Annotated in this window: 100 protein-coding genes and 2 rRNA genes (2 of these 102 running past the window's edge); 46 read left to right on the top strand and 56 right to left on the bottom strand. The window is 60.6% G+C overall.

All coding sequences use genetic code 11. The annotated features are described in order from the left end of the window. Positions 1-1,490, bottom strand: the 5' portion of a protein-coding gene (gene murJ, locus AC3I65_RS03380) for a murein biosynthesis integral membrane protein MurJ (protein WP_076386390.1). It extends 49 nt beyond the left edge of the window; the window shows 1,490 of its 1,539 coding nt (coding positions 1-1,490); the start codon lies at positions 1,488-1,490; its stop codon lies off the left edge, out of view. Between the two features lie 254 nt (positions 1,491-1,744). Between murJ and rpsT the strand changes: the two genes are divergently transcribed. Continuing rightward, the gene (gene rpsT, locus AC3I65_RS03375) at positions 1,745-2,023 is read left to right on the top strand and encodes a 30S ribosomal protein S20 (RefSeq protein WP_003185593.1); all 279 of its coding nucleotides are present in this window, start codon (positions 1,745-1,747) and stop codon (positions 2,021-2,023) included. 182 nt (positions 2,024-2,205) lie between these two features. On the opposite strand, the gene AC3I65_RS03370 is transcribed toward rpsT, so the two are convergent. The 5 genes from AC3I65_RS03370 to rplU all read right to left on the bottom strand — a co-directional run bounded on the left by AC3I65_RS03370 (position 2,206) and on the right by rplU (position 6,098). Continuing rightward, positions 2,206-2,670: a CreA family protein gene (locus tag AC3I65_RS03370; protein WP_076386392.1), complete on the bottom strand. Its 465-nt coding sequence runs from the start codon at positions 2,668-2,670 to the stop codon at positions 2,206-2,208. Positions 2,671-2,679: 9 nt separating this feature from the next. Beyond that, positions 2,680-3,798, bottom strand: a complete 1,119-nt coding sequence (gene proB / locus AC3I65_RS03365) for a glutamate 5-kinase (protein ID WP_047230164.1) — start codon at positions 3,796-3,798, stop codon at positions 2,680-2,682. A gap of 278 nt (positions 3,799-4,076) precedes the next feature. Continuing rightward, entirely contained in the window at positions 4,077-5,300 is a 1,224-nt protein-coding gene (gene cgtA / locus AC3I65_RS03360) for an Obg family GTPase CgtA (RefSeq protein ID WP_047230163.1), read from the bottom strand. A 190-nt stretch (positions 5,301-5,490) separates the two neighbouring features. Then, positions 5,491-5,748 carry a 50S ribosomal protein L27 gene (gene rpmA / locus AC3I65_RS03355; RefSeq protein ID WP_003205738.1) on the bottom strand — a complete coding sequence of 86 codons (258 nt, stop codon included), beginning with the start codon at positions 5,746-5,748 and terminating at the stop codon, positions 5,491-5,493. A 35-nt stretch (positions 5,749-5,783) separates the two neighbouring features. Beyond that, on the bottom strand, positions 5,784-6,098 hold the full coding sequence (gene rplU, locus AC3I65_RS03350) for a 50S ribosomal protein L21 (protein ID WP_003176051.1): 315 nt from the start codon (positions 6,096-6,098) through the stop codon (positions 5,784-5,786). 239 nt (positions 6,099-6,337) lie between these two features. Here rplU and AC3I65_RS03345 point away from each other — a divergent pair, with 239 nt between their 5' ends. The 3 genes from AC3I65_RS03345 to AC3I65_RS03335 all read left to right on the top strand — a co-directional run bounded on the left by AC3I65_RS03345 (position 6,338) and on the right by AC3I65_RS03335 (position 8,296). After that, positions 6,338-7,306, top strand: a complete 969-nt coding sequence (locus tag AC3I65_RS03345) for a polyprenyl synthetase family protein (protein ID WP_076386394.1) — start codon at positions 6,338-6,340, stop codon at positions 7,304-7,306. A gap of 188 nt (positions 7,307-7,494) precedes the next feature. Beyond that, positions 7,495-7,836, top strand: coding sequence for a zinc ribbon domain-containing protein YjdM (locus AC3I65_RS03340; protein WP_076386396.1), 342 nt, complete (start codon positions 7,495-7,497; stop codon positions 7,834-7,836). 202 nt (positions 7,837-8,038) lie between these two features. Further along, the gene (locus tag AC3I65_RS03335) at positions 8,039-8,296 is read left to right on the top strand and encodes a PA4570 family protein (protein ID WP_047230160.1); all 258 of its coding nucleotides are present in this window, start codon (positions 8,039-8,041) and stop codon (positions 8,294-8,296) included. Positions 8,297-8,423: 127 nt separating this feature from the next. On the opposite strand, the gene bamJ is transcribed toward AC3I65_RS03335, so the two are convergent. From bamJ to AC3I65_RS03315, 4 genes are all read right to left on the bottom strand, one after another. Next, positions 8,424-9,041 carry a BamJ family beta-barrel-assembly machinery protein gene (gene bamJ, locus AC3I65_RS03330; RefSeq protein WP_025215564.1) on the bottom strand — a complete coding sequence of 206 codons (618 nt, stop codon included), beginning with the start codon at positions 9,039-9,041 and terminating at the stop codon, positions 8,424-8,426. Positions 9,042-9,246: 205 nt separating this feature from the next. Beyond that, positions 9,247-9,735 (bottom strand): TIGR00645 family protein, encoded by a 489-nt coding sequence (locus AC3I65_RS03325; RefSeq protein ID WP_047230159.1) that lies wholly within the window; start codon positions 9,733-9,735, stop codon positions 9,247-9,249. A gap of 132 nt (positions 9,736-9,867) precedes the next feature. Further along, positions 9,868-10,209 carry a PA4575 family protein gene (locus tag AC3I65_RS03320; RefSeq protein WP_047230158.1) on the bottom strand — a complete coding sequence of 114 codons (342 nt, stop codon included), beginning with the start codon at positions 10,207-10,209 and terminating at the stop codon, positions 9,868-9,870. 346 nt (positions 10,210-10,555) lie between these two features. Further along, positions 10,556-12,994, bottom strand: a complete 2,439-nt coding sequence (locus AC3I65_RS03315; protein ID WP_047230157.1) for a Lon protease family protein — start codon at positions 12,992-12,994, stop codon at positions 10,556-10,558. Positions 12,995-13,266: 272 nt separating this feature from the next. On the opposite strand from AC3I65_RS03315, the gene AC3I65_RS03310 reads away from it, so the two are divergent. From AC3I65_RS03310 to AC3I65_RS03295, 4 genes are all read left to right on the top strand, one after another. Further along, positions 13,267-13,755, top strand: coding sequence for a DUF3015 domain-containing protein (locus AC3I65_RS03310; RefSeq protein WP_047230156.1), 489 nt, complete (start codon positions 13,267-13,269; stop codon positions 13,753-13,755). An 89-nt stretch (positions 13,756-13,844) separates the two neighbouring features. After that, a complete protein-coding gene (locus tag AC3I65_RS03305) occupies positions 13,845-15,698 on the top strand; it encodes an Lnb N-terminal periplasmic domain-containing protein (RefSeq protein WP_160893605.1) in 1,854 nt (617 codons plus the stop codon). 118 nt (positions 15,699-15,816) lie between these two features. Then, positions 15,817-16,170, top strand: a complete 354-nt coding sequence (locus AC3I65_RS03300; RefSeq protein WP_047230154.1) for a hypothetical protein — start codon at positions 15,817-15,819, stop codon at positions 16,168-16,170. A 70-nt stretch (positions 16,171-16,240) separates the two neighbouring features. Then, positions 16,241-16,732: a GreA/GreB family elongation factor gene (locus AC3I65_RS03295; RefSeq protein WP_047230153.1), complete on the top strand. Its 492-nt coding sequence runs from the start codon at positions 16,241-16,243 to the stop codon at positions 16,730-16,732. A 290-nt stretch (positions 16,733-17,022) separates the two neighbouring features. Here AC3I65_RS03295 and ettA read toward each other — a convergent pair whose 3' ends face one another. Continuing rightward, positions 17,023-18,687 carry an energy-dependent translational throttle protein EttA gene (gene ettA / locus AC3I65_RS03290; protein ID WP_047230152.1) on the bottom strand — a complete coding sequence of 555 codons (1,665 nt, stop codon included), beginning with the start codon at positions 18,685-18,687 and terminating at the stop codon, positions 17,023-17,025. A gap of 270 nt (positions 18,688-18,957) precedes the next feature. Between ettA and AC3I65_RS03285 the strand changes: the two genes are divergently transcribed. The 6 genes from AC3I65_RS03285 to AC3I65_RS03260 all read left to right on the top strand — a co-directional run bounded on the left by AC3I65_RS03285 (position 18,958) and on the right by AC3I65_RS03260 (position 28,141). Next, on the top strand, positions 18,958-22,806 hold the full coding sequence (locus AC3I65_RS03285; RefSeq protein WP_047230151.1) for a bifunctional diguanylate cyclase/phosphodiesterase: 3,849 nt from the start codon (positions 18,958-18,960) through the stop codon (positions 22,804-22,806). A gap of 239 nt (positions 22,807-23,045) precedes the next feature. Then, positions 23,046-24,299 (top strand): serine hydroxymethyltransferase, encoded by a 1,254-nt coding sequence (gene glyA / locus AC3I65_RS03280; RefSeq protein ID WP_047230150.1) that lies wholly within the window; start codon positions 23,046-23,048, stop codon positions 24,297-24,299. 200 nt (positions 24,300-24,499) lie between these two features. Beyond that, positions 24,500-25,030: a hypothetical protein gene (locus AC3I65_RS03275; protein WP_047230149.1), complete on the top strand. Its 531-nt coding sequence runs from the start codon at positions 24,500-24,502 to the stop codon at positions 25,028-25,030. A 291-nt stretch (positions 25,031-25,321) separates the two neighbouring features. Further along, positions 25,322-26,635 carry a C4-dicarboxylate transporter DctA gene (locus tag AC3I65_RS03270; protein WP_076386402.1) on the top strand — a complete coding sequence of 438 codons (1,314 nt, stop codon included), beginning with the start codon at positions 25,322-25,324 and terminating at the stop codon, positions 26,633-26,635. A 59-nt stretch (positions 26,636-26,694) separates the two neighbouring features. After that, positions 26,695-27,399, top strand: coding sequence for a FadR/GntR family transcriptional regulator (locus AC3I65_RS03265; RefSeq protein WP_047230147.1), 705 nt, complete (start codon positions 26,695-26,697; stop codon positions 27,397-27,399). A gap of 22 nt (positions 27,400-27,421) precedes the next feature. Further along, positions 27,422-28,141: a GntR family transcriptional regulator gene (locus AC3I65_RS03260; protein ID WP_173407398.1), complete on the top strand. Its 720-nt coding sequence runs from the start codon at positions 27,422-27,424 to the stop codon at positions 28,139-28,141. Here the strand turns inward: AC3I65_RS03260 and yjiA are convergent. The 3 genes from yjiA to AC3I65_RS03245 all read right to left on the bottom strand — a co-directional run bounded on the left by yjiA (position 28,133) and on the right by AC3I65_RS03245 (position 31,692). Further along, complete coding sequence (gene yjiA / locus AC3I65_RS03255) at positions 28,133-29,101, bottom strand: GTPase (protein WP_047230146.1); 969 nt, start codon at positions 29,099-29,101, stop codon at positions 28,133-28,135. The genes AC3I65_RS03260 and yjiA overlap by 9 nt on opposite strands. A gap of 310 nt (positions 29,102-29,411) precedes the next feature. Beyond that, entirely contained in the window at positions 29,412-29,609 is a 198-nt protein-coding gene (locus AC3I65_RS03250) for a YbdD/YjiX family protein (protein WP_047230563.1), read from the bottom strand. A gap of 16 nt (positions 29,610-29,625) precedes the next feature. Beyond that, positions 29,626-31,692: a carbon starvation CstA family protein gene (locus tag AC3I65_RS03245; RefSeq protein WP_076386404.1), complete on the bottom strand. Its 2,067-nt coding sequence runs from the start codon at positions 31,690-31,692 to the stop codon at positions 29,626-29,628. 159 nt (positions 31,693-31,851) lie between these two features. On the opposite strand from AC3I65_RS03245, the gene AC3I65_RS03240 reads away from it, so the two are divergent. Further along, a complete protein-coding gene (locus tag AC3I65_RS03240; protein WP_076386406.1) occupies positions 31,852-32,220 on the top strand; it encodes a PilZ domain-containing protein in 369 nt (122 codons plus the stop codon). A 31-nt stretch (positions 32,221-32,251) separates the two neighbouring features. Here AC3I65_RS03240 and radA read toward each other — a convergent pair whose 3' ends face one another. The 3 genes from radA to katB all read right to left on the bottom strand — a co-directional run bounded on the left by radA (position 32,252) and on the right by katB (position 35,904). Then, positions 32,252-33,619 (bottom strand): DNA repair protein RadA, encoded by a 1,368-nt coding sequence (radA, locus tag AC3I65_RS03235; protein ID WP_030140305.1) that lies wholly within the window; start codon positions 33,617-33,619, stop codon positions 32,252-32,254. Between the two features lie 43 nt (positions 33,620-33,662). Further along, entirely contained in the window at positions 33,663-34,214 is a 552-nt protein-coding gene (locus AC3I65_RS03230; RefSeq protein ID WP_370695174.1) for an ankyrin repeat domain-containing protein, read from the bottom strand. Positions 34,215-34,362: 148 nt separating this feature from the next. Next, positions 34,363-35,904: a catalase KatB gene (gene katB / locus AC3I65_RS03225; protein WP_047229581.1), complete on the bottom strand. Its 1,542-nt coding sequence runs from the start codon at positions 35,902-35,904 to the stop codon at positions 34,363-34,365. A gap of 282 nt (positions 35,905-36,186) precedes the next feature. Between katB and mscL the strand changes: the two genes are divergently transcribed. Beyond that, a complete protein-coding gene (gene mscL / locus AC3I65_RS03220; protein WP_047229580.1) occupies positions 36,187-36,600 on the top strand; it encodes a large-conductance mechanosensitive channel protein MscL in 414 nt (137 codons plus the stop codon). Between the two features lie 56 nt (positions 36,601-36,656). Here the strand turns inward: mscL and AC3I65_RS03215 are convergent, their stop codons facing one another. Continuing rightward, entirely contained in the window at positions 36,657-37,433 is a 777-nt protein-coding gene (locus AC3I65_RS03215; RefSeq protein ID WP_076386408.1) for a ferredoxin--NADP reductase, read from the bottom strand. Between the two features lie 291 nt (positions 37,434-37,724). Here AC3I65_RS03215 and AC3I65_RS03210 point away from each other — a divergent pair, with 291 nt between their 5' ends. Both AC3I65_RS03210 and AC3I65_RS03205 read left to right on the top strand, forming a co-directional pair. After that, on the top strand, positions 37,725-38,438 hold the full coding sequence (locus AC3I65_RS03210; protein ID WP_488523454.1) for an autoinducer binding domain-containing protein: 714 nt from the start codon (positions 37,725-37,727) through the stop codon (positions 38,436-38,438). Positions 38,439-38,620: 182 nt separating this feature from the next. Further along, positions 38,621-39,760, top strand: a complete 1,140-nt coding sequence (locus AC3I65_RS03205; RefSeq protein ID WP_076386410.1) for a methyltransferase — start codon at positions 38,621-38,623, stop codon at positions 39,758-39,760. Between the two features lie 20 nt (positions 39,761-39,780). Here the strand turns inward: AC3I65_RS03205 and AC3I65_RS03200 are convergent, their stop codons facing one another. The 3 genes from AC3I65_RS03200 to AC3I65_RS03190 are packed head-to-tail and all read right to left on the bottom strand — an operon-like array spanning position 39,781 to position 42,417. Continuing rightward, the gene (locus AC3I65_RS03200; RefSeq protein WP_076386412.1) at positions 39,781-39,945 is read right to left on the bottom strand and encodes a DUF2474 domain-containing protein; all 165 of its coding nucleotides are present in this window, start codon (positions 39,943-39,945) and stop codon (positions 39,781-39,783) included. A gap of 21 nt (positions 39,946-39,966) precedes the next feature. Beyond that, the gene (gene cydB / locus AC3I65_RS03195; protein ID WP_047229576.1) at positions 39,967-40,974 is read right to left on the bottom strand and encodes a cytochrome d ubiquinol oxidase subunit II; all 1,008 of its coding nucleotides are present in this window, start codon (positions 40,972-40,974) and stop codon (positions 39,967-39,969) included. Between the two features lie 3 nt (positions 40,975-40,977). Continuing rightward, positions 40,978-42,417 carry a cytochrome ubiquinol oxidase subunit I gene (locus AC3I65_RS03190; protein ID WP_047229575.1) on the bottom strand — a complete coding sequence of 480 codons (1,440 nt, stop codon included), beginning with the start codon at positions 42,415-42,417 and terminating at the stop codon, positions 40,978-40,980. Between the two features lie 503 nt (positions 42,418-42,920). Here AC3I65_RS03190 and AC3I65_RS03185 point away from each other — a divergent pair. After that, positions 42,921-44,159: an MFS transporter gene (locus AC3I65_RS03185; protein ID WP_047229574.1), complete on the top strand. Its 1,239-nt coding sequence runs from the start codon at positions 42,921-42,923 to the stop codon at positions 44,157-44,159. Here AC3I65_RS03185 and AC3I65_RS03180 read toward each other — a convergent pair. From AC3I65_RS03180 to AC3I65_RS03170, 3 genes are read right to left on the bottom strand one after another with little or no spacing between them, the layout of a single operon-like run. Further along, entirely contained in the window at positions 44,156-46,357 is a 2,202-nt protein-coding gene (locus AC3I65_RS03180) for a xanthine dehydrogenase family protein molybdopterin-binding subunit (protein ID WP_488523453.1), read from the bottom strand. The genes AC3I65_RS03185 and AC3I65_RS03180 overlap by 4 nt on opposite strands. Further along, positions 46,357-47,346, bottom strand: coding sequence for an FAD binding domain-containing protein (locus AC3I65_RS03175; RefSeq protein WP_047229572.1), 990 nt, complete (start codon positions 47,344-47,346; stop codon positions 46,357-46,359). The genes AC3I65_RS03180 and AC3I65_RS03175 overlap by 1 nt, the downstream gene beginning before the upstream one ends. Then, complete coding sequence (locus AC3I65_RS03170; RefSeq protein ID WP_047229571.1) at positions 47,343-47,864, bottom strand: (2Fe-2S)-binding protein; 522 nt, start codon at positions 47,862-47,864, stop codon at positions 47,343-47,345. The genes AC3I65_RS03175 and AC3I65_RS03170 overlap by 4 nt, the downstream gene beginning before the upstream one ends. A 203-nt stretch (positions 47,865-48,067) precedes the next feature. Between AC3I65_RS03170 and AC3I65_RS03165 the strand changes: the two genes are divergently transcribed. Together AC3I65_RS03165 and AC3I65_RS03160 are read left to right on the top strand one after the other, a co-directional pair. Beyond that, complete coding sequence (locus tag AC3I65_RS03165; protein WP_188252417.1) at positions 48,068-48,346, top strand: type II toxin-antitoxin system RelE/ParE family toxin; 279 nt, start codon at positions 48,068-48,070, stop codon at positions 48,344-48,346. A gap of 14 nt (positions 48,347-48,360) precedes the next feature. Then, positions 48,361-48,648 carry a HigA family addiction module antitoxin gene (locus tag AC3I65_RS03160; protein ID WP_139051201.1) on the top strand — a complete coding sequence of 96 codons (288 nt, stop codon included), beginning with the start codon at positions 48,361-48,363 and terminating at the stop codon, positions 48,646-48,648. A 6-nt stretch (positions 48,649-48,654) separates the two neighbouring features. On the opposite strand, the gene AC3I65_RS03155 is transcribed toward AC3I65_RS03160, so the two are convergent. Both AC3I65_RS03155 and AC3I65_RS03150 read right to left on the bottom strand, forming a co-directional pair. Further along, complete coding sequence (locus AC3I65_RS03155) at positions 48,655-49,221, bottom strand: DJ-1 family glyoxalase III (RefSeq protein ID WP_047229570.1); 567 nt, start codon at positions 49,219-49,221, stop codon at positions 48,655-48,657. A 75-nt stretch (positions 49,222-49,296) separates the two neighbouring features. Continuing rightward, the gene (locus AC3I65_RS03150; RefSeq protein WP_076386416.1) at positions 49,297-49,752 is read right to left on the bottom strand and encodes a DUF4879 domain-containing protein; all 456 of its coding nucleotides are present in this window, start codon (positions 49,750-49,752) and stop codon (positions 49,297-49,299) included. A 204-nt stretch (positions 49,753-49,956) separates the two neighbouring features. Here AC3I65_RS03150 and AC3I65_RS03145 point away from each other — a divergent pair, with 204 nt between their 5' ends. The 4 genes from AC3I65_RS03145 to AC3I65_RS03130 all read left to right on the top strand — a co-directional run bounded on the left by AC3I65_RS03145 (position 49,957) and on the right by AC3I65_RS03130 (position 53,921). Continuing rightward, entirely contained in the window at positions 49,957-51,252 is a 1,296-nt protein-coding gene (locus AC3I65_RS03145) for an NCS2 family permease (RefSeq protein ID WP_305467351.1), read from the top strand. Further along, positions 51,249-52,328, top strand: coding sequence for a tRNA (uridine(54)-C5)-methyltransferase TrmA (gene trmA, locus AC3I65_RS03140; RefSeq protein ID WP_305467349.1), 1,080 nt, complete (start codon positions 51,249-51,251; stop codon positions 52,326-52,328). Before AC3I65_RS03145 ends, trmA begins: the two co-directional genes overlap by 4 nt. A 295-nt stretch (positions 52,329-52,623) precedes the next feature. After that, positions 52,624-53,064 carry a type II 3-dehydroquinate dehydratase gene (gene aroQ / locus AC3I65_RS03135; protein ID WP_014340320.1) on the top strand — a complete coding sequence of 147 codons (441 nt, stop codon included), beginning with the start codon at positions 52,624-52,626 and terminating at the stop codon, positions 53,062-53,064. Positions 53,065-53,069: 5 nt separating this feature from the next. Continuing rightward, positions 53,070-53,921 carry a shikimate dehydrogenase gene (locus AC3I65_RS03130; RefSeq protein WP_370695173.1) on the top strand — a complete coding sequence of 284 codons (852 nt, stop codon included), beginning with the start codon at positions 53,070-53,072 and terminating at the stop codon, positions 53,919-53,921. Between the two features lie 110 nt (positions 53,922-54,031). On the opposite strand, the gene AC3I65_RS03125 is transcribed toward AC3I65_RS03130, so the two are convergent. Further along, positions 54,032-54,709 (bottom strand): TetR/AcrR family transcriptional regulator, encoded by a 678-nt coding sequence (locus AC3I65_RS03125; protein ID WP_047229564.1) that lies wholly within the window; start codon positions 54,707-54,709, stop codon positions 54,032-54,034. Positions 54,710-54,813: 104 nt separating this feature from the next. Then, the gene (gene quiC, locus AC3I65_RS03120) at positions 54,814-56,715 is read right to left on the bottom strand and encodes a 3-dehydroshikimate dehydratase QuiC (RefSeq protein WP_160892565.1); all 1,902 of its coding nucleotides are present in this window, start codon (positions 56,713-56,715) and stop codon (positions 54,814-54,816) included. A gap of 273 nt (positions 56,716-56,988) precedes the next feature. On the opposite strand from quiC, the gene AC3I65_RS03115 reads away from it, so the two are divergent. Further along, positions 56,989-58,326, top strand: coding sequence for an MFS transporter (locus AC3I65_RS03115; RefSeq protein ID WP_107322969.1), 1,338 nt, complete (start codon positions 56,989-56,991; stop codon positions 58,324-58,326). Positions 58,327-58,462: 136 nt separating this feature from the next. On the opposite strand, the gene AC3I65_RS03110 is transcribed toward AC3I65_RS03115, so the two are convergent. Together AC3I65_RS03110 and AC3I65_RS03105 are read right to left on the bottom strand one after the other, a co-directional pair. Continuing rightward, positions 58,463-59,341, bottom strand: a complete 879-nt coding sequence (locus tag AC3I65_RS03110) for a DMT family transporter (RefSeq protein WP_107322970.1) — start codon at positions 59,339-59,341, stop codon at positions 58,463-58,465. A 51-nt stretch (positions 59,342-59,392) separates the two neighbouring features. Beyond that, positions 59,393-60,169, bottom strand: a complete 777-nt coding sequence (locus tag AC3I65_RS03105; RefSeq protein WP_047229560.1) for an IclR family transcriptional regulator — start codon at positions 60,167-60,169, stop codon at positions 59,393-59,395. Between the two features lie 233 nt (positions 60,170-60,402). On the opposite strand from AC3I65_RS03105, the gene ypfJ reads away from it, so the two are divergent. Continuing rightward, positions 60,403-61,290: a KPN_02809 family neutral zinc metallopeptidase gene (gene ypfJ / locus AC3I65_RS03100; RefSeq protein ID WP_047229559.1), complete on the top strand. Its 888-nt coding sequence runs from the start codon at positions 60,403-60,405 to the stop codon at positions 61,288-61,290. Then, positions 61,290-62,237: an alpha/beta fold hydrolase gene (locus AC3I65_RS03095; RefSeq protein ID WP_488523452.1), complete on the top strand. Its 948-nt coding sequence runs from the start codon at positions 61,290-61,292 to the stop codon at positions 62,235-62,237. The genes ypfJ and AC3I65_RS03095 overlap by 1 nt, the downstream gene beginning before the upstream one ends. 144 nt (positions 62,238-62,381) lie before the next feature. On the opposite strand, the gene AC3I65_RS03090 is transcribed toward AC3I65_RS03095, so the two are convergent. From AC3I65_RS03090 to AC3I65_RS03075, 4 genes are all read right to left on the bottom strand, one after another. Further along, on the bottom strand, positions 62,382-62,975 hold the full coding sequence (locus AC3I65_RS03090) for an HAD family hydrolase (RefSeq protein WP_488523451.1): 594 nt from the start codon (positions 62,973-62,975) through the stop codon (positions 62,382-62,384). After that, the gene (tesB, locus tag AC3I65_RS03085) at positions 62,972-63,841 is read right to left on the bottom strand and encodes an acyl-CoA thioesterase II (RefSeq protein WP_047229556.1); all 870 of its coding nucleotides are present in this window, start codon (positions 63,839-63,841) and stop codon (positions 62,972-62,974) included. The genes AC3I65_RS03090 and tesB overlap by 4 nt, the downstream gene beginning before the upstream one ends. Before the next feature lie 102 nt (positions 63,842-63,943). After that, entirely contained in the window at positions 63,944-64,513 is a 570-nt protein-coding gene (locus AC3I65_RS03080) for a GNAT family N-acetyltransferase (RefSeq protein WP_047229555.1), read from the bottom strand. Positions 64,514-64,713: 200 nt separating this feature from the next. Next, positions 64,714-65,379 carry a GntR family transcriptional regulator gene (locus AC3I65_RS03075; protein WP_076386424.1) on the bottom strand — a complete coding sequence of 222 codons (666 nt, stop codon included), beginning with the start codon at positions 65,377-65,379 and terminating at the stop codon, positions 64,714-64,716. A gap of 277 nt (positions 65,380-65,656) precedes the next feature. Here AC3I65_RS03075 and AC3I65_RS03070 point away from each other — a divergent pair, with 277 nt between their 5' ends. The 8 genes from AC3I65_RS03070 to AC3I65_RS03035 all read left to right on the top strand — a co-directional run bounded on the left by AC3I65_RS03070 (position 65,657) and on the right by AC3I65_RS03035 (position 76,505). Then, on the top strand, positions 65,657-66,889 hold the full coding sequence (locus AC3I65_RS03070) for an NRAMP family divalent metal transporter (protein ID WP_076386749.1): 1,233 nt from the start codon (positions 65,657-65,659) through the stop codon (positions 66,887-66,889). 28 nt (positions 66,890-66,917) lie between these two features. Next, positions 66,918-67,688, top strand: a complete 771-nt coding sequence (locus AC3I65_RS03065; protein WP_076386426.1) for a LamB/YcsF family protein — start codon at positions 66,918-66,920, stop codon at positions 67,686-67,688. Then, positions 67,685-68,491: a putative hydro-lyase gene (locus tag AC3I65_RS03060; RefSeq protein WP_076386428.1), complete on the top strand. Its 807-nt coding sequence runs from the start codon at positions 67,685-67,687 to the stop codon at positions 68,489-68,491. The genes AC3I65_RS03065 and AC3I65_RS03060 overlap by 4 nt, the downstream gene beginning before the upstream one ends. A gap of 9 nt (positions 68,492-68,500) precedes the next feature. Further along, on the top strand, positions 68,501-70,117 hold the full coding sequence (locus AC3I65_RS03055; RefSeq protein WP_488523450.1) for a 5-oxoprolinase subunit B/C family protein: 1,617 nt from the start codon (positions 68,501-68,503) through the stop codon (positions 70,115-70,117). Continuing rightward, positions 70,114-71,853: an acetyl/propionyl/methylcrotonyl-CoA carboxylase subunit alpha gene (locus tag AC3I65_RS03050; protein WP_188252428.1), complete on the top strand. Its 1,740-nt coding sequence runs from the start codon at positions 70,114-70,116 to the stop codon at positions 71,851-71,853. Before AC3I65_RS03055 ends, AC3I65_RS03050 begins: the two co-directional genes overlap by 4 nt. Positions 71,854-72,005: 152 nt before the next feature. Further along, the gene (locus AC3I65_RS03045; protein ID WP_047229549.1) at positions 72,006-73,247 is read left to right on the top strand and encodes an OprD family porin; all 1,242 of its coding nucleotides are present in this window, start codon (positions 72,006-72,008) and stop codon (positions 73,245-73,247) included. Between the two features lie 56 nt (positions 73,248-73,303). Further along, complete coding sequence (locus AC3I65_RS03040; RefSeq protein WP_488524297.1) at positions 73,304-75,187, top strand: methyl-accepting chemotaxis protein; 1,884 nt, start codon at positions 73,304-73,306, stop codon at positions 75,185-75,187. A 76-nt stretch (positions 75,188-75,263) separates the two neighbouring features. Continuing rightward, positions 75,264-76,505: a TIGR03862 family flavoprotein gene (locus AC3I65_RS03035; RefSeq protein WP_047229547.1), complete on the top strand. Its 1,242-nt coding sequence runs from the start codon at positions 75,264-75,266 to the stop codon at positions 76,503-76,505. Positions 76,506-76,617: 112 nt separating this feature from the next. Here the strand turns inward: AC3I65_RS03035 and rhlE1 are convergent, their stop codons facing one another. Both rhlE1 and yedA read right to left on the bottom strand, forming a co-directional pair. Beyond that, entirely contained in the window at positions 76,618-77,955 is a 1,338-nt protein-coding gene (rhlE1, locus tag AC3I65_RS03030) for an RNA helicase RhlE1 (protein ID WP_047229546.1), read from the bottom strand. Between the two features lie 57 nt (positions 77,956-78,012). Further along, the gene (gene yedA, locus AC3I65_RS03025) at positions 78,013-78,915 is read right to left on the bottom strand and encodes a drug/metabolite exporter YedA (RefSeq protein WP_339492495.1); all 903 of its coding nucleotides are present in this window, start codon (positions 78,913-78,915) and stop codon (positions 78,013-78,015) included. 161 nt (positions 78,916-79,076) lie between these two features. On the opposite strand from yedA, the gene AC3I65_RS03020 reads away from it, so the two are divergent. Beyond that, the gene (locus tag AC3I65_RS03020; RefSeq protein ID WP_047229544.1) at positions 79,077-79,529 is read left to right on the top strand and encodes an Lrp/AsnC family transcriptional regulator; all 453 of its coding nucleotides are present in this window, start codon (positions 79,077-79,079) and stop codon (positions 79,527-79,529) included. A gap of 133 nt (positions 79,530-79,662) precedes the next feature. Here the strand turns inward: AC3I65_RS03020 and AC3I65_RS03015 are convergent, their stop codons facing one another. The 3 genes from AC3I65_RS03015 to AC3I65_RS03005 all read right to left on the bottom strand — a co-directional run bounded on the left by AC3I65_RS03015 (position 79,663) and on the right by AC3I65_RS03005 (position 81,663). Beyond that, positions 79,663-80,274 (bottom strand): 3'-5' exonuclease, encoded by a 612-nt coding sequence (locus tag AC3I65_RS03015; RefSeq protein ID WP_047229543.1) that lies wholly within the window; start codon positions 80,272-80,274, stop codon positions 79,663-79,665. Positions 80,275-80,296: 22 nt separating this feature from the next. Then, on the bottom strand, positions 80,297-80,776 hold the full coding sequence (locus AC3I65_RS03010; protein ID WP_003185707.1) for a LabA-like NYN domain-containing protein: 480 nt from the start codon (positions 80,774-80,776) through the stop codon (positions 80,297-80,299). 125 nt (positions 80,777-80,901) lie between these two features. After that, positions 80,902-81,663, bottom strand: coding sequence for a DUF2076 domain-containing protein (locus AC3I65_RS03005; RefSeq protein WP_047229542.1), 762 nt, complete (start codon positions 81,661-81,663; stop codon positions 80,902-80,904). A 178-nt stretch (positions 81,664-81,841) separates the two neighbouring features. Between AC3I65_RS03005 and AC3I65_RS03000 the strand changes: the two genes are divergently transcribed. Further along, the gene (locus tag AC3I65_RS03000) at positions 81,842-82,504 is read left to right on the top strand and encodes a membrane protein (RefSeq protein WP_047229541.1); all 663 of its coding nucleotides are present in this window, start codon (positions 81,842-81,844) and stop codon (positions 82,502-82,504) included. 91 nt (positions 82,505-82,595) lie between these two features. Beyond that, a complete protein-coding gene (locus AC3I65_RS02995; protein ID WP_047229540.1) occupies positions 82,596-83,675 on the top strand; it encodes an endonuclease/exonuclease/phosphatase family protein in 1,080 nt (359 codons plus the stop codon). 59 nt (positions 83,676-83,734) lie between these two features. Here the strand turns inward: AC3I65_RS02995 and AC3I65_RS02990 are convergent, their stop codons facing one another. The 3 genes from AC3I65_RS02990 to hrpB form a co-directional block, all read right to left on the bottom strand. Then, positions 83,735-84,895, bottom strand: a complete 1,161-nt coding sequence (locus AC3I65_RS02990) for an L-talarate/galactarate dehydratase (RefSeq protein ID WP_139051215.1) — start codon at positions 84,893-84,895, stop codon at positions 83,735-83,737. Between the two features lie 162 nt (positions 84,896-85,057). Next, positions 85,058-86,110 (bottom strand): LacI family DNA-binding transcriptional regulator, encoded by a 1,053-nt coding sequence (locus AC3I65_RS02985; protein ID WP_139051216.1) that lies wholly within the window; start codon positions 86,108-86,110, stop codon positions 85,058-85,060. 110 nt (positions 86,111-86,220) lie between these two features. After that, positions 86,221-88,737 carry an ATP-dependent helicase HrpB gene (gene hrpB, locus AC3I65_RS02980; protein ID WP_488523449.1) on the bottom strand — a complete coding sequence of 839 codons (2,517 nt, stop codon included), beginning with the start codon at positions 88,735-88,737 and terminating at the stop codon, positions 86,221-86,223. A gap of 95 nt (positions 88,738-88,832) precedes the next feature. Here hrpB and AC3I65_RS02975 point away from each other — a divergent pair, with 95 nt between their 5' ends. Then, entirely contained in the window at positions 88,833-89,252 is a 420-nt protein-coding gene (locus tag AC3I65_RS02975; RefSeq protein WP_047229536.1) for a hypothetical protein, read from the top strand. A gap of 28 nt (positions 89,253-89,280) precedes the next feature. Then, positions 89,281-90,174: a cation diffusion facilitator family transporter gene (locus AC3I65_RS02970; protein ID WP_274091368.1), complete on the top strand. Its 894-nt coding sequence runs from the start codon at positions 89,281-89,283 to the stop codon at positions 90,172-90,174. 135 nt (positions 90,175-90,309) lie between these two features. Here AC3I65_RS02970 and AC3I65_RS02965 read toward each other — a convergent pair whose 3' ends face one another. Then, positions 90,310-91,290 carry a DUF6515 family protein gene (locus AC3I65_RS02965; protein WP_047229534.1) on the bottom strand — a complete coding sequence of 327 codons (981 nt, stop codon included), beginning with the start codon at positions 91,288-91,290 and terminating at the stop codon, positions 90,310-90,312. 415 nt (positions 91,291-91,705) lie between these two features. Here AC3I65_RS02965 and AC3I65_RS02960 point away from each other — a divergent pair, with 415 nt between their 5' ends. After that, on the top strand, positions 91,706-92,185 hold the full coding sequence (locus AC3I65_RS02960) for an Lrp/AsnC family transcriptional regulator (protein ID WP_047229533.1): 480 nt from the start codon (positions 91,706-91,708) through the stop codon (positions 92,183-92,185). 93 nt (positions 92,186-92,278) lie between these two features. Here AC3I65_RS02960 and AC3I65_RS02955 read toward each other — a convergent pair whose 3' ends face one another. Continuing rightward, positions 92,279-93,190 (bottom strand): LysR family transcriptional regulator, encoded by a 912-nt coding sequence (locus AC3I65_RS02955; protein WP_076386452.1) that lies wholly within the window; start codon positions 93,188-93,190, stop codon positions 92,279-92,281. A 109-nt stretch (positions 93,191-93,299) separates the two neighbouring features. Further along, entirely contained in the window at positions 93,300-93,890 is a 591-nt protein-coding gene (gene mdaB / locus AC3I65_RS02950) for an NADPH:quinone oxidoreductase MdaB (protein ID WP_047229531.1), read from the bottom strand. 196 nt (positions 93,891-94,086) lie between these two features. On the opposite strand from mdaB, the gene AC3I65_RS02945 reads away from it, so the two are divergent. Next, entirely contained in the window at positions 94,087-94,401 is a 315-nt protein-coding gene (locus AC3I65_RS02945) for a putative quinol monooxygenase (RefSeq protein ID WP_047229530.1), read from the top strand. On the opposite strand, the gene AC3I65_RS02940 is transcribed toward AC3I65_RS02945, so the two are convergent. Further along, on the bottom strand, positions 94,391-95,155 hold the full coding sequence (locus tag AC3I65_RS02940; RefSeq protein WP_047229529.1) for a sulfite exporter TauE/SafE family protein: 765 nt from the start codon (positions 95,153-95,155) through the stop codon (positions 94,391-94,393). The two genes, AC3I65_RS02945 and AC3I65_RS02940, sit on opposite strands and share 11 nt — an antisense overlap. Positions 95,156-95,372: 217 nt before the next feature. Here AC3I65_RS02940 and AC3I65_RS02935 point away from each other — a divergent pair, with 217 nt between their 5' ends. Further along, the gene (locus tag AC3I65_RS02935; protein WP_274091370.1) at positions 95,373-96,257 is read left to right on the top strand and encodes a LysR substrate-binding domain-containing protein; all 885 of its coding nucleotides are present in this window, start codon (positions 95,373-95,375) and stop codon (positions 96,255-96,257) included. 97 nt (positions 96,258-96,354) lie between these two features. Further along, positions 96,355-96,699 (top strand): cupin domain-containing protein, encoded by a 345-nt coding sequence (locus tag AC3I65_RS02930; RefSeq protein ID WP_047229527.1) that lies wholly within the window; start codon positions 96,355-96,357, stop codon positions 96,697-96,699. Positions 96,700-96,787: 88 nt separating this feature from the next. Here AC3I65_RS02930 and mmsB read toward each other — a convergent pair whose 3' ends face one another. After that, positions 96,788-97,675 carry a 3-hydroxyisobutyrate dehydrogenase gene (mmsB, locus tag AC3I65_RS02925; RefSeq protein ID WP_047229526.1) on the bottom strand — a complete coding sequence of 296 codons (888 nt, stop codon included), beginning with the start codon at positions 97,673-97,675 and terminating at the stop codon, positions 96,788-96,790. 10 nt (positions 97,676-97,685) lie between these two features. Continuing rightward, the gene (locus tag AC3I65_RS02920; protein WP_047229525.1) at positions 97,686-99,212 is read right to left on the bottom strand and encodes a CoA-acylating methylmalonate-semialdehyde dehydrogenase; all 1,527 of its coding nucleotides are present in this window, start codon (positions 99,210-99,212) and stop codon (positions 97,686-97,688) included. 143 nt (positions 99,213-99,355) lie between these two features. Between AC3I65_RS02920 and AC3I65_RS02915 the strand changes: the two genes are divergently transcribed. Continuing rightward, positions 99,356-100,303 (top strand): LysR family transcriptional regulator, encoded by a 948-nt coding sequence (locus tag AC3I65_RS02915; RefSeq protein WP_107322983.1) that lies wholly within the window; start codon positions 99,356-99,358, stop codon positions 100,301-100,303. Here the strand turns inward: AC3I65_RS02915 and yfiB are convergent. From yfiB to AC3I65_RS02875, 8 genes are all read right to left on the bottom strand, one after another. Continuing rightward, positions 100,300-100,803: an outer membrane lipoprotein YfiB gene (gene yfiB / locus AC3I65_RS02910; protein ID WP_107322984.1), complete on the bottom strand. Its 504-nt coding sequence runs from the start codon at positions 100,801-100,803 to the stop codon at positions 100,300-100,302. The genes AC3I65_RS02915 and yfiB overlap by 4 nt on opposite strands. Positions 100,804-100,806: 3 nt before the next feature. Then, entirely contained in the window at positions 100,807-102,075 is a 1,269-nt protein-coding gene (dgcN, locus tag AC3I65_RS02905; RefSeq protein ID WP_107322985.1) for a diguanylate cyclase DgcN/YfiN, read from the bottom strand. Continuing rightward, positions 102,072-102,647, bottom strand: coding sequence for a regulatory sequestration protein YfiR (gene yfiR / locus AC3I65_RS02900; protein WP_076386458.1), 576 nt, complete (start codon positions 102,645-102,647; stop codon positions 102,072-102,074). Before yfiR ends, dgcN begins: the two co-directional genes overlap by 4 nt. A gap of 139 nt (positions 102,648-102,786) precedes the next feature. Next, the gene (recD, locus tag AC3I65_RS02895) at positions 102,787-104,883 is read right to left on the bottom strand and encodes an exodeoxyribonuclease V subunit alpha (RefSeq protein ID WP_488523448.1); all 2,097 of its coding nucleotides are present in this window, start codon (positions 104,881-104,883) and stop codon (positions 102,787-102,789) included. Beyond that, on the bottom strand, positions 104,880-108,569 hold the full coding sequence (recB, locus tag AC3I65_RS02890; RefSeq protein ID WP_488523447.1) for an exodeoxyribonuclease V subunit beta: 3,690 nt from the start codon (positions 108,567-108,569) through the stop codon (positions 104,880-104,882). Before recB ends, recD begins: the two co-directional genes overlap by 4 nt. After that, positions 108,566-112,018 carry an exodeoxyribonuclease V subunit gamma gene (gene recC, locus AC3I65_RS02885; RefSeq protein WP_488523446.1) on the bottom strand — a complete coding sequence of 1,151 codons (3,453 nt, stop codon included), beginning with the start codon at positions 112,016-112,018 and terminating at the stop codon, positions 108,566-108,568. Before recC ends, recB begins: the two co-directional genes overlap by 4 nt. Before the next feature lie 154 nt (positions 112,019-112,172). Next, a 5S ribosomal RNA gene (gene rrf, locus AC3I65_RS02880) occupies positions 112,173-112,288 on the bottom strand. 150 nt (positions 112,289-112,438) lie between these two features. Then, positions 112,439-114,755: ribosomal RNA gene (locus AC3I65_RS02875) — 23S ribosomal RNA — on the bottom strand (it continues 575 nt past the right edge of the window).

The following is a 114,755-nucleotide window of genomic DNA, read 5'->3' as shown; positions in this document are numbered from 1 at the left end:
AGCAGCATGCCGAAATACGCCACCACACCCGCCGCGACCAGTACACCCAGGCGCAGGAAACGCTCGAGCATCTGTCCTTCGCCCCAGGCTGGCATGAAATGCATCGCCCCCAGCAGCACCGCCGACATCACCCCCACGGCCACCAGCAGCTTGAGGCCGAACTTGCCCCAGCCCGGCTGCGGCTGATACATCTTCTGCTTGCGCAGTTGGTAAAACAGCAGCCCAGCGTTGAGGCACGCGCCGGCACTGATTGCCAGGGCCAGGCCAGCGTGGGCCAGCGGGCCGATCAGCAACAGGTTGAACAATTGGGTCATCACCAGGGTAAAAATGGCGATTTTCACCGGCGTGCGAATGTTCTGCTGGGCGTAGAAGCCTGGCGCCAGCACCTTGATCACAATGATCCCGAGCAAGCCCACCGAGTAAGCGATCAGTGCCCGCTGGGTCATCAGCGCGTCAAAAGCGTTGAACTGGCCGTACTGGAACAACGAGACGGTCAACGGCTCAGCCAGGATGCCCAGCGCCAGGGCACAAGGCAACACCAGCACGAAGCACAGGCGCAGGCCCCAGTCGAGGATGCGCGAGTATTCCTGGCGGTCCTGGCTGGCGTAGGTCTTGGCCAGGGTCGGCAACAGGATCGTGCCCAGGGCCACGCCCAACACGCCGGACGGCAACTCCATGAGGCGGTCGGCGTAGTACATCCACGACACCGAGCCGGCCACCAGGAACGAGGCGAAAATGGTGTTGATGATCAGGGAAATCTGACTCACCGAAACCCCGAGGATCGCCGGCAACATCTGCTTCATCACCCGCCACACGCCGCTGTCGCGCAGATTCAGGCGCGGCAGCACCAGCATGCCGATTTTCTTCAGGTGAGGCAGCTGATACAGCAACTGCGCCAGGCCACCCACCAGCACCGCCCAACCAAGTGCCATCACCGGCGGGTCGAAGTACGGTGTCAGGAACACCGCAAAGACGATCATGCTGACATTAAGCAGGGTCGGCACGAAGGCCGGCACCGAGAAACGGTTCCAGGTATTGAGGATCGCCCCGGCCAGGGACGACAGGGAAATCAGCAATATATAAGGAAAGGTCACCCGCAACAGGTCCGAGGTGAGCTGGAATTTTTCCGGGGTATCGGTAAAACCCGGTGCCGTGGCCCAGATCACCCAGGGCGCCGCGAGCATGCCGGCGACCGTAACCAGCGCCAGCACCAGCGTCAGCAAACCCGTGACGTAGGCAATGAACGTGCGGGTCGCTTCGTCGCCTTTCTGGCTTTTATATTCCGCCAGGATCGGTACGAATGCCTGGGAAAACGCCCCTTCGGCGAAGATTCGCCGCAACAGATTGGGCAACTTGAAGGCGATGAAGAAGGCGTCGGTGGCCATCCCGGCACCGAATATCCGAGCGATCAGCGTGTCACGAACGAACCCCAGGACGCGTGAAAGCATCGTGATAGAGCTGACGGCAGCCAACGATTTGAGCAGATTCATGAAAAGAGTTTTTGCCTGTCGATAAACAGCAGGCGAACAACGCGCCCACTTATGCGATACTCCGCGCCGCTAAACAGTGCAGAGCCAAAGCCCGCGAGTTTACAGGTCGCACGCCGGAAAGAAATCATCCGGTGCGTTGTACCTGCCATTCAGCGGAACGCGTCACCCGCCCTTGACAAGACATCAACTCATCGGCATGATTCGCGGCCTATTTTGTTTGCTATTTCCTAAAAAGTCTTTCGAGGAGCTCGACGGTGGCCAACACACCTTCCGCCAAAAAACGTGCAAAACAGGCTGAGAAGCGTCGCAGCCACAACGCCAGCCTGCGTTCCATGGTCCGTACCTACATCAAAAACGTAGTTAAGGCCATCGACGCAAAAGACGCTGAAAAAGCACAAGCTGCTTACGTTCTGGCTGTGCCAGTTATCGACCGTATGGCCGATAAAGGCATCATCCACAAGAACAAGGCTGCTCGCCATAAGAGCCGCCTGAATGGCCACGTAAAGGCCCTGAACGTTGCCGCTGCTGCCTAAGCGACGCGCTCGTTAAAAAACCGACCTTAGGGTCGGTTTTTTATTGCCTGGGATTTACCACACATACCGCAAAAAAATGTGGGAGCGAGCTTGCTCGCGATAGCTGACTAACACTCAATACAAGTTGACTGTTATATAGCTATCGCGAGCAGGCTCGCTCCCACACTGGGATTTGCCTCAGGTTATTGGGTACGAGCCCACGGCAGGATCGGGATCGCCGTCACCGCATTCTGCGGACTGCCTTCGATCACACGGTCGCTGTAGACCAGGTACACCAGCGTATTACGCTTCTTGTCGAGGAAGCGCACCACCTGCATGGTCTTGAATACCAACGACGTGCGCTCCCTGAACACCTCCTCGCCGTCCTTGAGCTCCCCCTTGAAGCTGATGGGACCGACCTGGCGGCAGGCAATGGATGCCTCGGCGCGATCCTCAGCCAGACCCAGGCCGCCCTTCACACCACCGGTCTTGGCCCGGGACAGATAACACGTCACCCCGTCCACCTTCGGATCATCGAAGGCCTCAACGACGATCCGGTCATTTGGCCCGACAAACTTGAACACCGTCGACACTTGGCCAATTTCCTCGGCCGAGGCCAGCAGCGGCAATGCCACCAGCAAGCCGATCAATCCTTTTGCCAAACCCATGATTTTTCCTTAGACGAGAATCAGGTTGTCACGGTGAACCAGCTCTGGCTCGGCCATGTAACCCAATAGACCGACAATCGCATCAGACGATTGACCGATGATTTTTTGTGCTTCGAGCGCGCTGTAGTTGGCCAGGCCGCGAGCGATTTCGCGACCATCCGGCGCCACGCACACCACCATTTCGCCGCGACGAAAACTGCCCTGGACCAGCTTCACGCCCACCGGCAGCAGACTTTTATTGCCTTGGGACAGCGCCGACACCGCCCCCGCATCCAGCACCAGCGTGCCACGGGTTTGCAGATGCCCGGCCAGCCATTGCTTGCGCGCCGCCAGCATGCCGCGCTCAGGGGACAACAATGTGCCAATGCGCTCGCCCGCCTTCAGGCGATCCAGCACTCGCTCCAGCCGACCACCGACAATGATGGTGTGAGCCCCGGAGCGAGCAGCCAGACGGGCGGCGCGCAGCTTGGTCTGCATGCCGCCACGCCCCAGCGCACCACCGGTACCGCCTGCCACCGCGTCCAGCGCCGGATCATCGGCACGGGCTTCGTAGATCAGCTTGGCATCAGGATTGTTGCGCGGGTCGGCGTCGAACATGCCGTCGCGATCCGTGAGAATCACCAGCAGGTCCGCTTCCACCAGGTTCGCCACTAACGCGGCCAGGGTGTCGTTGTCGCCGAAACGAATCTCGTCGGTAACCACAGTGTCGTTTTCGTTGATCACCGGGATGACTTTCAGCTCGACCAGCGCCCGCAAGGTACTGCGGGCATTGAGGTAGCGCTTGCGGTCGGACAGGTCGTCATGGGTCAGCAGGATCTGCGCCGTATGGCGACCGTGCTCGGCAAAGCTCGACTCCCAGGCCTGCACCAGCCCCATCTGACCGATGGCGGCAGCGGCCTGCAACTCGTGCATCGCGCTGGGTCGCGATGTCCAGCCCAACCGGCTCATGCCAGCGGCTACAGCCCCCGAAGAGACCAAGACCAGTTCGACGCCAGCCTCATGCAAAGCCACCATCTGCTCGACCCACACCGCCATTGCCTTGCGATCCAGGCCCTTGCCATCCGCCGTCAGCAATGCGCTGCCGATCTTCACGACCCAGCGCTGCGCACCCGTCACCTTGCTCCGCATCATCTTCAACCTTTGCCAGCGAACGGCGCGACCCAGCACCGCCCATGAGATTATTCGTATTTGCGTTTTACAGATACCAAAACGCCGCTCGAATGAGCGGCGCCTTGGAAACCGGCTGGTTGCGATGATAACACCGCGCTGAAACACTTAAACCTGTGGGAGCGAGCTTGCTCGCGATTGCATTGGGTCAGCAATATTGATACCGGCTGTCACACCGCTATCGCGAGCAAGCTCGCTCCCACAGGTCCTGGCTTCAACTGAGTGGCATCAGCACACGATCAGTCGCGAACGTAGATGATTTCCGGACCGTCTTCGTCATCCACATCCTCTTCGTCCCAATCGTCGTCACCGATGTCATGGACCGACTTCACGCCGCTGCGACGCAGGGCACGCTGATCATCCAGCGCCTGCAACTGAGCACGCGCCTCGTCTTCGATACGCTGATCGAGCTCGGCCAGTTCTTCCTTGTAGGCAGGGTCATTGGCCAGGCGATCGGCACGATCTTCCATGTAACGCATGATGTCGTGGCACAGGCGCTCGGTGCCTTCTTTGGCAATGGCCGAGATCACGTAGACCGGACCTTCCCACTCCAGGCGATCAACGATTTCCTTGACCCGCTCCTCGTGCTCTTCTTCGAGGATCTGGTCGCACTTGTTCAGCACCAACCAGCGATCACGCTCTGCCAGGGCCGGGCTGAACTTGGTCAGCTCGCTGACAATGACTTCAGCCGCATCAGCAGCACTGGTTTCATCCAGCGGCGCCATGTCCACCAGGTGCAACAACAACCGGGTACGGGACAAGTGCTTGAGGAAGCGAATCCCCAGGCCAGCACCATCGGAAGCACCTTCGATCAGCCCCGGAATGTCCGCAACCACAAAGCTCTTCCAGCGGTCGACACTGACCACGCCCAGGTTCGGCACCAGGGTGGTGAACGGATAATCGGCGACTTTCGGCTTGGCTGCCGATACCGAGCGAATGAAGGTGCTCTTGCCTGCGTTCGGCAGACCCAGCAGGCCCACGTCGGCCAGCACTTTCATTTCCAGCTTCAGGTCACGCTGCTCGCCCGGCTTGCCTGGCGTGGTCTGGCGCGGCGCACGGTTGGTACTGGACTTGAAACGGGTGTTACCCAGACCGTGCCAGCCACCATGGGCCACCAGCAGACGCTGGCCAGCCTTGGTCAGGTCGCCAATGACTTCCTGGGTGGCGGAGTCGATCACCGTGGTGCCGACCGGCACGCGCAGGATCAGGTCTTCGCCCTTTTTGCCGGTGCAGTCGGTGCTGCCGCCATTGGAGCCACGCTCAGCATCGAAGTGACGGGTGTAACGGTAGTCCACCAGGGTGTTGAGGTTTTCGTCGGCGAGCATGTAGATCGAGCCGCCATCGCCGCCGTCACCACCGTTCGGACCACCGTTCTCAATGAATTTTTCTCGACGGAAACTCATGCAACCATTGCCGCCGTCGCCGGCCTTTACTCGAATCGATACTTCATCAACAAACTTCATGACACACGCCTCTCGCCATACGGACGAGCCAAAAAAACAAGACATAAGACTCTTGCAAAAATGAGCGCAGCGACCTGATGACACGCCCCAACCGCAGCGCCGACAGCCCATACAAACAGTTTTGCAAGAGACTCACCCCACAAACGAAAAAGCCCCGTCGCAAGACAGGGCTTTTCCAGCGGTCTCGCAATTAAGCTGCGATAACGCTTACGTAACGACGACCGAAGGCGCCTTTTACTTCGAACTTGATCACGCCTTCGACTTTAGCGAAGAGGGTGTGATCCTTACCCATGCCTACGCCGTAGCCAGCGTGGAATTGGGTGCCGCGCTGACGCACGATGATGTTGCCCGCTTTGATAGCCTGGCCGCCATACATCTTGACGCCAAGGCGTTTGGCTTCTGAGTCGCGACCGTTACGGGTACTACCACCAGCTTTTTTGTGTGCCATGAGTTCAATTCTCCTAGTGAGGAATTAGGCTGAAATTAAGCCTGAATACCGGTGATTTTGATCTCGGTGTACCACTGGCGGTGGCCCATACGCTTCATGTGGTGCTTACGGCGACGGAACTTGATGATGCGGACTTTATCGTGACGACCTTGGGAGATCACTTCAGCCACAACGGTAGCGCCAGCAACGACTGGAGCGCCGATATTCACGTCATCGCCATTGGCGACCAACAGAACGCGATCAAAAGTCACGGATTCGCCAGTAGCGATTTCCAGTTTTTCGATCTTCAGGTATTCACCTGGGGCGACCTTGTATTGCTTGCCACCAGTAACAATTACTGCGTACGACATGGTATTTCTCCGATAATCCTGCTCACCCAGCGCTTTATAAGAAGAGGTATTGGCTGGCATGGCTGCATGGGCTGGAAGGCCCGGATGCAATTGCGTAAGGCAGGTGCTGCCCAGGAAGTTCAGGGTGCGCGATTGTACGCAAGCCGCAAGCGCCTTGCAAGAGGCCGTCCATCGCGCCTTGACAGGCCCAGGCGTGGGTCCTAGCATGCCGCGCAACCCTTCTGGAGCACCTGTCGCTGATGCAACCCCAAGCTTTCTACCGCGCGGTGGCGGACGATTTTAGCGCCGTCGACGGCATCATCAAGAAGCAGCTGACTTCCCGAGTGCCGCTGGTATCGAAAATCGGCGATTACATTACTTCGGCCGGGGGCAAACGCCTGCGTCCTTTGTTGGTGCTGTTGTGTGGCAAGGCCTTGGGCCGCGAAGGCGACGACATGCGCCTGCTGGCCGCCACCATCGAATTCCTGCACACCGCGACCCTGCTGCATGACGACGTGGTCGACATGTCCGGCATGCGCCGCGGCCGCTCGACCGCCAACGCCATGTGGGGCAACGCCCCAAGCGTGCTGGTGGGCGACTTCCTGTATTCGCGCTCGTTCGAAATGATGGTCGAGCTGGGCTCGATGCCGGTGATGAAGATCCTGTCCCAGGCCACGCGCATCATCGCCGAAGGCGAAGTGCTGCAGCTGTCCAAGGTGCGCGACGCCAGCACCACGGAAGAAACCTATATGGAAGTCATCCGCGGCAAGACGGCGATGCTCTTCGAAGCCTCGACCCACAGCGCCGCCGCCCTGGCCGGCGCCAGCGCCGAGCAAAGCGAAGCGTTGCGCACCTTTGGCGATCACCTGGGCGTGGCCTTCCAGTTGGTGGACGACCTGCTGGACTACAAGGGCGACGCCGAGACTTTGGGCAAGAACGTCGGGGACGACCTGGCCGAAGGCAAGCCGACCCTGCCGCTGATCTACACCATGCGCGAAGGCACTCCTGAGCAGGCGGCACTGGTACGCCAGGCGATCCAGAAAGGCGGGATCGAAGACCTGGAGAGCATCCGGGAAGCGGTTGAAGCCTCCGGCTCGCTGGACTACACCGCAAAACTGGCCCGCGACTACGTCGCCCGCGCAATCAAATGCCTCGACGCCCTGCCGGCCAGCGAATACCGCGATGCGTTGGTGGAACTGAGCGAGTTTGCGGTGGCTCGCACCCATTGATGGCATGAAGCCCCTGTGGGAGCGAGCTTGCTCGCGATAGCGTTGGGTCAGTAAGCTTGATGCTGATTGGCAGACCGCTATCGCGAGCAAGCTCGCTCCCACAAGGGTATTTCACTGCCCTGCCCTTCGCGGCCTAAAACCCTATATAATGTGCGCCCTTTTACCCTCCTGATACCCAAGGAACCTTAGTGAGCACGTTGCCTCCCTGCCCGAAATGCAATTCCGAATACACCTACGAAGACGGTACTCAACTGGTCTGCCCGGAGTGTGCCCACGAATGGTCTGCCAGCGGTGAAGCTGAAACGGCGTCCGATGAGACGGTGAAGAAGGATTCGGTCGGCAATGTCCTGCAGGACGGCGACACCATCACTGTGATCAAGGACCTGAAGGTCAAAGGCACGTCGCTGGTGGTCAAGGTGGGCACCAAGGTCAAGAACATCCGTTTGTGCGATGGTGATCACGACATCGACTGCAAGATCGACGGCATCGGCCCGATGAAGCTCAAGTCCGAGTTCGTCAGAAAAGTCTGAGCCGTGCGTATTCCATCCCACGCCCCGCGTGGGATGGTGCTTCACCCTCCCCGCTCCACCCCCCATTTACGCCTCCGAGCCAAGCGCGAGCCGATTGAGCTGCCGCAACCCACCGCCAGAAAAACAATTCGAAAACCAATAGAGCCTTGCTATTTAGCGAATAAGAATTATTCTCATAACGCCCATCAAGGAGATGAGAACCATGACTTATTTGATCGATGCCTGGCTGGACCGCCCACACCCTTACCTGAGAATCCTGCATCGGGAAACCGGGGAAGTCTGTGCGGTGCTTGAAGAAGAAGCCCTGAACGAACTGCAGGACCAGGGGGATCTGGACCTCAACAGCCTCAATTCCAGCGAGCCGCTGGTGCTCAAGGAACTGGTGCGCAATCTGTTCCTGTTCTGTTACGCCCGGGCGTTGCGCCCTACGGCGGATTTCAATGGCAGGTTTCATGGATGAAGCGCGCAAACCCTGTGGGAGCGAGCCTGCTCGCGATAGCGGTGTGACATTCAACATCAATATTGACTGACCGACCGTCATCGCGAGCAGGCTCGCTCCCACAAAAGCCTGCTTAAGCGTTGATGCCTTACAGAACGTCCAACAGCTCGACGTCAAACACCAGTACGCTGTGCGGCGGAATGCTGCCAACGCCTTGAGCGCCGTAAGCCAGTTCGCTTGGCACGTACAAACGCCATTTGCTGCCGGCGTTCATCAATTGCAAGGCTTCGGTCCAGCCTGGGATCACGCCACCCACCGGGAATTCGGCAGGCTGGCCACGATCGTAGGAGCTGTCGAACACAGTGCCATCGATCAGGGTCCCATGGTAATGGGTACGCACCTGGTCTTCACGGCTCGGCTTGGCGCCTTCGCCCTGAGTCAGCACTTCAAATTGCAGGCCCGAGGCCAGGGTGGTGATGCCTTCGCGCTTGGCGTTTTCAGCCAGGAATGCACGACCTTCGCCAGCGGCGGCTTCTGCCTTGGCGGCAGCTTCGGCCTGCATGATTTCGCGAATGACTTTGAAGCTGGCGGACATCTCGTCCTGGCCCACACGGCTCGGCTTGCCGGCGAAAGCGTCGGTCAGGCCAGCCAGGATTGCGTCCAGGCTCACGCCCGGTGGCGGGTTGTCGCGCAGTTGGTCACCCAACTGACGGCCAATGCCGTAGCTGACGCGGGTTTCGTCGGTGGACAGGTTAACTTCGGACATGATGCTGCTCCGCTGTGCGGACGGCTCGGGAATTTGCCGTGCTTGACACAGCGCCTCCCGGAGCGCCCGGAACCAAAAGGGCGAGCAGACTAGCACAGATGCCGCGGCGGGTGACGAGCCCCCTGATCAAAGCGCCGCCACCAGAAACGACAACGCCCGCCTGCTTTGCAACAGACGGGCGGTGCGCCGCAGCGATGAACGGACCTCAGTGCTTGGTCAGTTTATCCAGGTAACCCATGGCAAACGCCGAAACCACGAAGGTCATGTGGATGATCACGTACCACATCAGGTGCTCGGGATCGACGTTCTTGGCATCCATGAAGATGCGCAGCAGGTGAATCGAGGAAATGGCAACGATCGAGGCCGCAACCTTCATTTTCAGCGAGGACGAATCCATGGTCCCGAGCCAGTTGAGCTTTTCCTTGTCGGAATCGATGTCCAGTTGCGAGACGAAGTTCTCATAGCCGGAAATCATCACCATCACCAACAGGCCGCCCACCAGCGCCATGTCGATCAGCGACAGCAGCACCAGAATCAGCTCGGATTCGGCCATGGCAAACACATTGGGAATGATGTGAAAGACTTCCTGGAAGAACTTCAGGGCCAGGGCCAGCAAGCCGAGGGACAGCCCGAAATAGATCGGCGCCAGCAGCCAACGGGAGGCGTACATTGCATTTTCGATAAAGCGTTCCATTGAGTCTCACACCAGGGCTGAAAAATCGCGGCGAGTATATCAGTCACGACCTGGGTCATAAACGCCAGGCCCCTCCGCGACTTCAGCCCTTGGAGCTAAACCGTACTGCCAGCGCCCGCACGATGACGGCTTTCAATGCAACGGGCGAAACTCGAAGCCGTCGACGCTGCGACAACGGCCTCCATTGATTTCCCGCAATTGGGCCTGCATGTGCAGGCACCAGATCTGCGGGTCGTCGGCCAGCTCATAACCATGCGTTGTCAGGCTTTGCACAATGGTGTCGAGAATGGACTCAGCGGCATTCGGGCCGGGAAAAGGGCCTTGGGCCTTGATGGCCGAAGGTTGTTCGCCAGCCATTCCGGCGGCGAAGAGTAAGGTCCACATACCGGTATCTCCCGCCAGCGGACGGATGGCGCATTCGATACGGGTCACAAGGCCCAGGCATTGACGAGTGAGGCAAAGGTTGCGCGACATGGCGGCGCCCCTCGATAGATCCGGTATTCAGCCTCAGGACAAGGCTGTTTCGATCCGATGATGGCTCTCGTTATCCTTGAACTGAGGATAGAAGAAAAGTTCCGGCCGCAAGTCCCGCCGAGACCAGAATGCGCCGAATGGTCATAGTGTGAATATTGACGCCAAAGTGGTGGCACTTTTTAGCCATCACCACAAAGAATTGTGGGAGCGAGCCTGTGGGAGCAAAGCTCGCTCGCGATGACGTCGTCACAGACAACACCTCTGTTGGCTGTAAAACCGCTATCGCGAGCAAGCTTTGCTCCCACAAAGCTCGCTCCCACATTGACTTACTCCGACCTGGAACGCATCAAGCCGGCTTGGCCTCCGCCAGCGCCTGTTGCGCCAGTTCCTTTTCCGCTTCCTTGATGTCGTCTTCGCTGATCATCTCCGCGATCACCCGCAGCCGTTCCACCACCCGGGCATTGACGCTCCCTTCGGGGAACTCACCATTTTCATCCGGCTCGCCGGCAGGCTCACCCACCAGCAGGCTCAGGGCTTCGTCGGCCTGGCGCACCGCATAAACATGGAACTGCCCGGCGCGCACGGCGGCGAGCACCTTCTCGTCGAGCATCAGGGTGGCGACGTTGGCCTGGGGGATGATCGCCCCCTGCTCACCGGTCAACCCGCGGGCCTCACAGAGGCGGAAGAAGCCTTCGATCTTCTCGTTGACCCCGCCCACCGCCTGCACTTCACCGAACTGGTTGATCGAGCCGGTGATAGCGAAACACTGCTTGAGCGGCGTCTTCGACAAGGCAGAAATCAGCGTACACGCTTCCCCCAGGGACGCGCTGTCGCCGTCCACGTAGCCGTAGGATTGCTCCAGGGCGATGCTGGCCGAGATCGCCAGAGGAAACTCCTGGGCGTACCGGCTGCCCAGGTAACCGGTGAGGATCATCACGCCCTTGGAGTGGATCGGCTGGCCGAGGTTGACCTCTCGCTCGATGTCGACGATGCCGCTGCCGCCGGGGTAGACCGTGGCGGAAATCCGCGCCGGCACGCCGAACGCCGAATCCCCCACCTCCAGCACCGTCAAGCCGTTGCACTTGCCCACAGCCGCGCCGTCGGTGTCGATCAGGATGATCCCCGCCAGCATGTCGTCGAGAATCCGCGCCGAGACGCGCCCGGTACGGGTGGCCTTGGCCTTGAGGGCGCGTTCGATGTGACCGGCGTCGGTCATCTCGTCACCGGCCAACTGACGAATGAAATCCGCCTCGCTGACCAGTTGGAAAAGATCGCCAATCCGCGCCGACAAACGCCCCTGATGTTCGGCCAGGCGCGCACTGTAGGTGGCCAGGCGCGCCACCGCATCGGCGGTCAACGGGGCCATGCCCTCCTCCGAAGTACGGGTCTTGAGCAACTGGGCGAACTGCTCCAGGCTTTCATCCCCCATCGGAATGTCTTCGTCGAAATCCACCAGCACGCGAAACATTTCCTGGAAGTCCGAATCCAGGTCCTGCAAGGCGTAGTAGAGCTGGCGGGCGCCGATGATCACCACTTTGACTTGCAGTGGAATGTGCTGCGGGGTCAAGGTGACCGTGGCCAGACGCCCCAGCTCGCCCAGTGGTGACTCCATTTTCAGTTTGCGCGACTGCAGCGCACGCTTGAGTGCATCCCACACGAACGGCTCGCCAAGCATTTTTTCTGCTTCAAGGATCAGGAAACCACCGTTGGCCCGATGCAACGCCCCCGGGCGCAGTTGTCGATAGGTGGTGTAGAGCGCGCCCTGGTCAGTGCTGTATTCAATGCGCCCAAACAGGTTGTCGTAGGTCGGGTGCGGTTCAAACACCACCGGCGCGCCACCGCTGGTTGGGTGCCCTACCATCAGGCTCGGGGCGTATTGCTCCTCCAGGAGCTTGCGGGCAATGGCGTCGGTCTTGCTGTCGTCCACCAACTGCTCGACCACCGTTTTGAGCAAGTAGACCTGCATGGCTTGCAAGTAGCCGCAGACCGCGGCGTTCTCTGCGTACTTTTCCGACAGCGGCGCCAGCAACGGTTGCAGGGCCAGGGTGATGGTTTCTTCGTTAAGTTGACGCAACTGGTTGCTGGACTCGCGCTTCCACTGCGGCAGGCTGGCGAGCTCTTCGTTCAGGCGTTCTTCCAGGCCCGAGATGTCGTCATGAAAACGCTCGCGCTCGGACTCCGGCAACTGGGCGAATTCCGCTTCGTCCAGGGCCTTGCCCTCGCTCATCGGCGTGAAGGCGATGTTGCTGCTGTCACGGTACAGGGCGACATCCTTCTCCAGCGCCAGGCGCTCGATGACATCCAGGGCGCGGTCGTAGCGCTGGTTGAAAGCACGGTCGATGGCGCTTTTCTTCTGTTGATAGGACGGATGCTCGAACACTGCCGGGAAAGTCGCCAGGAGGTTGTCGATCAGGCCGTTGATGTCGGCGATGAAAGCCCCCGCCGTACCCGATGGCAGCTCCAGGGCGCGGGGTTCGCGGGGCTCATCGAAATTATTGACGTAGACCCAGTCCGCCGGGGTCTGCATACGCTTGCCTTCGGCCTTGAGATAACGCTTTACGAACGAAAACCGGCCAGTGCCGGGCTCTCCCATGACAAATACGTTGTAACCGGGGCGCGGCATGGCCACGCCGAACTGCAATGCTTCGACCGCACGCTCCTGGCCAAGCACACCGCGGAAGGGTTCCAGATCATTGGTGGTAGAGAAGCTGAACTGTTCAGCGGAAAACGGGCGGGTCAGCGCTTCGGGCGCTAGACGCAAGCTGGCAGCAACAGGATCAGGCATCGGGCTTCCTTACATCAGGCGGGGCAGATAGCGGCATTCTGGCGCTGCCTGCACCTGACTGGCAAGAAGCGCCTCAGGCCAAAGCATAGTCCAGGGGCATCCCCTGAGCCCGAGCCCGTAAATTCATGACACTGCTGTTACTTTTTGCAAAATGTCACGGAACCCTAGGATCGTGCCTAAACTCCAAATTGCGCGGCTGGAACAATAACCGGCCCACTGGCCTGTAGGGTCAGACCCTGTCCATTGGTATGCACATAAAAGAGAACATAGCTATGAAACGGATTCTTCTCGGTACTCTCTTCACCGCTGTATCCCTCAACGCCATGGCTCAGGCGCCAGGCGGTCCGGATTGCGGCTGGGGCAACATGCTGTTCGAAGGTCAGCGTGGCACCCCAGCTCACTTCCTGGCATCCACCACCAACGGCACCTCGGGCAACGCCACCTTCGGCATGACATCCGGCACCAACGGTTGCTCGACCAACGCGGCACTGACCTACGGTGGCAAGTCCTGGCTGGCCATGAATGGCATGATGAACGAGCTGTCCGAAGACATGGCCAAGGGCCAAGGCGAAGCGCTCACCACCTACGCCGTAGTACTGGGCGTGGCACCGGAAGACCGTGCGCATTTCTCCGCTGTCACTCACGAGCACTTCCAGCAGATCTTCAGCAAGGCTGATGTGACCGCAGAAGACGTGCATACCAACACCCTGGCCGTGCTGAAAAGCGACCCACGCCTGGCCAAGTACGCCACTCCAGCTTAAGCTCGACACCACTCGCTCCTCTCGGGGAGCGGGTTTTCTTTTTGGGGCCCCTTCCGGTCTTTATTTTTCGATTGTCCAAGTAGCCAACTATGCTCAAACGCCTTGCCTGGCTGGCGCTCTGTGTGTGCGCCCCGTTGTCCGCCGCACCTCATGTCGACCCTCAACGCTTGCAGCAACTGGCCAACGACCGTTTCTGGATTTCCTTGGGCCACTACGAAACCGCCAAGCTCGGTGGCTGGCGCAGCTATATCAGCGACAAAGAGTTTTTCCTCGCTCCCGACGGCAACGAACATCCTGACCACGAACTGGCCGCCACGGTGCAAGCGCTGTACGGCCCGGCCAGTGCTGGTCAGCAACACGCCCAATGTGTGTACCCGGCGCGAACACGCTGGCTGAAGGCGCAGCTCAACCTGACGGATCTGCCGACGGTTGACTGCAGCGAATTCACCCAATGGTTCAAGGATGTCGCGCCCCACAGCGCGGTGATGATTTTTCCGGCCGCCTACCTGAACAGCCCTTCTTCGATGTTTGGCCACACCCTGCTGCGCATCGACCAGGCCGATGTGCAAAGCGACAAGACCGCGCTGCTCAGCTATGCGATCAACTTCGGTGCCTACATCGAAGGCTCGGACAACAGCATTCTGTATGCCTGGAAAGGCCTGATGGGCGGTTACCCGGGCCTGTTCGCCCTGGTGCCCTATCAGGAAAAACTCTCCGAGTACCGCAGCCTGGAAAACCGCGACCTGTGGGAATACCGCCTCAATCTGAGCCAGGTGGAAACCGAGCGCATGGTCGAGCATGTGTGGGAACTCAAGCAGATTGAGTTCGACTATTTTTTCTTCGACGAAAACTGCTCCTATCGCCTGCTCGAACTGCTGCAAGTGGCCCGTCCCAGCCTGCGGCTGACCGAACAGTTCCCGTTGACGGCGATTCCCACCGACACCGTGAAGGCGGTGAAAGAAGCCGGGCTGGTGGAAAGCATCGAATACCGGCCCTCCCGTGAGCGGGAACTGCTCAGCCGCGCCGAACCTCTCACCGACGACGAGCAGCAGTGGGTGCTGAAAGTCAGCGCCGACCAGAAACAACTGCAGACTTCAGCATTCAAGGCATTGCCTCGCGCTCGCCAGGCGCTGATCATCGACGCCGCCTATCGCCTGGAGCGCTACCGCGCCAACGGCCAGGAACGCGACCCACAGCGCGCCCAGCGCAGTTTCGAACTGTTGCGGGCGATCAACCAGAACCCCGCGCCGGAACTCGACATCCCGCAACCGGGCCTGCCCGAGGATGGCCACGAGTCGCGCACTTGGCAGGCTGGCCTCGGCACTCGTGGCGACCGGGCGTTCGGCGAATATGGCCTGCGCATGGCCTATCACGACCTCAACGACAACGCCGAGAGTTTCCCGTTGGGCGCACAGATCGAGATCCTGCAACTGAAGCTGCGCCAGTACGAAGGCAATGACTGGCAGGTGCAACAGCTGGACCTTGCAACCATTCGCTCCCTGACTCCGCGCAACGAACTGCTGCAGCCGCTGTCCTGGCAAGTCACCGGCGGCCTGGAGCGGGTGCCGGGCAAGCACGACGACGAAACCCTGGTCAGCCACGTCAATGGCGGAGCCGGCGGCACCTGGGCACTGGGTGACGACATGCTGGGGTTTGCCTTGGGCACGGTGCGGGTCGAACACAACAACGACTTCGCCCAGTTCATCGCTCCGGCCGCAGGCTTCAACACTGGCGTGCTGTGGAAAAACCCGCTGGGCAACTTGAGCCTGGAGGCCAAAGGCGACTATTTCATCAACGGCGAAGTGCGCCGTAGCGTGAGCCTGAACCAGCAATGGGAACTGTCACGCAACCTCGGTCTGCGCCTGAGTGCCCAGCGCGAATTCAGCCATCTGGCGTCACCGGAGAACGAAGTGATGCTGGAGGTGAAGTGGTATCACTATTGACCGGGGCATACCCCGCACTCACCTAAGCGAACAGATTCATCACAGCGCTTTCACATCGGCCTGACGAATCCACTTCTAAACTTCTCTTATGAGTGGATCAGGCAGGAATGCAAAAAAAATGAGGCGCGCGGTGGTGCTGAGTGTGGTGATGTTGCTCGGTGGCTGCGAAACCACCCACGAAAACCTGATCGCCCGGGGTTACCCTCCGGCATTCGCCGACGGCTTTGATGACGGTTGCAGCAGCGGCCGGCAGGCAGCCGGCGTGATCACCGGCCAGTTCAGGAAGGACGTGCCACGGTATCTCAAGGACGCTCCCTATGCCGAAGGCTGGAGCGACGGTTTCCGTCAATGCCAGGCCATGCGCGAAAGTGAGGAGCGTAACGCTTACCGCGAACGCCATTGGGACGAGCGAGAACGGGCCTGGCAGCAGCAGAAGGACCAGGACGCAGCCCGGGCTTATCGCTCACAGTGAGTCGCGTACAGACATCCGCTGAAACCAAAAGCCTGCGACCATGGCCCAAACTCCAATAGAGGAGAACATCATGAGTCGCGCCTTCGTCAATGAGGACAACGCCGCTGCCCAGGCCGATCAGCCGGTCGAACGCCAGGTCAGCGCGCAACCCAATTACGTCACGCCCGCCGGACTCGCCCAATTACAGGCCCGGGTCGCTGAGCTGCAGGCGCTGCACAGCCAGCAGGTGGCCAGGGGAGAACTGGCGGACAAGCAGCGAATTGCGGATATCGAACGGGATCTGCGGTATTTCAATCAGCGTTTGCAAAGCGCGCAGGTCGTTACGCCAACCTCATTGGATCAGGTGCGGATCGGGCATTGGGTGACCTTTGTCGATGAGCATGACCACGAGCAGCGAGTGCAGTTGGTGGGTGAAGATCAGGCCGATGCGGCCAGCGGACTGGTCAATTGGGGCTCGCCGCTGGGGCGGGCGTTGCTGGGGACGAAAGTTGGCGATGAAGTGATCTGGAAACGGCCGGTGGGGGATTTGACCATTGAAGTGGTGGCGATAGAACCGGGGTGATCTTGCCGGCCTCATCGCGAGCAGGCTCGCTCCCACAGGAATCGCGCCCCACCGTGCAGCTTGTGACTGACCCAAAACCAGCGTGGGAGCGAGCCCCACCGTGCAGCTTGTGACTGACCCAAAACCACTGTGGGAGCGAGCCCCACCGTGCAGCTTGTGACTGACCCAAAACCACTGTGGGAGCGAGCCTGCTCGCGATGGCGGCGGGTCAGGCAACTTACGCTGGCTGATCCACCACTATCGCGAGCAGGCTCGCTCCCACAGGGTTTGTCGCTCGGTCGCCGGCCGAATCAGGCCAGCTTCTTGTGCCTTACGCGGTGTGGCTGGGCAGCGGCTTCGCCCAGGCGTTTCTTGCGGTCGGCCTCATACTCGGTGTAGTTGCCTTCGAAGAACACCGCTTGCGAGTCGTCTTCGTACGCCAGGATGTGGGTCGCCACACGGTCGAGGAACCACCGGTCGTGGGAGATCACAATCGCTGCGCCCGGGAAGTCCAGCAGGGCTTCTTCCAGGGAACGCAGGGTTTCGACGTCGAGGTCGTTGGACGGTTCGTCGAGCAGCAGGACGTTGCCGCCCTCCTTCAAGGTCAACGCCAGGTGCAAGCGACCGCGTTCACCACCGGACAGGTCCTTGACGAACTTCTGCTGGTCGCCGCCCTTGAAGTTGAAGCGCCCCACGTAGGTGCGCGACGGAATTTCATAGTTGCCGATGCGGATCTGGTCGGAACCGTCGGAGATCTGCTGGAACACGGTCTTGCTGCCGTCCAGGTCTTCGCGGCTCTGGTCGACACAGGCCAGCTGCACGGTTTCGCCGATTTCGATGGTGCCCGAATCCGGTGTTTCCTTGCCCATCAGCATGCGGAACAGCGTGGATTTACCCGCACCGTTACCACCGATCACACCGACAATGGCGCCTTTGGGCATGGCGAACGACAGATTGTCGATCAGCACGCGGTCGCCATAGCCCTTGGTGACGTTCTTGAATTCGATGACCTTGTCGCCCAGGCGCGGACCGGCCGGGATGTAGATCTCGTTGGTTTCACTGCGCTTCTGGAATTCCTGGGACTGCATTTCCTCGAAGCGTTGCAGACGTGCCTTGGATTTGGACTGGCGGGCCTTGGCGCCTTTGCGCACCCACTCCAGTTCTTCCTTCATGGCTTTTTCATGGGCCGACTGCTGCTTGGATTCCTGGGCCAGACGATCGGACTTGGCTTCAAGCCAGCCCGAGTAGTTGCCTTCGTAAGGAATACCCGCGCCGCGGTCCAGTTCCAGGATCCAGCCGGCGACGTTGTCCAGGAAGTAACGGTCGTGCGTGATCGCGACCACAGTGCCCGGGAAATCGTGCAGGAAGTGTTCGAGCCAGGCGACAGAATCGGCGTCCAGGTGGTTGGTTGGCTCGTCGAGCAACAGCATGTCCGGCGCCGACAGCAGCAGGCGGCACAGAGCCACACGACGCTTTTCACCACCAGAGAGGTGTTCAACCTTGGCATCCCAGGCCGGCAGGCGCAGCGCATCGGCGGCGACTTCCAGCTGGCGATCCAGGTTATGGCCATCGCTGGCCTGCAGGATCGCTTCGAGCTTGGCCTGTTCGGCGGCCAGCTTGTCGAAGTCGGCATCCGGTTCGGCGTAGGCCGCGTAGACCTCGTCCAGGCGCGCCTGGGCATCCTTGATCACGCTGACCGCCTCCTCGACCACTTCCCGTACGGTCTTGGTCGGATCCAGCTGAGGCTCTTGAGGCAGGTAACCGATGTTCAAGTCGGGCATCGGACGGGCTTCACCGTCGAACTCGTTGTCGACACCGGCCATGATTTTCAGCAGCGTGGACTTACCCGAACCGTTGAGGCCCAGTACGCCGATCTTGGCCCCGGGGAAGAACGACAGTGAAATGTTTTTCAGGATTTCCCGCTTCGGCGGAACAACTTTGCTCAGCCGATGCATGGTGAAGACGTATTGAGCCATGGTGAACCTAGCGTCAGTGACAGGTGAAAAGAACGGGCCAGGCCATGCGCGGCGCCGGCGCTTGACGGTTATCAATGCCGGCGGGCAGATAAAGCCTGGGGATCGGAGCTTGCGCGCTCTTGTTTGACCGGCAAAGCTACCTCAACCATCGGTCAAGGTCCAGCCACCAGGGGCTGGCACTTTGCCACAAGTCAAGGCATGCTAGCCGCCCTTTGGGCGTCCGGCTTATAGTGCACGTCGCGCCAGTCCAGCAAACTGCAGGATTACAGCTTGTCCAACGTCACGCCGACCCTGTCCCCACGCGCACCGACTGCTGCGAGCGGCTCGCCCCTGCGCGGGACATTGAAGGGCGCGCTGGCCACACTGGTGCTCTTGCTGCTTGGATTGCTCTTCTGGCAGTTGCTTGATCAATTGCGCGAAACCCAGCAGCAACAGCGCCAGTACACCATCGATTACACCGCCGACCTGGCCGCGCAAGTCAGCCTGAACATGGCCTTGAATGCGCAGATCGCCCTCAACCTGCTACCGATCGTCGAACAACCGCAGAGCGCCGACGAACAGCAGGCCCTGCTGCGCAAACTCCAGCAATCGTTGCCCGAGCTACGCAGCCTGGCGTTGCTGAGCCCTTCCGGCCGGGTGCTCAGCGACAGTGATCCTGCCAGCCACGATGCCGATTACCTGGCAGAGCTGGTACGGCGCAGTCGGGCCCAGGCGCACTATTTCAGCAATGCCGATGACGGCTCCGTGGTGCATCTGTTGTTGCACCAGGCCAGCGGCAGCAGCCGCAGCTATTGGGCGCTGCGCCTGACCCCAACCTTCTTCTCGACCCTGACCAAGCAGGCCGATACAGGCATGCGCCCACTGTGGCTGGTGGAAAACCGCCTCAACCAGCAAATCATCAGCCGGGACGAAAGCCTGCCCTCGGCCAGCCCTACCCGGCTGTCCCCGGATGATCTGAGCAACACCGTGCTGACCGTGCCCCTGAGCAGCAGCGACTGGCAATTGCGTGGACTGTTCGACCGACGCCAGGTGCTGGAGCAATTGCTGCCGGCCTTCATCGGCAAATGCCTGCTAGGCCTGGCGTTTTCAATGCTGCCGGTGATCGCGCTCTTGAGCATGCGCCGTCGCCAGCGTCAGTTGCACGAGGGCCGCCGACGCTACCAGGATATTTTCGAAGGCACCGGCGTCGCGCTCTGCGTGCTTGACCTGTCGAGCCTCAAGGCATTTTTTGAAAGGACCGGCCTGCGCAACGGCGACCAGTTGCGCGCCTGGTTGGCCATCCCTCACCAGCTTGAACAACTGCAGCAGGAAGTTCACGTCACCGAGGTCAATCAGATGGCGTTGAAGCTGCTCAACGTCAATTCCTGCGAGCGGGCCTGGCAACTGCTGGTAGGCAATGCTGCCCAGGACAACAACCCGGTGGGTTCGAAGCTGCTCGAAGCGCTGCTCGACCAGCACAAGCAGTTGGAGCTGGAAATCAAGCTGCAGGACGCCCATGGCCGTGATCAGCACCTATGGCTGGTGCTGCGTCTGCCGGAAAAACAGCAGGACTACAACGCCGTCATCCTGAGCATCAGCGACATTACCAGCCGCAAGCTGATCGAACTGTCGCTGCTCGAACGCGAAGGCTTCTGGTCCGACGTGGTGCGCACCGTACCGGACCATCTCTATGTGCAAGACGTGATCAGCCAGCGGATGATCTTCAGCAACCATCACCTGGGACAGACCCTGGGGTACGACCGCACCGAACTGCACCAGATGGGCGAATACTTCTGGGAAATCCTGCTGCACAGCGAAGACGCCGACCACTATCACAACTTGCGCCAGGCACAACGCCAGGCCGGGTATGCGCAACTGCTGCAATGCCAGCTGCGCTTTCGCCATCGCAATGGCAAATGGCGGCGCTTCGATATTCGCGAACAAGCCCTGGCCCGGGACCGGCACGATCAGGTGACACGGATCATCGGCGTAGCCAAAGACATCACCGAACAGATCGAAGCCAGCGAATCGCTGCGCGACAGCGAACAACGCTACCGGATGCTCGCCGAAAGCATCAGCGACGTGATTTTCTCCACCAACAGCAAGCTTTCGCTCAACTACGTCAGCCCCTCGGTGCAAGCAGTGCTGGGCTACAGCGCTGACTGGATATTCCAGAACGGCTGGCAATCGACCATCGCCAACCCGCAACAACTGACCGGCATCTACACCTTGATGGATCGGGTCAGCAAAGCCCTCGACAAGCCTGAGCAACTGGCCGAGTTGCGCAACCAGATGCAGACCCAGCTGTTCCTGTTCGACTGCCTGCGCGCCGACGGGCGCAAGATCCCCATCGAGCTACGGTTGGTGCTGGTGTGGGATGAGCACGGCGCGTTCGAAGGCGTGCTGGGCGTGGGCCGCGATATCAGCCAGCAACGACGCGCCGAAAAAGACCTGCGCATGGCCGCCACGGTATTCGAGCATTCGACCTCGGCGATCCTGATCACCGACCCGGCCGGTTACATTGTCCAGGCCAACGAAGCCTTCAGCCGCGTCAGCGGGTATGCGGTGTCGCAGGTGCTGGACCAGTTGCCCAACATGCTGACCGTGGACGAGCAGCAGGAAGCCCACCTGCGCTACGTACTCAAGCAGTTGCAGCAACACAGCACCTGGGAAGGCGAGGTCTGGCTCAAGCGCCGCAATGGCGAGCACTATCCGGCCTGGGTCGGCATTACGGCGGTGCTGGACGATGAAGGCGACCTGGCCAGCTACGTGTGCTTCTTCAGCGACATCAGCGAACGCAAGGCCAGCGAACAGCGCATCCATCGCCTGGCCTACTACGACGCGTTGACCCACCTGCCCAACCGCACGCTGTTTCAGGATCGCCTGCACACCGCGCTGCAATCGGCCGAGCGCCAGAAAAACTGGGTCGTGCTGATGTTCCTCGACCTGGACCGCTTCAAGCCGATCAACGACTCCCTGGGCCACGCCGCCGGCGACCGGATGCTCAAGGAAATGGCCACGCGGCTGCTCGGCTGCGTGGCCGACGACGACACCGTGGCGCGCATGGGCGGCGACGAATTCACCCTGCTGCTGCAACCGCGTTCCAGCCGCGAAATGGCGCTCAACCGGGCGATCAACGTGGCCGAGCAGATCCTCGCCAGCCTGGTCCGACCGTTCGTACTGGAAGGTCGGGAGTTCTTCGTCACCGCCAGCATCGGTATCGCCCTGAGCCCTCAGGACGGCAACGAGCTGAGTCAGCTGATGAAGAACGCCGACACGGCCATGTATCACGCCAAGGAGCGCGGCAAGAACAACTTCCAGTTCTACCAGGCCGACATGAACGCCAGCGCCTTGGAACGACTGGAGCTGGAAAGCGACCTGCGCCACGCCCTGGAGCAGAACGAGTTCGTGCTGTATTACCAGCCACAGTTCAGCGGCGACGGCAAACGCCTGACCGGCGCCGAGGCCTTGCTGCGCTGGCGCCATCCACGACGCGGGCTGGTGCCGCCAGGGGACTTCATCCCGGTCCTCGAAGAGCTCGGGTTGGTGGTGGACGTCGGTGACTGGGTGATCAGCGAAGCCTCTCGACAGCTCAAGACCTGGCACCAGGCCAAGGTCCGGGTGCCGAAAGTCTCGGTCAACATTTCGGCCCGGCAGTTCTCCGATGGCCAGCTCGGCACGCGCATCGCCAACATCCTGCGTAGCACCGGCCTGCCGCCGGCCTGTCTGGAACTGGAACTGACCGAAAGCATCCTGATGCGTGAAGTCAGCGAGGCGATGCAGATCCTGGCCGGGCTGAAAAACCTGGGCCTGAGCATCGCCGTGGATGACTTCGGCACCGGTTATTCGTCCCTCAACTACCTCAAGCAATTCCCCATCGACGTGTTGAAAATCGACCGCACCTTTGTCGATGGCCTGCCATCCGGCGAACAGGACGCCCAGATCGCCCGGGCGATCATCGCCATGGCCCACAGCCTCAACCTGGCGGTGATTGCCGAAGGGGTCGAAACCCACGAGCAACTGGACTTTCTGCGCGAGCACGGCTGCGATGAAGTCCAGGGCTACCTGTTCGGCCGGCCGATGCCGGCCAACCGGTTTGAGGCGCAGTTCAGCAATGATGCGCTGTTCATGCTCGACTGAAAGCTTGTGCTGGCCGGGCGGGCCTCATCGCGAGCAGGCTCGCTCCCACACTTGTTTTTGGCTGTCCTTGGAATAGACATACACCACAGCCCCCCTGTGGGAGCGAGCCTGCTCGCGATGAGGCCAGTACAGGCAGCGTGAATCCCATTCGTCCGCGACATGACGTCCTTTCATATGCCTTCCAAAACCGGTTGGGTTAGAATGCCCCCCTTTTCTGCCCCCGATCCTTGAGGACCGCCATGTTCAGCCGTGATTTGACTATTGCCAAGTACGACGCCGATCTCTTTGCCGCCATGGAGCAAGAAGCTCAGCGCCAGGAAGAGCACATTGAGCTGATCGCTTCGGAAAACTACACCAGCCCCGCGGTGATGGAAGCTCAAGGCTCGGTACTGACCAACAAGTACGCCGAAGGCTATCCAGGCAAGCGCTACTACGGTGGTTGCGAGTTCGTCGACGTGGTCGAGCAACTGGCCATCGACCGCGCCAAGGAACTGTTCGGTGCCGACTATGCCAACGTCCAGCCTCACGCCGGTTCCCAGGCCAACGCCGCTGTCTACCTGGCGCTGCTGTCGGCCGGTGACACCATTCTGGGCATGAGCCTGGCCCACGGCGGTCACCTGACCCACGGCGCCAGCGTTTCGTCCTCGGGCAAGCTGTACAACGCCATCCAGTACGGCATCGACGGCAATGGCCTGATCGACTACGACGAAGTCGAGCGCCTGGCACTCGAGCACAAGCCGAAAATGATCGTGGCCGGTTTCTCCGCCTACTCGCAGATCCTCGACTTCCCACGTTTCCGCGAAATCGCCGACAAGGTCGGTGCCTACCTGTTCGTGGACATGGCGCACGTTGCGGGCCTGGTTGCCGCTGGCGTCTACCCCAACCCCGTGCCATTCGCCGACGTCGTCACCACCACCACCCACAAGACCCTGCGCGGTCCACGTGGTGGCCTGATCCTGGCTCGTGCCAACGCCGACATCGAGAAAAAGCTCAACTCCGCCGTATTCCCCGGCGCCCAGGGTGGCCCCCTGGAACACGTGATCGCCGCCAAGGCGATCTGCTTCAAGGAAGCGCTGCAGCCTGAGTTCAAGGCTTACCAGCAACAAGTGGTGAAAAACGCCAAGGCCATGGCCGGCGTATTCATCGAGCGTGGCTTCGACGTAGTGTCCGGCGGGACCGAGAACCACCTGTTCCTGCTGTCGCTGATCAAGCAGGACATCTCCGGCAAAGACGCCGACGCAGCGCTGGGCAAGGCGTTCATCACCGTGAACAAGAACTCGGTGCCCAATGACCCACGCTCCCCGTTCGTCACCTCCGGCCTGCGCTTTGGCACCCCGGCCGTGACCACTCGTGGTTTCAAAGAAGCCGAGTGCAAGGAGCTGGCTGGCTGGATCTGCGACATCCTGGCGGACCTGAACAACGAAGCGGTGATCGACGCCGTTCGCGAGAAGGTCAAGGCGATCTGCAAAAAGCTGCCGGTATACGGCGCTTAATCAGCCCGTTACACCTCAGTAAGAAAGGCCTCCATTGAAAGATGGGGGCCTTTTTCATGGGCGCAAACAATTACCCCAAATAATTAACCCCCACGCTTATCTAATGTCTTGCAATACACACACCACCACCGACAGCTAATAAATCAATAATATCGCTTCATAACTGCACACTTCATAAACCCAACGAGGAGTCGAATCACATGGACCGTGATCAATCTTTTAACGCCACACTTCGAATGTTTGACAACCACGTCAACCTACTTGAAATACTTCATGGCAAACCCGCGATGGCCACCGTGAGTTTATTCAGCGGCGGCTTCTTCACCGGCCGCCCGCAAACCCACGACCACTCCAGCCTGCTCGGCATGCGCCCCAAAAATCAGGGTCAATCCAGCAACCCATTGAAATTGCATTTGCGACACACCCCGAACGGCTACAACCTGGTCATTAAAAACACGGGGGAACATGAAAACAAACTTATCGGTAAACGCTGGCTTGAGGTTCTCGGCGCACAGGACTCCGGCACGGATGATCCGATGCTCTTTACCCTCGTTGATCATCAGAACAACGCCATCACCCGGCAGAATATTTCCACGCCGCATTTACCTGTCTCGTTCATGACAAAAAATAAAAAATATATCGGCGGATTGAAAGTTCGAGGCTCGCCTTATATTTATCTCGCCGAGACAGAAGAAAAATCGAAAGTAACATTCATCCTGAGTGTTCTTTAAAGAGCATGTCGATACTTTGTGGCGAGAGGGCTGATCCCTCGCCACAGGGAGCTGTGGCGCACTGCTTGCCACCCACATTTTTTTCACTGCAACAAACGGCTCAAGCACAAGGGTTCCGGCCTAACTGGTAAGACCGGTCATGCCAAATCTCTACAGATCAGCTTGCGCAGCAGCGAAAACAGGGCCTAGACTGCGCCTGCACTGGACAAACCGGTAAGACCACAATAATGAAGTCCTGACGCCAACAGCTCTATTGACGGCGAAAAGGACACCGAACCAGGAATCCCTCCCATGCTCAAATGGTGCTCGCGCTCGATCTTCCTTCAAGTTGTCCTCGGATTGGTGCTCGGCATCGTCTGTGGACTGACCCTTCCCGAATACTCCGCACAGCTCAAACCCCTCGGCGACGGCTTTATCAAGCTGATCAAGATGCTCATCGGCCTGATCGTGTTCTGCGTGGTAGTCAGCGGCATCTCGGGTGCCGGAGACCTTAAGAAGGTCGGGCGCATTGGCCTCAAGTCGGTCATCTACTTCGAAGTATTGACCACCATCGCCTTGGTCATCGGTCTGGTGCTTGCCTTCAGCACTGGTATCGGCAGTGGTGCGAACATCCACCTGGAACAACTCTCCAGCGCGGACATGGGGGATATCGCCCAGCGTGGCGAGCACCTGGTCACCACCACCCAGTTCCTCATGAACCTGATCCCAACCTCGGTGCTCGGGGCCTTCGCTGAAAACAACATTCTGCAAGTGCTGTTGTTCTCCGTGCTGTTTGGCAGCGCCTTGAACCTGGTGGGCGATGCAGCGTCCGGCATCTCGCGGTTGATCAACGAACTGAGCCACGTGATCTTCCGCATCATGGGCATGATCGTGCGTCTGGCCCCCATTGGGGTCTTCGGGGCCATCGCCTTCACTACCAGCAAATATGGCCTGGACTCACTGCAACACCTGGGCAGCCTGGTGGGCCTGTTCTACCTGACCTGCATCGCCTTCGTTGCGCTGATCCTCGGCTTGGTGATGCGTGTCTCGGGCCTGCCGATGTTGCCGTTTCTCAAATACCTGCGTGAAGAGCTGCTTATCGTGCTCGGTACGGCCTCTTCCGACGCCGTGCTGCCACAGATCATGCGCAAGCTTGAGCACCTGGGGATCGGCAGTTCCACCGTCGGCCTGGTGATTCCGACCGGCTACTCGTTCAATCTGGACGGTTTTTCGATCTATCTGACCCTGGCGATTGTGTTCATTGCCAACGCCACCGGCACACCTCTGGCCATGAGTGATTTGCTGACCATCCTGCTGGTGTCACTGATCACCTCCAAGGGCGCCCACGGGATTCCCGGCTCGGCGCTGGTGATCCTGGCTGCCACGTTGACGGCCGTCCCGGCGATCCCGGTGGTTGGCCTGGTGCTGGTACTGGCGGTGGATTGGTTCATGGGCATCGGCCGGGCCCTGACCAACCTGATTGGCAACTGCGTGGCCACCGTGGCGATTGCCCGCTGGGAAAAAGACATCGATGTCCCTCGGGCGCGCAAGGTACTGTCCGGCCAACACGGTTATACCTTCCAATCCAGGAAACCGGTGGGCACTGCCCATCAGCAGCAATTCTGAAAGACTGCGGTGCCGGCCCGCGAACCGGTACCGCCTGATTGATTTTCGAGGAGTCACCAGTGATCAGTTCATCAACCGTCGTCAATTCCGTGGTGGAGAAACTACGTGCCGCCCTCGCTCGGGGCCAATGGCGCTCGGGCGACATGCTGCCCGGCCAACGGGAGCTGGCCGAGCAATTGGGCATCAGCCGACCAAGCCTGCGCGAAGCGGTGATTGTCCTGGAAACCCTGGGGCTGGTGCGTTCGATGCCCGGCAAGGGCGTCGTGGTGCTGGAGGCCAACTTCACCGACACCGCCAATGAAGGCAGCGCCATGGCCGGCGCCAGCCTGGAGGACGTGCTGCAACTGCGCTACACCCTGGAGCCTTTCATCGTCGGCCTTGTGGCGCAATCCATCAGCAGCAAGGAGGTCGGCCAGTTGCGCCTGACCCTCATGGACATGCGCGAAGCGTTGGAGGCCAACGACAGCGACGCCTGCGCCAACGCCTACATTGCCTTCCATGAAGAGCTGTTTGCCTTGACGTCCAACCCGATTTTTCAAAACGTGGTCCAGCAGACCAGCAACGCGCTCAAGCAAAGCGCCGATGTGTTGCGCAATTCACCCCAGCATCTGGCCGAACGCCTGGAGGAAAACGAAGCCGTGGTGCGCGCCATCCGCGCCAAGAACAGCGCCCAGGCCAGCACCGAAATGCGCCGGCATATCCTCAGGGAAGGCCAGCGCATGGGCATCGAACTGAACATTCCGGACGACAACCTCGGCACTTGAGCCACACCCTGCGGAGACCGCCATGAACAACCTCATGCCCCACCCGGATCAGCCTGAGCGTAACGTGCTCGCGTCCCTGTCGCTGCCCGGTCGGGCCGGCAAACCGTCGGTGGACGATATCTACCCGCGGATCTTCGACGCCATCCTCGAACAACGCATTGCTCCGGCCAGCCGTTTCACCGAGGAAAGCCTGGGGGATGTGTTCGGTGTCAGTCGCAGCATCATTCGCCGTGTCCTGGCGCGCCTGTCCCACCAGCAAGTGGTGATCCTGCGGCCCAACCATCGGCCCCAGGTGGCGGCACCGGACCTGGAACAGACCCGGCAAATCCTGCATGCCCGGCGCCTGGCCGAACAGACCCTGGTGCGCCTGGCCTGCAAGGCGCCGCAGCCCAAGGACCTGCAGCGCCTACGCGATCTGATAGAGCGCGAGCGCCAGTGCCTGGATCGCGGCGAACGCGGCCCGGCGATTCGCCTGTCCGGCGAGTTTCACCTGCAATTGGCGACCATGGCCGGGAATGCGCCGTTGGCGCAGTTTCTCGGCAGCCTCGTGCCATTAACCTCGCTGGCCCTGGCGCGGCATGAGCTCAAGTCCCGCAGACATTGCGCCTGGCAGGAGCATTTGGCGATCGTAGACGCGATAGAACGTGGCAACGCTGATCAAGCGTTGCAACTGATGAGCGAGCACCTGGACCATCTTGAGCAAAAGCTGCTGATGGCCGCAGGCACCGGGACGTCAAAGTAGCGCGGCTTCGAAGCCTGCGCGGATCTTCTCTTCGGGCAACTCGTCGGCGATGAACACAATGACGCTCTCCCGTGCTTCGCCTGGCGCCCATTCGGTGTCCCAGTCAAAACCGTACAGTTTGAGTACGCCCTGGAACACCAGTCGTCGGGATTCGCCAGCGATGCTCAGTACCCCCTTGTAGCGCAGCAACTGCTTGCCGTGCTCCTCCAGCAACTGGTTCATGAACTCGCTGAGTTTGTCGATATCCAGCGGTTTGTCGGTGCGAAGCACGAGGCTGCTGATGCGATCCCCGGTGCTTGCCTTGCCCACCGGTCGCAGGCTGAACCCCGCCCCCAGGTCTGCGTTGAGATTGAAGCCGCGGATGTCGAGCAGTTCGGCCAGATCGATCTTGCCGTGCTCCACCACCCTGATCGGCGCCCGTCGGTTGATCCGCGTCAGTCGTTCGCCAAGGGCTTGGACATGGGCTGCGTCCACCAGATCGGTCTTGCTCAGCAGCAGACGGTCGGCAAACCCGACCTGGGCCTGGGCAATGGCCTGGGTCAGGTGGATCTCGGCGTGAGCGGCGTCCACCAGGGTCAGGATACCGTCGAGGATGTAGCGCTCGCGCAGGTCCTCATCGATAAAAAATGTCTGGGCCACAGGGGCCGGATCGGCCAGGCCGGTGCATTCGATCACCAGGCGATCAAAGGCAATTTCGCCGCTGTCCAGCCGTTCGAGTAGCAGGTACAGGGCTTTGGTCAGGTCAGTGTGAATGGTGCAGCACACGCAGCCATTGGCCAGGGTCATGACTTGCACCGGCTCATCGCCCAACAGCTGGGTATCGATGCCGGCATCGCTGAATTCATTCTCGATCACGGCGATTTTCAGGCCGTGCTCGGCCTTGAGCAAATGACGCAAAAGCGTGGTCTTGCCGGCGCCGAGGAAGCCGCTGAGGATGGTGACCGGGATGGGAGAGGACAACGTGATTCTCCTGTTGCGAAATTAAAAGAAGAGCACAGAACCCATGTGGAGGCGAGGCAAACTGTTGCGATGCCTTCGCGAGCAGGCTCGCTCCCACAAGGGGATCGGTGGTGTATGCAAATGTTGAGATCCCCCCAAAACAACTGTGGGAGCGGTGGCATATGCAAATCCCGAGGCCATCCTAAAACAACTGTGGGAGCGAGCCTGCTCGCGATGGCGGTGGATCAGTCAACATCATCGTAACTGACCCGACGCCATCGCGAGCAAGCTCGCTCCCACAGGGTTACCTCATCAACCTGAAATCAGTTGATCAACAGCACTTGGGCCCGGCCTTGCCACCGTATCGGGCTTCCTGGCGTTCGCGGAAGAACGCCTCGTAGTCCATCAACGGTTTGTCCGGGTGTTTGCTTTGCATGTGCTCGACGTAGTTGTCGTAGTCGGGCATGCCGACCATCAGACGGGCGGCCTGACCGAGGTATTTACCGAGGCGACTCAAGTCATTGAACATCGTTGCAATCCTCGATTCAGGCGTCCGGCACGGCCTGGAAGGGCGCTTCTTTATCCGTGCGTTCCTTGTGACCCCAGGCAGCGATGCCGACCTTGAGCGCGTAGAACAGGATGCTGAAGACCACCAGCAGGAACAACACCGTCAGCGTTGCGTTGGTGTAAGCGTTGTACACCACGTGCTGCATCTGCTCGATGCTCTTGGCCGGGGCCAGGATCTGGCCGGCGGCCAGGGCATCGTTGTATTTGCGCGCCAGGGCCAGGAAGCCGATCGCCGGGTTGGCGTCGAACAGCTTGATCAGGCCCGCCGTGGTGGTGCAGATCAGCAGCCAGACCGCCGGCAGCATGGTCACCCAGACGTAGCGCTGGCGCTTCATCTTGATCAGTACCACGGTGCCGAGCATCAGGGCGATACCGGCCAGCATCTGGTTGGAGATGCCGAACAGCGGCCACAAGGTGTTGATGCCGCCCAGCGGATCGATCACGCCCTGGTACAACAGGTAGCCCCACAGCGCCACACAGCCAGCGGTGGCGATCAGGTTGGCGACCCAGGATTCAGTCCGCTTGAGGGCTGGTACGAACGAGCCCAGCAGGTCCTGCAGCATGAAGCGCCCGGCACGGGTGCCGGCGTCTACCGCCGTGAGGATGAACAGCGCCTCGAACAGGATTGCGAAGTGGTACCAGAACGCCATGGTGTTCTCACCCGGCAACACCGAGTGCAGGATCTGCGCGATCCCCACCGCCAGCGTCGGCGCACCGCCGGCACGGGCCAGGATGGTGGTCTCGCCGATGTCATTGGCCACCGCCTGCAGCGCTTCGGGGGTGATTGCAAAGCCCCAACTGCTGACAGTCTGCGCCACGCTCACCACATCACCGCCGACGATCGCCGCCGGGCTGTTCATGGCGAAGTACACACCCGGCTCGATCACCGAAGCGGCGACCATTGCCATGATGGCCACGAACGACTCCATCAGCATGCCGCCGTAACCGATGTAGCGGGCGTTGACTTCGTTATCGAGCATCTTCGGCGTGGTGCCCGAAGAGATCAGCGCGTGGAAACCCGAAACCGCGCCACAGGCGATGGTGATGAACAGGAACGGGAACAGTCCGCCCTTCCACACCGGACCCGTGCCGTCGGTGAACTGGGTCAGTGCCGGCATTTTCAGCTCGGGCATGGTGACCAGGATGCCGATCGCCAGGGCGACGATGGTGCCGATCTTCAAGAAGGTGGACAGGTAGTCGCGCGGCGCCAGGATCAGCCAGATCGGCAACACCGCGGCAACAAAACCGTAGCCGATCAGCATCCAGGTGATTTGCACGCCGGTGAAGGTGAAGGCCTCGGCCCAGACCGGGTCTGCGGCCACTTGCCCGCCGAGCCAGATCGAACCCAGCAGCAACAGCACGCCGATGAGGGAGATTTCACCGATGCGGCCCGGGCGGATGTAGCGCATGTAGATGCCCATGAACATCGCGATCGGGATGGTCGCCATCACCGTGAAGATCCCCCACGGGCTCTCGGCCAGGGCCTTGACCACGATCAGCGCCAGCACCGCGAGGATGATGATCATGATCAGGAAGCAGCCGAACAGCGCGATGGTGCCGGGAACGCGGCCCATCTCTTCGCGGACCATGTCGCCCAGGGAGCGACCGTTACGACGGGTGGACAGGAACAGGACCATGAAGTCCTGCACGGCACCGGCCAGCACCACCCCGGCGATCAGCCAGAGCGTACCGGGCAGGTAGCCCATCTGCGCCGCCAGTACCGGCCCGACCAGCGGCCCCGCACCGGCAATGGCCGCGAAGTGGTGGCCGAACAGGATGTGTTTGTTGGTCGGGACATAGTCCAGGCCATCGTTGTTGAGCACGGCGGGGGTGGCCCGGCGCGCATCGAGTTGCATCACGTTATTGGCGATGAACAGGCTGTAGTAGCGGTAGGCGACCAGGTAGATGGCCACGGCTGCGACGACGATCCAGAGGGCGTTGATCGCCTCTCCCCGACGCAATGCCACGACGCCCAGGGCGCTCGCTCCCAAGACGGCCAGCAGTAGCCAGGGTATGTGGCGCAGCAGGCTATTATTATTTGTCATTTTTATATTCCGGCCAGGGTGGACAAGAAAGACAGCCATCGGAGTTTAGCGCTAACGAGAACAAAGGCCACCCCCGACATTTGTCTGCCAGCAGCCCAACGGTGACGACGGCGCGCCAGTTGGGTCTATAGTCAATCAATCTTCAGAAAGGAATACGTAATGAGCGAACGCCGCCGCTTCGTACGAATCGAGTTCCATGCCCGAACCGAGCTGAGTCAGGGCAAGGACGAGGACAAACTGACTTGGCCGGTCGAACTGCTGGACCTGTCTCTCAAGGGCCTGCTGATCAAAAAGCCCGAGCCCTGGCTTGGCAATCCCGAGAAGACTTTCGTAGCCGACATTCACTTGAGCAACGACGTGGAAGTGCGGATGGAGGTTCGGTTGACCCACGACGACCATGGCCATCTGGGCTTTGTCTGCGAGCATATCGACCTGGACTCCATCGCCCATCTGCGCCGGCTGGTGGAGTTGAACCTCGCCGATCAGGCTGAGCTGGAGCGGGAGTTGGCGGCGTTGGTACAGATCTGAATAACCCTGCACCACACAGCAGGCCTCGGAGTTATTCGAACAACGCATCCAGCGCCTGTTCCAGGCGGGTCACGGCAATGATCTGCAACCCGGCAGGCGCTTCCTTCGGCGCGTTGCCCTTGGGCACGATGGCGCGTTTGAAACCGTGCTTGGCCGCCTCCTTGAGCCGCTCCTGTCCGCTGGGCACCGGCCGGACTTCCCCCGACAGCCCCACTTCACCGAACACCAGCAGATCATGGGGCAGCGGCCGATTGCGCAGGCTGGACATGACCGCCGCCATCAACGCCAGGTCAGACGCGGTTTCCAATACTTTGACGCCGCCCACCACGTTGAGGAAAACATCCTGATCGTGGGTAGGAATGCCACCGTGTCGATGCAGGACCGCCAGCAACATGGCGAGCCGATTCTGATCCAGCCCCAAGGTGACCCGACGCGGGTTCGCCAAATGGCTGTCATCCACCAGCGCCTGAACCTCCACCAGCATCGGTCGGGTGCCTTCCCAGGTCGCCATGACCACACTGCCCGGCACTTCTTCCTGGGCGCGCGTGAGAAAAATCGCCGAAGGATTCGAGACTTCTTTCAAGCCTCTGTCGGTCATGCCGAACACACCCAATTCATTGACGGCGCCAAAGCGATTCTTCACTGCCCGCAACAAACGCAGGCGACCGTCGGATTCGCCCTCGAAATACAACACGGTATCCACCATGTGCTCCAGCACCCGCGGGCCTGCCAGCGCGCCTTCCTTGGTGACGTGGCCCACCAGGAAAATCGCCGTACCGCTCTGCTTGGCATACCGCACCAGCAACGCCGCGCTTTCACGCACCTGTGACACGCCGCCCGGCGCCGATTGCAGTTGTTCGGTGAAAATCGTCTGGATTGAGTCGATCACCATGACCTTGGGTTTTTCCAGGCGGGCCGTGGCGATGATGGTTTCGATGCACGTCTCGGTCATGACCCGCAGTTGATCCTGGGGCAGCCCCAGACGCCGGGCGCGCATGGCGACTTGCTGCTGGGATTCCTCGCCAGTGACGTACAGCGCCGGCATGCGCGTGGCCAGGTTGCACAAGGTTTGCAACAGGATGGTGGACTTGCCGATGCCCGGGTCCCCGCCAATCAGCACGACCGAACCGTCCACCAGGCCACCGCCCAATACGCGGTCCAGCTCGCCGGACGCGGTGGAAAACCGTGGAATTTCCTCGACGCTGACTTCGGCGAGGGTCTTGATTTGCGCCTGCTGACCGGCCCACCCCGTGCGACCGGTGGGGGCTGCGGCACCGCCACTCTCGACCATGGTTTCGGTCAAGGTGTTCCAGGCACCGCACTCACTGCACTGGCCGGCCCATTTGGGAAAGGTCGAGCCGCACTCGGTGCAGCCATACATGCGCTTTGCCTTGGCCATCTGAACTCCGGGATAAAAACCGCGATGATAGCCCACGCGGGGGTCAGCGCGGGGCCGGCATTCTGATTTCACCGTTGGCCAGGTTCGCCGCGGTATTGCCCAGCGGATCCTGGGCCTGCAGGTCCGCCCCTTTGGCCGCCAAAGCGTCGAGCAACTCGACGCGCTTGAACAGGCCGGCGTACATCGCTGCGGTCTGTCCGGCGCCGTTGCGCTGGTCCGGGTTGCAATCGGTGGACAACAAACGGCGCGCGATCTGCACTTGGCCCTTGAAAATGGCGCCCATCAGCGCCGTGTTGCCCCGGTTGTCCTGGGTGCAGGCATCGGCGCCAGCGGCCAGCAGCCGCTCCACCGCCGCGCCATGGCCGTGGTAAGCGGCCAGGATCAGCGCGGTGTAGCCTTTTTCGTCCTGGGTGTTGAGCGAGTAACCAGCCTCGATAAAGGTCTCGAGCATCGGCACGTCGCCCCGCCGGGCGGCGTCGAAGTAATAAGTTTGCAACTGCTCTTGTACAACCACCGGGTCGGTGGGCATGGGCTGATCGGCCCATACGCTCAACGACCCGATTGCGAGCATCGAAAACAGGAAGTTACGCAGCATGACGTCTCCTTGGCGCAAGGCTGTAGATGCAGGGTTGCGGGAGCATGGCTTGCCCGCAACGCAGACGACTCGGTCTGGCTTCAGACCGCAGCGCCTGCTTCGCGAGCAAGCTTTGCTCCCACGGGTTATGCACGTGCCAGGCTGTGGATCAGTCGCTGAGTTTTTCCGCCAGCGCCTTGACCCGGGTCAGATCGCCTTTGGCGACACGGGCTACACCAGTGCCGTATTCAGGATCAGCCTTGTAGAGGAACGACAGGATGATGTGCTTGCTCTCCTCATCGGTGGTCGCCAGCGATCCGCCGAAGCTTTCGATCAGGTCATTGCGCTCTTTCTGGTTGAACGAGCGGTACAGGTCACCGGCTTGCTTGAAGTTCTGCTCACGCTGGATCTTCGCCTGCTGGGTACTGCCAGTCAGCGCGGTCTGGCTGTAGCGTGCCGTTGGCTGTTCCTGGCGAGGCATCAGGCGGCTCGGCTGATAATTCACGCCGGTGCTGGTGGCGCCCGAATTCATCGCGCCGTCCTGGTTGCCATTGTTGACCGCCACCTTCGGCGCATTGATGGGCAACTGAAGCGCGTTGGGTCCTACTCGATACATTTGCGTATCGGCATAGGAGAACACCCGCCCCTGCAACAGTCGATCTTCCGACGGCTCGATGCCCGGAACAAGATTGGCCGGCGCCATCGCCACTTGCTCGGTTTCCTGGAAAACATTCGCCGGGTTACGGTTCAAAACCATTTGCCCGACTTTGCGTTCAGGCACACCCGGCCAGATTTTTGTCGCATCAAGAGGATCGAAATCAAACGTGGAAAGGTCCTGCGGGTTCAGCACCTGAACGTACAAGTCCCATTTCGGGAAGTCGCCCTTATTAATATGACTCACCAGATCGTTAGTCATATGGCTGTAATCTTGCCCCTGAACTTTCACAACTTCTTTCGGATCGAGATTTTTCAGGCCCTGCAAACTTTTCCAATGAAACTTTACGTAGTGAACTTCACCCTTTGCATTCACCAACTTGTAGGCATGCACACCGTTACCGTCCATTTCACGATAACTGGCCGGCGTGCCGGAATTGGAATACAACTCGGTCAGCGTGCGCGTTGCTTCGGGCACGTGAGAAAAGAAATCGAAACGGCGGGCGTCATCATCCAAGTTTGTCCGAGGGTCGGGTTTGAAAGCATGGACCATGTCTGGAAACTTGATGGCATCGCGAATGAAGAAGGTCGGGAAGTTGTTACCCACCAGATCCCAGTTACCCTCGGCCGTGTAGAACTTGGTGGCAAAGCCACGGGGGTCACGCAGGGTTTCCGGCGAATGGTTGCCATGCACTACAGCAGAAAAACGCACGAACACCGGCGTGGCCTGGCCAGCGGCGAAGACTTTGGCCTTGGTCAGATCACTGAGGTCGTCGGTGACTGTAAATGTGCCATGGGCACCGGTTCCTCGTGCATGCACCACGCGCTCGGGGATGCGCTCGCGGTCGAAGCGCTGGAGTTTCTGGATCAGTTGCACGTCTTGCAACAAGGTCGGCCCGTTAGGACCGGCTGTTTGCGAGTTCTGGTTGTCGCCCACGGCCGCACCGTTATCGCGGGTCAGGGTGGCCGCGTTGACGGACAAGGACAACAGGCTGGCGGTGAGCACAAAAAAAGCACGGCGAGGGGTAAAAGTCCCGCCGCCAAGGGAAATGTTCATAGGCGTTTCCTCTGATGTTATAGAGCGCATCCATGTGCGCCTTGCAGAGGCTAGTGCTCTAAAAAGAAAAACCTAAATAGAAATGCCGCACCGATCCGATAGAAAAATCCTTATAGGGAATCGGCTCGGGACCGCGTATCACGCGCGATTGATGGCACTTTGTAAACTTTTCCTCCTGTCCCGAGTCGATAACTGAAGCTTTTTAAGCAGGCGTTTCGAGCAGGACGCGTTTGGCTGATTTACACTGCCACCATCCACTTCATCTGTCACAAGGAACAACTCATGGGCGTGATTAACGAGTTCAAGGCCTTCGCGGTCAAAGGCAATGTCGTCGACATGGCCGTCGGGATCATTATCGGTGCTGCTTTCGGCAAAATCGTTTCGTCCTTCGTTGGCGACGTCATCATGCCTCCGATCGGCCTTTTGATTGGCGGGGTGGACTTCAGCGACCTGGCCATCACACTCAAGGCGGCACAAGGCGATGCGCCGGCGGTGGTATTGGCCTATGGCAAATTCATTCAAAGCACCATTGATTTCATCATTGTGGCGTTCGCCATTTTCATGGGCGTCAAGGCCATCAACCGTCTCAAGCGCGAAGAAGCCGTTGCTCCCAGCGCGCCACCGGTTCCGACCAAGGAAGAACTGTTGCTGAGCGAAATTCGCGACCTGCTCAAGGCCCAGAACGAGAGGCCCTGACTCACGCTTCGCCGCCTGTGGCGTGGGTTTTTATCTCCTCGCCACAGGCGCCTTTGCTACCAATAGTTTTCCACGGCCACCTGACCCGGCCGACGGCTGAGACTCAGTTGCAGGCCCCTGGCCTTGAGCAGCTTGCGCGTGTCATCGATCATCTGCGGATTGCCGCACAACATCACCCGCGAGTGTTCCGGCGTCAGCTCGATGTCAGCCGCCCTTTCCAACTCGCCATTTTCGATCAGTGTCGTGATTCGTCCGCTGAGCGCACCGGGATGCTGTTCACGGGTGACGGTCGCGATGAAACGAAACTTGTGGGCGTAGCCGGCCAGGTAGTCGCGCTGGGTCAACCCTTTGATCAGCTCCTGATATGCCAGCTCCCGTGCCTCGCGGACGCTGTACACCAGGACGATCGTCTCGAATTTTTCCCATGCTTCGAAATCCTGGAGAATCGAGAGGAACGGTGCGACGCCCGTTCCCGTGGACAGCAGCCACAAATCGCGCCCGTCAACGAAACGATCAAGCGTCAGGTAGCCAAAGGCCTGGCGATCAACCAGCAGGCTGTCGCCTGGCTGCAGCCGACTCAGTTCGCTGGTGAACTCGCCGTCCGGTACCACGATGGAAAAAAACTCGAGGAATTCATCGAACGGCGAAGACACCATGGAATATGCCCGCCAAACGATGGTGCCATCCGCTTTAGCGACCCCGAGCCGGGCGAACTGGCCCGCCCGAAAACGAAAACCGCGATCCCGTGTGGTACGCAACGTAAACAAATGAGGTGCCACGGGCTGCACATCGAGCAAGGTTTGACGGGTGAACTTCTCTGAGCTGTCGATCATGAGCCACTCCAACGAGACAAGACTTACAGTGTCCCGCAAAGTGAGCCCCTTCACCACTGACAACGAGTAGTGGCACTTTAGCTACTAATGCCTCCGTCGCCGAGCATATCTTCTACCAGACTTATACAAAACTATCCCAACTGTAAAATCATACTCAAAAAGTTTATTTCTTAAACATTTCAAACTGTAAGCAAATAAAAAAAAGCCCACTGCAATTTAAGAATAGTCCTACACTAAAAATTCGCATCATGGATTGGATCCGCATGGACGAACTCAACCCAGGAGAGAGCGATGGACAAGTGGAAGGACTTGCTGTTGAGGAAGTTATCCTGTGAAAAGGACTTACAGACGGCCTATCGTCTAGTCCAGAATTTCTTTAACAATCAGGGATTTGAATATTGTGCATTCTCAGCCTATCTCGGAAGCCCGGACAAGCATACCAACAAGGTAAACCTGAATAACTACCCTTATGGATGGGACAGACTATATGAACAGAACGGCTATGCATCGAACGACCCACTAGTAGCACATTGCAATCAATCACCGCTTCCAATCTTGTGGGATGAGACTGTTTTTGCTCAGGCCCCCAAGTTGTGGCGAGAACTTAATCGTCAGGGACTCAAGTATGGCTGGACCCAGGCCGTTCATGATGAACAGGGGGCACACTGCAGCCTTTTCAGCCTGGCCCGGACTCATTGCCCCATCGATATCGACGAGCATTACGCAAATCTGGGCTATGCCATTTTCGCCAGTCAAAGATTGCATGCGCTGGCCAGCAAAAAACTGGCTGACGCTGCCGCGACTCCACAAAAATGTCATTTATCACCCAGAGAGATCGAAGTATTGAGGTGGTCGGCCGAAGGCAAGACGGCTTCGGAAGTGGGCAGAATCCTCTGCCTCTCCGAGCGCACCGTGAACTTCCATGTGTGCAGTTGCATGCGAAAGCTGAACGTCAACAACAAAATCTCAGCGGTAGCCAAGGCGGCCCACATCCATGTGATCTGAACCGTGCGGCGCACTTACCAACCTGAAAAAACCCGCGAGTAATGCCTGGAAAAAAAACGTACCATTTACGGCTCCACTTGAATGATGACGCGCCCAGTACGCGACGAAGTTCATTCAGGCGGTCCCGCTGAGACACCTGCCCCGGGGCAGCGGGACATTCGTTGATCTCCAGAGTCCCAGCCATGCCCTTGCTCGACAGTCCCTTCGCCCAACTTGACCTGATCCGCCAACCCGAACAGCAGAACGAACCGCTGCAAGCCTTTGACGCAGCCGACGAATACCTGCTCGCGTATCTGGCCGAGCAACAGCCGCTCGCCGATACCCGGGTCCTGGTCCTCAATGACAGCTTTGGTGCCCTGGCGGCGAGCCTTGCCGGCAAGGTTGAAGTCATCAGCAGCAGCGACTCGTACCTGGCCTTGCAGGCGCTGGAGAAAAACCTGGTGCGCAACGGCCTGCCCTTTGATGCAGTGCCGACGTTGCCGGCCAGTGAACCGTTGACCGGACCTTTCAACCGCGTCCTGATCAAAGTGCCGAAAACCCTGGCCCTGCTGGAAGAACAGTTGATTCGCCTGCAAGGCCAATTGGCCCCCGGCGCCCAGGTGATTGCTGCTGCGATGGTCAAGCATCTGCCACGGGCCGCCGGTGACCTGCTGGAACGCTACGTTGGCCCGGTGCAGGCCTCGCTGGCAGTGAAAAAAGCTCGCTTGTTGATCGCCACGCCAGAAGCGCTCCAGCCAGAAACCCGAGTGCCGACCGCATCCCCCTACCCCACGCGCTATTGGTTGGAAGAGCCAAAGATCGAATTGCTCAACCACGCCAACGTGTTCTGTCGCGAAGGCCTGGACATCGGCACCCGGGCATTTCTGCCGCATCTGCCAAAGAACCTGGGCACCGCCCGCGTCGCGGACCTGGGGTGCGGCAACGGTGTACTGGCAATCGCCAGCGCCCTGCAGAATCCCGAGGCCCACTACACCCTGGTGGATGAATCGTACATGGCCGTGCAGTCGGCCGCCGAGAACTGGCGCGCCGCCCTGGGCGAGCGTGAGGTGACCATACGAGCTGGGGACGGTCTGGCCGGGCAAGAGCCGCAATCATTGGACGTAGTGCTGTGTAATCCGCCTTTCCACCAACAGCAGGTGGTGGGCGACTTCCTCGCCTGGCGGATGTTTCAGCAGGCGCGCGAAGCACTGGTGGTCGGCGGCGCGCTGTACATCGTCGGCAATCGGCACCTGGGCTACCACAGCAAACTGGCGCGGTTGTTCCGGGGTGTCGAACAAGTGGCCGCAACCCCGAAATTCGTCATCCTCAAGGCCCGCAAATAATTTGACCCTGCCCGGGAGCGTCAGTGGGTGGTCAGCCCTGCGGCGTTCATGAACATCCGCATCAGGCTGGCGACGATAAACAGCGCCAGTACACTGCCGGCCCAGATCAGCGCCAGCCAGCCAAGTCGCTGCCAGAGCGGCTTCTTTTCAGCCGCTTCGATGTCTTTCAAATCAGGCTTGGCCATTTTCAATGCCTCGCAGGTCAATCAATGGTAGCCGTCGTCATGGGTCACCTTGCCCCGGAACACGTAGTAGCTCCAGAAGGTGTACACCAGAATCAAAGGAATGATGAACAGCGTCCCGACCAGCATGAACCCCTGGCTCTGTGGCGGTGACGCCGCGTCCCAGATGGAGATGGATGGCGGCACGATGTTCGGCCACAAGCTGATGCCCAGACCGCTGTAACCGAGGAAGATCAGCGCCAGCGTCAGAATGAACGGCGTGTAGTTGGCGTTGCGGGCAACGGCGCGAAACAACCCGTACATGGTCACCAGCACCAGGATCGGTACCGGCAGGAACCAGAACAGATTCGGCAGGGTAAACCAGCGCGCCGCGATATCGGCGTGAGCCAGCGGAGTCCAGATACTGACGATACCGATCACCGCCAGCACCCCGAACGCCAGCGGCCTGGCCAGGTTATGCATCTGCTCCTGCAACTTGCCTTCGGTTTTCATGATCAGCCAAGTGCAGCCGAGCAAGGCGTAGGCGACGATCAAGGCCAGGCCACAGAAGACGGTGAACGGTGTGAACCAGTCCAGGGAGCCGCCGGCGAACTGGCGATCGACCACTTCGAATCCATCAATGAACGCCCCCAACGCCACCCCCTGGAAGAAGGTGGCCGTCAGGGAACCGCCGATGAACGCCTTGTCCCACAGATGGCGCTTGTGAGCCTTGGCCTTGAAGCGAAACTCAAAGGCCACGCCGCGGAAAATCAGCCCGATGAGCATCAGGATCAGCGGCAGGTACAGCGCCGAAAGCACCACCGAATAAGCCAGCGGAAACGCCCCGAACAGGCCCGCGCCACCCAGCACCAGCCAGGTTTCGTTACCGTCCCAGACCGGCGCTACGGTGTTCATCATCACGTCACGATCACGCTCAGCCTTGATGAAGGGGAAAAGAATGCCGATCCCCAGGTCAAAGCCATCCATGATCACGTACATCATGATGCCGAAGATGATGACCACGGCCCAGATCAGCGGAAGATCAATACCCATGACTCAATTCCCCTTGTGCGAGCTGTCGTTATGGTCCACTTCGTCGTCGCCATCATCGGCGGCCGACAATGGACGGGCCGGGGTACGTTTCTGACCCGGGCCACCGTCGGCCGGCTCATCTTCATGGGCTTCCGGCCCTTTGCGCACCAGGCGCATCATGTAGCTCAGCCCCGCACCGAACAGCGCGAAATACACCACGACGAACAGCACAAGCGTGATGCTCATCTGCGCAAAGCTGTGGCCGGAGGAAGCATCGGCCGTGCGCATCAGGCCGTAGACCACCCAGGGCTGGCGACCGATTTCGGTGGTGAACCAGCCAGCAAGGATCGCGATCAGGCCGGACGGCCCCATCCACAAGACCATGTGAAGGAACGGTCGGGATTGGTAGAGCCGGTCGTTGCGGCGCAACCAGAGACTGCACAGACCGGTGAAAATCATCAGCAGCCCCAGGCCTACCATGATCCGGAACGACCAGAACACAATGGTCGAATTCGGTCGGTCTTCAGGCGGGAACTCCTTGAGGGCCGGCACCTGTTTGTCCAGGCTGTGGGTCAGGATCAGGCTGCCCAGGTAGGGGATTTCCACGGCGAACCGGGTCTTTTCCGCCTGCATGTCCGGCCAGCCAAACAGGATCAGCGGGGTAGGCTCATTGCCGACATTTTCCCAGTGACCTTCGATGGCCGCGATCTTGGCCGGTTGATGCTTGAGGGTGTTGAGGCCATGGAAGTCGCCAATGACGGCCTGGATCGGCGCCACCAGCAACGCCATCCACATCGCCATCGAGAGCATGCGGCGAATGGCCGGGGTATCCCGACCGCGCAACAAGTGCCAGGCCGCCGACGAACCGACGAAAAACGCCGTGGCGACAAACGCTGCCGTGGACATGTGCAACAGCCGATAGGGGAACGAGGGGTTGAACACCACCGCCAGCCAGTCCACCGGGATGACCCGGCCATCGATGATTTCGTAGCCCTGGGGAGTCTGCATCCAGCTGTTGGAGGACAGGATCCAGAACGTCGAGATCAGCGTGCCGATCGCTACCATGACTGTGGAAAAGAAATGCAGACCGCGCCCGACGCGGTTCCAACCGAACAGCATCACCCCCAGGAACCCGGCTTCGAGGAAGAACGCCGTGAGCACCTCGTAAGTCAGCAGCGGCCCGGTGACCGCGCCGGCGAAGTCAGAGAAACGACTCCAGTTGGTGCCGAACTGATAGGCCATGACCAAACCGGATACCACCCCCATGCCGAAGTTGACGGCAAAGATCTTCGACCAGAAGTGGTACAGGTCGCGGTAGGTGTCGTCGCGGGTCTTGAGCCACAAGCCCTCGAGTACCGCCAGGTAACTCGCCAGGCCGATGGTGATGGCCGGGAACAGGATATGGAACGAGATGGTGAACGCGAACTGGATTCGGGCGAGATCGAGCGCCTCCAAACCGAACATAAGTCTTCCTCTGTCAGGTAAAACCGGCTGCGGGCGGGGCTTGCATCGCAACCTCCAGGGATATGGAGTGCGATGCTTTTCAAATCGTTCTTTTTTTAAACCGTCACAACGCAGGAACGTGGCCGGATGGCCGCCAGCCCAAGCCCCCGGAGGGTATTGACCTGGATCAAGCAATGCTCAAAGAGTAGTCGCATTATGGCCGCCGGACGGCGTGGTCTTTTGTCGCGTGACAGGTTGTCTCAGTGCTGCAATCCTGCTCTAAGCCAAGATTTCTTGAATCTTGAGGAGTGCACTGTTGTGGCGAGGGGATATCCCCGCTCGAGTGCGCAGCGCTCGCAAAAGCTTGGGGCCGCTTCGCACCCCAGCGGGGATAAATCCCCTCGCCAAAAAAAAAGCGTGCTATGTGAAAAGTAGATGCTTGGCTAACTATTTTTCCAGCAACCGCAACCTCCAGTTACAACTCGGTGATAATCTCGATGCCCTCATCACCGGACCCGTCATAGATGCCCAGCCAAGCGCCATTGCTGCTCCGCCACCACCGCCCCTTCATCGCCTTCTGGCTGGCCCGGATTTTCACCGCCAGTGGCTTCCAGATGCTCACCGTGGCCATCGGCTGGAACCTCTATCAACTGACCGGCAACGTATTGGACCTGGGTCTTGTAGGGTTGGTGGAGTTTGCTCCGCGTGTGCTGTTCATGCTGCACACCGGGCATGTGGCCGACCGCTATGATCGCCGCAAGGTCGCGGCGATCTGCCAGTCGTTGCAGGCGATGATTGCCCTGGCGCTGGTCATCGGCAGCGCCACCGATAACGTCACGCGGGAGATGATCTTCATCCTCGCCTTCCTGCTGGGCGCCGCCCGCTCCTTTGAGATGCCGACCACCCAAGCGCTGCTGCCGAGCATCGTGCCGGCCGCGCTGTTTCCCCGCGCCGTGGCCGCCGCGCAGTCGGCCCAGCAGTCCGCGACCATCGTCGCCCCGGCACTGGGCGGTCTGCTCTATGCCTTTGGCAGCGTCTGGGTCTATGGGCCGACCGTGTTGCTCTACGTCATCGCCTGCTGCCTGATGCTCAACCTGCCCGCCCGCCAGACGCCGTTGAACAAAGGCAAGGCAACCATGGATTCGTTGCTGGCCGGGATTCGCTTCATCCGCAGCCGCCCAGACATTCTCGGGGCGATTTCCCTGGACCTGTTTGCGGTACTGCTGGGCGGCGCGACCGCGCTGTTGCCGGTGTTCGCCAAGGATATTCTGCTTACCGGTCCCTGGGGCCTGGGCCTGCTGCGCTCGGCTCCGGCGGTGGGGGCCTTGCTGATGTCGCTATGGCTGGCGCGGTTTGCCGTGGAGCGCAAGGTCGGTCGGGTGATGTTCACCGCCGTGGGCGTGTTCGGCGTCGCCACCATTGCCTTCGGCCTCTCCACTTCGTTCTGGTTTTCCCTGGCGGTGCTGGTGGTGCTAGGCGCGGCGGACATGATCAGCATGGTGATCCGCGCCTCCTTCGTGCAGTTGGAAACGCCAGACGAAATGCGCGGCCGGGTCAGCGCCGTGAACGGACTGTTCATCGGTGCCTCGAACCAGTTGGGCGAGTTCGAGTCCGGCCTGACCGCCCACTGGTTCGGCACCGTGCCGGCGGTGGTCATGGGCGGTGTCGGCACACTGCTGGTGACCGGGGTCTGGATCAAACTGTTCCCGACCCTGGCCAACCGTGACCGGATGCACGAACCGGTGGACGCTGCGAAAACCTAAAGCAATTTATCCAGCGTGATGGGAAAGTCCCGGACCCGTTTGCCGGTGGCGTGATAAATCGCATTGGCCACGGCCGCCGCCACACCAACGATGCCAATCTCACCGACGCCCTTGGAGCCGAGGGCATTGACGATCTCGTCGTGCTCGTCGACAAAAACCACGTCAATATCCCCGATGTCGGCGTTCACCGGCACATGGTATTCCGCCAGGCTGTGATTCATGTGCCGGCCCAACGCATGGTCAGTCAAGGTTTCTTCGTGCAAGGTCATGCCGACGCCCCAGACCACGCCGCCAAGGATCTGGCTGCGCGCGGTTTTCGGGTTGATCACCCGTCCGGCGGCGATGGCGCTGACCACCCGATTGACCTTCACCGTGCCCAAGTCCTCATCCACCAGCACTTCGACAAACACCGCCGAATGCGTGGCCGTAGCGTAGGCTTGGCGTTTTTCCTCCGGCTCGGCAGTAACCTGAACCTGCAAGGGCGTCTCGCCGCTTTTTTGCGCCAACTCTGCCAACGAGACACAGGCCTCGCCCAACCGTAGCTGACCGTCGGCAAACGTCACTTGCTCAAGGGTCGCGCCAGCAAAGGCCGGACAGCTCTGCCGCGCCACAGCCAGGAGTTTTTCCTTCAGGGCTTCACAGGCCTGCTGCACAGCGGTGCCCACCGACGAGACGGTGAACGAGCCGCCCTGCAGCGGCGCAGTCGGCAGCGACGAATCACCGAGGATAAAGGTGACGTTTTCCAGGGAAACGCCTGACGCTTGGGCGGCGATCTGGGTCATGACTGTGTAGGTGCCAGTACCGATGTCAGTGGTGGCACTGCTGACGGTCAACTGACCGTTGGCATCCAGCGAGGCCCGAGCGCTGGCCTTCTGCTGCATGGCCTCCCACACACCGCCCGCCATGCCCCAACCGACCAACTGCCGACCTTCACGCATGCTGCGCGGTTCCGGGTTGCGCTTGTCCCAGCCAAAACGACGGGCACCTTGGGCATAGCACTCACGCAACTCCTTGCTGGAATATGGCTTGTCTTCGTTCTCGTTACGCTCGGCATAGTTGAGCAACCGCAGTTGAACCGGATCGATCGCCAGGGCACAGGCCAGTTCATCCATGGCGCACTCCAGGCCGATCAGTCCCAGGGCAGCGCCGGGAGCGCGCATGTCCAGCGGCGTATAGACGTCCAACGGCACCAGTTTGTAGGTCAATTCAACGTTGTCGCAGTGATAGAGCATGCCGCTCCACTCCACCACATGCTCGGTGAAATCTTCAAAGCGCGAGGTCTGGCCGATGGCGGTATGCGCCACCGCCAACAGTCGCCCGTTGGCCGCGGCCCCCAGTTGCAGGCGCTGAAAGGTCCGTGGTCGATAGCCAAAGGTAAACATCTGCTGGCGCGTCAGACTGACCCGCACCGAGCGTTTGAGCGTCAGCGCTGCCATCACCGCCAGGGGCAGTTGGTACTGTGGCCGCAGCCCGGAACCGAAGGCGCCGCCCACATAGGCGGCAAACACTCGCACCTGCTCTTTCTCAAGCCCGAAGACCTTTTGCACATAGGCTTGACAGTTTTGCGTGCCTTGGGTCTTGTCGTGGATGTGCAGGCTGCCGTCAGGCTGATACAGCACGGTGGAGGCATGAGGCTCCATCGGGTTGTGGTGTTCGATCGGTGTGCTGTAGGACACGTCCACACTGAGGGCCGAACTGGCGTACTCGCCCTGAAAATTCCCACGGGGCTTGGGCAATTCTGCCGGCGCCGGATGGGCTTCGTTTTGCAGGATTGCCAGATCGGTCTGATGGTCCCGGGCTTCATATTCGATTTCAATAAGCGAACCGGCGTAACGGGCCAGCTCGAGGTTTTCAGCGACCACCAAGGCCAACGGCTGGCCGCTGTAGAGTACCTGATCGTTGTACAGCGGTCGGAACGGCGACCCCTCTGCCGCATCGGCGTCCTCGTAAGGCTCGTCGTAGCTGGCGATCCTGGGGCGGTTGGTGTGGTCGATCACCGTGACCACCCCGGGCAACGCCAACGCTCGGGTGGCATCGATGCGCAGCACGCGGCCACGGGCGATGCTGCTGGAGACGACGCTGCCGTGCAGCAAACCGTCCTCGGGGTATTCGCCGGCATATCGGGCCTGGCCGGTGACCTTGAGCAGGCCATCGACCCGGTCAAGTGGTTGCCCTATGGATTTGCTCGAAGCATTCATCAGGCTTGTCCTCCCACCAGTGCGGCATCGCTCAAGGCGCGGACCACCGCCCGGCGCGCCAGTCTGACCTTGAAGCCGTTATGTTCCAGCGGCTCGGCGTTTTGCAACAGCGCGTCAGCGGCAGCAGTGAAGGTTTCGCGGCTGACGGTCTGACCGGTCAGCCAGCTTTCCACGGCCCGGTCGCGCCAGGGTTTGTGGGCCACGCCGCCGAGGGCCAGGCGCGCCTGGCGGATCACCGGCCCGTCCAGCTCGAGCGCCGCCGCTACCGAAACCAGCGCAAAGGCGTAGGAGGCCCGGTCCCGAATTTTCAAGTAATGGCTGTGTTCAGCGAAACCGGCGGCAGGCAACTCAATGGCGGTGATCAGTTCATCATCGGCCAGTTGGTTGTCCCGTTCCGGGGCATCGCCGGGCAGACGGTGAAAGTCAGCGAACTCGATGGTCCGTGCCCCGCCCCGACCGATAACATGCACCACGGCCTCCAAGGCAGCCAGTGCCACGCACATGTCGGAAGGGTGCGTGGCGACACATTGATCACTGGCGCCGAATATCGCGTGCATACGGTTCAAGCCGTCCCGAGCCGGACAGCCGCTGCCTGGCCGTCGCTTGTTGCACGGCACGTTGGCGTCATAGAAGTAATAACAGCGGGTGCGTTGCAGGAGGTTACCGCCGGTGCTGGCCATGTTGCGCAACTGCGGCGAGGCGCCCGCCAGGATTGCCTGGGAAAGCAGCGGATAGCGGCGCTGGATCCAGGGATGCCAAGCCAGATCGGCATTGCTCACCAACGCGCCGATCATCACCCCACCGGAAGGGGTTTCGCTGAGGTCCGCCAGGGGCAGCCCGGTAATGTCGATCAGGTGCTCGGGGCGGGTGAGGTTTTCTTTCATCAGGTCCAGCAGGTTGGTGCCACCGGCAATGAAGCGTGAAACCGGGCTCGACAAGTCGACGGCGGCCTGCACGGTGTCGGGCTTGCTGTATTGGAAAGGGTTCATTGATCACCTCCCTGCTGACAGAGCGGCAATGCCTCTTCGATAGCGTCACGAATGTTGTTGTAGGCGCCGCACCGGCAGAGATTGCCGCTCATCAGTTCGCTGATCTGCGCCCCAGTCTGTGCCCGGCCTTCATTGGCCAATCCCACCGCGGAACAGATCTGCCCAGGCGTGCAGTAACCGCACTGGAAGGCGTCGTGCTTGATGAAAGCCTGCTGCATGGGATGCAACTGATCACCGTTGGCCAACCCCTCGATGGTGGTCAGCTCAGCGCCGTCGCACATCACCGCCAGGGTCAGGCAGGCGTTGATCCGCTTGCCATCGCGCAGCACCGTACAGGCACCACATTGACCGTGGTCGCAACCTTTCTTGCTGCCCACCAGATCCAGTTGCTCACGCAGCAGGTCCAGCAGCGTGGTCCAGGGCAGCACGTGCAGTTCGCGCGCCTGACCATTGAGCGTCAAGCGGATCGGATGGCGGACGAAGGACGCCGGTGTCGCTTCGGACAGGGTCGCGCTCATAAACACCTCACGGTTGGTCGTACACTCGCGGCGTTTTCGCAAACCGCCGTCATAAGGGGTACGACTTCGGGGTGGGGTGAGCGTTCAAGGCAATTTCGACGCGCCGAAAAAGCCTTGGCCATCGCAGGACACACAGATTTGCCTGGCATGTGCGGTATATATGTACCGCACCGAGTGTAATGTATCGCCTTACACTCGATTCCATGATTAAATCCTTCCGACACAAAGGCCTCAGGATCTTCTATGAAACGGGTTCGACCCGTGGAATCCGGGCTGACCATGGAAACCGCCTGGCTCGCATGCTCCAGTTCATGGACCGGGCGCAGTCGCCTGACGACTTGGATATCCCCGGATGGCGACTGCATCCACTCAGAGGTGAGCTGGTTGAATACTGGTCGCTGAGTGTTTCGGGAAACTGGCGGATTATTTTTCGTTTTAGCGGATCGGATATCGAACTGGTCGATTATCTGGACTACCACTGACAGGAGGCTGGAACATGCCCATGCACAATCCGCCACACCCTGGCGAAACGCTACTGATGGATGTGTTACCCGAACTGGGCATCACAGTCACCGAGCTGGCGCGGCATTTGGGCTTCGCCCGACCGCATCTCTCTCGGGTATTGCACGGCCATGCCCCCGTCAGCCCCGATCTGGCCGTGCGCCTGGAACGGGCCGGGATCGGCAAGGCCAGGGTCTGGCTGGGTGTTCAGACGGACTATGATCTGTGGCAAGCCGAGCAGCGTGAACAACCTTTGATCGAACGCTTACCTCACCACGCCTGATGCCTGTCAGGCCAGCAACTCCGCCGCCACCACGCCCCTCACGCCCTTGCCACAGAGCTGTTCCACCAGCGTCAAGGCAAACGCCAGCGCGGCAGCCGAGCCTTGGGCGGTGATGCAGTTGCCGTCCACCACCACCGGCTGATCGACAAAATTGCAACCGGACAGTTGCTGGCTCACGGCGGGCAGGCAGGTCATGCGGCGCTGGCGCAGTACGCCGAACGCCTGCAAGGCAAGGGCCGGGGCTTCGGCGATGGCGGCGAAGAAACGTCCAGTGGCGGCCTGGTCCTTGATCAGTTGTCGCAGTGGCTGATGGGCCGCCAGGTGTTGGGCGCCGATGATGCCGCCGGGCAGGACGATCAGATCAAAGTCCTGCGCCAACAAGTCCACCAGCATACCGTCGGCGGTCAGGCGCGTGCCGCGGGCACAGGTGAGCATCCGCCGCCCTTCGATACTTGCCACCACCACTTCGACCTGAGCTCGACGCAGCACGTCGATCAGCGTAACGGTCTGCAAGTCGTCGACACCTTCGGCGACGGCTATCAGGGCTCGGGGGATCTTGGTTCCAGGCATCATCGGTGTTCTCCGCTGGGTGGTTTATGAAGCCTAGTCAGGTTTGCCGGGCCGCGTGCGGCTTGTCAGGCTGGAAGGTCATTTGATGTACAGCTGGGTCGACATCCGGTTGCCTGGTGCGTTGATCGACTGGTTGCTGAAGCTGAAGGTGCCTTCCTGCTTGCCCTTCAGATCGAAGACATACAAATAGCCAACCGTTTTGCTCCGCACGGAACAATCATTCAGGTTGCCATTGCTGAACGCACAGACCGGCGAGCGGGTGCCATCGACTTCAAAGCCGTCCAGCGTGACGTGAGGCTGACGGCCATACCCCACTTCCAGCACATAGACCTTGATACTCGGGCCGCTGTGATTGCAACGGGTCTGTTCTTGCCCTTGGGCGATGTCCTCGAAGCCGCAGGCGGGCGACTCGACCTTGAGCACCTTGACCTCGCTCAGGGGCGGCGCCGAAGCGGCATTGACGGCCTGCCCGGGTAACCCCAGGCCCAGCGCACACCCCCATGCGACCAATAGGTGTTTTTTCATACGATGCATAAAGACCTCCCGGAACCGCGCGCAGTATGGCCGACTTGGCGCTTGGGCAAAACATCGACGACGATCGCAGCCACAGCGCCACGCTGCTGGTATGATGCGCGGCTTTTTCCGACCCACAGAAAATTCCCGAGCGCCCCTGGCGGTCTGTGCTTTGCTGTTGAGGTCGATACATTCACGGCGCCCGGCGCGCCACGGGGAGCAGACATGCTGGAAAGGCTGTTTCAACTCAAGGCACACAACACCAACGTGCGAACCGAGATTCTGGCGGGCGTCACCACCTTCCTGGCCATGGCCTACATTCTGTTCGTCAACCCGAGCATCCTCGGCGAAACCGGCATGGACAAAGGTGCGTTGTTCGTCGCCACCTGCCTGGCGGCGGCCATCGGCTCCACCACCATGGGCCTGATCGCCAACTACCCGATCGCCCTCGCGCCGGGCATGGGCCTGAATGCGTTTTTCACCTACACCGTGGTCCTGCACATGGGCCATACCTGGCAGGTGGCGCTGGGTGCGGTGTTCATTTCCGCCGTGTTGTTCTTCCTGCTGTCGATCTTTCGTATCCGCGAGTGGATCATCAACAGCATCCCGCTGCCCCTGCGCTCGGCCATCGCCGCCGGTATCGGCCTGTTCCTGGCGCTGATCGCCCTGAATAACGCCGGCATCGTGGTGAAAAACCCGGCAACCATGGTCGGCCTCGGTGATTTGAAACAACCCGCGCCGATCCTCGCTACCCTCGGCTTCGTCCTGATCGTCGCCCTCGAAGCGCTGAAAGTGCGCGGTGCCGTGCTCATCGGCATCCTGGCAGTCACCATCGTTTCGATCCTGATGGGCTTCACCCCGTTCGGCGGCGTGATGTCGATGCCGCCGTCCCTGGCGCCGACCTTCCTGCAACTGGACATCAAGGGCGCCCTGGACATCGGTCTGGTGAGCGTGATTTTCGCCTTCCTGTTCGTCGACCTGTTCGACAATTCCGGCACCCTGATCGGCGTCGCCAAGCGCGCCGGACTGATGGGCAAGGACGGCCACATGCCGAAGATGGGGCGGGCACTGATCGCCGACAGCACCGCCGCCATGGCCGGTTCGCTGCTGGGCACCTCCACCACCACCAGCTACATCGAGTCGGCGGCGGGCGTCAGCGCCGGCGGCCGCACCGGCCTGACCGCCATCGTCGTGGCGATCCTGTTTCTGCTGGCGTTGTTCTTTTCGCCACTGGCCTCCAGTGTCCCGGCCTTCGCCACCGCACCGGCGCTGTTGTTCGTCGCCGTGCTGATGACCTCAGGCCTGGCGGAAATCGACTGGGACGACATCACCGTGGCCGCTCCCGTGGTGATTACCGCGCTGGCGATGCCGTTCACCTATTCCATCGCCAACGGCATTGCCTTCGGCTTCATCGCCTGGACCGCCATCAAACTGGTGTCTGGCCGTGGCCGTGAGCTGAACCCGGCGCTGGTCATCCTGTCGATTCTGTTCGTGATCAAGTTGGGTTGGTTCAACGCATGACTTTTGACTCCCAGGCCTACGCCACTCAGCTCCAGGACAAGGTCAGCCGCTTGCGTGACCTGCTGGCCCCGTTCGATGCGCCGGAGCCAGCGGTGTTCGACTCACCGCTGGAGCACTTCCGCCTGCGGGCCGAATTCCGCCTGTGGCGCGAGGCCGGCGAACGGCATTACGCGATGTTCTCCCAAGACGACAAGCGCACGCCGATCCTCATCGAGCAGTTTCCCATCGCCAGCCTGCGCATCAACCAGTTGATGCCGCAACTCAAGGCGGCCTGGCAAGCCAGCGCGCCGCTGAGTCATAAGCTGTTCCAGGTGGAGTTCCTGACCACCCTGGCCGGCGATGCGATGATCACCCTGTGTTACCACCGCCCGCTGGATGAGCACTGGCACGCAGCGGCCACGAAACTGGCGAGCGACCTCGGTGTGAGTATCATCGGGCGCTCCAAAGGCAAACGGGAAGTGATCGGCCATGATTACGTGGTGGAGAAACTCGACGTCGGTGGCCGCACTTTCAGCTATCGCCAACCTGAAGGCGCCTTCACCCAGCCCAACGGCACCGTGAACCAGAAGATGCTCAACTGGGCCTACGAGGCCTTGGGCGATCGCAGCGACGACCTGCTGGAGTTGTACTGCGGCAACGGCAACTTCACCCTGCCTTTGGCCACCCGCGTGCGCAAAGTGCTGGCGACCGAAATCAGCAAGACGTCGGTGAACGCCGCGCTGAGCAACCTCAGCGGAAACGCTGTGGATAACGTGACTCTGGTGCGCCTGTCCGCTGAAGAACTGACCGAAGCCCTGAACGAAGTCCGCCCGTTCCGTCGCTTGCACGGCATCGACCTCAAGAGCTACGCATTCGGCAGCGTCTTCGTCGACCCGCCCCGCGCCGGCATGGACCCGGACACCTGCGAACTGACCCGGCGTTTCGAGAACATCCTCTACATCTCGTGCAACCCGGAAACCCTCGCCGCCAACATCGCGCAACTGCACGACACCCACCGCATCACGCGCTGCGCGATGTTCGATCAATTCCCTTGGACCCATCACATGGAATCCGGGGTGTTGTTGACGCGGCGCTAAACGCTGCGGGGCTGGACAGGGCAAAGCTATATGGGAGCAAGGCTTGCCCGCGATACAGGCAATGCGGTCGTTCAGAATTTGAGCCGCCTGTATCGCGGGCAAGCCTTGCTCCCACAGATAAATCCCCTCGCCACCAGTGCCCTCCCTCACCTCCCGACCAAGATCATGTTCGATCATCGAACACTTATTGCCCGATGCCATCGGCTTTGTTTGACCAAATTAACCATCTAGTACAATTTATCTCCACCGGCTGAAATCCGCCGACACCAACAATAAAAATTGTGGAGAAATTGCGATGCCTCCGATCGTTCTGGTGCTCAACGGCCCGAACCTGAACCTGCTCGGTACCCGCGAGCCGGCGACTTATGGCCACGAAACCCTGGCGGACATCTCCGCACTGTGCGGCCGCGCCGCTGAAGAATTCGGCCTGGCGGTAGAGTTTCGCCAGACCAATCAGGAAGGCGAATTGCTCGACTGGGTGCATGGCGCCCGCGGTCGGTGTGCCGGCATCGTCATCAACCCGGCAGCCTGGACCCACACCTCGGTAGCGATCCGTGATGCGCTGGTCGCCAGCGAAGTCCCGGTGATCGAGGTGCACCTGTCCAACGTTCACGCCCGCGAAACGTTCCGTCATCACTCCTTTGTTTCATCGGTCGCCATCGGTGTGATGTGCGGGTTTGGCAGCCATGGTTATCGCCTGGCGCTGGAGCATTTCAGTCAGCGGTTGAAGGGTTGATGAGCATGTCGAATATCACCGTGCTTGCCGGCCTGATTGGTGCGGGCATCCAGGCTTCGCGCACCCCTGCGCTCCATGAGCGCGAGGGCGATGCCCAGGGCATGCGTTACCTCTATCGACTGATCGACCTGGACGCCCTGGGACTCGACAGCGGCGCCCTGCCCGATTTGCTCAAGGCCGCCGAGCGCATGAACTTCACCGGCCTGAACATCACCTTTCCCTGCAAACAGGCGATCATCCCGTTGCTCGACGAGCTGTCGCCCGAGGCCAGGGGCATTGGCGCGGTGAATACCGTGGTGTTCAAGGAGGGCAAACGCATCGGCCACAACACCGACTGCCTGGGGTTCGCCGAAGGGTTTCGCCGCGGCCTGGGTGAAGTGGCGCGCAAGCACGTGGTCCAGATGGGTGCCGGCGGCGCAGGCGCGGCGGTGGCCCACGCGCTGTTGGCAGAAGGCATACAGACGCTGAGCATTTTTGATGTTGAAGTCAGCCGTGCCGAAGCACTGGCAAACAACCTGAATCAACACTTCGGTCCTGGCCGCGCCCGGGCCGGACATGATTTGCCTACAGCGATGGCCGAGGCGGACGGCCTGGTGAATACCACGCCCATGGGCATGGCGAAACTGCCGGGCATGCCGGTGCCGGTGGAGCTGCTGCGGGGCCAATTGTGGGTCGCGGAAATTGTCTACTTCCCCCTGGAAACCGAACTGCTGCGCAACGCCCGCGCCCTGGGTTGCCGCACGCTGGATGGCGGCAACATGGCCGTGTTCCAGGCGGTGAAGGCGTTCGAGCTGTTCAGCGGCGTAGCGCCGGATGCGCAGCGGATGCTGGAGCATTTCCAGAGCATGAATCACTGAAACCACCCTTGTGGGAGCGAGCCTGCTCGCGATAGCGGTATGTCAGCCACATCAACACTGACTGATTCACCGCTATCGCGAGCAGGCTCGCTCCCACAAAGGTTTCAAGGTCAGGCCTGCAGATACCGCAACACCGACTCACAAATCATCTGGCGATGACGCTGCTTGATCGCTTCGTCCGGCAAATCGATCTGAAAAATCTCACCGAATGTGTGGCGGTTGGACACGCGGTAAAAGCAGAACGAACTGATCAGCAGATGCACATCCAGCGGTTCCAGGCCGGCGCGGAACACCCCCTCTTCGGCACCTCGGCGCAGGATCACGCCCAGGGAATCAAGGATGGTATTGGTCATTGCCTTGATGGCGCCCGATTGCTTGACGTACTCGGCGTTGTGAATGTTTTCGATGCAGACGATGCGCACGAAATCCACATTGCGGTCATGGTGGTCGAAGGTGAATTCCACCAGGCGCCGGATCGCATCGACCGGGGCCAGTTCCGCCAAGTGCAGGCGGCTCTCAGTGTTGCGGATATCGCCGTAGAGTTTTTCCAGCACCTCGACGTACAACTGCTCCTTGCTGCCGAAGTAGTAGTAGATCATGCGCTTGGAGGTGTGGATGCGCTCAGCAATGGCGTCGACCCGAGCGCCGGACAGGCCCTGCTGGACGAACTCGACGATGGCTTCCTGAAGAATGTTTTCCCGGGTTTTCTCCGGGTTGTTCTTGCGACTCTTGCGCGGCTCGACGACAGGTTCGTCGAGGTCTGCGGAAAGCTCTGAATTCGTAGTCATTGCGGGGCTCACGGCCATCACTGCACAGGTTGGCGATTATGGGCCGCACCGCGCAGTCAAGCCAAGCCACGGGGTTGCCCTTTACCGCCGCGTTTACGATTTGCCTACAACTTGGCGTGCCGCAAGCCACCGCTGCGGGACTTGGCCATGGCTGCCAGCCTTACCGCGACATTGGCGGCGCCGTAGCCGGCATAGCCGTTCTTGCGCTGGATGATTTCAAAGAAGAAGCGCCCTTCGAACGGCTCGGTGTAGACGTGAAACAATTCACCGCCCTGGGCATCTCGGTCGTACAACACGTTGAAATAAGCCAGCTCGCTGAGAAACTCATCATCGAAATCGAAACGCGCCGCGAGGTCATCGTAATAGTTGAGCGGAATGTCCAGCAGCGGCACACCGGCCTCTTTGGCGCGGCTGACCTGGGCAAAGATGTCATCGCAGTCGAAGGCGATGTGGTGCACGCCGGAGCCGCGATAACTGGACAGCGCATGGGAGATCGCGGTGTTACGGTTCTCGGAAATATTGAGCGGTAAGCGGATCGAACTGCAACGGCTACGCAGGGCGCGACTCTTTACCAGGCCATACGGGTCGGGCAGCACCACTTCGTCGTCGGCTTCGAAATCCAGCAGGCTCTTGTAGAACAGCACCCAGCTGTCGAGGCTATCGGCCGGCAGCGCCATTGCCATGTGGTCGATGCGCTTGAGTCCGGCACCGATGACAGCGCCCGGTTGCAGGTTGAAATCGGTGCCGTAGACGTCGGCGTCCTGATCCACCAGGTAAATCAGGCTGCCGTCCGGTGCACGCACCGCCGCCAACTCCAACTCGTTGGGCCCCACCAGGCCGCGATAAGGCTGGCCCTTGTAGGCCACGGCCCGCTCCAGGGCGCTGGCGCTGTTTTTGACCCGCACGGCGGTGGCGCACAGCGATGGCCCGTGAGCTTCGAAAAAGCTGTGGGCAAACGAATAGGGTTCGCAATTGAGGATCAGGTTGATGTCGCCCTGGCGCAGCAGGCTCACGTTCTTGGAGCGATGCTGGCCGGCCTTGACGAACCCCAACCGTTCCAGCCAATGGGACAGCTTCGCGCCAAGACTGTCGTCCACGGCAAACTCAAGGAATTCGATACCGTTGTATTCGCTGGCCGGTGGCGTGGCGAACAGGATGTCAGCATGGCTTGCCGGTTCGGCCTCTTCGGCCAGCCGCTGGCGGGTCTTCTCCTCCAGGTACAGCAACGAACGCAGGCCGTCGGCGGCATTGGCCCGTGGTGGCGCGGCGCGGAAACCGTCGTTGAAAATCTCCAGCGACAATGGCCCGGTGTAGCCACTCTTGATGATCGGTGCCAGGAAGCCCGGTAGATCGAACTCGCCCTGGCCTGGGAAGCAACGGAAATGCCGACTCCATTCCAGGACATCCATCGCCAGGATCGGCGCATCAGCCATTTGCACGAAGAAAATCTTGTCACCGGGGATCTGGGCAATCGCACTCGGATCGCCCTTGAGGGACAAGGTATGGAAGCTGTCGAGCAACACCCCCAGACTGGGGTGGTCGGCCTGACGCACGATGTTCCAGACCTGTTGATAAGTATTGACGTGCCGGCCCCAGGCCAGCGCCTCGTAACCGATGCGCAAGCCTCGCGCCCCGGCTCGTTCGGCCAGCAATCGCAGGTCATCCACCAAAATCTGCTCATCACCCAGGCTGTCGGCCGAGGCATTACTGCACACCAGCACCAGGTCGGTGCCCAGCTCCTGCATCAGGTCGAACTTGCGCTCGGCCCGCTCCAGATTGCGCGCAAGGCGTTCGCGACGGCAACCTTCAAAATCCCGAAACGGTTGGAAAAGCGTGATGGCGATGCCCAGGTCGGCGCACATCTGCCTGATTTCCCGAGGGCTGCCATCGTAATAGAGAAGGTCGTTCTCGAAGATCTCCACGCCGTCGAAACCGGCGGCGGCAATGGCTTCAAGTTTCTCCGGCAGGGTACCGCTCAAGGACACGGTGGCAATGGAACGCTGCATGGCTTCGGCTCCCGGGACAGGCATCGGCTACACACAGGTGTGCCGCTTTTGAAAGAGTGAGCCGATTATTGAGCTGGAGGTTTGTTTCAGCAATTTAATATGTACCATCCGGTTAGTTTTTTGGGCGATTATCGAACACAATGCCCGATCAACGAATTGACGGTTTTTTGCTCACTGCGCACCATCGGCCCCTCATTGAGGCCGCCCTGATCGTCGGCACCTTTGAACAGACCCAAGACCACACCATAAGAATTTCAAAAACGGGTACACGCTATGATTCCCTCCCAAAGCTCCCGCCTGCCCCCCGTCCTGGGTGCCACAACCGCTGGCGTCGGTGACAAGATCCGCGGCGCCCTGGCCGTGGGCAAAACCCGTTGGGGCATGCTCGCCCTGGTGTTTTTCGCCACCACCCTGAACTACATCGACCGCGCCGCACTGGGCGTGATGCAGCCCATTCTCGCCAAGGAAATGAGCTGGACGGCGATGGATTACGCCAACATCAACTTCTGGTTCCAGGTTGGTTATGCCATCGGTTTCGTGCTGCAAGGCCGACTGATCGACCGGATCGGCGTCAAGCGTGTGTTCTTCTGCGCCGTACTGCTCTGGAGCCTGGCGACCGGCGCCCATGGCCTGGCCACGTCGGCGGTGGGCTTCATGGTCTGCCGATTCATCCTGGGCCTGACCGAAGCCGCCAACTACCCGGCCTGCGTGAAGACCACACGGCTATGGTTCCCGGCCGGTGAACGGGCCGTGGCGACCGGTATTTTCAACGCCGGAACCAACGTTGGCGCGATGTTCACGCCAATGCTGCTGCCGCTGGTCCTGCAGGTGTGGGGCTGGCAGGCTGCGTTCCTGTGCATGGCCGCGCTGGGCGGGATCTGGCTGGTGTTCTGGGGCCTGAAATACTTCAACCCGGAGGATCATCCCAGCGTCAAACAGGCGGAACTGGACTACATCCAGGCCCAGGACGAACCCGATCAGGTCCGCGTGCCCTTCTCCCGTATCCTGCGCATGCGCGGCACCTGGGCGTTCGCCCTGGCCTACTCGATCACCGCACCGGTGTTCTGGTTCTACCTCTACTGGTTGCCGCCGTTCCTGAACCAGCAATACAACCTGGGCATCAACGTGACCCAGATGGGCATCCCGCTGATCATCATTTACCTCACCGCCGATTTCGGCAGCGTGGGCGGCGGGATTCTGTCTTCATTCCTGATCGGTCGCGGTCTGAACCCGATCAAGGCGCGGCTGATTTCCATGTTGCTGTTCGCCTGCTGCATCATCGGCGTGATCCTGGCCGCCGGTTCCAGCAGCCTGTGGATGGCGGTGTTTGCCATCTCCCTGGCCATCGGCGCGCACCAGGCCTGGACCGCCAACATCTGGAGCCTCGTGATGGACTACACGCCCAAGCACATGATGAGCACGGTGTTCGGCTTTGGCGGCATGTGCGCCGCCGTCGGCGGGATGTTCATGACCCAGTTGGTGGGCCACATCCTCACGGTGACCCACAACAACTACACCGTACTGTTCACCCTGATCCCGGCGATGTACTTCATTGCCCTGATCTGGTTGTACTTCATGGCACCGCGCAAGGTGCCGACGCTGGAAAGCTGATACCAGTCAGCCCGGGATTCATCCCCATGTGGGAGCACGGCTTACCCCCGATGCAGGCACCTCGGTTCACTCAGGACCGTATCGTCTTCATCGCGGGCAAGCCTTGCTCCCACAATCGATCCCACCACGGTGCGCGTTAGCTCCGCCGCTGTTGCCACGCCGCCGCCAGCCCGCTGAGGCAGATCAGCACGATGCCGAACACCGTGGTCAACGTTGGCGTATGGCTGAACAGCAACCAACCCAACAGGCCGGCAAATACGATCTGGCAATACCCGAACGGTGCCAGCAGCGCCGGGGCGGCGAAGCGGAAGGCCTGGGTCAGCATCAGGTGCGCCGTCATCCCACACGCTCCCAACGCAAGCATCATTGCCCCATGCACCAGGCTTGGCACCTGCCAGAAGAACGGCACCAGGGCGCTCATCACCAACGTATTGCACAAGCCGGCGAAGAAGTTGCTGGTGGTCGGGCTGTCAATCTCACTGAGCTTGCGAGTGAGCAGTTGATAGAAACAGAAAAACAGCGCCGAACAGAACGGCAATAACACCGCTGGCGTGAACAGGTCACCGCCCGGATGGACAATGATCAACACCCCGATAAAGCCGAAGATCACCGCGACCCATTGGCCGCGCGTCACGTGTTCGCCCAGCAAAGGCACCGACAATGCAGTGACCAGCACGGGCGCCAGGAAGTTGACCGCGGTCGCTTCCGCCAAAGGGATGTATAGCAGCGCCGTGGTGAAGAACAGGCTGGTGCCCAACAGACACAACGCACGCGCCAACTGCCATAACGGACGCTTGGTACGCAGCACTCGCAGCCCCGAACGCGGCAGGAAAATCCCTGCCATCAACAGCGTGTGCACGACATAACGCGCCCACACCACCATGATGATCGGATAGAACCCTGAAAGGTATTTGGACAAGGCGTCATGGCTGGAGAACAGGAACGTCGCGCAGAGTATCAACAGGATGCCCTTGAAGGCCTGATTGACGCCGGAAAGCGGAGTGCTGACGGTCATGTAGGAATCCTGTGTTGCTTGATGTAGGGAGCCGATGTCTGCGACGGCGATTCAGCTGAACAACTCCGATGCCTGGCTGGCGTGTGACAATTCCTCGGTAAACGCAAGCAAGGTCGGCGCCAGCTCATGCAGCCTCGATCGCGTCATCCGGGCGGTGGGGCCGGCGATGCTGAGCACGCCCAAGACCCGGCCATCCAGCGGATGACGCACCACGGCTGCAATGGCAGAGGTGCCGACCGCCGAACTTTCCTCGACACAGGCATAGCCCTGCTCCCGGGCCTGACGCAGGTATTGAAGCAGTTCAACGCTGTCACGCGGCGCGTTGGGGCCCACGTCCGCCGGCATTTTCAGGGCCTGGCGGTCCACCAGCGACAGCGCCTCGGCATCGCTCATGCACGCCAGCCAGGCATGGCCCGACGCGGTATAGACCAATGGCGTCTCGCGGCCCATGTCAGGGTCGTAGCGCAACCCGGAGCGAGCGCCCTGGGACTTGGCAATCCAGGTCTGGCGATCACCCTCGATCACACCCAGGCGCACCAGTTCACCGCTTTCCCGAGCCAGACGATCGAGCACCGGCTGCACGATGTCGGCACCACTGCGCGACAGGTAGCGAAAGCCCAGGGCGACCAGGCGGGTCGACAAGTGATAACGCAGGTTCTCGGGATTCTGGCGCACGTAACCCAGGCGCGTCAGTTCAGCAAGCAGCCGGTGCGTGGCGCTCTTGGGAATCTGTAATTGTTCGGCCAACCCTTGCAGAGCCCAGCCGTGGGGATCGCTGGCGAGACTTTCCAGCACATTGAAAACCCGTTCGATTTGACTGCCGGCCATGAAAAATCCAGAGGAGAGAGGCTGATTCCAAAATATGCGAAGTGTAATGCAAATTCTGGAACCAGACATTCATTGTTGACGGATGAACCAAAACCCGTGGCGATTGCCTGAGAGCTCAGGCGTACAGCCTGCGCCTTCAAACGCTAGACTCACTGCGAATGTCTATCCGTGAACTGGCGGCAACCCCACTCAGCGGCAACACTCTTCACACGGTCAATCAGAGGATTTCCCACATGTTATGGAAAAAAGGTCGCCGCAGTGACAACGTGGTGGACGCCCGCGGTGACGGTGGCGGCGGTGGTGGGATGCGTTTCGGTGGCGGCAAGGGGCTGAGCCTGACGGCCATTGTCCTGATCGTCGGTATCGGCTGGATCACCGGCCAGGACCCCATGCAGATTCTCGGGCAACTGGCCGGGCAGATGGACCAGACCTCGGCCCCCGCCTCCTCCCAAACCCGGCAGGCGCCGCCAGCGAACGATGAACAGGCCGAGTTCGTGCGCTCAATCCTGGGTGATACCGAAGACACCTGGGGCCAGGTCTTCCAGCAGGCCGGGCGCCAGTACCAACAACCCAAACTGGTGCTGTTCAGCGGTCGGGTCAACTCGGCTTGCGGCCTCGCCTCATCAGCCACCGGCCCGTTCTATTGCCCGGCCGATAAACAGGTCTACCTGGACATGAGTTTCTTCCAGGAAATGTCCCAACGGTTCTCCGCCGCTGGGGATTTCGCCCAGGCCTACGTCATCGCCCATGAGGTCGGGCATCACGTCCAGACCCTGCTCGGGGTGTCGGCAAAAATCCAGGAGGCTCGCCGTCAGGGCCGCCAGATGGAAGGCGATGGTGGTCTGCTGGTCCGTCAGGAATTACAGGCCGACTGCCTGGCGGGCGTCTGGGCCAACCATGCACAGAAGCGCCTGAACTGGCTGGAGCCGGGGGACATTGAAGAGGCCTTGACCGCCGCCAACGCCATCGGTGATGACCGCCTTCAGCAGCAGGGCCAGGGCCGGGTAGTGCCGGACTCCTTCACCCACGGCACCTCGGCGCAACGGGTTCGCTGGTTCAAGACCGGGTTTGCCCAGGGTCAGGTCAGCCAATGCGACACCTTCGCGGCAAAAAATCTGTAATGAAGTGGGGCGCCCTCCTCAGCCTGCTGCTGTGCTGCACTTTTACCCAGGCAGACGAACAGGGCGTGGGCGTGGTCGCTCAAGGGCGACTGCAGCTCAAGGGCGGCGCCATGGTCGTCGGCGTGAGTCCACCCCCGGCGTCTATCCAGCGCGTGTTGATCATCCTCCATGGCCGGCTGCGCAACGCCCAGACCTATCTGCACAGCGCCGAAAAGGCCGCCGCACACGCCGGTCAACTGACCACGACCCTGATCATCGCCCCGCAGTTTCTCAACGAACATGACGTTGCCCGCCATCAGTTGCCCAATGACCTGTTGCGCTGGCAAGGCAACGACTGGATGGCCGGCGGCTTATCCACGGGGCCCAAGGCGGTCAGTTCCTTTCAAGTCATCGACGACATCGTCGCCCGGGTCAGTGACCGGCAGCAGTTTCCCGAGGTGAAAGAGATCGTCATCGCGGGCCATTCCGGCGGCGCGCAGGTCGCGCAGCGCTACGCCCTGCTCGCTCGCGGTCAAACCCGGATCGCCCCCAGATTCGTCATCGCCAACCCCTCCTCCTATGCCTATTTCGATGCGCAGCGCCCCATGGCCTTCGACCCGGCCGGTTGTCCCGGCTTCAACCATTGGAAGTACGGCCTGCAGAACCTGCCCGCCTATGCCGCCGGGCACCCCCCCGCTCAACTGGAAGACAACTACATCAAACGCGACATCGTTTATCTGCTTGGGCAACAGGACATCGACCCTGAGCACCCTGCGCTGGATAAAGGCTGTGAAGCGCAGACCCAAGGGCCGTATCGGTTACTGCGCGGGCAGTTCTTTTTCGACTACCTGACCCGGCGTCATCCCGAGGGGCTGAACCAGCGGCTGATCGAAGTGCCGGGGGTGGGGCATAACGGGGATGGGATGTTCAATTCGGCTGAGGGGCAGAAGGCGCTGTTTGGTCCGTGAGTGGTGTAGTGGTAGACAGGGCCTCATCGCGAGCAAGCTCGCTCCCACAATAGATCTGCGGTGGACACACACTTTTTGATCGACTCAGATCCCCTTGTGGGAGCGAGCCTGCTCGCGATAGCTATCTATCAGCCAACCCCTCTTTCAAGCCGACAGCATCCGCCGCAACTCCCCGCAATCACGCGCATGCCAGTCCGCCAGCTCCGGCCAAGGATTGTCCGGCAGGTTCACCAGCACCGTCCGCGCCCCCGCCGCACGGCCGCAGTCCAGGTCGAAACGGTAGTCACCCACCATCACCATCGCCTCGGGCGCCACACTCCAGGCCTCGGCCAGTTTCAACAGGCCGCCGGGATGGGGCTTGGGCGGCGCTTCGTCGCGGCCCAGCACATCTTCCACGGCGAAACAGTCCGCCAGACCGATAGCTTGCAGGGTCACGTGGGCCAGTTCGCGAGCGTTGCGCGTCAGGATCCCCAGGCGGTAACCCCGCTGCGCCAGCTCGCGTACCAGCTCGATCGCTCCCGGCGCAGGCCGGGAGCCCAGCGCCAGGTCCCGCTCGTGTTCCAGCAACCAGGCATGCTTGGCTGCGGCTTCGTCGGCCGGCAATGCCGCCAGGTGGGTCAGAATGTCGTCTTCGGCCGGGATCGCCAGGGCCACGCGAATCGCCGAAAAATCATGCACGGCGATGGTCAGCGTACCGTCCATGTCGAACACCCAATGCCGCACAGCGGCCAGGCTCATGCCCAGTCCTTGCGGTGGCGAATCAGGCCTTCCTGGGTCACCGACGCCACCAGCTGTCCGGCGCGATTGAACACGCTGCCACGAGAAAACCCACGGGAGTTGCCGGCCCACGGGCTGTCCATCGCATAGAGCAACCAGTCGTCGGCACGCAGGTCGGCGTGGAACCACAAGGCGTGGTCGAGGCTGGCGACCTGCATATCCTTTTGCCAAACCGATTTGCCGTGGGGCAGCATCGAGGTGGTCAACAGACCGAAATCCGAGGCGTAGGCCAACAGGTATTTATGCAGGGCCGGTGAGTCCGCCAGGGCACCATCGGCCCGGAACCACACGTACTTGACCGGATCGGCCGGCTGCGGATTGTAGGGATCTTTCTCGGTGACCGGGCGCACCTCGATCGGTTTGGGGCACAGCAGTTTTTCCCGCATGTGCTCGGGCAGCAGGTGCGCCCGCTGCTGGGTCAGTTCCAGCTCCGAAGGCAGGTTCTCCGGCCCGACCACCTGGGGCATGGAGTTCTGGTGCTCAAAACCCTGCTCGTCGTATTGAAACGAAGCGCTGCACGTGAAAATCGGGTTGCCCTTCTGGATCGCCGTGACCCGGCGGGTGCTGAAACTGCCGCCGTCACGCACCCGGTCCACCTGGTAGACCACCGGCAAGGCCGCATCGCCCGGGCGCAGGAAGTAACCGTGCATCGAATGCACATGACGGGCCTCTTCCACGGTCTGGCTGGCCGCCGACAGTGACTGGCCCAGCACCTGGCCGCCGAACAACTGGCGAAACCCCAGGTCCTGGCTGCGACCGCGAAACAGGTTCTCTTCGATGGGTTCCAGGGTCAGCAGGTCGACCAGATCTTCCAACACGTGGCTCATTCAGACTTTCCTCACACAGCTCAACCGCGCAGTCGGTGCTGCGACGGTGGATCGATTGTTGGCCCGGGCCATTGTGGCGGGCATTGTAAACGTCCGTGTCGGCTAACCGTGCAGGGTCTGTAGCCACTGTTCACGGTTGATACGATAGAGCACATGTTGACGCAATGGATGACCGACGGCGAGCTTTGGGTGTTCAAAGTCATCGGCCGGGTCATGATGCATGCCGATGGCTTGCATGACTTTCTGCGATGGCAGGTTATCGACGGCGGCGAACGCCACCACCTCATCCAGCCCCAGGCGATCGAACGCACACCGCAAGGCCGTCCATGCGGCTTCGCTGGCATAACCCAGGCCCCAATGCTCACGGGCCAGACGCCAGCCGATCTCGATCGCCGGAGTGAAGTGCGCGTCGAACCCGACCACGCCCAGGCCGGTAAAGCCGATAAAGGCCCCGGTGTCCTTGCGCTGCAGGGCCCACAAACCAAAGCCATGCTCGGCAAAATGCCCCCGCACGCGCCCGATCAGTGCGGCGCTTTCCAGGCGGCTCAGGGGCGCCGGAAAATAACGCATCACCTGCGCATCGGCAGACATGGCGGCAAACTCCGGCAAGTCCGCGTCGCGCCACTGGCGCAGTATCAACCGCGCGCTTTGCAGTTCCAGTATCGGCTCCATTTGCTTCCTCTCCATGCCCCAACGCCTACTCAAGCGAAATCGCCACGCCCAAATAAACGGCCCACGGCCGCTGCCGGGATCAAGGTGGGAGACGCAGGCGACGTGCCCAGCTTGATCGAGTGAGCCACGCGGCTGCGCCAGGTATCAATTATCGACAGGCTTGGCTTGGCTGGCGAGGAGTTCGTCGCGCTCGTAGGGTACTACCGGTTCAGACTGCGTTCGTAAGCGGCCAGAACGGTGCGCTCCGACTGCACCAGATAGGCTTCAAGCAGCCGGGTTGCCTCCTCTGATCGTCCTTCTTCGATACAACGCAGGATTGAAACGTTCATATCGACATAGGGCATATGCAGGAACTCCGGATCTTTGAGCAGGCCGAATGCCAGCCGCAGCTCGGCTGATATCTGACCGTAGAACACCACCAATCGCGGGCTGTCGGCGAGTTCGACGATAGCCTTGTGGAACATCATGTTGGCGGTGCCGACAGCCTTCCAGTCCTTGACTTCACGCGCTCGCATGCCCGCCTCCACCGCCTCACGCATATGCAGCGTTCCCGGATGCAGCGGGTAACCCTGGGCAATGGCCTTGCATTCGATAAAGCGGCGGACACGATAGATGTCGATGATCGACGCCATATCGGGCACCGCCACGCTCACCCCGCGATTGGGTTCATGTTTGAGCAACCCCTCGCGGGTCAGGACCCTGAACGCTTCCCTCAAGGTGTTGCGGGAAATCTGCAGGCTTTCGGCCAGGGCCGCTTCGGACAATCGTTGGCCCGGAACCAGTTCACCTTCGACCAGCATTCTGCGGACCTCCTGGGTAATGGATTCTCCCAGCGAGCGAGGAAGGGAAGGTGAAACGTCGTTCATGTGCAATCCAGAATAAGAATAAGAGAAGTCACTTTGATGTTCCATGAGAGCCCCGCCCATGGCAAGGAGCAAGGGTGTCGCCTGCATCATTAAGTAACACCCACGAGTGATAAGGTTACAATTTGGTGCGAATTGTAGCCCCACATCAAACTGATTGTTGAACAATTCAAATGCTATAGATCAACACTTTTAGACCGATGTTTGAGTCATGGCACGCTCGTTGCTCAATAAAAAAATATCTCCCACCGTAGGAATTGATGCCGTGACACAGACAGCCGTGACACAGACCGCTCAAGATTTTACAAAGACGCGACGCGCTTCCCTGATCGCAGCAATTTTCATGATGGCAACGTCCGCCATCGGCCCTGGCTTCATCACCCAGACCGCCACGTTCACGGCCAAAATGGGTGCGGCATTTGCGTTCGGTATCCTGGCGTCGATTCTGATCGACTTCGTGGTTCAACTTAACGTCTGGCGTATCGTCACCCTGACCCGAATGCGTGCCGCAGACGTGGCCAACAACGCGATTCCAGGCAGTGGTTACCTGCTGGCGGTGCTGGTGATTTTCGGCGGGCTGGTGTTCAACGTCGGCAACATCGCCGGTGCCGGGCTGGGTCTGAACGCGTTGATGGGGCTTGATGCAAAATGGGGCGGCGGTCTCAGCGCCTTGCTGGCTATCGGCATCTTCCTTTCCCACCGCGCCGGAGTGGCCGTCGACCGACTGATCGTCGTGCTGGGACTGGTGATGATCGCCCTGACCCTGTTCGTGGCCTTCGCTTCCAATCCGCCACTGGGCGAAGCCCTCTATCAAACCGTCCTTCCGGACCAGATCAACTTCGCCACCATTACCACCATTGTCGGCGGCACGGTCGGCGGTTACATCACTTATGCGGGGGCTCACAAACTGCTGGACCGCGGGACTACCGGGGTAGAAAACCTCCAGGCAGTGACCAAGGCAGCCTTGGGCGGCATCATGGTCACCGGCCTCATGCGCTACATCCTGTTTCTCGCCATCCTCGGCGTTGTTGCCAGCGGCGTAGTCATCGACACCTCGGGCCAGGGCGCCAATCCGGCCGCACAAGCCTTCCAGGCAGCAGCCGGGCAGTTCGGCCTGCGCGTCTTCGGTCTCATCCTCTGGGCCGCCAGTATCACCAGCGTGATCGGCGCCGCTTACACCTCCATTTCCTTTATCACCGTGTTCAAGCCGGACATCACTGAGCAGGGGCGCAACCGCGCCACCACCGTGTTCATCGCTCTGTCGCTGCTGATCTTTGCCCTGATGGGAACGGCTCCCGCCGCACTGCTGCTCTTCGCGGGCGGTTTCAATGGCCTGATACTGCCAATCGGCCTGAGCATCTTTATCTACGTCGGCTGGCGCCGGTCCGACCTCATGGGCGGTTACCATTACCCACGCTGGCTGTTGGTGCTGGGCGCCCTGACCTGCCTGCTGACCTGGTACATGGCAATCAAATCCGTTGGGCCGATCTTCGCCTTCCTCAACGTTGCCTGAGCCCGATAACGAACAAGGAGTCACGTGAATGCCAACCATAGATATCAATAGCGACCTGGGCGAAAGCTTTGGCGCCTGGCACATGGGCGACGATGCCGCGATGCTCGATGTCGTGACCAGCGCCAATGTCGCCTGCGGTTTCCACGCCGGCGACCCGGCCGGCATCCTGCGGACACTGAAAGCGGCGGCGGCCAAAAATGTCACCATTGGTGCCCATGTCGCTTACCCGGACAAAGTGGGCTTTGGCCGCCGAAACATGGACGTGGCCAGCGATGAGCTGACGGCCGACGTGATCTACCAGATCGGCGCGCTGCAAGGCCTGGCCAAGGCCGCCGGCACGTCGGTGCGCTACGTAAAACCCCACGGCGCCTTGTACAACACCATTGCTCACGATCGCCGTCAGGCGCTGGCCGTGATCGAAGCCATCCGCGCGATCGACTCCAACCTCATATTGGTTGCCCTGGCCGGCTCAAGCCTGATTGAACTGGCCCGTAACGAGGGTTTGCAGTGTATCGCCGAAGCCTTCGCTGACCGTGCCTATACGCCACAGGGCACCCTCGTCTCTCGCCGCGAACCAGGCGCGGTGCTGCACGATCCCAAGCTCGTCGCCCAACGTATGCTGCGCCTCGTTGAAGACGGCTGCCTCGAAGCGATCGATGGCAGCCTGACCAAAATCCAGGCCGACTCGATCTGTGTCCATGGCGACAGCCCCGCAGCGGTGGAAATGGCCCGCGAGCTGCGCCGGGTATTGGAACAGGCGCACATGTCCTTGCAGCCCTTTGCCGGAGCACGCCCATGAATGCCCTGGATCTCGCCCGCCAGGCGGCGATTGCCGCTGCCCGGGATGCACGCAGCACTTACCGTAACGGCCGGGTCGCCCCCACGGCGGGTATCGCGCCGGGCATGACCCAGGCCAACCTGATCGCCCTGCCGCGCGCCTGGGCGTACGACTTCCTGCTGTATGCCCAGCGCAATCCCAAAGCCTGCCCGATCCTTGACGTCAGCGACGCCGGCAGCCCGAGTACGCTGCTGGCTGAAGGGGCGGACCTGCGCACTGACATCCCGCTGTACCGCATCTGGCGTGATGGAAAGCTGGCCGAGGAAGTCAGCGATGCCACTCAGGCCTGGGCTGAACACGACGACATGGTGGCCTTTTTGATCGGCTGCAGCTTCACCTTTGAAACCGCCCTGCAAGAGGCCGGCATCGAAGTGCGGCATATCACCGATGGTTGCAACGTACCGATGTACCGGACCAACCGTGCCTGCCGCCCGGCCGGACGTCTACAGGGTGAAATGGTGGTATCGATGCGACCGATCCCCGCCGATCGCGTGGCTGAGGCGAGCACTATTTCCGGACGCTATCCCTCAGTCCATGGCGCCCCGGTGCACATCGGCGAACCCGCGCTGCTCGGCATCCAGGACCTGGGACGCCCCGATTTCGGCGATGCCGTACGCATCGAACCCGGCGAGATCCCGGTGTTCTGGGCCTGCGGCGTCACTCCCCAGGCCGCGGTCATGGCCTCGGGCGTGCCCTTCGCCATCACCCATTCGCCGGGCCATATGTTCATCACCGATGTGCCTGACAGCACCTACCACGTCTAGGAGTCTCCCGTGCGTTTTCTACCGGTCAACCTGGACGCCCTGCTCGTCGAATTGAAAGACCTCGACGAGACACTGGCGTTGTTCGACGCCCTGATGGCCGAGCCGATTGCTGGCGTGGAGGAAATCATTCCTGCCGCACGAACGCTGCTGATCCAATTTCGCCCCAGCGCCATTGCGCAGCAGGCGCTCGTCAATCGTATCGCTAGCCAAGACCTGAGCCAGCGCCGCGCGATCGAGCATCGCCGGGTGGAAATTCCCGTCCATTACAATGGCGAAGACCTCGACGAGGTCGCCACGCTGCTGGGGATCAGCCGCGCCGAGGTGGTCCAACGCCACACCGCCCATGACTACAGCGTGGCCTTCTGCGGATTCGCGCCGGGCTTCGCCTACCTCACCGGCGGTGCGGGTTTCCAGGTGCCTCGCCGACAAACTCCACGTACCCGCATACCCGCGGGTGCGGTTGCCCTGGCGGGGGAATTCAGCGGTGTTTATCCGCAAGCCAGCCCCGGCGGATGGCAGATCATCGGCGTCACGCCTTTGCAGATGTGGGACCTGAACCGCGCTGAATCGGCCTTGCTGCGTCCAGGCTATAAAGTGCGCTTCACCGATGCAGGCCCGCTCCCGGCGGGTGGCCTGCCCGCCCCCACGGTACCGGCAAGTGCCGCCGCGCCCAGCGGCGCCTATCTGGAAATCATCACCCCCGGTTTGCACAGCGTATTGCAGGATATGGGCCGTCCCGGCCAAACCGGCCAAGGCGTATCCCGTTCCGGCGCGCTGGACCTGGGCGCGCTGCGGGCAGCCAACCGCGCGGTCGGCAACCGCTCGGACATGGCCTGTGTGGAATCGGTACTCGGCGGCCTGAGCTTCGTTTGCCATGGCCGTGCCGTGATCGCGGTCACCGGTGCGCAAACCCCGGTCACAATCACCAACGCCAGTGGCCTGAAATGGCAGGCAAGTCACTACCAGCCCATCGAGCTGGACGCGGGTGACCGCGTCAGCCTGGGTTCCCCCCTCGCGGGGCTGCGCAGCTACCTGGCGATTCGCGGCGGCTTTGACGTCACTCCGGTGCTGGGCAGCCTGTCCACAGACACCCTGGCCCAGGTCGGCCCCCCGGCGCTCGCCGCCGGCGACCTATTGGGCTTTACGACACTGACAACGGGAACCAGCGTATCGCTGAACGAAGCCCCAGCCTTTGAGCTGCCTACTGCTGCCAACATCGTCACCCTTGACGTGGTCATGGGGCCGCGTACCGACTGGTTTACCGAAGACGCCATCCAGCGTCTGAGCAGCCAGCTCTGGCGCGTCACCTCACAGTCCAACCGCGTCGGTATTCGTCTGGCCGGTGAAATACCGCTAGCGCGCAGCAACCACCATGAGTTGCCCAGCGAAGGCACCTCCGTGGGCGCCATTCAGGTCCCGGCCAGCGGCCAACCGGTTCTGTTTCTCGCCGATCACCCGTTGACCGGTGGCTATCCAGTGATCGCCGCAGTCGCCAGCTACCATCTCGACCTGGCTGGCCAGATCCCTATCAATGCGCAGATTCGCTTCAACCCTGTGGACGGCTTCAAAGAGATTCAACCCGTTACGCAAGCTTCTTCAACTGCCGATGTGAAAAAAATTCCATGAAAAAATTGCTGATTGCCAACCGTGGTGAAATTGCCGTCCGCATCGCCCGCGCCTGCCGCGACTACGGCGTGCAGTCTGTCGCGGTCTATGCCGACGCGGACATCGACGCCCTGCACGTGCGCCAGGCCGACGAAGCCTACTCACTGAATGGCCAGCGCCCGGCCGAAACCTACCTGGATATCGGCAAACTGATTGCCGTGGCCAAACGCAGCGGCGCCGATGCCGTGCACCCCGGCTATGGTTTTCTGTCTGAACGGGCCGATTTCGCCCGGGCGGTGATCGACGCAGGGTTGATCTGGATCGGTCCCAACCCGCAGACCATCGACGTGCTCGGCGACAAGGTCGAGGCGCGAAAAATTGCCCAACTGGTCGGGGCGCCTCTGGTAGCCGGTACGCCTGGCCCGGTCGAAAGCGCCGCCGAAGTATTGGCCTTTGCCGAACAGCACGGCCTGCCAATTGCCATCAAGGCTGCCTTTGGCGGCGGTGGACGCGGCATGAAAGTCGCCTGGCGCATGGATGAAGTGGCTGAATTGTTCGCCTCCGCCGTGCGCGAAGCGCAAGCGGCCTTTGGTCGTGGCGAGTGCTATGTCGAGCAGTTCCTCGACCGCCCTCGGCACATCGAAGCGCAGATCCTCGCCGACAAACACGGCAAGGTCGTCGTCATCGGCACGCGTGACTGCTCCTTGCAGCGGCGCAATCAGAAGCTGGTGGAGGAAGCGCCGGCGCCCTTTATCAGCGACGAACAGCGCCAGCGTATTCATCAATCCGCTCAGGATATCTGCGCCAAAGCCGGCTACGTCGGTGCCGGCACGGTGGAGTTCCTGCTCAGCCAGGATGGCACCCTGTCGTTCCTTGAGGTCAATACCCGCTTGCAGGTCGAGCACCCGGTGACCGAAGAGACCACTGGGGTGGATCTGGTGATCGAACAACTGCGGATCGCCGACGGTTTGCCGTTGTCCTTCAGTGAGACGCCGACCCCACGTGGCCATAGCTTCGAATTTCGCATCAATGCGGAAGACCCAGGCAAGGGCTTCCTGCCCACCCCCGGTCAGATCACCGATTTCCTGCCACCGTCTGGCCCGGGTGTGCGCCTGGACAGCGGCGTGATAAGCGGCTCGCGAGTGCCCAGCACCTTCGACTCGATGATGGCCAAACTGATCGTCACCGGCGCCACCCGCGAACAGGCTATTGTCCGCGCCCGACGCGCCTTGGCGGAATTCAACATTGAAGGCATTGCCTCGGTGCTGCCGTTCCACCGGGCCGTGATGGACCATGACGACTTCACCGGTGCCGATAAATTCGCCGTGCACACGCGCTGGATCGAAACCGATTTCGCCGAACAGATCACGCTCGCCCCACGTACCGCGGTATCGGCCGACCCAGGCATCCTGCGCACGTTTGTCGAGATCGACGGCAAGCGCCACGAACTGGGCCTTCCGGCTGCGCTGCTGCGAGGCGTCAGCCTGAATGCAGCGGGTACCGCCAGCGAAAACACGGCCCCCTCCGAGGTCACTGATCCGCAGGCGGTACTGACGCCCGTGGCGGGTAATCTGCATACCTGGGTCGTCGAAGACGGCGAGTCGGTGAGCACCGGGCAAGTGATCGCGGTTGTAGAAGCCATGAAAATGGAAACCTCGGTCCTCGCACCTTGTGAAGGCCAGGTGCAGATCGCCAAACAGGCAGGCGACTATTTTGAAGCCGGCTCCGTCATTGGCCGCATCAAAACAGCTCTCTGATTTAAAACTTTTCTTTTCGCAGTCAGTACGCGCAACTGGGTAATAACCCGGTTGCCGCGTGCTGCCCGCAGAAAACTGTAGATGTAACTTTGCAATCAAAATAACGATAAAACCCAACACATAAATCTGCTGTTATCTGGAGCATAAAGAGCATGTCAATCAATAAGACTTTGGCTATTGCGGGTACTTGCGCGTTGATTTTCCCTTTTACGGCATCTGCAGATTTTATTGCCGACAGTAAGGCCAGTGTGGAACTGCGTAACTTCTACTTCAATCGTGACTTTCGCAACGGTCCTCCCACGGCCCAGCGGGACTCGGCAAAAGAATGGGCCCAGGGCGCCATGTTGCGATTCGAGTCAGGTTATACCGCCGGCACCGTGGGCCTGGGCATCGACGCGGTTGGCATGCTCGGCCTCAAGCTTGACGGCGGTGATGGTTCCGGTGGCACGGGCCTGTTGCCGGCTGACCTTAGTTCGAAAAACGGCCGCGGCTCACAGGACGAATATTCCAAACTTGAGTTGACGGCCAAGGCGAAGGTGTCGGAAACCGCTCTAAAGGTTGGCTCACTCGCCTTCCGTACGCCCGTGGTATCGAGCAATGACACACGCCTGTTGCCCTCCACCTTCGAAGGCGCGCTACTGACCTCCAAGGACATTGATCAGTTGGTCCTGCAAGGCGGCAAGCTGGAGCAAATCAAGTTCAACAGTTCCTCGAACTATCAGGACTTCACGGGTAACCGCATCGGCGGTGTCAGTGATGACTTCCGCTTTGCCGGCGGTACTTACAGTTTCAACAAGGCCCTTAGCACAAGTCTGTTCTACGGCAATCTGGAAAATGTCTACCGACAGTTCTTTGGCGGCGTCGTCTATGAAATCCCTCTTGCCGCGCAGCAGTCGCTGAAGTTCGATCTACGTTATTCGAAAAGTACCGATGACGGTAACTTCCGCCCCCTCGATAACCGCGCCGCGAACGGACTGGTTGCCTACACCCTGGGCGCCAACGTGTTCACCGCCGCCTATCAGCGCATGAGCGGTGACGATCCCTTCCCGTACATTGCCAATAGCGACCCTTACCTGGTCAACTTCGTCCAGATCAATGACTTTGCCAACACCCAAGAGCGCTCCTGGCAGCTGCGTTATGACTACAACTTCGCCGCGCTGGGCATTCCCGGGCTGACGTTCATGAGTCGTTATGTCCAGGGTGACAACGCGTTGGTCGGGGGCAGTAATACGGGCAAAGAGTGGGAGCGCGATACGGATATCGGTTACGTGGTCCAAAGCGGTTCGCTGAAAAACCTCGGGGTCAAACTCAGAAACGCTACGGTTCGTTCGAACTTCAGCAATGACCTGGATGAAACCCGCCTGATCGTCAGTTACACATTAGCCCTTTGGTAATTCGCTGACGGCGACCTTTGTCCCTGCGCAACCGATCCTTATTCAGAGAAAGCGCAATGAAAAATCTCAGGTTTAACCAGAAGATACTACTGATTGCTTCGTTGCTTATCATGACGGTGTTTTCCGCATTCACCGTATTGAATGACGTTCGGTTGCGTGACGACAACGTAAAAAAAATCGAGGAACACACTCGATCGCTCTCGACATCGATGGCACATGATATCCAGAGCTGGTTGGACGGAAGACTGATTCTGCTGAAGGGATTTGCCGAACTCATCGGCCGCGATCCCTCGCCGCAAAACATACTCGACAAGTTGCAAAGCCAAGTGCTCATGAGCCAGTTTATCGCCGGTTATGTGGGCACCCGTGACGGTGGGTTCCAGATCCATCCCCCGCGGGAGATGCCAGCCGATTACGACAGTCGGCAACGGCGCTGGTACATAGACGCCGTAGACCATGGCGTGGCAATGACCGAACCCTACGTAGGGGCCGGGATCGACTACCCGATTATCACCCAGGCGGTCGCCCTCCACGCCGGGCAGCAAACGCTCGGCGTCCTGGGCGCCAGTCTGAACATCGAGACGATTTCCCAAACGCTCAACGCGCAAGCCTTCGAGGGCAGTGGATACGCTTTTCTGGTGAGTAAGGAAGGCAAAATACTGGTTCACCCCGACAAGGCACTGATCGGCAAGACACTGTCCGATCTGTTTCCGGGCAATACCCCGACGCTCAATGATCAATTGGTGGAAGCCACTACGGTCGATGGCGTGAAATTCACACTGTTCTCTGCGATCAAAGGCCTGCCGATGAAAGACTGGTACATCGGCATCGTCCTGGACAAACAGGCAGCCATGGCCAGTCTTGCTGCGTTCCGCAGTTCGGCGATCATCACCACAATCGTTGCCGGTCTGGCCACCCTGTTGCTGCTCGGGCTGCTTATTCGCGTGTTGATGAAGCCCCTGCGCCTTATCAGTCACGCGATGGAAGATATCGCCCAGGGCGACGGAGACCTGACCCGACGCCTGTCGATCCTGTCGAATGATGAATTCGGCCAACTGGCCGTGAGTTTCAATCGCTTCGGCGACCGGATCCATGCCTCCATCACCGAAGTCTCATCAACGACGAACTCCCTGAAAGAGGCCACCCGCAAGGTCCTGACGGCCTCCAACTCCTCGGTTGGGAAGTCGGAACACCAATCCGGCTTTACCAGCAACGTGGCGGCGGCCATTGAGGAGCTTGGGGCGTCGGCGCAAGAAATCGCCTCGAGTGCCTCGGCGGCGTCCAGAGGCGCCTCGAGCGCCAGGGCGCAGATCGATTCGAGCTGCATGCTCGTCGAGAACACGGTCAATGCGATGAGTTGCCTGCAAGAAAACATCGAAGAAACCCGCGCACAGATCGAAGAGCTCAACGCCAAAAGCGCCAATATCGGCAAGGTGCTGGAGGTCATCTCGACGATCTCCGGAAAAACCAACCTGCTGGCCTTGAACGCTGCCATCGAGGCAGCCCGGGCCGGAGCGGCCGGGCGCGGGTTTGCCGTGGTGGCGGACGAGGTCAGAAGCCTTGCCCACCACACCCAGACAGCGACCGAAGAAATCAGGGCGGTGATCGAGGCACTGCAGGAGGGGGCTACCCAGGCTGCCAAGACCATGCTGCGCAGCCATGAAATCGGCAGCCAAAGTGTACGTGTGGCAACCCAGGCCGGGGACAGCCTGCTGACCGTGGTGTCACGCATCATCGAGATCGATGAGATGTGCCTGACGGTCGCCGCTGCAACCGAGGAACAAACCAGCGCTGTCGACCAGCTCACTCGGGATGTTCATGAGATCAGCCAGTTGAATCGCCATGCCACCGACAACTTGTGCTCGACCCTCACGGCGTGTGGAGAACTGGATTTTGAAGTCGGACGACTCCGGAGTGTGGTCGATACTTTCAAGTTGTAGACACACACGCCATGCCCCTCGGCCAGTGAACCGAGCTGATAGAATGCCCGCCCTGATCCGCCAGACACAGCTCACCATGACCCAAGCGCCCAAGCCTTCCATCCCAAACGTCGCCATCATCGGCGGCGGCCCAGCCGGCCTGATGGCGGCCGAGGTGTTGAGCCAGGCCGGGATACAGGTCGACCTGTACGACGGCATGCCTTCGGTGGGCAGGAAATTTCTGCTGGCCGGGGTCGGCGGCATGAACATCACCCACTCGGAAGACTTCTCGCCGTTCCTGTCCCGCTACGGCGAGCGCGCGCCCAATATCGCCCCGCTGCTGCGGGCATTCGGCGCCAACGAGTTATGCCAATGGATTCACGGATTGGGCATCGAGACCTTTGTCGGCAGTTCCGGGCGGGTATTTCCTACCGACATGAAAGCCGCCCCGCTGCTGCGCGCCTGGCTCAAACGCCTGCGCGATGCCGGCGTGATGATCCATACCCGCCATCGCTGGCTGGGCTGGAACCCCGACGGCAGCTTGCTAGTCGCCGCTGCGGACGGCGAAAAAACACTGCGCCCCACTGCGACATTGCTGGCGCTGGGCGGTGGCAGTTGGTCACGCCTGGGCTCCGATGGTGCCTGGATGCTGCCACTGGAACAGCGCGGTGTAGGCCTTGCGCCCTTGCAGCCGAGCAATTGCGGATTCGAAGTGCCGGCCTGGAGCGATCTGATGGTCAGCAAATTCGCCGGCGCCCCGCTGAAAAATATCGCCATCGGCCTGAATGACGATGTACCGCGCCTCGGTGAATGCGTGATCACCGCCACCGGCATCGAAGGCAGCCTGATCTATGCCCTGTCGGCGCCGATTCGCGAAGCCATCAACCAGCACGGTAGCGCGACGATCCATCTGGACCTGCTGCCGGGCCGGCCTGTGGATAAAATCCAGCAAGCCCTGAGCAAGCCACGCGGTTCACGCTCAATGGCCAAGCACCTGCACAGTCAATTGGGGATCGACGGGGTCAAGGCTGCGTTGCTGCGCGAGCAAACGCCTGCCGATTGTTTCGCCGACCCGGCGCGGCTGGCCCAGGCAATCAAGGCCTTGCCCATCACCCTGGTGAAACCCCGCCCGCTGGACGAAGCTATCAGCAGTGCCGGTGGCGTGACCTTCGAAGCCCTGGACGAACGCCTGATGCTCAAGCAGATGCCTGGCGTGTTCTGCGCCGGGGAAATGCTCGACTGGGAAGCACCGACCGGCGGCTATCTGCTCACGGCCTGCTTTGCCAGCGGCCAGGCGGCTGGGCTGGGAATGTTGGAGTGGTTACAGCGCAAGGTTTGAAAACCCAGGCGCGGCTATCGCGAGCAGGCTCGCTCCCACATTTGATTTGTGTACACCGTCAATGTGGGAGCGAGCCTGCTCGCGATGGCGGCCTGTCAAACGCTGCGGGTCATCAAGGCTTACGCTTGCGCGGCCCGGTGTTGAACACCGGCACTTTACGCACTGGCTTGACCGAGGGCTCCACGGGCGAGGCGTCGCCGCTGTCGACCCACTTGCCCAGGTTGCGCTTGCCGCCACCGCCCGAGGCTTTCGGTTTCTTCGGTTTTTTCGGCTTCTTGATAACCTGGCCGCTGGCATCGGTCTCCGGCACCCGATGTTCAGGCTCGAAGTCCTGTTCCATCTGCCGTGGCAACGTCTGACGGGTCAGGGTTTCGATGGCTGACAGCAGATTCACTTCATCGGCGCAGACCAGGGAAATCGCTTCCCCGGTGGAACCCGCCCGGCCAGTACGACCGATACGGTGGATGTAATCCTCGGCGACAATCGGCAAATCGAAATTCACCACCAGCGGCAAGTCTTCGATATCCAGCCCACGAGCGGCGACGTCGGTGGCCACCAGGATCTGGATCTCACTGGCCTTGAAACGGTCCAGCGCGCGCTGGCGGGTGGCCTGGGGTTTATCGCCGTGGATGCCGTCGGCATTGACACTCATGCCCTGGAGTTTTTCCACCAGCGCATCGACACCGTTGCGGGTCTTGGCAAATACCAGCACCTGTTTCCACTTGTTCTTGCGCATCAGGTGCACAAACAACTCTGGCTTGCGCTTCTTGTCCACCGTCACCACCCATTGCTTGACGGTGTTGGCGGCCACGTTGCGCGGGCTCACTTCGATGCTCAACGGGTCGTTGAGCATTTGCCCGGCCAGCAAGCGGATCGCGTCGGAGAAGGTTGCCGAGAACAGCAGCGTCTGGCGCTTCTTCGGCAGCGCTTTGTAGATATTCGCCAGTTCCTCGGAGAAGCCCAGGTCGAGCATGCGGTCGGCTTCGTCCAGCACCAGGGTCTGCAGCTGATTGAACTTCAGCGCGTTCTGGCGGAACAGGTCGAGCAAGCGTCCCGGCGTGGCGACCAGCAGATCAACCCCTTTGCGCAGCTTCATCATCTGCGGGTTGATGCTGACACCGCCGTACACCGCATAGGTGCTCAATGGCAGGTTCTGCGCGTATTGGCGCACGCTTTCGTGGACCTGCTCGGCCAGTTCACGGGTCGGCACCAGAATCAGCGCCCGTACCGAGTTGGCGCTGACCTTCGGCCCCTCGGTGGTCAGCAACTGCAACAGCGGCACGGCGAAACCGGCGGTCTTGCCGGTGCCGGTCTGGGCCGCGGCCATCAGGTCGCGACCGGCCAACACCGCCGGCATGGCTTGGGCCTGCACCGGGGTTGGGGTCTGGTAGCCGAGCGTCTCGAGGGCGCGCAGCAAGGGTTCGATCAGGCCAAGGGTGGCGAAAGTCATGGAAGTACCGTAGGAAAATCAGCGCAAGGTGTGCAATGCGCGGCAGTTTACCCTAAATCAGGATTCGGCCGGCGCAGGCTTGGGTTTGCGCCACTGGGGCAATCCAATCAACACCACGGCACTGATGATCACCAACATCGCCAGGGCCTCTTCGATCCCGATGGTTTCACCGGCGAACACAATGCCCAGCAACACCGCCACCGCCGGGTTGACGTAGGCATAGCTGGTGGCCGCCGCCGGACGTACGTGCTTGAGCAGGTACATGTAGGCGTTGAAGGCAATGATCGAACCGAAGCAGGTCAGGTAAGCCAGCGCGATCCAGCCTTCCAGCGGCGGCATGCTGTTCAGGTGTTCGCCGCTGGCCACGCTGCCGATCAATAGCACCACACCGCCCACCAGCATTTCCACGGCACTGGCCATCGCCCCCGCAGGCAGCGGCAAATGTTTGCTCAGCACCGAACCGAAGGCCCAGGACGCCGCCGCGAACAGCAGCAAGGTCGCGCCCAGTGGACTCGATTGCAGGTTGGAACCGAGGTTGAGCATGGCAATGCCGATCAACCCCAGCACAATCCCCGCCCACTCCAGACGGGTATTACGGGCGCCCCAGAAATATCCGCAGAGCAAGGTAAATAACGGCACCGTCGCCACGGCCAGCGCCGCCACCCCGGACGCCACACCCGTGTGTTCGGCGACACTGACCGCGCCATTGCCGAAACTGAGCAACAACACGCCGATGACAGCCCCCGCCTTCCACTGCGCCCAAGTCGGTGCCGGCGCCCCACGCCAGCGCAGGAAACCGTACATCAGCGAGCCGGCGATCACGAAGCGAATCCCGGCCAGCAGCAGCGGCGGCCAATGCTCCACACCGATGCGAATCACCAGGTAGGTCGACCCCCAGATGACGTACAAGGCAAAAAATGCAGCGATCAATGGCAAGGGGAAACGGCGTGGGCCAGGCATGGTCAGCTCGAAGTCAGGACAATGAAAGACGCTATTCTAGAAAGGCGACAGGCGGAAAATAAGTTACAAAACCTGTTTATCCGAACCGTACACTTTTAAAAACATGGAGATCAGCGTTATAAACCGTACTTTCGAAAGTCAGCCCCTTGGAAGCCCGAACCGTGGATAAATACGACCGCATGCTGCTCAGCGCCCTGTTGGAAAACGGTCGTGCGTCCTATGCCGAACTGGCCCGCAAAGTGAACCTGTCGGCCCCGGCCGTGGCCGAGCGGGTCAGCAAGCTGGAAACCAGCGGCGTGATCACTGGCTACCAGGCGAAAGTCGACATGGCGAAAATCGGCTTGCCGGTGCAGTGCGTCATCGAACTGCGCATGAACCAGCACGGCAACCAGAAGACTTACGATGAACTGTGCAGGATCCCGCAACTGACCGAATGCCACCGGGTGACGGGCGACCCGTGCGTGATCATGCAGGCGGCGGTCGGCTCGATGCCGGAACTGGAAGAGCTGATCAACCGCATCGCCAAGTTCGGTTTCAGCAAGACCTCGATCGTGCTGTCCAGCGCGATTGAAAAGCGGGTGCCGTTGGGGCAGTTGGAAGGTAACGGGAAGTAATCGCGCCAACACACATCAGAACGGTGGGAGCGAGCCTGCTCGCGATGGCGGTGTATCAGTCAACTTAGTTGCCGACTGAACCGACGCTATCGCGAGCAGGCTCGCTCCCACAGTGGCTTGTTGGGGGGTGTTTTCAGAACCCGCGATGCCGCTTGAGGTGCTCGTTGATCTTCGCCGCCGGCACTTTCTGCAAACTGCACAGCAAATCGTGGGACAACTCCCGCAGCCCGTGCTGTTGCCGCAGTTGCGTCGCCAGGTGCGCGGTGAGGTTGGCGGCCATTTCGGCGTCGGCCATGGCCCGGTGAGCCTGGCCGGTGTGGGGCAGGCCGGCGAAGGTGTTGAGCGTGCCGAGCTTGTGGTTCGGCGCCGTCGGCATCAGGCGCCGGGCCAGCAGCAGTGAACAGGCAAAATTCTGCAAGCGGGTGCGTTTGATCCGGCCTAGCTCGAAATCCCAGAACTTCTGGTCGAATGCGGCGTTGTGGGCCAGCAGCGGCGTGATGCCGACGAACTCGTTGACCTCGTTCATCACCTTTTCCGCCGGCGGGGCGCTGCGCAGCATGGCGTTGCTGATGCCGGTCAGTTGCTCGATGAACGCAGGCACGCGCACACCGGCGTTCATCAGGCTCTGATAGCGATCCACAATCCGGCCCTGTTCGAGAATCACCACGGCGATTTCGGTGGCCCGGCAACTGCTGCTCGGCGTGATGCCGGTGGTTTCAAAGTCGATGACTGCGATGCGTTCCAAACCTGTCTGAACTCCGTAAAAATCAATTCTTGAGCAGCAACGCGCCTTCGATCGGCACGTAGCGGCTGGCGGCGCGAATCAGCGAGTTGGCCGTCAGCCCCGGTACGCCATAAGCCACCGCCTGGACCCCGTGTTTGCTGATGATGCGTTCGAGCAGCATGTCGAAATCGCCATCACCGGAGGCCAACACCACTTCGTCAACGTGATCAGCGGCGTCCATGATGTCCAGGGTGATGCCCACGTCCCAGTCACCCTTGGCCGAGCCGTCGCTGCGCTGGATGTAAGGCTTGAGCTTCACGACAAACCCCAGGTTGCGCAGGATCTGCTGGAATTGCTGCTGCTTGCTGTCGCCGCGATCGATCGCATACGCGTAGGCCTCGACGATCTGCCCCTGCTTGCTGACATCGGCCCACAAGGCCGCGTAGTTGAAATGGCAACCATAAGCCTGGCGCACGGTGTAGTAGAGGTTCTGGACATCGGCGAACACTGCGATTTTTTTCACCGCGTTTCCTCTTGAATGCACAAGCCGGCAGAGCGGGCCCGAAAAGTTGCCCAGTATGCCAGCCCAGAGGAATGTTCCGCGAATAATCGGTCCGAGGCACCTGGGCGCCCCGGACGAATGGCAGGTCAGACGAAGGAGTCGTCATCGCCGAAGAAGGATGAATCGTCGCTGTAGTCGGCGTCGGCGAAACCGCCCTGGTCGTTGCCATAGGCATCGTTACCAGCGACGTTTGAGTCATTGCCCCAGCCGCTGTCACTGCTTGCCGTGTCGTTGACCGGTTGGGCCGGCTCTGGCTCGATGACCTCGACGACTTCCTGAGGCTGCTGGGCACCGTGGAACAGACTGCTGATGCCCTGGGCGAGCATCACGCCCCCGGCCACACCAGCCGCGGTTTTCAGCGCGCCGCTCATGAAGCTGCCGGCCCCTGGAGCCTGCTGTTGCGCGGCGCCGTAGTTAGCGGGCGGCGCGGCGTAGTTCTGCTGGGGTGGCGCATTGAAGCCAGGCCGCGCCGGTTCGCGCCAGCCGCCACCGCTGGCGGGCGAAGCGCCTGGAGCGGACGTTGGCCGTGGGTCGCGCGAGCTGCCACCGAAAATACTCGAGAGAAAACCACCACCGCTGGGCGCTGGAGGCTGTTGCCGGACCTGTTGCAGGTCCGCTTGCAACTGCTCGACCTGCTGGGTCAGTTGCCTGTTCTGCTCGTCGAGGCTTTTGAGCGCCGTCTCTTGCACCAGAATCGCCTGGGTCATGAAATAGCCCGCCGCGGGCTGGCGGGTCATATGTTCCTTGATCCGCGCCTCGGCCTGGACATCGCGCGGGGCTGCATCCTTTTCGGCCTGTTGCAGCCGTGAAAACAGTCCATCGATCAGGGTTTGTTCTTCGCTGTTCATGGCGACCTCATCAGATTGCCGGGTAGAAAAACCATGCCGGCCCTACAGGACCGGTGCCAGCCAGTAATGGGGCTGGGCACAGAGGTTTCAATGGTCTTTACCTGATGTTTACGTTTGCTTGTGCAGGCGCCTGATCGGTTAAAGTGTCGGACCGCTTTTTGACCTGCGATACCGACTCATGAATCCGTTTGACGTGCTGCGCGACTCTTTGTATTTCTTCAAACGCCATCTTGGCCGGATCGCCCAGCTGTGCCTGCCGCTGGTGATCCTCGAGGCCGTGCTGCAACAAGGCGTGGACAGCGTCGTGGGCCCCGAAGGTTTTTCCGGCTACAGCCTGATCGTCGGGCTGCTGATATACCCGCTCTACACCGCCGCGCTGATTCTGTTTCTCGACGCTCGCAGTCGCGGTGAATCGCCCCGTCCCCGTGACCTTCTCGCGACGGCCCTGACCCTGTGGCCACGCTTTGCCCTGCTGACCGCACTCAATACGTTGCTGATTCTGGTGGGCATTTCGTTGTACTTCCTGCCGGGCCTTTGGCTGATGGTGGTCCTGGCCTTTGGCGAATACCTGCTGGTGCTGCGCGGCCTGACTCCGCTGGCAGCAATGAAGGAAAGCCTGCGCCTGAGCCGCGGCAGTTTCTGGCGCATCCTGTTGTGCATTCTTTGCGTGATGGTCCCGCTCTGGCTGCTCAAGGGCGCCAGCCTGTCGGTGTACCCGCCGCCCCAGAACCCGTTGATCACCTTGCTGATCGACAGCGTTCACAGTTTCCTGCAGCTGTTCACCACCGTGGTGCTGTTCCGGATGTTCATGCTGGTCGCGGAAAAACCTGACAGCCGTTGACGACTGCTGCGCAGGTTACGGGCTTGGGCTCGGCAACTGCTCTCGGTTATGCTCAGGATCACTTTTGCGTATTGCCCATTTAAGTCGAGCCATGACCCGTCTATTGCGCTACACCTTGCTGGGCCTGTTGTTGATTCTCGGCCTGGCCGCCCTGTCGATCTATAGCCTGACCTGGCGCCCACAATCCCGGGAAGCACTGCCGGTCAGTTGCCCCGCCAACACCGCAACGCTCGTGCCTGGCCAGGCCTTGAAGGTGATGACCTGGAACGTCCAGTTTCTGGCCGGCAAGCGCTACGTGTTCTGGCACGACCTGGCCCAGGGTGACGATGAAAGCCCGACCCTCGAAGACATGGCCTTCAGCCTCGACGAAGTGGCAAGGGTCATTCGCGACGAGCAACCGGACGTCGTGTTGCTCCAGGAACTGGACGACGGCGCCAAGGCGAGCGACTACCAGAACCAGCTCAAGTTGTTGCAGGAACGATTGACCGACCTGTATCCGTGCAGCACCAGCGCCTTTGACTGGAAAGCCGATTTCATCCCCGACCCGCATATCTTCGGCAGCGTCGGCCGGCAGTTGGCGACGTTGAGCCGTTACCGCATCGATCAAGCGGAACGGGTGCAGTTGCCGGTGGCCGGGGCCAATTTCATCAGCCGTCAGTTCCAGCCGAAAAACGCTTTGTTGGTCAGTCACCTGCCGCTGAGCAGTGGTGGCCACCTGGTCGTGCTCAACACCCACCTGGAACGGGCCACGCAGCCGGATGAAACCCTGCCGAACCAGGTCAAGGCCGTGAGCAAGGTACTGGACAAACTTGAATCGCGAGGCAAACCCTGGCTGATCGGTGGCGACTTCAATCTGCTACCCCTGGGCCAATACCGGCGCCTGCCTGCCGCGCAGCGCACGCCCTACTCCGCCGACAGCCCTCTGCACCTGCTGTGGGACAAATACCCGATGATCCCCACCAACAACGAAGCTAGCGGCATCGATCGCAGCCACTGGCTGACCCACTACCCGAACGACCCCGGCCTCAACGGCCCTGACCGCACTGTCGACTACCTGTTCTACAGCCCTCGGATCAAGCGGGTCGAGGCTCGGGTGCGGCAAGACGATACCTTGCGTATCTCCGATCATTTGCCGGTGATTGCCCGATTCCTGTTGCCGGCCACGCCGTGATGCCAAGCCACATTCGCCGTCAGACGAGTGTGGCGCTGGTCCGCGTAACCCACGCTTGATCAGGGTCGAGTACCTGTCTCGGCTTCCTGAACCGTCCAGGGTTTGACTTGTTCGCTCAGCGTCAGTCCCAAACCGGGGCGAGTGGGCACCAGCATCCGACCGTCGCGGGTTTCCAGGCGCTCGTTGAACAGCGGCTCAAGCCATTCGAAATGCTCGACCCAGGGCTCGGTCGGATAAGCGGCTGCCAGGTGAACGTGCAGTTCCATGGCGAAATGGGGAGCCAGCATCAGGCCCGCCTGCTCGGCCATTGATGCGACCTTCAGGTAAGGGGTGATGCCGCCTACTCGTGGCGCGTCGGGCATCAGGAAATCAGCGCCGCGCTGTTTGATGAACTCGGCGTGTTCAGCAACGCTGGTGAGCATTTCACCCGTGGCAATCGGTGTATCGAACTGCTGCGCCAACGCGGCATGGCCTTCAGCGTCATAGCAGTCCAGCGGCTCTTCAATCCAGATCAGGTTGTACGCTTCAAACTGCCGACACATGCGCTGGGCCGTCGGGCGATCCCATTGCTGGTTGGCATCCACCATCAACGGGAAGTTGTCACCCAAGTGCTTGCGCACCGCACTGACCCGTTCAATGTCGATGGCGCAATCCGGTTGCCCGACCTTCAACTTGATGCCGCCAATTCCCTTTTCTCGCGAGAGGTCAGTGTTCTTCATCAACTGATCAAGCGGGGTGTGAAGGAAGCCACCGGAAGTGTTGTAGCAACGCACCGAGTCACGTTGAGCACCGAGCAAGCGCGCCAGCGACAGGTTGGCGCGCTTGGCCTTCAGATCCCACAACGCCACGTCGAACGCCCCGATGGCCTGGGTCGACATACCGCTGCGGCCCACCGACGCGCCAGCCCAACACAGCTTGGTCCAGAGTTTGGCAATGTCACTGGGGTTTTCCCCGATCAGCGCCGGGGCGATTTCCTTGGCATGAGCGAATTGTCCCGGCCCGCCGGCACGTTTGGAGTAACTGAAACCCAGGCCCTGATGCCCATCGACGGTCTCGATTTCGGCAAACAGGATGGCGATTTCAGTCATCGGCTTTTGCCGTCCGGTAAGGACCTTGGCATCACTGATGGGATTGGCCAGCGGCAGGATGACCGAAGCGACACGAACCCAGGCGATTCGGTCGTCATCGGAGGACTTGAGCGATTGTTCTTGTACGAGCATGGGGCTCTCCTTGGACAGGCTCTGAAGGCGACGATGATTGCGCAATCATCACGAGACATAAAAAAGACCTTCGTCGATGCTTCAGAAGGTCTCTTGCCTCGATACTACACTGATTGCGCAATCATTCAATCCCGTAAATCCCCGGAAAATCGACTGCCAGGCTCAGGTACTGGCGCGGTCGATGAACGTGAAGCCGGTGTCAATTCGCACGGGTTTGAGATGGGCGCCGGGATTGTCGAATCGTTCAAGCAGTGCCTCAGCCACTTGCAGGCCAATCTTGCCGCCATCGACGCTGACGGTCGACAGTGCCGGGTAAACCTGCGCCGCGCTGCTGAGATCCCCGAAGCCCATGACGGCCAGCTCAGCGGGCACCTTCAAGCCAAGGCTGGCGGCTTGCGCCAACACACCTTGAGCCACGGTATCGGAGCTGCACACCACGATGTCGGGGCGCACCGGCAGATCCAGCAGCCGCCGCAGCCCCTCGCGCCCCACCTCCAGCGTGGCGGGGGGCGCCAGGACTTCCATGGGCACCTCTTCAATGCCCTGGCGCTGCAGCTCGGCGATAAGACTGTTGCAGCGACGCAGGCCACGCGGGTCGCTGATGGTCACCACGGAAAAGCGCTGGTAACCCTTTTCAAGCAAATGTCGCGCGGTCTCTTGCCCGACTTTTTCATGGGAGAAGCCAACCAGCATGTCCAAAGGGTCTTCACTCAGATCCCAGGCCTCGACCACGGGAATTCCCGCCTGGGCGAGTCGCAAGCGACTTGATTCGGTATGGAGCGTACCGGTCAATACGATGCCGTCCGGACGACGACCGAGTACGGCTTCAAGCAGTTTCTCTTCCTGCTCCGCGCTGTAGCCGGTCAGACCGAGCAGGGTTTGATAGCCCGCTTGGGTCAGGCGGTCCATCAGCGATTGCACGGTGTCTGCAAAAATGGAGTTAGCGATGGTTGGAAGGAAAATCGCCACCAGACGACTTTTGTTGCTCGCCAGGCTACCCGCCAGCATGTTCGGCACATAGCCCGATTGGCGCACCGCTTCGCGGACCTTCTCCCGCGTGTTCTCGCTCACCAGTTCCGGGCGATGCAAAGCCCTGGAAACGGTCATTGGCGAGACGCCTGCAATCTTTGCCACATCGATCAACGTCAGGCTCGAACCCCTGGTGGCCAAGGTCATCGGTGCCTGGGAGGTGGGCGCTGCTGGTTTCTTTGCCATGAACTGTTCCGAATCTGAAGCCAAGTAACCGGGACTGCGTATAAAGCAGTTGATGGGTCAGTGAATCTACCATTTGCGCCCCCGTGCTGGCGGGCCAAACCGGCGGTTTATCACTTGCGGGGTTTGATCCGGGCCGTGGCTTCGGCCACCAGCGGATCGTCCGGCCAGTAATGCTTGGGATAACGTCCCTTGAGGTCTTTCTTTACTTCGGCATAGGTGCTGCGCCAGAAATTCGCCAGATCCTGGGTCACCTGCACCGGTCGCCGCGCCGGTGACAACAGGTGCAGTTTGACGACCTGTCGGCCGCCGGCAATGCGTGGGGTGTCGGCCAGGCCGAACAGTTCCTGCAAGCGTACCGCGAGAATCGGCGGGTGTTCGCTGTAGTCCAGGCGAATCGACGAGCCCGAGGGCACGCTCAGATGATGGGGCGCCCATTCATCCAGCCGTTGCGGCAAGGGCCAGGGCAGCAGGTTGTGGACGATACTCGACAGGTCCAGGTTGGCGAAATGGCTGAGGCGTGACACGCGTCCCAGGTACGGCATCAACCATTGCTCAAGCGTGTTCAGTAGCGCTCCGTCGCTGACATCTGGCCAATCACTCTCGCTCTTGGCCTCCAGATCGAGCCGGCGCAACAGTGCCACCCGCGCCTGCCATTGCCGCAGCTCCGGCGTCCAGGGCAGCAACTCCAGTCCCTTGCGCCGTACCAGGTTCACCAGCGCCTGGCTGCGCGCCGACTCATCCAGCCCGGTCAGTGGCTCACGGTTGAGCACCAGTTCGCCGACCTTGCGCTGGCGCTCGGCCCGCAGCACGCCTTCACGCTCGTCCCAATCCAGTTGATCCACCGTGCGCACCTGTTCGGCCAGCACCGAATCAAACAGCGCCGGATCGAAGTCCGTCGCCAGGTAGATCCGTTCTTCCCGCTGCCCCTGACGGCTGCCCAGGTCGGCGATCACCAGCCACGGCTGTTTCATCAGGCTGTCCGCTTCGGCAAACAACGCTGCACGGCCGTTGGCCAGGCGATACTCCGCCCCGCCGGGCCGCCGCTGTTGAGCGACGCGATCCGGGTAGGCCAACGCCAGTAAAGCGCCCAGCCAGCGCGGATGTTCGGGGTCGGCGACGGCGTCTTCGGCCTTGCCCCGCAGGTAACCGCGATATTGCCGGGCCAGTTGCCGCGCCCGCTGCACCCCGCCCTGGGCGCCACGGGCCGCCCGCTCTTCACCGGACAGCAACGCCAGGCGCGTGTGCAGGTCCGCCCCGGCGCCACGCAGAATGTCTCGCTCCCCCAACAGCGCCGCGACGTTGCACGCCATGTCCGCCAGCCCCAGCGACTGCCCCCGCAGCAGCAAATGCGCGATGCGCGGGTGAGCCGGCAGTTCGGCCATGGCTTGGCCGTGACGGGTCAGTTGCTCGCCGTCCAGCGCGCCCAGGCGTTGCAGCAGCTCCTGCGCCTGGGCATAAGCGGCGGTGGGCGGGATGTCGAGCCAGACCAATTGCTGCGGCGTCACGCCCCAACGCCCCAATTGCAGAGCCAGCCCGGCCAGGTCCGCCGAAAGAATCTCTGCGCTGCCATAAGCGGCCAGTTGTTCGTGCTGGTCTTCGGACCACAACCGATAGCACACCCCCGGCTCCAGACGCCCGGCCCGCCCGGCCCGCTGAGTGGCGCTGGCCCGGGAAATCCGCTGGGTGTCGAGGCGAGTCATACCGCTGCCCGGATCGAAACGCGGCACTCGCGCCAATCCGGCATCGATCACCACCCGCACGCCATTGATGGTCAGGCTGGTTTCGGCGATGTTGGTGGCCAGCACCACTTTGCGCTGGCCGGGCGGCGCCGGGTCGATGGTCGCGCGTTGGGCGGCGAGGTCCAGCTCGCCATGCAATGGACAGAGCAGCACATTACCGCCTTCACCCAAGGCATCGGCCAGTTGCTGATGAACCCGGCGGATCTCCGCTTGCCCAGGCAAGAACACCAGCACGCTGCCGGTTTCATCGTGCAGCGCTTCGAGCACGGTCTGCACCAGGCGCGGCTCGATGAACTCGCCGGGCTGGAACGGCCGGCCCCAGCGCACCGTCACCGGGAACATGCGCCCCTCGCTGCGCAGGATCGGCGCGTCGTCCAACAACCCGGCCAGACGCTCGCCTTCCAGTGTCGCGGACATCAGCAGGATTTTCAGCGGCTGGTCGTCGCGAAACAGCTCGCGGCCATTGAGACTCAAGGCCAGGGCCAGGTCGGCGTCGAGACTGCGTTCGTGGAATTCATCAAAAATCAGCAGGCCCACGCCCTCCAGCGCCGGGTCGTCCTGCAAGCGGCGGGTGAGGATGCCTTCGGTGACCACTTCAATGCGGGTCTTGGGGCCCACCTTGCTGTCGAGACGAATTCGGTAGCCGACGGTTTCACCGACCTTTTCCCCCAGCTCGCTGGCCAGTCGCTCGGCCGCCGCCCGTGCCGCCAGGCGCCGGGGCTCAAGCATCACAATGGTCTGCCCAGCCAACCAGGACTCATTCAACAGGGCCAAGGGGACGCGGGTGGTTTTACCAGCGCCGGGCGGCGCTTCGAGCACGGCTTCGTGACGCGACGCCAAGGCTTGACGCAGGGCAGGTAAAACTTCATCAATCGGCAAAGAAATCATGCTGGCTCCAAAACAGAGGGCCGAGTATAACGGCGAACTGTTTAGCGTGGTCTGGACTCCAACCAGCAACGCCTTTACCTGCTCAGGAGATTGCTATGCGTATTCCCTTTCGCGTGATCGGCGGCGTTCTGGTCGCCTCCCTGCTGACCCAGATCAGCGCCTGCGGCTCGATCTTCTACCCCGACCGTCGCGGCCAGATCGACGGCAAGATCGACCCGGCGATTGCCGCGCTGGACGCCGTCGGCCTGCTGTTCTACATCATCCCCGGCCTGATCGCGTTCGCCGTGGACTTCGCCACCGGGGCGATTTATTTCGAGCCCGGCAGAAGCGTCCAGATCGAGCCAGAAAAACTCAAGCCGGCGATCAACGCCGACGGCAGCGTCAACAACCAAAAGCTGCAAGCGATTTTGGAGAGCGAACTGGGCCGCAGTTTCCCCCTGGACGACCCACGTTTGATCCAAAGCAAGGGCAACGCCCAGCAACTGGCCGCCCTCGGGCTTAAACCGGCCGCGTGATGGGCGCTATTGAAGGAACGACCGCGCCATGACCACCAGCACCGAACATGCCCATCTGCTGCGTCTGGCCACCCGTGCTTCGGTGGCCGTGGCGCTTATTCTGGTCATTGCCAAGGCACTGGCCTGGTGGCTGAGCGGCTCGGTGAGCATGCTCGCCGGCCTGACCGACTCGGCGCTGGACGGCGTCACGTCGCTGCTCAACCTGCTGGCGGTGCATTACGCATTGCGCCCCGCCGACGAGGACCATCGTTACGGCCACGGCAAAGCCGAGTCCCTGGCCGGCATGGCCCAGGCATTGTTCATCGGCGGCAGTGCCGTGTTGATTGCGCTACAGGCGTTTGAGCGTCTGAAAAACCCGGTCCCGGTGGAAGCGGCCTGGCTCAGTGTCGGCGTGATCGTATTCTCCCTGGGGCTGACCCTGGCCTTGTTGGCGCTGCAACATCGGGTCGTCCGCGCCACCGGCTCCAACGCCGTGCGCGCTGACTCGCTGCACTATCGCTCGGATCTGTTGCTCAACGGCAGCATCTTGGTCGCCCTGGTGCTGGCCGGGTTGGGCTGGCATCAACTGGATGCCTGGTTCGGCCTGGGCATCGCCGTCTACATCCTGTGGAGCGCGATCCAGATCGCTCGGGAAAGCTTCGCGGTATTGATGGATGAGGAACTGCCGCCCGACGTCAGCCAGCGCATGCTGGAACTGGCCTGCGCGGTGCCCGGGGTACTGGGTGCCCACGATCTGCGCACGCGGATCTCAGGTAACCATTGGTTCGTGCAACTGCATCTGGAACTGCCGGGAGAACTGACCCTGTCCGTAGCCCACGGCATCAGCGACCAGGCCGCCGATGCCATACACCGCGCCTATCCGAAGGCGGAAGTGTTGGTGCATGCCGATCCGTCGGAAGTGGTGAAGCGCACCAGCGCCTGACGCCGAACACAGAACCCCGTGGCGAGGGAGCTTGCTCCCGCTGGCCTGCGCAGCAAGCCCAAGATTTTACGGTCGCTGCGCAACCGAGCGGGAGCAAGCTCCCTCGCCACAGGGGAGTGTTTTTCTTTCGAGTGATCAGTACGTCACCTGATACCCACGACTGCTCAAGCAACTCCCTTGGGCCTGACGATAGGTCTGTACCACTTGCGGCGCGGGCGGGTAGGTGTAGTTGCGCGGATCGAAACCGCTCTGCTGCACCGCCCAGCGATAGCATTCGTAGCCATCCTGATTGACCTGCTCGGGAGACTGGCCGTTGGCTGGATAAGCCACCACATCGTAGCTGTTGCCTTGGGGCTGGGGCTGCGGGTTGCTCACCGGCGCGTCAACGACGACGTAGTCCCGGGTGTTGGCTTCGTAGATGTAATAGGCACCGGCGGCGAGGAAAAACAGCGAGCCGCCGATCCAGACTTCCCGGGCATAATCGGGCAGATAACGGGTACGGATTCCGCGCGGCGGCTCAATCACGATATAGCGCGGCCCTTGGGGGCGATACCAGTAACCGCCCGAATAAAAATAGTCATGGCCACGGTAAGGCACGCGGTAGTGACGATCCGGAAAACGATCGATTACATACCCAGGACGATATTGCGGCCCCGGCCCCCAGCCGTTGCCATGACCGTCCGGCCGACCGGACCAGTGCTGATCAGGGCGAGAGTCATGGCTGGGGCGTGGCCCACCGCTCGGATAACCATCACTGCGGCGCGGAATATCGCGGTAGTAACCCGGCCTCGGCTCCTGAGTCTGGGTCACGCTGTCGGGGCGGCCCTGGATCGGCAGGCTGTTACCCGGTGGCTGCGGCGGACGACCATTGGGGTCTTGCGGCGGGCGGTTGTAGGGCTGGCCGCCTTGAGCGTGAGGCTGGACCTCAAACTGGCGGCTGTTGTCGCCGCGAATGATCTCGTTGCTCTGTGGCCGGGGTTGGCCTGAATAACCCTGGCCATTGCCACCTCGCCCGTCCGGGCCGCCACGATTTTGCTGATCGTCGGCCACTCCCTGCGCACTGACACTTGCCCACAACAGACCAACACCTGCCAAACGCCAGATGCGCGACTTCATGAAATTCCTCACAACGGTTCAGGGCCTGATGAATGAGACTGGAAAAGCCTAGGCCGGTTCTGCGACAGGTTATCAGTCGCCGCCATTATTTCGCAGGCATAAAAAAGGGAGGCCCGTCGGCCTCCCCTTGAGAACTTCGTCCGTGCGCGACGCTTTTGACGTCGGCTCACCTCACGCCGTCTTCTGGACAGTGTGCAGCTCGGGGGTCTGCCAGACACCGGTGGGTGCTGCGACCGCGGCCGGCCGGATTAGGCGGGCCGCACTGGACTGTTTGTCCGAGCAGTGATCTTGGTGATAAGAATAGGCTCGGAGCACCGACGAATGATTGCGAAGATTGCGTAAATAAACATCACTTGCGCAATTTTTTACCTGCGATAGATAATATCCAGCAATTATACAGACAAAGGCCCGACCAATGAGCAAACTCGACCGTTACGACCTGAGCATTCTGGCGGAATTGCAGCGCGACGCGCGCATCTCCAATCAGGAGCTGGCCGAACGCATCGGCCTGTCGCCGTCCCCCTGCTCGCGGCGGGTCAAGCAATTGGAAGACGACGGCTACATTACCCGTCAGGTCGCCCTGCTCGACCGCAAAATGCTCGGCCTGAGCCTGACGGCCTACGTGCTCATCGGCATGGACCGCCACACCCCTGAACGTTTCGAGAACTTCGAAGCCGCCATCCGCAATTTGCCCCAGGTGTTGGAATGCAGCCTGGTGACCGGCATGGATGCGGATTACCAGCTCAAGGTCGTGGTGCCGGACATGGACCATTATCAGAAACTGCTGCTGGGGCATCTGACCCGGATTGACGGGGTCACCAGTGTGCGGTCCAGCTTCGTGTTGAACCAGGTGCTCAACAGCACCGAACTGCCGCTGACTCATCTGCGCGGCTGACGACAAACGAGCGCCGCTTCACAGCCGCTCACCGACGTACGCGCGCATCGGCCAGCCCCCGAACCCAAACCACACTCGCCTTGAAGCCACGAATCAGCCTTTGAATTCCCGCGAGGCGTATTCGGCGAGCTTGCCCTGGATGAAGTCCAGAAAGCACTGGATCCTCAGGGCCAGTTGGGAGTTGCGGTAATACACGGCGTTGATCGGTTGGCGATATCCGCTGTTGGCATCGGCCAGCAGCACCTTGAGCTGGCCGGCACGGATGTCTTCACGGGTCATGAAGTCCGACAGGCACGCTATGCCCTGCCCTTGCAGCGCCAAGTGACGCACGGTTTCGCCACTGGACGCGCTGATGGCAGGCTGGATCGGCCAACGATCACCGTGCTCGTGACGCAGCGGCCACTGATTGAGGCCCTCATTCTGGGCAAACCCCAACAGTGCATGCCGGGCCAGTTCGGCGACAGTGGCAGGTGTACCGTGCTGCTTCAGATAGGCCGGGCTGGCCAGGATATGCAGCGGACTGCACCCCAGGGATCGGGCATGTAGCGTCGAGTCGCTGAGGGTGCCGATGCGGATCGCTATGTCGGTACTTTGCTCGAGCAAATCGATGATCAGGTCGTTGCTGTTGAGTTCGAGCTGGATATCCGGGTAGAGCCCGCGGAACTCTTCGATATGCGGCACGATAGCGTGCAACATGAAAGGCGAAGCCGCATTGATCCGCAACCGCCCCGCCGGGTTTTTCTGGCGAGACGACAGGCGCTCCTCCAGCTCATCCATCTGGTCGAGAATGCCCTTGGCCTGCTCGAAGAAATACTTGCCCTCTTCGGTCAGGTCCATGCGCCGCGTGGTGCGGTTGATCAGCGTGGTATCGAGCTTGGCTTCCAGGCGCGACAAGGTACGACTGACCGCAGACGGCGTCTGCCCGACCTGCTCGGCGGCGGCGGATATCGACCCGCACTCGATCACGCAGACGAAAATCTGCAATTCGTCGGATCTGGCTTTCACGTATCCCCCTGTCGACTGCGCTCTCTTGTGGCGAGGGAATCTATCCCCGCCGGGCCGCAAAGCGGACCCGAGCCCCAGGATAGTATCGGGATACGTGACAAAAGAAAGGTCACGCCTTCAGGCCGAACACCTCAATCAAGTGCTGCTCATAACGCGCCACATCGGCCTCGATATTCGGGCGTTTCATCACGTCCACAGACAGGAAGGTTGGCAATCCGCTCATGCCCAGGAACTGGTTGGCCTTGTGGAACGGAAAGTACACAGCGTCCACACCCTTGGCTTCAAAGAAGTCGGTCGGGTCATCGAAGGCTTGCTGCGGGGCGTTCCAGGTCAGCGACAACATGTATTGCTTGCCCTGCAACAAACCACCGCTGCCGTATTTCTGCGAAGCATCGGAGCGGGTGCGGCCGTCGCTGGCATAGAGGCTGCCATGGCCTTCGGTGAAGACCTCATCGACGTATTTCTTGACGGTCCACGGCGCGCCCATCCACCAGCCTGGCATCTGGTAAATGATCACGTCGGCCCAGAGGAATTTGGCAACTTCTTCCTTGATGTCGTAACCACCGTCGATGAACGTGGTTTTCACATCGAACCCGCCACGGTCCAACACGCTGACCGCCGCATCATGGAGGGTGGCGTTATAGCGACCGTCGGAGTGAGCGAATTGTTTACCACCGTTGAGCAGCAGGACTTTTTTCATGGAGAGCCTCATCGGATTCCAGGGGACACGGTTGAACGGTCACCCAATGGAAAGATTGAAAATGATGGCGGCAGAGTACCGATGAGCTTGCGGCGGAGTAAGCACTGCAACGGCAAAACTGATTTGACCTATACGCACGAATAGGTAGCCAATTCTTGCCGTAGCATTCGCATACTTTTATTCAGGAGCCTCTCCGATGAGCGAATTGCACGGTTTCATCCTGCACGCCAAGACCCGTCCGGAAAAAGCCGAAGCCTTCGAAACGCTGTTTCGTGCCTACGTGGAACCGAGCCGTGCCGAACCCGGTTGCATCGAATATCACATGCTGCGAGACCGGCAAGACCCGACCCTGTTTATCTTCTATGAAATCTGGCAATCCCAGGCTCATCTGGACGTGCATTCGAACCTGCCGCACATGAAGCAGTTTTTTGAGCAGCGCATGGAATACCTGGAGCGCGATTTCGAGATCCGCCGCGTCGACATGCTCAGCCCGTCCTCGGCTAGCCGCTGATCAGCAAATGGCCGCCGAGCACAGCGAGGCCAATGAAAAATACCCGCCTGAACAGCACGGCGCTGATGCGCTGACGCAGCCATTGCCCCAGCCACATCCCCAACAGCGCTGGCGCCAGGGCCAGCACCGAAGCACTTAATTCGCCACCGCCCAAGGCGCCGCGCCACAGCAGGCCGGCCGCCAGGGCCAGTGTCGAAACCGTGAATGACAACCCCAACGCCTGCACCAGTTCGTCCTTGCTCAAGCCCAACGCTTGCAGGTACGGCACCGCCGGGATGACGAACACACCCGTCGCACAAGTGATGAGGCCAGTGAGCAGACCGCACAACGGCGCTGCCCACGGCTCAACACTGGCAGCGACCCGCAATGTCGGCAGCAACAGCCCGCTCAGCGCGTACAGCAATAACGCGCCACCCAATGCTCGCACCGCCCAAGGTCCCCCCACCGTATCGAACCACAACGTGCCCAGAGCGGTGCCGATGCAAATCGCCAGCAACAGTGGCCACAAGCGCCTGATCAGGGTTTGCAGATGACCACCAAAGGTCAGTTGCCAGATATTGGTCAGCGTGGCCGGGATGACGAGCAACGCCGCAGCCTGTGTCGGAGCCATAGCCAGGCCGAGCAGGCCCATGGAAATGGTCGGCAGGCCGAGGCCGATCACACCCTTGATGGTGCCGGCCAGCAGGAAAGTGCCTATGACCAGCAAAGAAAGGGCAGGGCCAAGATTTTGATAGAAAGCCATGAGTGTGTTCATGGGGCTATCGTGGGCCCTGGCGGTCGGGTTTTAAATCTGCCATATACTGAGACAGCCTCTGGCCGAGCAAGAGGCTGAAGAATTTGCTGAGGCTGTAGACGCCATCGCGAGCAGGCTCGCTCCCACCTTGGATCCTGCATTGTTCTCGTGGGAGCGAGCCTGCTCGCGATGACAATGTTCCAGACACCCCAGAACCCGGCACAGGATCACATCCCCCATGCACTTCGACCTCACCGACCTGCGCCTCTACCTGCACATCCTCGACACCGGCAACATCACTGCCGGCGCTGCCCGCAGCCATCTGTCCCTGGCAGCGGCCAGTGCCCGGGTCCGGGCCATGGAGGCCTCCCTGGGGATCGAGTTGCTCGAACGCGGGCGGCGCGGTGTAACACCCACATCGGCCGGCCAGGCACTGGCGCAACATGCCCGGGTGTTGCTGCAACATGCCGAACACCTGCAACAGGACCTCGGCGAATACGCCCGCGGCGTCAAAGGCCGGGTGCGGTTGTTGTGCAACACCAGCGCCATGACCGAATACCTGCCGGAATTGCTGGCCGAGTTTCTCAAGGCCCATTCCAACCTCGACATCGATCTGCAGGAATTGCCCAGCTCACGGATCACCCATGCACTGCGTCAGGGTGCGGCGGACCTGGGTATCATCTCCGACGCGGTGGACACCGCCGGCCTTGAAACCCGCCCCTTTCGCGATGATCCGCTGGTATTGATCCTGCCCTCGGAACATCCCCTGGCTGACGGTCGCCTGCTGAGTTTCAATGAGACCCTCGGGCATGATTATGTAGGCCTGAACGCGTCCAGTGCGCTGGCGATCTACCTCGAAGAACAGGCGCTGCACAGCGGACGACGCATGCACATTCGCATTCGCGCCGACGGTTTTGATGGCGTGATTCGCATGGTCGCTCATGGTGCGGGCATTGCCATCGTGCCAAAGGCCGCGATCGCGCGGCGCCCGCCCGAATCTTCCTGGCAATGGGTCTCGCTGCAAGAGGCCTGGGCTCAACGCTCACTGCGGCTGTGCGCCCGCCGCTTCGACAACTTGCCCGCCTACGCCAAAGCCCTTGCCACGCACCTGACCGCTCGCTGATGCGCGCTTCTGGATAGGCCGGTGTCGAGCACAGGCATCTGCCCGATCATGTCGCGCGTTAGGGTGCCTGCTCTCTTCTGTCCCTTTCGGAGTTCACATGACCGCCCCCATCACCGTCCTGCGCGATACCCATCCGCTGCCCGTACTCGATGCCTGCAAATGGGAAAAACTCGAAGGCGATCCGCACACCGTCAACCTCAACGCCTACACCAGCGAAGACGGCAGCAAGATCATGGGCACCTGGATCTGTACACCGGGCAAGTGGCGCGTCGACTATGTGAAGTGGGAGTACTGCCATTTCCAGGAAGGCTACTGCATCATCACCCCCGATGGCATGGAGCCGATCCATCTGCGGGCCGGTGACATCTTCGTCATCGAGCCTGGCATGAAAGGCACGTGGGAAGTGGTCGAGACCGTGCGTAAATACTTCGTCTTCGCCTGAAACAAAAAACCGAGAGACCACCCGACATGGTCTCTCGGAAAACAGCTTTCCAAATTGCACAGGCTCTGTGGCGTCGGTGCCCCAGCTCTTATTGCGGCTTGCGATAGCTGTTAACAATCGCCGAAAAATCCTTGCCGCCCTCGCCCCGCTGACTCATCGCCTGGTACAACTGCTGCGCAACCGCGCCTAGCACCACCGGCTGATGAACCTGCCGCGCCGCTTCGGTAGCCAGGCCCAGGTCCTTGAGCATCAGCTCGGCACCAAAGCCCCCGGTGTAGCCACGGGACGCCGGTGCCGTTTCGATCACGCCAGGCCACGGGTTGTAGGTGTCCGAACTCCAGCAACGGCCTGTTGAGCTGTTGATGATCCCGGCCAGTACCTGCGTATCGATCCCCAGGGCATCGCCCAGGGCCATGGCTTCGCTGACGCCTACCATGGAAATCCCCAACAGCAGGTTGTTGCAGATCTTGGCGATCTGCCCGGTGCCGACGTCGCCGCAATGCACGATATTACGGCCCATCTGCGCCAGCACCGGTTGCAGGGTGGCGAACAATTCAGCGGTGGCACCCACCATGAAGGTCAACGTGCCGGCCGCTGCGCCACCGGTGCCGCCGGAGACTGGCGCGTCGGCCATTGCTACGCCTTGTTTGGCGGCTGCGGCGGCAACATCGCGAGCGGTCTGCGGGTCGATGGTGCTGCAATCCACCGCGGGCGTACCGGCGGCGATGCCGGCCAGTACACCGTCGTCACCCAGCCAGACACTGCGTACATGAGCAGCAGCCGGCAACATGGTGATCACCAGGGCCACGCCCTGGGCCGCATCGCGAGGTGAGGCGCTGATGGTGCCGCCCAATGTGGCCAGTTCAGCCAGCACCGTCTGGTTCAGGTCAAACAGGTTCAGCGAGTGGCCGGCCTTGAGCAGATTGCGCGCCATGGGGGCGCCCATGTTGCCCAGACCGATAAATGCGATCTTCATGTCCGGCTCCTTAACGCAGATTGATGGTGGTGTTCACACCGTCATTGACGCTGTCATCATCGAACCAGCGTGCGGTAACGGTCTTGGTCTGAGTGTAGAACTGCACCACTTGTTTGCCGTAGGGGCCCAAGTCACCGAGTTTCGAACCACGGGAGCCGGTGAAGCTGAAAAACGGCACAGGTACCGGAATCGGGATGTTGATCCCCACCTGGCCGACGTCGATTTCGCTCTGGAATTTACGCGCCGCCGCCCCGCTTTGCGTGAACAGGCCGGTGCCGTTGCCAAACGGGTTGGCATTGACCAGGGCGATTGCCTGATCAAGGGTGTCGACTTCCAGCACCACCAACACCGGACCAAAGATTTCTTCGGTGTAAATACGCATCCTGGTAGTCACGCCGGAAAACAGGGTCGGGCCGACGAAGTTGCCTTGCTCGAAACCCGGCACGCTGATGTCACGGCCATCAAGTTCCAGCTTGGCCCCTTCCTGTACGCCACTCTCGATCAATTCAAGAATCCGCGCCTTGGCCCGCTTGGAAATGACCGGGCCGACATCCGTGCCCGGCTCACTGCCGGCGTTGACCTTGAGCTTCTGCGCCAGGGCCTTGAGCTCGGGCAGCCATTGTTTGGCCGCGCCCACCATGACCACCACCGAAGTGGCCATGCAACGCTGGCCCGCCGCCCCGAAACCGGCGCCGACCAAAGCATTGAGGGTCTGTTCGCGATTGGCATCAGGCAACACCACCGCATGGTTCTTGGCGCCCATCATCGACTGCACGCGCTTGCCATGCCGACCCGCCAGGTCATACACGTGGGTGCCGACCGCCGTTGAGCCGACAAAGGAAACCGCCTTGATGTCCTTGTGGGTGCAGAGGGCATCCACCACATCCTTGCCGCCATGCACCACGTTGAGCACGCCCGCCGGCACGCCAGCCTCGATGGCCAGCTCCACCAGCAGCATGGTCGACAGCGGGTCCTGCTCCGACGGTTTGAGCACGAAGGTGTTACCGCAGGCGATGGCCATCGGGAACATCCACAGCGGAATCATCGCCGGGAAATTGAACGGGGTAATGCCCGCGCACACACCAATCGGTTGGCGCAACGTGTAGGTATCGACGCCGCCGGCAACGTTCTCGGCAAACTCGCCCATTTGCAGGGTGCCGATGGAACAGGCGTGTTCGACCACTTCCAGGCCACGGAAAATATCGCCCTCGGCATCAGCGATAGTCTTGCCCTGCTCGGCGCTCAGTACGGCAGCGATGCGTTTGGAGTGCTCGCGAATCAGCGCCTGGAGCTTGAGCATGATGCGCATCCGCGCACCGATGGGGGTCAGCTTCCAGGTCTGGAAAGCACGCTGGGCGGCGGCAATGGCGGCATCGACTTCCGACGCCGTGGCGAACGGGACTTTCGCCAGTACCTGCTGGGTGGCCGGGTTGACGATGTCGTGCCATTCGCTGGACTGGGATTCAACCCACTCGCCGTCGATCAACAATTTTACGGTTTGCAGGGCAGTGTCGCTGGGCGTAAGGGAAACGTTCATGCTGGCCTCCGGGACTTGTTCTTATAGAGAGCGCTGGTTCAGCACAGATCAAGGTGCATAGACAGACACCTTGGTGATGAGACGGTTTTTGGAGTATAGATGTGCAAACTTCTAATAAGAACGCACATAAAAACCGGTCCATCATGCAAAAAAACATCACCTCCCTGGGGTCGCTGAATTGGGACGACCTCAAGTTTTTCCTCGAAGTGGCCCGCACCCGCAAGGCCAGCACGGCGGCCAAGCGCCTGGCCGTCGACTACACCACGGTGTCGCGACGCATCAGCTCGCTGGAAACGTCATTGGGGACGCTGCTGTTCGAAAAATCCCGGACCAACGGTTTTGTCCTGACCGCCGAAGGCCAGCGTCTGCTGGGTTACGCCGAATCGATCGAAAGCACCCTGCACATGGCCTGCGAACAGGTGTCAGGCTCTGGGGTGGCGTTGTCCGGCCACGTGCGCATGGGCTGTACCGAGGGCTTCGGCAGCTTCTTCATCACGCCGCAACTGAGTCATTTCGTCGATGCCTACCCGGCCATTTCCGTGGACATCCTGCCGCTGCCGCACTTCATCAGCCTTTCCAAGCGCGAAGCCGACATCGTCATCGCCCTCGAACGCCCCGAACATGGCCCGTATGTGTGCTGCAAACTGTGCGACTACCGACTGCAGCTCTACGCCACCCAGCCATACCTGGACAGCCATCCTCCCATCCACCGACCGGCGGACCTGAGCAAGCATTCGTTCATCAGCTACGTGGATGATCTGGCGTTCAGTTCCGAGCTGCTCTACTTGGCGAATGTATTGCCAGGCGCCCATGCTCACCTGCGCAGCACCAGCGTGATTGCGCAGTTCGTGGCAGCGCAGCAAGGACGATCATTGGCGATCCTGCCGTGCTTCCTCGCCGCCCAGGATCCGCGCCTGCTGCCGGTGCTGCCGGAGGAAATCACCGTCACCCGGCAGTTCTGGATGTACTGCCGGGAGGATTTGAGGAAGCTCAAACGCATCACGCTGTTGTGGGATTACATCCGCGAAGTGACTGAGCAGAATCAGCCATTGTTGATGGGCGAGAGCCGAGAGATGGTATTCGCCGACTAGTCGGCGATGACCACGATGGCGACGCGACGGTTTTCGGTGCGCCCCTCGACCGTGTCGTTGGAGGCGACTGGCCTGCTACTGCCCAGCCCCCGTGTTTGAACGTTTTCTTCGCGCATGCCCACGCCAATCAATACCTTGCTCACGCTGTAGGCCCGACGTATCGACAGTTGTTCGTTATAGGTTTGCGAGCCTGATGCGTCGGTATGACCATCGATCCGCACCCGCTCGATTCCGGCCCCCAGCAGAGCCTTGCCGATTCGCTCGACAATCTCGGTACTGGCCGGGTTGAGGGTTTCCACATCGCTGCCAAACAGTACTTTGCCGGACAGGCCGAAAGCCCATCCCTCATCGGTCAATTCGAACCCTTGTTGTTTGAGCACGGCGACTTGCGCCGGGGTAAGACCTTTTTGGGGTGTCGTCTGGCAGCCGGACAGGGCCAGAACGGTGATGAACAAAAGCGCGGCGAAGCGCTGCAGGGAGAGTTGAGGATATAGGCGCACGAGTCAGCTCCTGGCTTGAAGATCAGCAACCGGGTGCTCCGACCCAGCCGTGTGTTGACCGCCTCTGGCGAGGCGTTTGGCCTGATACATCGCCGCATCGGCGGCGTTGAGCAAGGCGCCTGGTGTAGCGCCATGATCAGGATAAACGGCGATGCCGACACTCAGAGAGGTCAGCACCGAGGCATTGCCGGGCAATTGAATGGGCATTTCCATGCTGGCTATGATTTTCTCGGCAATCCGTTCGGCATCCTCGGTCCGGTGCAAGGGTGCAAGCAGCACGGCAAATTCGTCCCCGCCCAGGCGCGCCACCAAGTCACCTTCACGCAACTGCGCCCGGACCCGTGTCGCCACCGCCGTCAGCACCGCATCACCGGCAGCATGGCCGAAGTTATCGTTGATACCCTTGAACCGGTCACTGTCCAGATAGAGCACGGCGACCTGCTCGTCGAGTTTGTTGGCATTGCGCAGTGCACGGATCAGCCGGCCTTCGAAAAATGCCCGATTCGGCAATCCGGTCAGGCTGTCGTGACTGGCCTGGTGAGCCAGGGTTTCGTTCTCGCTTTGCAGGTGGGTTTGCCAGGACTCCAGCTCATCAAGCAGCGCGTTGAAGTCATTGCCCAGGTTATCCAGTTCGGCGATAGCGGCCGGCGGTACGCGTCGGTCGAGGGCGCGCTCGCTGCGCGCGGCATGGGCCACCTCGGCGAGGCTGCGCAGCGGCCCGGTGATTGCGCGTAACTGGCGCCGCGCCAGATACAACGCCACCCAGGCGCTCACCGCCGTGCACAGGACAATTCCCGCCAGGCCGCTAAGCAAAAACCGCAAAAGGCTGCCGCCATGTCCCGACAGTAGAACTGCGCCTATATTCTGTCCCTGATGGATGATTGGCAGGCTGATGGGCTTTTCCAGGAAGGTTTTGGCGATGTGCCTTTCCAATTCCGACAACAAGCCGGTTTCCGGTCGCTGCCAGCGAGCCAGCAGACGCCCATGCTCGTTGAACACCTCGGCATCGGCGACCTCTTCGGTGGAGGCAATCACAGCCAGCGCCTCGGTCGCCGCCACTGAGTCATCGAACACCACGGCCGCTTCAACGGTATAGCTGATCGAGCGGGCGATCAGGTGCAGGTTGTGATCGGCATAGACTCGCAGCGCCAGTACACCAAGCAACGTCAGGGAGACACTGGCCATGGTGATCGCCACCAACGCGACAATCAGGTGACCGCGACCAATGACCGAGCCCAGTGTGGGACGGATCCGTGCCGTGGGCAGATTCATGGGGCTGCTGGCCTGCGACGTGAAAGCTGTAAAACGCTGGGGTGAATGCGCACGCCACTGCGCGCCACCGAATCCAGGTTGACCTCGAACGAGACCTGTTCGTCAGCGACCCGCAGACAGAACAGGCTACCGACGGTGCACTGATCGCCGCCTTCACTGATGCTCAACACAGGTTTACCGATCAAGGACGCGAACAGCCGGGTGCGCTCGTCATGGGTCAATCTGCCGATGTAGATCGCGTTGCAATCAGTGGCAATACTGGGGTGGTCGGCCAGCACCCGCTGCACAGTCACAGGCCGGCCAGTGGCCTGAGTCGTACCCTTGACCAAATCGTCTGTGTATTGAGTCGGCCCGACAATGCACAGCTGCAATTGCGCTGGTTCCACGGGCCAGCGGGCGTAGCTGAGAATTCCCAACACAACCTGGGTGACGGATTCGGCCCGCTGTTCAGCCCGGGTCGTGGTGGCCTGATCCTGGGCGACAACCACAGGCGCCAGTAAGCACAGCAGGCCGGCAAGCAAATATTGCCTCCAGCCCTTGCGGCGCACTGTCTCCTGAACAGCCACACTCATGGAAAGTCTCTTGGTCGATGCAATAAGTGCCGGAAAGATAGCACAGTGCCAAAAAGCCAGCGAGGCAGCGCCCTACGACGCTTACGACACAAGCGTGCAGAACAGCCGCCCTGGGCACTGAATCGCGAAAGTCGATCGCTCAGACAGCTCCTTCCAGCGCCAGCATCAACCCGCTCAAGCGCTTGACCTTGCGCTGAACCGCCTCTTCAAAGACGCCCGCTCGCGGCTCAATCAGACTGAACCAGTGCTTGCCCCGAGTAATGGCGGTGTACACCAATTCTTTCGTCAGCACCGGGTTCAGCGCATCCGGAAGAATCAAAGCCGTATGGGCGAACTCCGAACCTTGGGATTTGTGCACCGTCATGGCAAAGACAGTTTCTACATCGTTCAGGCGACTGGGCAGTACAAAACGCACACCGCCCTGGCCATCGTTACGAGGGAACGCCACCCGCAGAACCTGCTTGCCGGCGTCTGGCCCCTCACGCTCGGGCAGCTTGAGCGCGATACCGATATCGCCATTCATCAGGCCCAACCCGTAGTCGTTGCGGGTCATCAGAACCGGGCGCCCTTCGTACCATTGATGATCGCTGTCGATAAGCTGGGCCTTGAGCAGTGCGGCGGTGATGCGCTGGTTCAACCCCGCGACGCCCCACGGGCCTTTGCGTACGGCACAAAGCAGCTGGAACTCGTCGAAAGCCGACAGCACTTCCCGAGCCCAATCGGTCCAGCAGCTGTCCTCAAGCGGTCGGGAAATGGCCGGGCGGCGCTGACGCAACAGGCTCAAGTAATGCCGATAACCCTTCGGCCCTTCTGCCTTGCCGTCGAGTAACAAGCGCTCCAGCGCCCCATCGTGTTCGCCCCTCAGCGCCAGGGAAAACAGGTCGGTGAATTCGCCTTCGAGCAGCAGTTGACGGGCCTGTTCCGGTTGTTGCTGGTTGACCCGACGCGCCAGTTGACCGATCCCACTGCCCTCGCCGAAGCGCCGCGAATGCCTGAGCATGACCACTTGCTGGGCCAAGGCATGAGTGCCATCGAGGTCTTGCCGCAGATCACTGGCCGCCAGGTTTTCACCGCTGACCGACTCCAGCCAGGCCAGGGTCCGGGGGCTGTACCAACCCTCCTCGGCGTCCCGACACAGGTCCCCCAGTACCGCACCGGCCTCAACAGAAGCCAGTTGGTCCTTATCACCCAGTAATACCAGTCGCGCATGAGTCGGCAGCGCATCCAGCAGATTGGCCATCATCTCCAGATCGATCATGGAGGCTTCATCGATCACCAACACATCCAGTGGCAAGCGATTGCCCCCATGATGGCGAAAATGTCGGGTGCCAGGCCGACTGCCCAACAAGCGATGGACCGTGGTGACATCGCAAGGAATGCGCTCGCGCACGGCGTCAACCACATCGAGGGTGCGAACCTGCTGGCTGATGGACTCGGTCAGACGCGCCGCCGCCTTGCCTGTGGGCGCGGCCAGGCGGATCCGCAGCGGTTTGCCTGCCTCGACAGCGGGCGCCTGAAGCAAGGCGAGCAAGCGCACAACCGTGGTGGTCTTGCCGGTACCCGGGCCGCCAGTGATGATACTGAAGGCTCCACGGGTCGCCAGCGCACAGGCCAGTTTTTGCCAATCGATCGGGTCAGCGGCGTTGGCCGGCCCGAACAACCCGTTCAAACGCTCGCGAAGATCATCAGGTGCCGCTTCATGTTCGGCAAGCCGTTGTCGCAACGCCTCATCGATCCGCCGCTCATAAGCCCAATAACGACGCAGATAAAGCCGCTTACCTGATAACACCAAAGGGCGTTGCCGCGCTTCTTCATGCTCATCGACGGCCAAGGCCACCAGAGCACTGGAAGCCAGGACCTTGCACCAGTGAGCCCCATCGAGAGTCCGTAGTATTTGCGAGGGCAACAACTCTACCCCCGTTTGCGAGTCGCCTTCAGGCGGCAGTGACAGGGCGAAATCCGGCTCCTTGAGCGTTTCGAACAGATCCAGGCAGACATGCCCGTGACCCAACTGATGGCTGGTGAGCGCCGCAGCAAGCAGCACCAACGGATCATCTTCAGGCGCGAGCTCATGGAGGAAGGCGACGAATGCCTTGTCCAGGGCGCGCAACCATCCTCGTTCGACCCAGCGGGTGAGCAACAGCAGCAAGTCATCCGCGCGGCTCAGCGGCGCCAGATCCATCAGGCTCTCGTCATCAGACGATTGGGGTAACAGATCGGCAAAAGAACGTTTCATAGCAGCTCCCCCTGTTCCCATGCCGGTTCAGCCTTTGGCTCGCAAACCCCTTGGAACATACGGTCCAGTTGCTCGATCAGCGCCCGTGGAGGCTTGGTGAAGTAAACGCCCTGACTGGCTGAGCGGGTACCGCGCAGGAACAGATACAACGCCCCACCGACATGCCGATCGTAGTCATAGCCGGGCAGGCGCGCCTTGAGCTGACGGTGCAGGGCCAACAGGTACAACACGTATTGCAGGTCGTAGCGATTGTCGAGGATTGACTGTTCCATGGCCTGCTCGGTGTAGGCCATGTCATCGACACCCAGCCAGTTGGACTTGTAATCGGCCACGTAATACCGGCCCTCGTGCTCGAACGTCAAATCGATGAAGCCCTTGAACATCCCGTTGAGCAACACCGGCTCAGCGGCCACGCGAGCGACACCGCCATGGGTGAATTGGCAAACCAGTTGGTCGAGCTTGAGCACATCGACCTTGTGGCTGGCAAACCAGAACTCCATCTCGACCTGAAACCGGGACAGGTTCTCGAGCACCACCGGCGCCTGGTCACCACCTATGTGCATAGGCAGTTTGATCAGGTGTTGCAGCCAGTCACCCAGGGTAGCGATCCAGCCTTTCCAACCTCGACGATTGCAGCGCCGGGCTATGGCATCCTCGATGGCGGTTGGCGTAGCTTCAAATCCTTCGCCAGCGGCCCACTCCAGCAGGCCATGAAGGAATGTGCCGGGACCAGGGCCGCGAGGGAAGCGGTGAATATCGCCACCCACGGCAACAATTTCCCTTGGGGCATCGGGGTCAAGCCGCTCATCGTCGAACAGCTTCTGAGCCTGCGGGTTCTCCGGCGCATCATTGCTGCCCGCACTCAGGCTTTCCCCGATACGCAAGGCGCTGTAGGAGGCGATCCACCAGTTTTCGCTGGCTTTGCGTACGGGTATCAAAGGTTCAAGCAATACCGCTTCGTTGCGTGGCGGCCGGTAATGCTCGTCGGTGGCCTGGGGCATCTCCTGATAGCTGACCATTGCGCTGCCTTGCTGCAGGTCCTCCAGCCAGCGCCTCAACTCCACCGACTCGACTAACGGTACACCACCGCCCAACAGATAGCCCAATGCGGACAAGTGCAGGATCGAGCTGTTGTTATTGCCCCGTTTGAGATCAGCCACACCCAGCCAGCAAGCGTGTTGTGCGCGGGTCAGGGCCACGTAGAGAAGCCGCAGATCCTCGGCCAGACGCTCGTCATCGGCCTTGGCGATCAACTCGGCGGTAGGCTTGAGGCTGGTCTGTGCCTTGCAGGCTTCATCGTGGTAATGCAAAGGCAACCGACTGCCATCCACCGGTTTCGTCGAACAGATGAAGGGCAAAAACACCAGTGGATATTCAAGTCCCTTGGACTTGTGAATCGTGACCACCTTGACCAGTTGCTCATCGCTTTCCAGGCGCAGGATCTGTTCTTCACCAGCCTGCCCGGACAGCGCCAAGTGCTCGGACAGATGCCGAATCAAAGCTTGCTCGCCATCCAGCTCACCGGCGGCCTGTTGCAACAGCTCGCAAAGATGCAGCAAATTGGTCAGCACCCGCTCGCCGTCGCTGCGCGTCATCAAGGCCTGGGGCAGCTCGAAATCATGTAGCAGGCGACGCAGCATGGGCAACACGCCCTGGGTACGCCAGACCGTACGATAGCCTCGGAACTGCATGACCCGACGCTCCCAGGCCAGCTCATCCTGATTGAGACGTTCCAGCTCCGTCAGCGCAAGATTCAGCGTGATGCTGGCCAGTGCTGCCCGCAGTGGCCGCTCGACATCCGGCTCGGCGCAGGCCCTGAGCCAGATCAGCAGGTCCCGCGCTTCCTGTGAAGCGAAGACCGAGTCTTTGTCGGACAGATAGACACTGCGCACTCCCCGCGCGGACAGCTCGTCGCGCACGGCCTGAGCTTCTTTGCCGTCACGCACCAGGATGGCGATATCCGCCGGGCGTAATCCCTGGAGCGTCTTTTCATCGACCGTAAAGCCATCGCGCCCCGATTGGCCGCCATTGAGCAACGCGGTGATCTCACTGGCACAAGCCGCCGCCATGTGCTTCCGATACACCGCCCCGGAAAGCGGCTGATCAGAAGACAGGTGCCAGATATTCATTGCGGCAACGGGTAGCCCGTTGACTTGCAAGGACTCCTTGCGCCCTTGGGACTCAACGGGCTGGAACGGCACCGGGTTCTTGCCCGACGGTTCACGAAACAGAAAAGCACCGCGCCCTTCAGGGCGAGATTCGGCATTCTGGAAAATATGGTTCACCGCACTGACCATGGCGTGGCTGGAACGGAAGTTTGTTCCCAGCGTATGCAGCCTGCCGGCGGTGGCTTCGCGGGCGCGCAGGTAGGTATAGATGTCAGCGCCGCGAAAAGCGTAAATGGCCTGCTTCGGGTCACCAATCAGGAACAGCCCGGTGTCGGGGTTGCTTTCTGCGATGTGGTAGATGCTTTCGAAGATGCGATATTGAATCGGGTCGGTGTCCTGGAACTCATCGATCAGCGCCACCGGAAACTGTTCGCGGATCAAGCTCGCCAGCCGCTCTCCGCCCTCGGCCTGAAGGGCCGCGTCCAGACGCAGCAGCATATCGTCGAAGCCCATCTCCGCGCGGCGCCGTTTCTCCGCCTCGAAACGTGCCCCCACCCATTGCGCGGCATGTTGCAGCACTGCGGCATCGGGAGTGGGCAAGGCTTCCAGGCTGGCCTTGAGACCGGACATGGCGTCCAGCCCGGGATGACTGGGCACTTCGCCTTTCCAGGCCTCGGCCATGCCCTCGGGGGTCAGGCGTGTGAATCCGCTGCCGATGTCCAACAGCTCAAGGCTTTCGTCCTCCACCCAGGCATTGATTTTCTGGAACCACGGTTCGAAGTACCGGGCCTGCATCTTGCGCCCGTCGACGCTTTTGTTGGCGACACCTTGCTGACAGATCTCCAGCAGCTCCACGGCCCATTGCCGCCACGGCGCCTTGAGATCGAGCAAGGCGGCGCTGCGCTCCTGAAGCGATGCGGCGATCAGTTCGGCGGGTTCAAGCCCCTCAGCAGCATCGCGTTCGCTGGAAAACAGGCCTCTGACTCGCGGCAGCAGCGCAGCGGGCCCACCCCAATGTGTCCGCACCCAATTCAGCGCCTCGCCTTGCATCGAGTAGCAGAACAGCCGCCAATAGTCGCGCAGCACTTCGCCGAGCAAGTCGCTGTGATCGGTTTCCAGGGTCTGGGTAAACAGGCTACCGCTGTCAAAAGCATGTTCACGCAGCATGCGCTGACACCAGCTATGGATGGTCGACACTGCTGCTTCATCCATCCATTGCGCAGCGATGTCCAACCGGTTCGCACAGCCAGACCACTGCGTTGCATCGAACTCATCCCGCAACTCGGCGATCAGCGAATCCGGGGCGGCAATTTCATCACGAAAGAAGCGCGCCGCCTGGGCCAGACGCATGCGGATACGTTCACGCAACTCCTTGGTGGCAGCGTCCGTAAAGGTCACCACCAGGATCTGCGGAGGAAGCAGTTCGCGACCAAAGCCGGTAGCCGGGCCGCCATGCCCCAGTACCAGACGCAGGTACAACGCCGAAATGGTAAAGGTCTTGCCGGTACCGGCGCTGGCCTCGATCAATTGACTGCCACGTAGCGGGAAGGCCAGGGCGAGTGGAGGCTGGCGAGTCATGAGCCTACCTCCTCGCCGGCCAATGAACGCCATGGTGCTTCGAGCAGTGGCCGGTAAAGAGCATCGCACCAGTCGGGGAATGTCTCGTCGGCCGTCAAGGCATCGAAGTCAGCAAACTGCCGGGCCAACGCCGGACTTTCCCGCCGCTCACCCTCAGAGTTCTGCCCGTCGCCTTCGTAGGCTTTTCGAGCAGCCGCATCGGCTTTGGCTGGATCGCTCTGGCCGAGCCAAGCGAAGGCGGTCTTCACCGCGACGGGAAGCGGCTGACGCATACCCGCCTGCCAGGCTTGCAATAGATCGCCGAGCAACCGTCGTGCCACGGGCTCTTCAAAAGGAGCCAGCAGCAAGCTGTCATCACTGGCCACCAGTGCCGTCGTCATCGAAAAGCCGTTAGCGCACGCAACAAGATGATTGACCCAAGGACGAATCAGACGATGCCATTTACGGGTCTTGGGGGAGCCAATACCGTTGGGTATCGCGCTGATGGTGAGAACCGCTCCATCCGCACGCTGGTGCAGGCCACTCAGCCAGCCCTCGACGCTCACGCCATGCAATTGCAAGCTGACAGGCAAGGCACTGGTCAACGGCGTGGGCCATAACGCCAGAAGCTGCTGGTAACGCTGGAGCAAATCAGGCAAGGGCTCGATCAATTCACGTTGCATGCATTCACCGAAGCCGGCCATCGGTAACAGGCCGCTGTTCTGCAGTCTTTTGGCATGAGTGGCCAGTGCCAGATCCGGTTGATCGAGGTGAACCAGGGCGGCCTCCAGCAAGCTGTCGCTCAGGCTGTAGCGTTGCAGCGCATCGAGAACGAAGGGTTCGTCATCTGCCAAAGGGGCCTCGATGGCCTCGAAGAATATTTTGAGTCGTTGACTGAAGAAGTGCCGGACGGGATTGCGCAGAAAGTCCTGCAGTTGCCCAAGGCCCAAGGGCTCTTCCTGAACATAGGGTTCCAGCACCTGGCTTTGGGCGGCGTGTTCGTGGGCACCGTGGAGCATTCGCCATTCACTGGCGTAACTGAACAATGCACTGCCTTGATGAAAATAACGAGCACTGAACGGTTGCAGCGGATGTTCCTGGGTCAACGCCTCAAGAAGGTCCCCGCGGTCATCCGCCAACCGCCAACCGCTGGCGAGATGATCCCGCAGTTGGCCGACCAATACTGAAGCAGGACGGTCGCTGTTGTCGCGGATGCTGCGTCCGACCCAACTGATATAGAGCTTTTCCCGGGCTGAAAGCAGCGCCTCCAATAACAGATATCGATCATCTTCGCGTCGGGAACGATCCCCGGGGCGATAGTCGCTGCCCATGAGATCAAAATCCAGGGGCGGTTGTGCTCGCGGGTAATCACCGTCGTTCATACCCAGCAGACACACCAGTTTGAAAGGAATCGCGCGCATCGGCATCAGGGTGCAGAAGTTGACCGCTCCGGCCAGGAAACGCTGGGACAGTCGGCCCTGATCCAACCCTGCCAACCAGGCCTCACGGACAACAGTCAGGGGCAACTCATCCTGCAGGGCAACCGACTCACAGGTCTCCAGCCAGGTTTCACGCAAGTCTTCGAGTTGGGCCAGCAGATAGTCGTCATGTTCGTTGCTCGCCTGGAAAAACAGCTGCATCAGATCATGCAGGCGCGAGCCCCATTCTTGCGGTGATGCGGGCCGGGTGAGTTCCTGATGAGCGACTTGCAAAGCATCCAGCAACGCAACCAGAGGACCGATCAACGCCGCATCCAGGCCACCAATTTCATCATAGGGTTCGATGCCGTCATAAGCGCCCGCGCTGCCGACGGCATACCCCAGCAGCATGCGCCGAAGACCGAAACGCCAGCTGTTCTGCTCAAGCTCCGCGGGTAATCCCAGTCCGGCACGATGTTCGGCACTCATGCCCCAGCGGATACCGGCACCCTCGATCCAGCGGTGCAGCGTAGGCAAGTCAGCTTCATCGATACCGAACCGCTCACGCAACGCCGGAACATCGAGCAGATCGAGGATTTCGCTGACCGGAAAGCGGCTATCCGGCAGCTTGAGCAAGTGTTCGACAGCGATCAATAACGGATCACGTCCACGCTGGCCCTGATCAGTGAGGGTGAAAGGAATGAAACGGGGATCAGTTCTTTCAAGCTGACCGAACACAGCGCGTATATGCGGTGCGTAGCTGTCGATGTCCGGGACCATGACGATGATATCCCGGGGGCGCAGGCTCGGATCCGCACTAAAGCGGGCCAGCAGCTGATCGTGGAGGATTTCAACCTCGCGCTGAGCACTGTGGGCTACATGGAAACGGATAGACCCGTCCTGCTCCGTATCCACCGCTGGCCAGTGTTCCCGGGTTTCGTTCAGGGGGCGCAGCTCGAGAATGTCATCCTGCAGTTGGCCGAGAAGGGTCGTGGGATTCCCCTCGCTGAACAGGTCGATCCGTCCATCGCGAAATACCGAGCGATAACTGTTGGGGTCGTCGTAGCTGTCGAGCAGGTTGATATAGTCACGCCCCTGCTTGCCCCACGCTGCCAATAATGGATGAGCATGCTGGTGCAAGGTCTGCGGGTCGAGGACAACGGGCATTCCGGCCTTGCGGGCCTGCCGTTTGTATTGGTGGCGTAGCAGGTCTTTGTCGGCCACGATGTCCGCCCAATGGTGGCGACATGGGTTATGAACGCACAGCAGAACCTGGCTAAACCGTGACAGACCGGCAAGTGCTTCAAGGACTTGGGCCGGCAGAGAAGAAATGCCGAACACTATCACCCGCGCGGGCAGGTTCCTGGGAGCCACTTCCAAACTGTTGATACGCTCGATGTACCGTTGATGAACCCCAGCACGGCTTTGGGCCATGCCTTGCTCCCCTACATCCATCAAAAGGGCCCGCCACAGTTCGGCCTGCCAACAGTTTTCTGGCGCGAGCGGCTTGATTTCACCCCGGACATTTCTTGTCTGGTGCCGACCTTCCGCCCAGTCCTCCAGCCAATCCGCCCGGTACACCTGATATTGGTCAAACAGATCGGCAAGACGCTCGGACAACTGATAACGCTTGCGCAAGTCGGTATCGTGGGTAAGGAAACGCCGCAGGGGCTCGAAATGGGGCTGCTCGATCAACTGTGGCAGAAGGCGCATCAGCCGCCATGTAAGTGGAGCCTTATCAAGCAACGACTTGGCCGGAATTTCGTCACGTCCCAGGACAGTTCGATAGAGTTGCCACATGAAACTGCCGGGCAACTGCACATCAATGGCGGCGGCGATACCGCAGCCACCGGTATCGTCATCTTCCGGATCCTCAGCCAATGCCAGCTTCAACCATTGGGCGATGCCATTGCTTTGAACCAGCGCGATTTCATTTTCAAGAGGCCCCAGCGGGTAGCGCCGCATCAAGCTGATCACCAGGCTGCGCAACTCATCAAGGCGATTCCCATGGACCACCATGAAAGCAGGGCTTAAGGACGTCGCGTCCGGCATAAAGGCATCCTTGAAAATGCAAAAGCTAGGGCCGAACCTTAGCACTGTCGGGGGGCTGTGACAGCCGGGAGGTGTCCGTGCTTGTCGTAAGAACTTTCCTGCGGGCAAAACAAAACCCCTACCTGCGTCAGCAGATAGGGGTTTCGGAATTTAATCTTGACGATGACCTACTCTCACATGGGGAAACCCCACACTACCATCGGCGATGCATCGTTTCACTGCTGAGTTCGGGATGGGATCAGGTGGTTCCAATGCTCTATGGTCGTCAAGAAATTCGGTAGCCAGCGCGTGCCTTGCGGTCACGTTCCAGCGAATGGGTATGCGATAGGTTTGTGTGTTGTGCGAACTTTCGGTTCATAGCGTCTTCACACACCGCAATCTGGTGCCCTGTATCGGGTCAGCAAATTGCTTGGGTGTTATATGGTCAAGCCTCACGGGCAATTAGTATGGGTTAGCTCAACGCCTCACAGCGCTTACACACCCCACCTATCAACGTCGTAGTCTTCGACGGCCCTTCAGGGGACTCAAGGTCCCAGTGAGATCTCATCTTGAGGCAAGTTTCCCGCTTAGATGCTTTCAGCGGTTATCTTTTCCGAACATAGCTACCCGGCAATGCCACTGGCGTGACAACCGGAACACCAGAGGTTCGTCCACTCCGGTCCTCTCGTACTAGGAGCAGCCCCTCTCAAATCTCAAACGTCCACGGCAGATAGGGACCGAACTGTCTCACGACGTTCTAAACCCAGCTCGCGTACCACTTTAAATGGCGAACAGCCATACCCTTGGGACCGGCTTCAGCCCCAGGATGTGATGAGCCGACATCGAGGTGCCAAACACCGCCGTCGATATGAACTCTTGGGCGGTATCAGCCTGTTATCCCCGGAGTACCTTTTATCCGTTGAGCGATGGCCCTTCCATACAGAACCACCGGATCACTAAGACCTACTTTCGTACCTGCTCGACGTGTCTGTCTCGCAGTCAAGCGCGCTTTTGCCTTTATACTCTACGACCGATTTCCGACCGGTCTGAGCGCACCTTCGTACTCCTCCGTTACTCTTTAGGAGGAGACCGCCCCAGTCAAACTACCCACCATACACTGTCCTCGATCCGGATAACGGACCTGAGTTAGAACCTCAAAGTTGCCAGGGTGGTATTTCAAGGATGGCTCCACGCGAACTGGCGTCCACGCTTCAAAGCCTCCCACCTATCCTACACAAGCAAATTCAAAGTCCAGTGCAAAGCTATAGTAAAGGTTCACGGGGTCTTTCCGTCTAGCCGCGGATACACTGCATCTTCACAGCGATTTCAATTTCACTGAGTCTCGGGTGGAGACAGCGCCGCCATCGTTACGCCATTCGTGCAGGTCGGAACTTACCCGACAAGGAATTTCGCTACCTTAGGACCGTTATAGTTACGGCCGCCGTTTACCGGGGCTTCGATCAAGAGCTTCGCGTTAGCTAACCCCATCAATTAACCTTCCGGCACCGGGCAGGCGTCACACCCTATACGTCCACTTTCGTGTTTGCAGAGTGCTGTGTTTTTAATAAACAGTCGCAGCGGCCTGGTATCTTCGACCGGCGTGGGCTTACGCAGCAAGTGCTTCACCCTCACCGGCGCACCTTCTCCCGAAGTTACGGTGCCATTTTGCCTAGTTCCTTCACCCGAGTTCTCTCAAGCGCCTTGGTATTCTCTACCCAACCACCTGTGTCGGTTTGGGGTACGGTTCCTGGTTACCTGAAGCTTAGAAGCTTTTCTTGGAAGCATGGCATCAACCACTTCGTCACCCAAAGGGTAACTCGTCATCAGCTCTCGGCCTTAAGATCCCGGATTTACCTAAGATCTCAGCCTACCACCTTAAACTTGGACAACCAACGCCAAGCTGGCCTAGCCTTCTCCGTCCCTCCATCGCAATAACCAGAAGTACAGGAATATTAACCTGTTTTCCATCGACTACGCTTTTCAGCCTCGCCTTAGGGACCGACTAACCCTGCGTCGATTAACGTTGCGCAGGAAACCTTGGTCTTTCGGCGTGGGTGTTTTTCACACCCATTGTCGTTACTCATGTCAGCATTCGCACTTCTGATACCTCCAGCAAGCTTCTCAACTCACCTTCACAGGCTTACAGAACGCTCCTCTACCGCATCACCTAAGTGATACCCGTAGCTTCGGTGTATGGTTTGAGCCCCGTTACATCTTCCGCGCAGGCCGACTCGACTAGTGAGCTATTACGCTTTCTTTAAAGGGTGGCTGCTTCTAAGCCAACCTCCTAGCTGTCTAAGCCTTCCCACATCGTTTCCCACTTAACCATAACTTTGGGACCTTAGCTGACGGTCTGGGTTGTTTCCCTTTTCACGACGGACGTTAGCACCCGCCGTGTGTCTCCCATGCTCGGCACTTGTAGGTATTCGGAGTTTGCATCGGTTTGGTAAGTCGGGATGACCCCCTAGCCGAAACAGTGCTCTACCCCCTACAGTGATACATGAGGCGCTACCTAAATAGCTTTCGAGGAGAACCAGCTATCTCCGAGCTTGATTAGCCTTTCACTCCGATCCACAGGTCATCCGCTAACTTTTCAACGGTAGTCGGTTCGGTCCTCCAGTTAGTGTTACCCAACCTTCAACCTGCCCATGGATAGATCGCCCGGTTTCGGGTCTATTCCCAGCGACTAGACGCCCTATTAAGACTCGCTTTCGCTACGCCTCCCCTATTCGGTTAAGCTCGCCACTGAAAATAAGTC

The sequence above is a fragment of the Pseudomonas sp. N-1-13 genome, assembly GCF_057787095.1.
This window is presented reverse-complemented; position numbering and strand designations above follow the sequence as displayed.

What these genes read in the sequence shown, in the direction of transcription:
- AC3I65_RS03270 (WP_076386402.1), top strand. Translation starts at nt 25,322, where the DNA reads ATGCTCAAATGGTGCTCGCGCTCGATCTTCCTTCAAGTTGTCCTCGGA.
- mmsB (WP_047229526.1), bottom strand. Translation starts at nt 97,675, where the DNA reads ATGAAGATCGCATTTATCGGTCTGGGCAACATGGGCGCCCCCATGGCG.
- AC3I65_RS03180 (WP_488523453.1), bottom strand. Translation starts at nt 46,357, where the DNA reads ATGAATGCTTCGAGCAAATCCATAGGGCAACCACTTGACCGGGTCGAT.
- AC3I65_RS03370 (WP_076386392.1), bottom strand. Translation starts at nt 2,670, where the DNA reads ATGGGTTTGGCAAAAGGATTGATCGGCTTGCTGGTGGCATTGCCGCTG.
- AC3I65_RS03300 (WP_047230154.1), top strand. Translation starts at nt 15,817, where the DNA reads ATGAGGCGCGCGGTGGTGCTGAGTGTGGTGATGTTGCTCGGTGGCTGC.
- AC3I65_RS03130 (WP_370695173.1), top strand. Translation starts at nt 53,070, where the DNA reads ATGTCGAATATCACCGTGCTTGCCGGCCTGATTGGTGCGGGCATCCAG.
- AC3I65_RS02995 (WP_047229540.1), top strand. Translation starts at nt 82,596, where the DNA reads ATGACCCGTCTATTGCGCTACACCTTGCTGGGCCTGTTGTTGATTCTC.
- AC3I65_RS03205 (WP_076386410.1), top strand. Translation starts at nt 38,621, where the DNA reads ATGCCCTTGCTCGACAGTCCCTTCGCCCAACTTGACCTGATCCGCCAA.
- AC3I65_RS02970 (WP_274091368.1), top strand. Translation starts at nt 89,281, where the DNA reads ATGACCACCAGCACCGAACATGCCCATCTGCTGCGTCTGGCCACCCGT.
- mscL (WP_047229580.1), top strand. Translation starts at nt 36,187, where the DNA reads ATGGGCGTGATTAACGAGTTCAAGGCCTTCGCGGTCAAAGGCAATGTC.
- AC3I65_RS03320 (WP_047230158.1), bottom strand. Translation starts at nt 10,209, where the DNA reads ATGTCGCGCAACCTTTGCCTCACTCGTCAATGCCTGGGCCTTGTGACC.
- AC3I65_RS02945 (WP_047229530.1), top strand. Translation starts at nt 94,087, where the DNA reads ATGAGCGAATTGCACGGTTTCATCCTGCACGCCAAGACCCGTCCGGAA.
- AC3I65_RS03160 (WP_139051201.1), top strand. Translation starts at nt 48,361, where the DNA reads ATGCCCATGCACAATCCGCCACACCCTGGCGAAACGCTACTGATGGAT.
- yedA (WP_339492495.1), bottom strand. Translation starts at nt 78,915, where the DNA reads ATGCCTGGCCCACGCCGTTTCCCCTTGCCATTGATCGCTGCATTTTTT.
- AC3I65_RS03295 (WP_047230153.1), top strand. Translation starts at nt 16,241, where the DNA reads ATGAGTCGCGCCTTCGTCAATGAGGACAACGCCGCTGCCCAGGCCGAT.
- AC3I65_RS03145 (WP_305467351.1), top strand. Translation starts at nt 49,957, where the DNA reads ATGCTGGAAAGGCTGTTTCAACTCAAGGCACACAACACCAACGTGCGA.
- AC3I65_RS03080 (WP_047229555.1), bottom strand. Translation starts at nt 64,513, where the DNA reads ATGGAGCCGATACTGGAACTGCAAAGCGCGCGGTTGATACTGCGCCAG.
- AC3I65_RS03105 (WP_047229560.1), bottom strand. Translation starts at nt 60,169, where the DNA reads ATGGCCGGCAGTCAAATCGAACGGGTTTTCAATGTGCTGGAAAGTCTC.
- cydB (WP_047229576.1), bottom strand. Translation starts at nt 40,974, where the DNA reads ATGGGTATTGATCTTCCGCTGATCTGGGCCGTGGTCATCATCTTCGGC.
- AC3I65_RS03245 (WP_076386404.1), bottom strand. Translation starts at nt 31,692, where the DNA reads ATGACAAATAATAATAGCCTGCTGCGCCACATACCCTGGCTACTGCTG.
- AC3I65_RS02915 (WP_107322983.1), top strand. Translation starts at nt 99,356, where the DNA reads ATGCAAAAAAACATCACCTCCCTGGGGTCGCTGAATTGGGACGACCTC.
- recD (WP_488523448.1), bottom strand. Translation starts at nt 104,883, where the DNA reads ATGAAACGTTCTTTTGCCGATCTGTTACCCCAATCGTCTGATGACGAG.
- dgcN (WP_107322985.1), bottom strand. Translation starts at nt 102,075, where the DNA reads ATGAATCTGCCCACGGCACGGATCCGTCCCACACTGGGCTCGGTCATT.
- AC3I65_RS03275 (WP_047230149.1), top strand. Translation starts at nt 24,500, where the DNA reads ATGGACCGTGATCAATCTTTTAACGCCACACTTCGAATGTTTGACAAC.
- rhlE1 (WP_047229546.1), bottom strand. Translation starts at nt 77,955, where the DNA reads ATGACTTTCGCCACCCTTGGCCTGATCGAACCCTTGCTGCGCGCCCTC.
- AC3I65_RS03125 (WP_047229564.1), bottom strand. Translation starts at nt 54,709, where the DNA reads ATGACTACGAATTCAGAGCTTTCCGCAGACCTCGACGAACCTGTCGTC.
- quiC (WP_160892565.1), bottom strand. Translation starts at nt 56,715, where the DNA reads ATGCAGCGTTCCATTGCCACCGTGTCCTTGAGCGGTACCCTGCCGGAG.
- AC3I65_RS03110 (WP_107322970.1), bottom strand. Translation starts at nt 59,341, where the DNA reads ATGACCGTCAGCACTCCGCTTTCCGGCGTCAATCAGGCCTTCAAGGGC.
- AC3I65_RS03215 (WP_076386408.1), bottom strand. Translation starts at nt 37,433, where the DNA reads ATGATCGACAGCTCAGAGAAGTTCACCCGTCAAACCTTGCTCGATGTG.
- AC3I65_RS03035 (WP_047229547.1), top strand. Translation starts at nt 75,264, where the DNA reads ATGACCCAAGCGCCCAAGCCTTCCATCCCAAACGTCGCCATCATCGGC.
- rplU (WP_003176051.1), bottom strand. Translation starts at nt 6,098, where the DNA reads ATGTCGTACGCAGTAATTGTTACTGGTGGCAAGCAATACAAGGTCGCC.
- AC3I65_RS03045 (WP_047229549.1), top strand. Translation starts at nt 72,006, where the DNA reads ATGTCAATCAATAAGACTTTGGCTATTGCGGGTACTTGCGCGTTGATT.
- AC3I65_RS03240 (WP_076386406.1), top strand. Translation starts at nt 31,852, where the DNA reads ATGAGCGAACGCCGCCGCTTCGTACGAATCGAGTTCCATGCCCGAACC.
- AC3I65_RS02920 (WP_047229525.1), bottom strand. Translation starts at nt 99,212, where the DNA reads ATGAACGTTTCCCTTACGCCCAGCGACACTGCCCTGCAAACCGTAAAA.
- AC3I65_RS03175 (WP_047229572.1), bottom strand. Translation starts at nt 47,346, where the DNA reads ATGAACCCTTTCCAATACAGCAAGCCCGACACCGTGCAGGCCGCCGTC.
- AC3I65_RS03065 (WP_076386426.1), top strand. Translation starts at nt 66,918, where the DNA reads ATGCCAACCATAGATATCAATAGCGACCTGGGCGAAAGCTTTGGCGCC.
- AC3I65_RS03060 (WP_076386428.1), top strand. Translation starts at nt 67,685, where the DNA reads ATGAATGCCCTGGATCTCGCCCGCCAGGCGGCGATTGCCGCTGCCCGG.
- AC3I65_RS03040 (WP_488524297.1), top strand. Translation starts at nt 73,304, where the DNA reads ATGAAAAATCTCAGGTTTAACCAGAAGATACTACTGATTGCTTCGTTG.
- AC3I65_RS03315 (WP_047230157.1), bottom strand. Translation starts at nt 12,994, where the DNA reads ATGCCTGATCCTGTTGCTGCCAGCTTGCGTCTAGCGCCCGAAGCGCTG.
- AC3I65_RS03190 (WP_047229575.1), bottom strand. Translation starts at nt 42,417, where the DNA reads ATGTTCGGTTTGGAGGCGCTCGATCTCGCCCGAATCCAGTTCGCGTTC.
- AC3I65_RS03185 (WP_047229574.1), top strand. Translation starts at nt 42,921, where the DNA reads ATGCCCAGCCAAGCGCCATTGCTGCTCCGCCACCACCGCCCCTTCATC.
- hrpB (WP_488523449.1), bottom strand. Translation starts at nt 88,737, where the DNA reads ATGATTTCTTTGCCGATTGATGAAGTTTTACCTGCCCTGCGTCAAGCC.
- AC3I65_RS03325 (WP_047230159.1), bottom strand. Translation starts at nt 9,735, where the DNA reads ATGGAACGCTTTATCGAAAATGCAATGTACGCCTCCCGTTGGCTGCTG.
- rpmA (WP_003205738.1), bottom strand. Translation starts at nt 5,748, where the DNA reads ATGGCACACAAAAAAGCTGGTGGTAGTACCCGTAACGGTCGCGACTCA.
- AC3I65_RS02960 (WP_047229533.1), top strand. Translation starts at nt 91,706, where the DNA reads ATGAGCAAACTCGACCGTTACGACCTGAGCATTCTGGCGGAATTGCAG.
- AC3I65_RS03165 (WP_188252417.1), top strand. Translation starts at nt 48,068, where the DNA reads ATGATTAAATCCTTCCGACACAAAGGCCTCAGGATCTTCTATGAAACG.
- recB (WP_488523447.1), bottom strand. Translation starts at nt 108,569, where the DNA reads ATGACTCGCCAGCCTCCACTCGCCCTGGCCTTCCCGCTACGTGGCAGT.
- AC3I65_RS03075 (WP_076386424.1), bottom strand. Translation starts at nt 65,379, where the DNA reads ATGAACGACGTTTCACCTTCCCTTCCTCGCTCGCTGGGAGAATCCATT.
- AC3I65_RS03050 (WP_188252428.1), top strand. Translation starts at nt 70,114, where the DNA reads ATGAAAAAATTGCTGATTGCCAACCGTGGTGAAATTGCCGTCCGCATC.
- AC3I65_RS03210 (WP_488523454.1), top strand. Translation starts at nt 37,725, where the DNA reads ATGGACAAGTGGAAGGACTTGCTGTTGAGGAAGTTATCCTGTGAAAAG.
- AC3I65_RS02930 (WP_047229527.1), top strand. Translation starts at nt 96,355, where the DNA reads ATGACCGCCCCCATCACCGTCCTGCGCGATACCCATCCGCTGCCCGTA.
- AC3I65_RS03155 (WP_047229570.1), bottom strand. Translation starts at nt 49,221, where the DNA reads ATGATGCCTGGAACCAAGATCCCCCGAGCCCTGATAGCCGTCGCCGAA.
- cgtA (WP_047230163.1), bottom strand. Translation starts at nt 5,300, where the DNA reads ATGAAGTTTGTTGATGAAGTATCGATTCGAGTAAAGGCCGGCGACGGC.
- AC3I65_RS03200 (WP_076386412.1), bottom strand. Translation starts at nt 39,945, where the DNA reads ATGGCCAAGCCTGATTTGAAAGACATCGAAGCGGCTGAAAAGAAGCCG.
- recC (WP_488523446.1), bottom strand. Translation starts at nt 112,018, where the DNA reads ATGCCGGACGCGACGTCCTTAAGCCCTGCTTTCATGGTGGTCCATGGG.
- mdaB (WP_047229531.1), bottom strand. Translation starts at nt 93,890, where the DNA reads ATGAAAAAAGTCCTGCTGCTCAACGGTGGTAAACAATTCGCTCACTCC.
- AC3I65_RS02985 (WP_139051216.1), bottom strand. Translation starts at nt 86,110, where the DNA reads ATGGCAAAGAAACCAGCAGCGCCCACCTCCCAGGCACCGATGACCTTG.
- bamJ (WP_025215564.1), bottom strand. Translation starts at nt 9,041, where the DNA reads ATGTCCGAAGTTAACCTGTCCACCGACGAAACCCGCGTCAGCTACGGC.
- yfiR (WP_076386458.1), bottom strand. Translation starts at nt 102,647, where the DNA reads ATGAGTGTGGCTGTTCAGGAGACAGTGCGCCGCAAGGGCTGGAGGCAA.
- AC3I65_RS02975 (WP_047229536.1), top strand. Translation starts at nt 88,833, where the DNA reads ATGCGTATTCCCTTTCGCGTGATCGGCGGCGTTCTGGTCGCCTCCCTG.
- glyA (WP_047230150.1), top strand. Translation starts at nt 23,046, where the DNA reads ATGTTCAGCCGTGATTTGACTATTGCCAAGTACGACGCCGATCTCTTT.
- ypfJ (WP_047229559.1), top strand. Translation starts at nt 60,403, where the DNA reads ATGTTATGGAAAAAAGGTCGCCGCAGTGACAACGTGGTGGACGCCCGC.
- AC3I65_RS03305 (WP_160893605.1), top strand. Translation starts at nt 13,845, where the DNA reads ATGCTCAAACGCCTTGCCTGGCTGGCGCTCTGTGTGTGCGCCCCGTTG.
- AC3I65_RS03090 (WP_488523451.1), bottom strand. Translation starts at nt 62,975, where the DNA reads ATGAGCCTGGCCGCTGTGCGGCATTGGGTGTTCGACATGGACGGTACG.
- AC3I65_RS02935 (WP_274091370.1), top strand. Translation starts at nt 95,373, where the DNA reads ATGCACTTCGACCTCACCGACCTGCGCCTCTACCTGCACATCCTCGAC.
- katB (WP_047229581.1), bottom strand. Translation starts at nt 35,904, where the DNA reads ATGAACATTTCCCTTGGCGGCGGGACTTTTACCCCTCGCCGTGCTTTT.
- aroQ (WP_014340320.1), top strand. Translation starts at nt 52,624, where the DNA reads ATGCCTCCGATCGTTCTGGTGCTCAACGGCCCGAACCTGAACCTGCTC.
- AC3I65_RS03115 (WP_107322969.1), top strand. Translation starts at nt 56,989, where the DNA reads ATGATTCCCTCCCAAAGCTCCCGCCTGCCCCCCGTCCTGGGTGCCACA.
- AC3I65_RS03170 (WP_047229571.1), bottom strand. Translation starts at nt 47,864, where the DNA reads ATGAGCGCGACCCTGTCCGAAGCGACACCGGCGTCCTTCGTCCGCCAT.
- proB (WP_047230164.1), bottom strand. Translation starts at nt 3,798, where the DNA reads ATGCGGAGCAAGGTGACGGGTGCGCAGCGCTGGGTCGTGAAGATCGGC.
- AC3I65_RS03005 (WP_047229542.1), bottom strand. Translation starts at nt 81,663, where the DNA reads ATGAACAGCGAAGAACAAACCCTGATCGATGGACTGTTTTCACGGCTG.
- AC3I65_RS02940 (WP_047229529.1), bottom strand. Translation starts at nt 95,155, where the DNA reads ATGAACACACTCATGGCTTTCTATCAAAATCTTGGCCCTGCCCTTTCT.
- AC3I65_RS03260 (WP_173407398.1), top strand. Translation starts at nt 27,422, where the DNA reads ATGAACAACCTCATGCCCCACCCGGATCAGCCTGAGCGTAACGTGCTC.
- trmA (WP_305467349.1), top strand. Translation starts at nt 51,249, where the DNA reads ATGACTTTTGACTCCCAGGCCTACGCCACTCAGCTCCAGGACAAGGTC.
- ettA (WP_047230152.1), bottom strand. Translation starts at nt 18,687, where the DNA reads ATGGCTCAATACGTCTTCACCATGCATCGGCTGAGCAAAGTTGTTCCG.
- AC3I65_RS03310 (WP_047230156.1), top strand. Translation starts at nt 13,267, where the DNA reads ATGAAACGGATTCTTCTCGGTACTCTCTTCACCGCTGTATCCCTCAAC.
- radA (WP_030140305.1), bottom strand. Translation starts at nt 33,619, where the DNA reads ATGGCCAAGGCAAAGCGCATGTATGGCTGCACCGAGTGCGGCTCGACC.
- AC3I65_RS02990 (WP_139051215.1), bottom strand. Translation starts at nt 84,895, where the DNA reads ATGCTCGTACAAGAACAATCGCTCAAGTCCTCCGATGACGACCGAATC.
- AC3I65_RS03230 (WP_370695174.1), bottom strand. Translation starts at nt 34,214, where the DNA reads ATGCTGCGTAACTTCCTGTTTTCGATGCTCGCAATCGGGTCGTTGAGC.
- AC3I65_RS03150 (WP_076386416.1), bottom strand. Translation starts at nt 49,752, where the DNA reads ATGCATCGTATGAAAAAACACCTATTGGTCGCATGGGGGTGTGCGCTG.
- tesB (WP_047229556.1), bottom strand. Translation starts at nt 63,841, where the DNA reads ATGAGCCACGTGTTGGAAGATCTGGTCGACCTGCTGACCCTGGAACCC.
- AC3I65_RS03250 (WP_047230563.1), bottom strand. Translation starts at nt 29,609, where the DNA reads ATGTTCAATGACTTGAGTCGCCTCGGTAAATACCTCGGTCAGGCCGCC.
- AC3I65_RS03335 (WP_047230160.1), top strand. Translation starts at nt 8,039, where the DNA reads ATGACTTATTTGATCGATGCCTGGCTGGACCGCCCACACCCTTACCTG.
- AC3I65_RS03000 (WP_047229541.1), top strand. Translation starts at nt 81,842, where the DNA reads ATGAATCCGTTTGACGTGCTGCGCGACTCTTTGTATTTCTTCAAACGC.
- AC3I65_RS03345 (WP_076386394.1), top strand. Translation starts at nt 6,338, where the DNA reads ATGCAACCCCAAGCTTTCTACCGCGCGGTGGCGGACGATTTTAGCGCC.
- AC3I65_RS03095 (WP_488523452.1), top strand. Translation starts at nt 61,290, where the DNA reads ATGAAGTGGGGCGCCCTCCTCAGCCTGCTGCTGTGCTGCACTTTTACC.
- AC3I65_RS02965 (WP_047229534.1), bottom strand. Translation starts at nt 91,290, where the DNA reads ATGAAGTCGCGCATCTGGCGTTTGGCAGGTGTTGGTCTGTTGTGGGCA.